At 67.6% G+C, this 113122-nt stretch carries 100 protein-coding genes (2 of these 100 running past the window's edge); 65 read left to right on the top strand and 35 right to left on the bottom strand.

Annotation, left to right across the window (positions count from 1 at the left end; translation table 11 throughout):
• On the bottom strand, positions 1-214 hold the 5' end (the start) of the coding sequence (locus C1930_RS17245; protein ID WP_108754208.1) for a DUF1415 domain-containing protein. It extends 353 nt beyond the left edge of the window; only the first 214 of its 567 coding nucleotides appear in the window; the start codon lies at positions 212-214; its stop codon lies off the left edge, out of view.
• Positions 215-409: 195 nt separating this feature from the next.
• Between C1930_RS17245 and C1930_RS17240 the strand changes: the two genes are divergently transcribed.
• The 3 genes from C1930_RS17240 to C1930_RS17230 all read left to right on the top strand — a co-directional run bounded on the left by C1930_RS17240 (position 410) and on the right by C1930_RS17230 (position 4237).
• On the top strand, positions 410-1876 hold the full coding sequence (locus C1930_RS17240; protein WP_108757206.1) for a benzaldehyde dehydrogenase: 1467 nt from the start codon (positions 410-412) through the stop codon (positions 1874-1876).
• A gap of 18 nt (positions 1877-1894) precedes the next feature.
• Complete coding sequence (locus tag C1930_RS17235) at positions 1895-3022, top strand: NAD(P)-dependent alcohol dehydrogenase (protein ID WP_108757205.1); 1128 nt, start codon at positions 1895-1897, stop codon at positions 3020-3022.
• A gap of 126 nt (positions 3023-3148) precedes the next feature.
• A complete protein-coding gene (locus tag C1930_RS17230; RefSeq protein ID WP_108757204.1) occupies positions 3149-4237 on the top strand; it encodes a helix-turn-helix domain-containing protein in 1089 nt (362 codons plus the stop codon).
• Between the two features lie 75 nt (positions 4238-4312).
• Here C1930_RS17230 and C1930_RS17225 read toward each other — a convergent pair whose 3' ends face one another.
• Positions 4313-4795 (bottom strand): YajQ family cyclic di-GMP-binding protein, encoded by a 483-nt coding sequence (locus tag C1930_RS17225; RefSeq protein ID WP_010481366.1) that lies wholly within the window; start codon positions 4793-4795, stop codon positions 4313-4315.
• A 157-nt stretch (positions 4796-4952) separates the two neighbouring features.
• Here C1930_RS17225 and C1930_RS17220 point away from each other — a divergent pair, with 157 nt between their 5' ends.
• The 3 genes from C1930_RS17220 (at position 4953) to C1930_RS17210 (ending at position 7748) form a co-directional block, all read left to right on the top strand.
• The gene (locus tag C1930_RS17220; protein ID WP_108750472.1) at positions 4953-5849 is read left to right on the top strand and encodes a DMT family transporter; all 897 of its coding nucleotides are present in this window, start codon (positions 4953-4955) and stop codon (positions 5847-5849) included.
• A gap of 205 nt (positions 5850-6054) precedes the next feature.
• Positions 6055-7062, top strand: a complete 1008-nt coding sequence (locus tag C1930_RS17215; RefSeq protein WP_108772267.1) for a methionine ABC transporter ATP-binding protein — start codon at positions 6055-6057, stop codon at positions 7060-7062.
• Positions 7059-7748 (top strand): methionine ABC transporter permease, encoded by a 690-nt coding sequence (locus C1930_RS17210; RefSeq protein WP_108750474.1) that lies wholly within the window; start codon positions 7059-7061, stop codon positions 7746-7748. The genes C1930_RS17215 and C1930_RS17210 overlap by 4 nt, the downstream gene beginning before the upstream one ends.
• An 86-nt stretch (positions 7749-7834) precedes the next feature.
• On the opposite strand, the gene C1930_RS17205 is transcribed toward C1930_RS17210, so the two are convergent.
• The gene (locus C1930_RS17205) at positions 7835-8443 is read right to left on the bottom strand and encodes a lipocalin family protein (RefSeq protein WP_108754201.1); all 609 of its coding nucleotides are present in this window, start codon (positions 8441-8443) and stop codon (positions 7835-7837) included.
• A gap of 126 nt (positions 8444-8569) precedes the next feature.
• Between C1930_RS17205 and C1930_RS17200 the strand changes: the two genes are divergently transcribed.
• Both C1930_RS17200 and C1930_RS17195 read left to right on the top strand, forming a co-directional pair.
• Positions 8570-8893, top strand: coding sequence for a hypothetical protein (locus tag C1930_RS17200; protein ID WP_108757202.1), 324 nt, complete (start codon positions 8570-8572; stop codon positions 8891-8893).
• 69 nt (positions 8894-8962) lie between these two features.
• Complete coding sequence (locus tag C1930_RS17195; RefSeq protein ID WP_108757201.1) at positions 8963-11059, top strand: prolyl oligopeptidase family serine peptidase; 2097 nt, start codon at positions 8963-8965, stop codon at positions 11057-11059.
• A gap of 108 nt (positions 11060-11167) precedes the next feature.
• On the opposite strand, the gene C1930_RS17190 is transcribed toward C1930_RS17195, so the two are convergent.
• On the bottom strand, positions 11168-12352 hold the full coding sequence (locus tag C1930_RS17190; protein WP_108772266.1) for a pyridoxal phosphate-dependent aminotransferase: 1185 nt from the start codon (positions 12350-12352) through the stop codon (positions 11168-11170).
• A 145-nt stretch (positions 12353-12497) separates the two neighbouring features.
• On the opposite strand from C1930_RS17190, the gene C1930_RS17185 reads away from it, so the two are divergent.
• The 8 genes from C1930_RS17185 to hslU all read left to right on the top strand — a co-directional run bounded on the left by C1930_RS17185 (position 12498) and on the right by hslU (position 19956).
• A complete protein-coding gene (locus C1930_RS17185) occupies positions 12498-14609 on the top strand; it encodes a S9 family peptidase (protein ID WP_108772265.1) in 2112 nt (703 codons plus the stop codon).
• A gap of 54 nt (positions 14610-14663) precedes the next feature.
• Complete coding sequence (locus C1930_RS17180; protein ID WP_108757198.1) at positions 14664-15086, top strand: YbaN family protein; 423 nt, start codon at positions 14664-14666, stop codon at positions 15084-15086.
• 93 nt (positions 15087-15179) lie between these two features.
• Entirely contained in the window at positions 15180-15419 is a 240-nt protein-coding gene (locus C1930_RS17175; RefSeq protein WP_108750481.1) for a lipoprotein, read from the top strand.
• Positions 15412-16263 (top strand): diaminopimelate epimerase, encoded by an 852-nt coding sequence (dapF, locus tag C1930_RS17170; RefSeq protein WP_108757197.1) that lies wholly within the window; start codon positions 15412-15414, stop codon positions 16261-16263. The genes C1930_RS17175 and dapF overlap by 8 nt, the downstream gene beginning before the upstream one ends.
• Positions 16260-16934, top strand: coding sequence for a DUF484 family protein (locus C1930_RS17165; protein ID WP_108772264.1), 675 nt, complete (start codon positions 16260-16262; stop codon positions 16932-16934). The genes dapF and C1930_RS17165 overlap by 4 nt, the downstream gene beginning before the upstream one ends.
• Before the next feature lie 16 nt (positions 16935-16950).
• On the top strand, positions 16951-17829 hold the full coding sequence (gene xerC / locus C1930_RS17160) for a tyrosine recombinase XerC (RefSeq protein WP_108772263.1): 879 nt from the start codon (positions 16951-16953) through the stop codon (positions 17827-17829).
• A 112-nt stretch (positions 17830-17941) separates the two neighbouring features.
• The gene (gene hslV / locus C1930_RS17155; protein ID WP_005411093.1) at positions 17942-18493 is read left to right on the top strand and encodes an ATP-dependent protease subunit HslV; all 552 of its coding nucleotides are present in this window, start codon (positions 17942-17944) and stop codon (positions 18491-18493) included.
• A gap of 89 nt (positions 18494-18582) precedes the next feature.
• Positions 18583-19956 carry an ATP-dependent protease ATPase subunit HslU gene (hslU, locus tag C1930_RS17150; RefSeq protein WP_108772262.1) on the top strand — a complete coding sequence of 458 codons (1374 nt, stop codon included), beginning with the start codon at positions 18583-18585 and terminating at the stop codon, positions 19954-19956.
• A 473-nt stretch (positions 19957-20429) separates the two neighbouring features.
• On the opposite strand, the gene C1930_RS17145 is transcribed toward hslU, so the two are convergent.
• Entirely contained in the window at positions 20430-21083 is a 654-nt protein-coding gene (locus C1930_RS17145) for a TetR family transcriptional regulator (protein WP_108754193.1), read from the bottom strand.
• 226 nt (positions 21084-21309) lie between these two features.
• On the opposite strand from C1930_RS17145, the gene smeD reads away from it, so the two are divergent.
• The 3 genes from smeD to smeF are packed head-to-tail and all read left to right on the top strand — an operon-like array spanning position 21310 to position 27076.
• Positions 21310-22497, top strand: coding sequence for a multidrug efflux RND transporter periplasmic adaptor subunit SmeD (gene smeD, locus C1930_RS17140; protein ID WP_108754192.1), 1188 nt, complete (start codon positions 21310-21312; stop codon positions 22495-22497).
• 12 nt (positions 22498-22509) lie between these two features.
• Positions 22510-25632 (top strand): multidrug efflux RND transporter permease subunit SmeE, encoded by a 3123-nt coding sequence (gene smeE, locus C1930_RS17135; protein WP_108757194.1) that lies wholly within the window; start codon positions 22510-22512, stop codon positions 25630-25632.
• Between the two features lie 58 nt (positions 25633-25690).
• Positions 25691-27076, top strand: coding sequence for a multidrug efflux RND transporter outer membrane subunit SmeF (smeF, locus tag C1930_RS17130; RefSeq protein WP_108772261.1), 1386 nt, complete (start codon positions 25691-25693; stop codon positions 27074-27076).
• Between the two features lie 220 nt (positions 27077-27296).
• Here smeF and C1930_RS17125 read toward each other — a convergent pair whose 3' ends face one another.
• The 4 genes from C1930_RS17125 to C1930_RS17110 form a co-directional block, all read right to left on the bottom strand.
• Positions 27297-27719, bottom strand: a complete 423-nt coding sequence (locus tag C1930_RS17125; protein WP_108754189.1) for a low affinity iron permease family protein — start codon at positions 27717-27719, stop codon at positions 27297-27299.
• Positions 27720-27789: 70 nt separating this feature from the next.
• Complete coding sequence (locus C1930_RS17120; RefSeq protein ID WP_108750491.1) at positions 27790-28116, bottom strand: hypothetical protein; 327 nt, start codon at positions 28114-28116, stop codon at positions 27790-27792.
• Between the two features lie 75 nt (positions 28117-28191).
• Positions 28192-28452, bottom strand: a complete 261-nt coding sequence (locus tag C1930_RS17115; protein WP_108757192.1) for a hypothetical protein — start codon at positions 28450-28452, stop codon at positions 28192-28194.
• A gap of 200 nt (positions 28453-28652) precedes the next feature.
• The gene (locus C1930_RS17110; protein ID WP_108750493.1) at positions 28653-29105 is read right to left on the bottom strand and encodes a nucleoside deaminase; all 453 of its coding nucleotides are present in this window, start codon (positions 29103-29105) and stop codon (positions 28653-28655) included.
• An 81-nt stretch (positions 29106-29186) separates the two neighbouring features.
• Here C1930_RS17110 and ubiE point away from each other — a divergent pair, with 81 nt between their 5' ends.
• The 4 genes from ubiE (at position 29187) to C1930_RS17090 (ending at position 33536) form a co-directional block, all read left to right on the top strand.
• Complete coding sequence (ubiE, locus tag C1930_RS17105; protein ID WP_108750494.1) at positions 29187-29948, top strand: bifunctional demethylmenaquinone methyltransferase/2-methoxy-6-polyprenyl-1,4-benzoquinol methylase UbiE; 762 nt, start codon at positions 29187-29189, stop codon at positions 29946-29948.
• A gap of 193 nt (positions 29949-30141) precedes the next feature.
• Positions 30142-32070 carry a M1 family metallopeptidase gene (locus tag C1930_RS17100; protein WP_108772260.1) on the top strand — a complete coding sequence of 643 codons (1929 nt, stop codon included), beginning with the start codon at positions 30142-30144 and terminating at the stop codon, positions 32068-32070.
• 120 nt (positions 32071-32190) lie between these two features.
• The gene (locus tag C1930_RS17095; protein WP_108757190.1) at positions 32191-32922 is read left to right on the top strand and encodes a hypothetical protein; all 732 of its coding nucleotides are present in this window, start codon (positions 32191-32193) and stop codon (positions 32920-32922) included.
• On the top strand, positions 32910-33536 hold the full coding sequence (locus tag C1930_RS17090; protein WP_267895985.1) for an HAD-IA family hydrolase: 627 nt from the start codon (positions 32910-32912) through the stop codon (positions 33534-33536). The genes C1930_RS17095 and C1930_RS17090 overlap by 13 nt, the downstream gene beginning before the upstream one ends.
• Before the next feature lie 134 nt (positions 33537-33670).
• Here the strand turns inward: C1930_RS17090 and C1930_RS17085 are convergent, their stop codons facing one another.
• On the bottom strand, positions 33671-34609 hold the full coding sequence (locus C1930_RS17085; protein ID WP_108757189.1) for a carbohydrate kinase family protein: 939 nt from the start codon (positions 34607-34609) through the stop codon (positions 33671-33673).
• Positions 34610-34892: 283 nt separating this feature from the next.
• Here C1930_RS17085 and C1930_RS17080 point away from each other — a divergent pair, with 283 nt between their 5' ends.
• The 5 genes from C1930_RS17080 (at position 34893) to rodA (ending at position 40796) form a co-directional block, all read left to right on the top strand.
• Complete coding sequence (locus C1930_RS17080; RefSeq protein WP_005419402.1) at positions 34893-35939, top strand: rod shape-determining protein; 1047 nt, start codon at positions 34893-34895, stop codon at positions 35937-35939.
• Positions 35940-36061: 122 nt separating this feature from the next.
• Positions 36062-37123 (top strand): rod shape-determining protein MreC, encoded by a 1062-nt coding sequence (mreC, locus tag C1930_RS17075; protein WP_108772259.1) that lies wholly within the window; start codon positions 36062-36064, stop codon positions 37121-37123.
• Complete coding sequence (gene mreD / locus C1930_RS17070; RefSeq protein WP_005419400.1) at positions 37120-37605, top strand: rod shape-determining protein MreD; 486 nt, start codon at positions 37120-37122, stop codon at positions 37603-37605. Before mreC ends, mreD begins: the two co-directional genes overlap by 4 nt.
• Positions 37606-37608: 3 nt before the next feature.
• Entirely contained in the window at positions 37609-39687 is a 2079-nt protein-coding gene (gene mrdA, locus C1930_RS17065; RefSeq protein ID WP_108757187.1) for a penicillin-binding protein 2, read from the top strand.
• On the top strand, positions 39684-40796 hold the full coding sequence (gene rodA / locus C1930_RS17060) for a rod shape-determining protein RodA (protein ID WP_108754183.1): 1113 nt from the start codon (positions 39684-39686) through the stop codon (positions 40794-40796). Before mrdA ends, rodA begins: the two co-directional genes overlap by 4 nt.
• A gap of 465 nt (positions 40797-41261) precedes the next feature.
• Here rodA and C1930_RS17055 read toward each other — a convergent pair whose 3' ends face one another.
• A complete protein-coding gene (locus C1930_RS17055) occupies positions 41262-41672 on the bottom strand; it encodes a hypothetical protein (RefSeq protein WP_108757186.1) in 411 nt (136 codons plus the stop codon).
• Between the two features lie 1285 nt (positions 41673-42957).
• On the opposite strand from C1930_RS17055, the gene mltB reads away from it, so the two are divergent.
• From mltB to C1930_RS17040, 3 genes are all read left to right on the top strand, one after another.
• A complete protein-coding gene (gene mltB / locus C1930_RS17050) occupies positions 42958-44103 on the top strand; it encodes a lytic murein transglycosylase B (protein ID WP_108754179.1) in 1146 nt (381 codons plus the stop codon).
• A complete protein-coding gene (locus tag C1930_RS17045) occupies positions 44100-45353 on the top strand; it encodes a septal ring lytic transglycosylase RlpA family protein (RefSeq protein WP_108772258.1) in 1254 nt (417 codons plus the stop codon). Before mltB ends, C1930_RS17045 begins: the two co-directional genes overlap by 4 nt.
• A 99-nt stretch (positions 45354-45452) precedes the next feature.
• Positions 45453-46670, top strand: coding sequence for a D-alanyl-D-alanine carboxypeptidase family protein (locus C1930_RS17040; RefSeq protein ID WP_108754177.1), 1218 nt, complete (start codon positions 45453-45455; stop codon positions 46668-46670).
• A 274-nt stretch (positions 46671-46944) separates the two neighbouring features.
• Here the strand turns inward: C1930_RS17040 and C1930_RS17035 are convergent, their stop codons facing one another.
• On the bottom strand, positions 46945-48018 hold the full coding sequence (locus C1930_RS17035) for a lipid A deacylase LpxR family protein (RefSeq protein WP_108772257.1): 1074 nt from the start codon (positions 48016-48018) through the stop codon (positions 46945-46947).
• Positions 48019-48358: 340 nt separating this feature from the next.
• On the opposite strand from C1930_RS17035, the gene C1930_RS17030 reads away from it, so the two are divergent.
• The 8 genes from C1930_RS17030 (at position 48359) to gnd (ending at position 57045) form a co-directional block, all read left to right on the top strand.
• Positions 48359-49351, top strand: coding sequence for a CsgG/HfaB family protein (locus C1930_RS17030; RefSeq protein WP_108757183.1), 993 nt, complete (start codon positions 48359-48361; stop codon positions 49349-49351).
• 195 nt (positions 49352-49546) lie between these two features.
• Positions 49547-49825 carry a DUF493 family protein gene (locus tag C1930_RS17025; protein ID WP_108750506.1) on the top strand — a complete coding sequence of 93 codons (279 nt, stop codon included), beginning with the start codon at positions 49547-49549 and terminating at the stop codon, positions 49823-49825.
• The gene (gene lipB, locus C1930_RS17020) at positions 49813-50523 is read left to right on the top strand and encodes a lipoyl(octanoyl) transferase LipB (RefSeq protein WP_108772256.1); all 711 of its coding nucleotides are present in this window, start codon (positions 49813-49815) and stop codon (positions 50521-50523) included. Before C1930_RS17025 ends, lipB begins: the two co-directional genes overlap by 13 nt.
• 18 nt (positions 50524-50541) lie before the next feature.
• Entirely contained in the window at positions 50542-51552 is a 1011-nt protein-coding gene (gene lipA / locus C1930_RS17015) for a lipoyl synthase (RefSeq protein WP_108750508.1), read from the top strand.
• Between the two features lie 262 nt (positions 51553-51814).
• Positions 51815-53992 carry a carboxy terminal-processing peptidase gene (locus C1930_RS17010; RefSeq protein ID WP_108757181.1) on the top strand — a complete coding sequence of 726 codons (2178 nt, stop codon included), beginning with the start codon at positions 51815-51817 and terminating at the stop codon, positions 53990-53992.
• A 218-nt stretch (positions 53993-54210) separates the two neighbouring features.
• The gene (locus tag C1930_RS17005; protein WP_108772255.1) at positions 54211-54870 is read left to right on the top strand and encodes a DUF2242 domain-containing protein; all 660 of its coding nucleotides are present in this window, start codon (positions 54211-54213) and stop codon (positions 54868-54870) included.
• 2 nt (positions 54871-54872) lie between these two features.
• Positions 54873-56129 carry a hypothetical protein gene (locus C1930_RS17000; RefSeq protein WP_108772254.1) on the top strand — a complete coding sequence of 419 codons (1257 nt, stop codon included), beginning with the start codon at positions 54873-54875 and terminating at the stop codon, positions 56127-56129.
• A gap of 10 nt (positions 56130-56139) precedes the next feature.
• Positions 56140-57045, top strand: a complete 906-nt coding sequence (gene gnd, locus C1930_RS16995; RefSeq protein ID WP_108754170.1) for a phosphogluconate dehydrogenase (NAD(+)-dependent, decarboxylating) — start codon at positions 56140-56142, stop codon at positions 57043-57045.
• Positions 57046-57337: 292 nt separating this feature from the next.
• Here gnd and C1930_RS16990 read toward each other — a convergent pair whose 3' ends face one another.
• Positions 57338-58381: an oxidoreductase gene (locus C1930_RS16990; RefSeq protein WP_108772253.1), complete on the bottom strand. Its 1044-nt coding sequence runs from the start codon at positions 58379-58381 to the stop codon at positions 57338-57340.
• A 171-nt stretch (positions 58382-58552) separates the two neighbouring features.
• On the opposite strand from C1930_RS16990, the gene C1930_RS16985 reads away from it, so the two are divergent.
• The 4 genes from C1930_RS16985 to C1930_RS16970 all read left to right on the top strand — a co-directional run bounded on the left by C1930_RS16985 (position 58553) and on the right by C1930_RS16970 (position 62836).
• Positions 58553-58939: a BON domain-containing protein gene (locus tag C1930_RS16985; RefSeq protein WP_108750513.1), complete on the top strand. Its 387-nt coding sequence runs from the start codon at positions 58553-58555 to the stop codon at positions 58937-58939.
• Positions 58940-59065: 126 nt separating this feature from the next.
• Positions 59066-60883: an ATP-binding protein gene (locus C1930_RS16980; RefSeq protein ID WP_108772252.1), complete on the top strand. Its 1818-nt coding sequence runs from the start codon at positions 59066-59068 to the stop codon at positions 60881-60883.
• Positions 60880-61320, top strand: coding sequence for a response regulator (locus C1930_RS16975; protein ID WP_108750515.1), 441 nt, complete (start codon positions 60880-60882; stop codon positions 61318-61320). Before C1930_RS16980 ends, C1930_RS16975 begins: the two co-directional genes overlap by 4 nt.
• A gap of 4 nt (positions 61321-61324) precedes the next feature.
• The gene (locus tag C1930_RS16970; protein ID WP_108772251.1) at positions 61325-62836 is read left to right on the top strand and encodes an ATP-binding protein; all 1512 of its coding nucleotides are present in this window, start codon (positions 61325-61327) and stop codon (positions 62834-62836) included.
• 27 nt (positions 62837-62863) lie between these two features.
• On the opposite strand, the gene C1930_RS16965 is transcribed toward C1930_RS16970, so the two are convergent.
• Positions 62864-63616, bottom strand: coding sequence for a 20S proteasome subunit A/B (locus C1930_RS16965; RefSeq protein WP_108757175.1), 753 nt, complete (start codon positions 63614-63616; stop codon positions 62864-62866).
• Between the two features lie 92 nt (positions 63617-63708).
• Between C1930_RS16965 and folK the strand changes: the two genes are divergently transcribed.
• Positions 63709-64194 (top strand): 2-amino-4-hydroxy-6-hydroxymethyldihydropteridine diphosphokinase, encoded by a 486-nt coding sequence (gene folK / locus C1930_RS16960; RefSeq protein WP_108757174.1) that lies wholly within the window; start codon positions 63709-63711, stop codon positions 64192-64194.
• A gap of 86 nt (positions 64195-64280) precedes the next feature.
• On the opposite strand, the gene C1930_RS16955 is transcribed toward folK, so the two are convergent.
• On the bottom strand, positions 64281-65018 hold the full coding sequence (locus C1930_RS16955; RefSeq protein ID WP_108757173.1) for a pteridine reductase: 738 nt from the start codon (positions 65016-65018) through the stop codon (positions 64281-64283).
• Positions 65019-65076: 58 nt separating this feature from the next.
• On the opposite strand from C1930_RS16955, the gene C1930_RS16950 reads away from it, so the two are divergent.
• Together C1930_RS16950 and C1930_RS16945 are read left to right on the top strand one after the other, a co-directional pair.
• A complete protein-coding gene (locus tag C1930_RS16950) occupies positions 65077-66261 on the top strand; it encodes an SAM-dependent methyltransferase (RefSeq protein WP_108754163.1) in 1185 nt (394 codons plus the stop codon).
• Positions 66258-66650: a VanZ family protein gene (locus C1930_RS16945; RefSeq protein ID WP_108757172.1), complete on the top strand. Its 393-nt coding sequence runs from the start codon at positions 66258-66260 to the stop codon at positions 66648-66650. Before C1930_RS16950 ends, C1930_RS16945 begins: the two co-directional genes overlap by 4 nt.
• 143 nt (positions 66651-66793) lie before the next feature.
• Here C1930_RS16945 and C1930_RS16940 read toward each other — a convergent pair whose 3' ends face one another.
• The 3 genes from C1930_RS16940 to C1930_RS16930 form a co-directional block, all read right to left on the bottom strand.
• Positions 66794-69127, bottom strand: coding sequence for a family 20 glycosylhydrolase (locus tag C1930_RS16940; RefSeq protein ID WP_108772250.1), 2334 nt, complete (start codon positions 69125-69127; stop codon positions 66794-66796).
• A 128-nt stretch (positions 69128-69255) separates the two neighbouring features.
• A complete protein-coding gene (locus C1930_RS16935) occupies positions 69256-71880 on the bottom strand; it encodes a TonB-dependent receptor (protein WP_108757170.1) in 2625 nt (874 codons plus the stop codon).
• A gap of 135 nt (positions 71881-72015) precedes the next feature.
• A complete protein-coding gene (locus C1930_RS16930) occupies positions 72016-73032 on the bottom strand; it encodes a glucokinase family protein (protein ID WP_108772249.1) in 1017 nt (338 codons plus the stop codon).
• 375 nt (positions 73033-73407) lie between these two features.
• On the opposite strand from C1930_RS16930, the gene C1930_RS16925 reads away from it, so the two are divergent.
• From C1930_RS16925 to C1930_RS16900, 6 genes are all read left to right on the top strand, one after another.
• The gene (locus C1930_RS16925; RefSeq protein WP_108757168.1) at positions 73408-74697 is read left to right on the top strand and encodes a sugar MFS transporter; all 1290 of its coding nucleotides are present in this window, start codon (positions 73408-73410) and stop codon (positions 74695-74697) included.
• Positions 74698-74736: 39 nt separating this feature from the next.
• Positions 74737-75804: a LacI family DNA-binding transcriptional regulator gene (locus C1930_RS16920; protein ID WP_108757167.1), complete on the top strand. Its 1068-nt coding sequence runs from the start codon at positions 74737-74739 to the stop codon at positions 75802-75804.
• A gap of 7 nt (positions 75805-75811) precedes the next feature.
• Complete coding sequence (locus C1930_RS16915) at positions 75812-76840, top strand: SIS domain-containing protein (RefSeq protein ID WP_108754157.1); 1029 nt, start codon at positions 75812-75814, stop codon at positions 76838-76840.
• Complete coding sequence (gene nagA / locus C1930_RS16910; RefSeq protein WP_108772248.1) at positions 76840-78003, top strand: N-acetylglucosamine-6-phosphate deacetylase; 1164 nt, start codon at positions 76840-76842, stop codon at positions 78001-78003. The genes C1930_RS16915 and nagA overlap by 1 nt, the downstream gene beginning before the upstream one ends.
• Positions 78003-79070 (top strand): heparan-alpha-glucosaminide N-acetyltransferase domain-containing protein, encoded by a 1068-nt coding sequence (locus C1930_RS16905; RefSeq protein ID WP_108772247.1) that lies wholly within the window; start codon positions 78003-78005, stop codon positions 79068-79070. The genes nagA and C1930_RS16905 overlap by 1 nt, the downstream gene beginning before the upstream one ends.
• Positions 79071-79446: 376 nt before the next feature.
• Complete coding sequence (locus tag C1930_RS16900) at positions 79447-82452, top strand: autotransporter outer membrane beta-barrel domain-containing protein (RefSeq protein ID WP_108772246.1); 3006 nt, start codon at positions 79447-79449, stop codon at positions 82450-82452.
• A 176-nt stretch (positions 82453-82628) separates the two neighbouring features.
• Here C1930_RS16900 and C1930_RS16895 read toward each other — a convergent pair whose 3' ends face one another.
• On the bottom strand, positions 82629-83024 hold the full coding sequence (locus C1930_RS16895) for a hypothetical protein (protein ID WP_108772245.1): 396 nt from the start codon (positions 83022-83024) through the stop codon (positions 82629-82631).
• A 387-nt stretch (positions 83025-83411) separates the two neighbouring features.
• Between C1930_RS16895 and C1930_RS16890 the strand changes: the two genes are divergently transcribed.
• The 3 genes from C1930_RS16890 to C1930_RS16880 are packed head-to-tail and all read left to right on the top strand — an operon-like array spanning position 83412 to position 85264.
• Positions 83412-84440 carry a S41 family peptidase gene (locus C1930_RS16890; protein WP_234412687.1) on the top strand — a complete coding sequence of 343 codons (1029 nt, stop codon included), beginning with the start codon at positions 83412-83414 and terminating at the stop codon, positions 84438-84440.
• 3 nt (positions 84441-84443) lie between these two features.
• A complete protein-coding gene (locus tag C1930_RS16885; RefSeq protein WP_108757160.1) occupies positions 84444-84779 on the top strand; it encodes a hypothetical protein in 336 nt (111 codons plus the stop codon).
• Positions 84780-84829: 50 nt separating this feature from the next.
• Positions 84830-85264 (top strand): SseB family protein, encoded by a 435-nt coding sequence (locus C1930_RS16880; protein ID WP_108750534.1) that lies wholly within the window; start codon positions 84830-84832, stop codon positions 85262-85264.
• 6 nt (positions 85265-85270) lie between these two features.
• On the opposite strand, the gene C1930_RS16875 is transcribed toward C1930_RS16880, so the two are convergent.
• Both C1930_RS16875 and C1930_RS16870 read right to left on the bottom strand, forming a co-directional pair.
• Positions 85271-86491: a multifunctional CCA addition/repair protein gene (locus C1930_RS16875; protein ID WP_108757159.1), complete on the bottom strand. Its 1221-nt coding sequence runs from the start codon at positions 86489-86491 to the stop codon at positions 85271-85273.
• A 126-nt stretch (positions 86492-86617) separates the two neighbouring features.
• Positions 86618-88591, bottom strand: coding sequence for a transglycosylase SLT domain-containing protein (locus C1930_RS16870; protein WP_108757158.1), 1974 nt, complete (start codon positions 88589-88591; stop codon positions 86618-86620).
• A 163-nt stretch (positions 88592-88754) separates the two neighbouring features.
• Here C1930_RS16870 and C1930_RS16865 point away from each other — a divergent pair, with 163 nt between their 5' ends.
• Complete coding sequence (locus C1930_RS16865; RefSeq protein ID WP_108757157.1) at positions 88755-89162, top strand: biopolymer transporter ExbD; 408 nt, start codon at positions 88755-88757, stop codon at positions 89160-89162.
• A gap of 89 nt (positions 89163-89251) precedes the next feature.
• Here the strand turns inward: C1930_RS16865 and C1930_RS20350 are convergent, their stop codons facing one another.
• The gene (locus C1930_RS20350; protein ID WP_159093629.1) at positions 89252-89605 is read right to left on the bottom strand and encodes a hypothetical protein; all 354 of its coding nucleotides are present in this window, start codon (positions 89603-89605) and stop codon (positions 89252-89254) included.
• Between the two features lie 259 nt (positions 89606-89864).
• Between C1930_RS20350 and C1930_RS16860 the strand changes: the two genes are divergently transcribed.
• Positions 89865-92723, top strand: a complete 2859-nt coding sequence (locus C1930_RS16860; RefSeq protein WP_108772242.1) for a TonB-dependent receptor — start codon at positions 89865-89867, stop codon at positions 92721-92723.
• 434 nt (positions 92724-93157) lie between these two features.
• Here the strand turns inward: C1930_RS16860 and fhuE are convergent, their stop codons facing one another.
• The 7 genes from fhuE to C1930_RS16825 form a co-directional block, all read right to left on the bottom strand.
• Positions 93158-95323, bottom strand: a complete 2166-nt coding sequence (gene fhuE, locus C1930_RS16855) for a ferric-rhodotorulic acid/ferric-coprogen receptor FhuE (RefSeq protein ID WP_108772241.1) — start codon at positions 95321-95323, stop codon at positions 93158-93160.
• Between the two features lie 271 nt (positions 95324-95594).
• Positions 95595-96068 carry a hypothetical protein gene (locus C1930_RS16850; RefSeq protein ID WP_108772240.1) on the bottom strand — a complete coding sequence of 158 codons (474 nt, stop codon included), beginning with the start codon at positions 96066-96068 and terminating at the stop codon, positions 95595-95597.
• A gap of 101 nt (positions 96069-96169) precedes the next feature.
• On the bottom strand, positions 96170-96721 hold the full coding sequence (locus C1930_RS16845; protein WP_108757153.1) for a M23 family metallopeptidase: 552 nt from the start codon (positions 96719-96721) through the stop codon (positions 96170-96172).
• 127 nt (positions 96722-96848) lie between these two features.
• The gene (locus C1930_RS16840) at positions 96849-97586 is read right to left on the bottom strand and encodes an endonuclease/exonuclease/phosphatase family protein (protein WP_199911379.1); all 738 of its coding nucleotides are present in this window, start codon (positions 97584-97586) and stop codon (positions 96849-96851) included.
• A 52-nt stretch (positions 97587-97638) separates the two neighbouring features.
• Positions 97639-98478 carry a thiol:disulfide interchange protein DsbA/DsbL gene (locus tag C1930_RS16835; protein WP_108757152.1) on the bottom strand — a complete coding sequence of 280 codons (840 nt, stop codon included), beginning with the start codon at positions 98476-98478 and terminating at the stop codon, positions 97639-97641.
• 107 nt (positions 98479-98585) lie between these two features.
• On the bottom strand, positions 98586-99236 hold the full coding sequence (locus tag C1930_RS16830) for a thiol:disulfide interchange protein DsbA/DsbL (protein WP_108754143.1): 651 nt from the start codon (positions 99234-99236) through the stop codon (positions 98586-98588).
• A gap of 106 nt (positions 99237-99342) precedes the next feature.
• On the bottom strand, positions 99343-100143 hold the full coding sequence (locus tag C1930_RS16825) for a c-type cytochrome (RefSeq protein ID WP_108757151.1): 801 nt from the start codon (positions 100141-100143) through the stop codon (positions 99343-99345).
• Between the two features lie 157 nt (positions 100144-100300).
• On the opposite strand from C1930_RS16825, the gene yihA reads away from it, so the two are divergent.
• The gene (yihA, locus tag C1930_RS16820) at positions 100301-100903 is read left to right on the top strand and encodes a ribosome biogenesis GTP-binding protein YihA/YsxC (protein WP_108750547.1); all 603 of its coding nucleotides are present in this window, start codon (positions 100301-100303) and stop codon (positions 100901-100903) included.
• An 82-nt stretch (positions 100904-100985) separates the two neighbouring features.
• Here the strand turns inward: yihA and C1930_RS16815 are convergent, their stop codons facing one another.
• From C1930_RS16815 to C1930_RS16795, 3 genes are all read right to left on the bottom strand, one after another.
• Positions 100986-101957, bottom strand: a complete 972-nt coding sequence (locus tag C1930_RS16815; RefSeq protein WP_108772239.1) for an MBL fold metallo-hydrolase — start codon at positions 101955-101957, stop codon at positions 100986-100988.
• A 655-nt stretch (positions 101958-102612) separates the two neighbouring features.
• A complete protein-coding gene (locus C1930_RS16800) occupies positions 102613-103437 on the bottom strand; it encodes a helix-turn-helix domain-containing protein (RefSeq protein WP_108772237.1) in 825 nt (274 codons plus the stop codon).
• The gene (locus C1930_RS16795; protein ID WP_108772236.1) at positions 103434-104138 is read right to left on the bottom strand and encodes a VIT family protein; all 705 of its coding nucleotides are present in this window, start codon (positions 104136-104138) and stop codon (positions 103434-103436) included. Before C1930_RS16795 ends, C1930_RS16800 begins: the two co-directional genes overlap by 4 nt.
• 153 nt (positions 104139-104291) lie before the next feature.
• Here C1930_RS16795 and C1930_RS16790 point away from each other — a divergent pair, with 153 nt between their 5' ends.
• Positions 104292-105656 carry a glutamate--cysteine ligase gene (locus tag C1930_RS16790; protein ID WP_108750550.1) on the top strand — a complete coding sequence of 455 codons (1365 nt, stop codon included), beginning with the start codon at positions 104292-104294 and terminating at the stop codon, positions 105654-105656.
• A gap of 47 nt (positions 105657-105703) precedes the next feature.
• Positions 105704-106120 (top strand): hypothetical protein, encoded by a 417-nt coding sequence (locus tag C1930_RS16785; RefSeq protein WP_159093628.1) that lies wholly within the window; start codon positions 105704-105706, stop codon positions 106118-106120.
• Between the two features lie 87 nt (positions 106121-106207).
• On the opposite strand, the gene C1930_RS16780 is transcribed toward C1930_RS16785, so the two are convergent.
• Positions 106208-107260: an NAD(P)-dependent alcohol dehydrogenase gene (locus C1930_RS16780; protein ID WP_108757145.1), complete on the bottom strand. Its 1053-nt coding sequence runs from the start codon at positions 107258-107260 to the stop codon at positions 106208-106210.
• Between the two features lie 107 nt (positions 107261-107367).
• On the opposite strand from C1930_RS16780, the gene C1930_RS16775 reads away from it, so the two are divergent.
• Positions 107368-108252 carry a LysR family transcriptional regulator gene (locus tag C1930_RS16775; protein WP_108750552.1) on the top strand — a complete coding sequence of 295 codons (885 nt, stop codon included), beginning with the start codon at positions 107368-107370 and terminating at the stop codon, positions 108250-108252.
• Positions 108253-108301: 49 nt separating this feature from the next.
• On the opposite strand, the gene C1930_RS16770 is transcribed toward C1930_RS16775, so the two are convergent.
• Complete coding sequence (locus C1930_RS16770; RefSeq protein WP_108772234.1) at positions 108302-108718, bottom strand: VOC family protein; 417 nt, start codon at positions 108716-108718, stop codon at positions 108302-108304.
• 124 nt (positions 108719-108842) lie between these two features.
• Here C1930_RS16770 and C1930_RS16765 point away from each other — a divergent pair, with 124 nt between their 5' ends.
• Positions 108843-109520 (top strand): SMI1/KNR4 family protein, encoded by a 678-nt coding sequence (locus tag C1930_RS16765; protein ID WP_108772233.1) that lies wholly within the window; start codon positions 108843-108845, stop codon positions 109518-109520.
• 99 nt (positions 109521-109619) lie between these two features.
• Here C1930_RS16765 and C1930_RS16760 read toward each other — a convergent pair whose 3' ends face one another.
• Positions 109620-110723: an alkene reductase gene (locus tag C1930_RS16760; RefSeq protein WP_108772232.1), complete on the bottom strand. Its 1104-nt coding sequence runs from the start codon at positions 110721-110723 to the stop codon at positions 109620-109622.
• Positions 110724-110849: 126 nt separating this feature from the next.
• Between C1930_RS16760 and C1930_RS16755 the strand changes: the two genes are divergently transcribed.
• The 3 genes in view from C1930_RS16755 to C1930_RS16745 are tightly spaced (at most 58 nt apart) and all read left to right on the top strand, a layout consistent with a single transcriptional unit that may run on beyond the window.
• The gene (locus C1930_RS16755) at positions 110850-111758 is read left to right on the top strand and encodes a LysR family transcriptional regulator (RefSeq protein WP_108757141.1); all 909 of its coding nucleotides are present in this window, start codon (positions 110850-110852) and stop codon (positions 111756-111758) included.
• A 56-nt stretch (positions 111759-111814) separates the two neighbouring features.
• Entirely contained in the window at positions 111815-112090 is a 276-nt protein-coding gene (locus C1930_RS16750; protein WP_108754129.1) for a metal/formaldehyde-sensitive transcriptional repressor, read from the top strand.
• A 58-nt stretch (positions 112091-112148) separates the two neighbouring features.
• On the top strand, positions 112149-113122 hold the 5' portion of the coding sequence (locus tag C1930_RS16745; protein WP_108754128.1) for an S-(hydroxymethyl)glutathione dehydrogenase/class III alcohol dehydrogenase. 136 nt of this gene lie beyond the right edge of the window; only the first 974 of its 1110 coding nucleotides appear in the window; it begins with the start codon at positions 112149-112151; its stop codon lies beyond the right edge, outside the window.

Below are 113122 nucleotides of genomic sequence, written 5' to 3'. Positions count from 1 at the left end.
GTTCGGCCGGGGTGTCGCGCAGCAGCACCAGCTCTTCGGCCAACTGCTCCACCAGCGCTTCCGGCGTGGTGGCATCGCTCAGCACGAAACGCACCTGGTCCTTCACGTACACGGCCTTGGCGAACGGGCACAGGTTCAGGCCGATCACGATGCGCTCCAGCCACAGGCGGGTGGCGGCGATCGGGTCGTCGGTGGGCAGGGCGGTATCGGTCATGGCGGGCACATCGGCTGGCGGGGCCGCCATTGTAGGCGTGCGGTCACCGCCGCGCTGTTCACTGTCCACGAACTGGACAGCGGCGATGCTGGAAAGCCGTGTGCATTCAATCACCTGGCCGCGCACAGCCAATGGCCGATTGCCGCCCCGGCAGTGAAAGGCGTGCAATGGCCCCACGTAACTGGAGGACCCAACATGACTGCATCTTCCCCGTGGCTGCCGGCCGATCTCTGGTCCGGTGCTTTCTTCGACGGCCAGTGGCGCGCCGCCGCGCAGCAGCAGCCGGTGCTTGAACCGGCCACCGGCCAGACGCTGGGCCAGGTGGGCCTGGCCGATGCCGCGCAGGTGGCACGTTCGGCCGCGGCCGCCGCGCAGGCACAGCGCGACTGGGCCGCCGCGCCCTACGAACAGCGCGCGCAGGTGCTGCGCCAGGCCGCACGCTTGGCCGAAGACAACATCGACACGCTGGTGGACTGGCTGGTGCGCGAAAGCGGCTCGACCCGCCTGAAGGCCGGCTTCGAGGCCAAGGTGACCATCAAGGCGCTGCACGAAGCGGCCGCGCTGCCCTCGCGCAGCACCGGCGAAATCCTGCCTTCCGAACCGGGCCGGCTGAGCCTGGCGCGGCGCCGCCCGCTGGGCGTGGTCGGGGTCATTTCGCCGTTCAATTTCCCGCTGTACCTGGCCATGCGCGCGGTGGCCCCGGCCATCGCGCTGGGCAATGCGGTGGTGCTCAAGCCCGATCCGCGCACGGCGGTCTGCGGTGGCGCGGTCATCGCACGCCTGTTCGAGCAGGCCGGTCTGCCCGCTGGCGTGCTGCACATGCTGCCCGGTGATGGTGCCGCCGGTGCCGCGCTGACCAGCGACCCGCACGTGGCAATGATCCAGTTCACCGGTTCCACCGCGGCCGGCCGCAAGGTGGGCGAAGCGGCCGGCAAGCACCTGAAGAAGGTGTCGCTGGAGCTGGGCGGCAAGAATTCGCTGATCATCCTGGACGATGCCGATCTGGATCTGGCCGTGGCCAACACCGCCTGGGGCGTGTACCTGCACCAGGGCCAGATCTGCATGGCCACCGGCCGCGTGCTGGTGCATCGGAAGATCCACGCTGCCTTCCTGGAAAAACTGGTGGCCAAGGCGAAGTCGCTGAAGGTGGGCGACCCGGCACGCGAAGACGTGGCCATCGGGCCGCTGATCAACGCCACCCAGCGCGACCATGCTGCGCGCGTGGTGGCCGATGCAGTGCAGGCCGGTGCCACGCTGGAAGCCGGTGGCACCCATCAGGACCTGTTCTTCGCCCCCACCGTGCTGGGCAACGTGGCCGCCGACAACCCGGCGTTCAACGAAGAAATCTTCGCGCCGGTGGCGGTGGTGGTGCCGTTCGACGATGACGACCATGCGGTGCAGCTGGCCAACGACAGCGAGTACGGCCTGTCGATGGCCATCGTGTCCAGCAACGTGGGCCGCGCGCTGAAGCTGGGCGAGCGCCTGCGCACCGGCCTGCTGCACATCAACGACCAGACGGTGAATGACGAAGTGATCAATCCCTTCGGCGGCGTGGGTGCGTCCGGCAACGGCACCAGCATCGGCGGCCCGGCCAACTGGGAAGAGTTCACCCAGTGGCAGTGGATGACCGTCAAGGGCGAAGCGCCCGCCTACCCGATCTGATCCAGGAGGAACATCGCGATGAGCAACACTACTGCAGGCCGTGACATCACCGCGGCCGTCGTGCGCGGCAAGGAACAACCCTTCGTGATCGAGCAGGCGCACCTGCGCGGTCCACAGGACGACGAAGTGCTGGTGAAGGTGGTGGCCACCGGTCTGTGCCACACCGACCTGATCGTGCGCGACCAGTACTACCCGGTGCCGTTGCCGGCGGTGCTGGGCCACGAAGGCGCGGGCATCGTCGAAGCCGTGGGCCCGAATGTGCGTGACCTGAAGGTGGGCGACCACGTGGTGCTGACCTACGGCGCCTGCGGCCACTGCAATCCCTGCCGCGGCGGCCATGGTGCCTACTGCAAGGATTTCTTCGGGCTCAACTTCGGCGGCGATGATGGCCACGGCCATACCGCCATCACCGATGCGCAGGGGCAGCCGTTGCACGATCATTTCTTCGCGCAGTCCTCGTTCGCGACGTTTGCCATCGCGCGCGAGATCAATGCCATCAAGGTGCCCGACGATGCGCCGCTGGAACTGCTGGGCCCGCTGGGCTGCGGCATCCAGACCGGTGCCGGTGCGGTGCTCAATTCGCTGCAGGTGCGTTCGGGCAGCAGCTTCGCCAGCTATGGTGCCGGTGCGGTCGGCCTGAGTGCGGTGATGGCGGCCAAGGTGGCCGGCGCGACCACCATCATCGCCATTGATGTGGTGTCTTCGCGGTTGGAACTGGCGCTGGAACTGGGCGCCACCCACGTGGTGAACAGCCGCGAGACCGACGTGATCGAGGCGGTGCGCGCGATCACCGGTGGTGGTGCGGATTACGCGCTGGAATCCACCGGTCGCCCGGAAGTGTTGTCGGCCGGCATCGAGGCGCTGGGTGGGCTGGGCATGATGGGTGTGGTGGGCGCGCCGAAGCTGGGTACCACGGCCAGTTTCGATGTGAATAACCTGCTGCTGGGCGGGCGCAGCATCCGCGGCATCGTGGAAGGTGACAGCGTGCCGCAGGTATTCATTCCGCAGCTGGTGACGCTGTACCAGCAGGGCCGGTTCCCGTTCGACAAGCTGGTGAAGTTCTATCCGCTTGAGCAGATCAACCAGGCGGCCGAGGACAGCACCAAGGGCATTACGTTGAAGCCGATCCTGCGTATTGCCGCGTAAGGGTGGGGTGGGTCCGGTTGCGGGGAACGAGCAAGGGGTCGGATCCGTTTTCCAGAGGAAAACGGCTCTGACCCCGCAAACGACCACATAACGCGGGCATGGCACGGGTAGGTGTACGCTGTTGCGATGATGGCCACGACAGTCGGGCAACAACAGTTGGTGGCGGCGCGCGATGCGTTCGTCGAAGGCGACATGGCGTCGCTGGCCGGGCTGCCGTTGCCCCTGCAGCAGTCCTGGCAGCGCTCGCGGGCGGCCGGGGTGCTGCCCGGGCAGGAACCGTATTACCCGCCGCTGCAGGGCGATGGCCGACGCCTGCGCGATGCCGACGACCGTCGCCTGGCGCGCTGCGTGCAGCCGGAACTGGAACAGCTGTGGGCGGCCTTCGGCGGGCGTGGCTGGACGATGTTCTGCGCCAACCGCCACGGCATGGTGATCGCGCAGCAGGCCCACGGCCTGGAAGATGCCGCCTTGCTGCGGCCGATCCAGGTCGGGCGGCAGCTGGGTGAAGCGGAGATCGGCACCACCGCGCCGGCAGTCAGCCTGGCCGACGACATGCCCGCCCTGGTGCGCGGCAACGAGCATTACCTGCAGCGCTTCGCGCCGGTGTTCTGCCTGAGTGAGCCACTGCACGATCTGGACGGCCAGGTCTGCGGGGCGATCGACATCACCGGGCTGGGCGAGCGTGATCCGGCGCTGCTGCAGGGCTATTTCCGGCAGGCCGCGCTGGCCAGTGAAAACCGCTTGTTCCATACCCTGGCCGATGTGCACCTGCTGGCCGTGCAGCATGATCCGCGCTGGCTGGCCACGCCCCTGCAGGGGCTGTTGGCAGTGCAGGAGGACGGGCAGCTGCGTGCGGCCAACCGTGTGGCGCGGCGCCTGCTGGGCCTGCCGCGGCGGGGGCCATTGCCCCTGTTGTCGATGGAAACCGTGTTTGCTGGCGCCAGTGCGGCGCAGCGTCGCCATCTGCTGCAGCCTGGCCCTGCGCACCGGGTGCGGCTGGGCGAGGGCAGTGCGGTCTATCTGCAGCACCTGCGGGCCCCACGGGCACCGCGCACACGTGCGCCGGCGCCTGCAGCGGTGGCTGCCGCGCCCCTGCGCGAGCAGCAGCGCGAAGCGGCGCGACGTGCGGCACATGCCGCCGATGGCAACCTGAGCCTGGCCGCACGCCAGTTGGGTGTCTCGCGCACCACGCTGTACAAGCTGCTGCGCGATTAGTCGCGCAGTCCGCCGGGCATGGCCCGGCGCTACCGCTGAGGCGCGGGTAGCGCCGGGCCATGCCCGGCGAAAGAATCAATCGCGGAAGTTGTTGAACTGCAGCGGCAGTTCGAACTTGCCGGCCTTCAGCACGGCAATCGCATCCTGCAGGTCGTCGCGCTTCTTGCCCTGCACGCGCAGCTTGTCGCCGTTGATCTGGCTTTCCACCTTCAGCTTGGCTTCCTTCAGCGCTGCGGCGATCTTCTTGGCGATCTTCTGCTCGATGCCCTGCTTGACGGTGATCTTCTGCCGGGCCTGGGCCAGGTTGGTTTCGATATCGCCAAATTCCAAGCTCAGCACGTCGATGCCGCGGGCGGCCAGACGCGCGCGCAGGATGTCGTTCATCTGCTTGAGCTGGAATTCGGTCGGTGCGGTCTGGTTGATCACATCGCCATCGCGTTCGAACTTCGCATCCACGCCCTTGAAATCGAAGCGGGTGGCGAGTTCGCGGTTGGCCTGGTCGATGGCGTTGGTCAGCTCGTGGGTGTCGACTTCAGACACGACGTCGAAGGAAGGCATGGGCGTGGCTCCGCGGAATTCAGTGGCGGCCATTCTATCGCGTAGGCCCCGCGGTGTTCGTAGAGTCGAGCCTGCTCGACTGCCCCGTGCCCGTGCCCGTGCTGCCAGTCGAGCAAGCTCGACTCTACAGACGGCGGTTGCCGGGCGATAATGGGCCATGAACCTGCAACGCTCCCCTTCGCGCGCGGTGGCCTGGATGGTCGCGGCGGTGGCCTGTTTCTCGCTGATGGACGCCGGCATGAAGCAGCTGTCGGCCAGTTACCCCTCGCTGGAAGTCACCTTCCTGCGCGGTGCGGCCTCGCTGCCGTTCGTGCTGGTCTGGGTGCTGGCCAGCGCCGGCCCGCGCTCGCTCATTCCGCGCCGCTGGGGCCTGCATCTGCTGCGCGGCGGCCTGGGCATGGCGATGATCGGCTGCTTCGTGTTCGCCCTGCGCGACCTGCCCCTGTCCACCGCTTACAGCATCTACTTCGTCGCCCCGCTGCTGATTGCCGCACTGTCGGTGCCGCTGCTGGGCGAGCGGGTGGGGCCGCGCCGCTGGGTGGCCATCGGCGTCGGCCTGCTGGGGGTGATCGTGGTGCTGCGGCCGGGCGTGGACGGCTTCATTTCCATCCCAGGCCTGATGGTGCTGGCCGCAGCCACGGCCTATGCCATCGCCGCCATCACCGTCAGCCTGCTCACCCGCACCGATACATCGCAGTCGATGGTCGTCTGGTTTCTGGTCATCATGGCCATCGGCGCCGGCCTGCTGGCGCTGCCTGACTGGGTGCCGCTGCAGCTGGCCCATGCGCCGCTGATCGCCGGCATGGGCCTGGCCGGCGCACTGGGCCAGATTGCCCTGACCCGTGCCTTCCAGCTGGGCGAGGCCTCGATGATCGCGCCGCTGGAGTACAGCGGCCTGGTATGGGTGATCGGCTGGGACCTGGCGTTCTGGGGCCAGCTGCCGGACGCCTACACCTGGGTGGGCGCGGCCATCATCGTGGCCTCGGGCCTGTACCTGCTGCACCGGGAGCGCCTGAACCGGGTGCAGCCGCCGAAGCCGCTGGACCACCCGTAATCGTGGCGGGTCGGGGGTCGGAGCTCCTGCGGGGATCCGACCCCGGGGTCAGCCCCCCCGCAGGGGCTCTGACCCCCGCCGTCATCGCCGGTACACGCGGCTTAGAACCAAAAGAAATAACATTCTGGCCCAAGGCGCAGGCGCGGAACCGCCGGCGCTGGTAGGCTGCACGCCCCTTCTTCCGCCCCGCCGGTGAGCCACGCCCGTGATCGAGTTCCAGCGCCTGCACAAATCCTATGCCGTTGCCGGCCGCCAAGTGAGCGCGCTGCAACCGTTGGACCTGACCATCGACGCCGGCGAAGTGTTCGGCATCATCGGCCATTCCGGCGCGGGCAAGTCGACCCTGATCCGCATGATCAACCGCCTGGAAGAACCCAGCGGTGGCAAGCTGCTGATCGGCGGTGAAGACATCACGGCGCTGGATGCCGACGGCCTGCGCGCGCTGCGCCGTCGCATCGGCATGATCTTCCAGCACTTCAACCTGCTGTCTTCGCGCACGGTGGCCGGCAACGTGGCCTTCCCGCTGGAACTGGCCGGCACGCCGAAGGCCGAGATCGACGCGCGCGTGGCCGAGCTGTTGCAGACCGTTGGCCTGCAGGACCACGCGACGAAGTACCCGGCGCAGTTGTCCGGCGGCCAGAAGCAGCGCGTGGGTATTGCCCGCGCGCTGGCCACCCGCCCGCAGATCCTGCTGTGCGACGAAGCCACCAGCGCGCTGGATCCGCAGACCACCGCGTCGGTGCTGGCGCTGCTGTCGAAGATCAACCGCGAGCTGGGCCTGACCATCGTGCTGATCACCCACGAAATGGATGTGATCCGCCGCGTCTGCGATCGCGTGGCCGTGCTCGATGGCGGCCACCTGGTGGAAACCGGTCCGGTCACCCAGGTCTTCCTGCACCCGCAGCATGCCACCACGCGGCGCTTCGTCAGCGAATCCGAACACGTGGACGAAGGCGTGCTGCACCGTGATTTCGACGTGGTGGGCGGGCGCATCGTGCGCCTGACCTTCCTCGGCGGTGACACCTACGAGCCGTTGCTGGGCCGCGTGGCCCGCGAAACCGGCATCGACTACAACATCCTGTCCGGCCGCATCGACCGGATCAAGGACACCCCGTATGGCCAGCTGGTGGTCGCCCTGGTGGGCGGCGACCAGTCCGCCGCGCAGGCCGCGTTCGTGGCTGCCGGCGTGCACGTTGAGGAACTGCGCCGATGATCGTCGCCACTGCTGAAGGTTTTTTCCGCCACCTGGATGCCAACAAATGGGTGGATATCGGCAAGGCCACCATCGAGACGCTGCTGATGATGGCCGGCTCGCTGCCGCTCACCCTGGCCATCGGCCTGCCGATGGGCGTGCTGCTGTATGTGTTCGGTGCGCCGCAGATGAAGCGCCGGCCCCTGGCTTACGGCGTGCTGGCGATCGTGGTGAACCTGCTGCGCTCGGTGCCCTTCATCATCCTTATGGTGGTGCTGATTCCGGTGTCGCTGTGGCTGATGGGCCAGTCGATCGGCGTGCTCGGCACGCTGCCGGCGCTGGTGATCGGCGCGGCGCCGTTCTATGCGCGCCTGGTCGAAACCGCCCTGCGCGAAGTGGACCGTGGCGTGGTCGAGGCGGCGCAGTCGATGGGCGCCACCACCTGGCAGCTGGTCACCCGGGTGCTGCTGCCTGAAGCCCGGCCGGGCCTGATCGCGGCCGCTACCGTCACCACGGTGGCCCTGGTCGGCTTCACCGCCATGGGCGGTGCGATCGGTTCCGGTGGCCTGGGCGACCTGGCGCTGCGCGAAGGCTACCAGCGCAACCGCACCGACGTGGCCCTGGTCACCGTGGTGGTGCTGCTGATCCTGGTGCAGCTGCTGCAGATGCTCGGCGACCGCCTGGTCGCGCATTACACCCGCAAGTAACCGGTTTATCCGCCGGGCATGGCCCGGCGCTACCGCAATGATCGCGCGGCTACGGTAGCGCCGGGCCATGCCCGGCGAACGCTCTTTCAGCGCACGTTCGGCACTTCGTAACCGAGCTTGCCCACCTGTTCGGGGTGCTGCGGCACGCGCTTGAGCTTGTCGGTGTTCACGCCGTACTCGTCACGCAGCCGCTCGGCCAGCTCCTTGTACAACGCTTTGTCCATGTCCGGCTGGCGGGCAAAGATCCAGGCCATCTCGCGGCCGGGATAGCCGATCAGCGCCCACGAATAGTCCGGCGCCACTTCCAGCACGCGCGAATGGGTCGGTACCACCCGGTAGAACCAGGTGCGCCACGCGTGGTTGCCACTGTCCGCATCGACGCTGGCGCGCGCCCGCACTTCCTGCAGCGGCTGGCCGAAGCCATCGCGGTAACGGTAGGTGATGGCGACCTTGTGGTCGTCGCGCAGTTCGTACTGGTTGACGCTGGCCACGTGGCCACGCTCGATGAAATTCGGCACGCGGCCGATCACATACCAGGTGCCCATGAAGCGCTGCAGGTCGACCGGGGCGTCCGGATCGATGGCCGTACGGTCAGGCAGCGCGCTGCGCGATGCCGGCGGATCTTCGGCAGCCAGCGCGGCGCCTCCCAGTGACAGGGCCAACACCATGGCGCAGAACGGGCGGATCGGGGACATGCGGGAGCGGGCTCCAAAAGGCTTGCCCGCGCATGGTCACTGGGTGCAGCCGATCCGTCAATGGTGTCGCAGCCGGTGAGAAGCGTTGCCGCCACGCTGTGCACCATCGACCACGGGAGAACGACCATGAACGCACGCACCGCACATCGCCCCTCGGCTGAACGCCTCAGGCAGCGCCCCGATCCGCGCGTGCTGCGCCTGGTGCAGCAGCTGGCCCTGGCGGGCGTGGCGCTGGTGCTGGTGTGGCCGGCTGCGCGTGGCCACCACGCCTGGCTGGGCTGGGCGCCGCTGTGGCTGGTGGGCATGCCGCTGGTGGCATGGTGGGCCCTGCTGGGCTGCCCGTTGCCCGTGCGGGCCGCCCTGCGGCGGCTGCGCGGCCCGCAGCAGCAGGCACGGCGGCGTCCGCCGCGCAGGCAGCGGCGCGCACGTGGGCAGGCGGCCACAGCCTGACCTTCGACACGGGGGCGGCTCGTCCGAACCGTGCTAGCGTTCCACGGCTAATGACTGCCTGGAGCTGCAATGTCGCGATTCGCTTCCGCCTGCCTGTTGGCCGGCATGATGACCGGCGCCTCGGTGGGGACCGCCGTGGCCGCTGAAGACACCGACCGTTACGCTTGGCTGGAGGACGTGACCGGCGACAAGCCGCTGTCCTGGGTGAAGGAACAGAACGCCAAGTCCGAGGCGCGCCTGGCGCAGACGCCGGCGTTCAAGCAGATGGAAGCGAGCATCCGCGAGGTGCTCGATTCGGACGCCAAGATTCCCGGCGTGCAGAAGATCGGCGAGTACTACTACAACTTCTGGAAGGACAAGCAGCACGAGCGCGGCCTGTGGCGCCGCACCACGCTGGCCGAGTACCGCAAGGCCTCGCCGCAGTGGGAAACCGTGCTGGACCTGGACGCGCTGAACAAGGCCGAGGGTGAGAACTGGGTCTGGCACGGTGCCGATTGCCTGCGCCCGGATTACAGCCGCTGCCTGATCGCGCTGTCGCGCGGTGGCGCCGACGCCGATGTCACCCGCGAATTCGACCTGGCCAGCAAGACCTGGATCAAGGACGGCTTCTTCCGCCCCGAATCGAAGGGCGGGCTGAACTGGATCGACCGCGACACGGTGTTCGTCTACACCGATTTCGGTGCCGGTTCGATGACCACCTCCGGCTACCCGCGCATTGCCAAGCTGTGGAAGCGTGGCACGCCGATGGCCTCGGCCAGCGTGGTCTATGAAGGCAAGCCGGAAGACATGTACATCGCGGCCATGCACGATGACACCCCCGGCTTCGAGCGCAACCTGGTCAGCCGCACGCTGGCCTTCTACAACAACGAACTGTACCTGCGCGCCGACGACGGCACGCTGAGCAAGATCGATGCGCCGAATTCGGCAGAGAAGGGGCTGCACAAGCAATGGCTGACCCTGGAACTGCGCGATGCCTGGACCGTGGGTGGCAAGACCTACGCCTCCGGCTCGCTGCTGGCGACCAGGCTGGACGATTTCCAGGCCGGCAAGCGTGATTTCGAAGTGCTGTTCACGCCCACGGCCACCACCTCGCTGGCCGGCACCGCCTGGACCCGCAACCATCTGGTGCTGAACGTACTGGATGACGTGAAGAATCGCCTGTCGGTGCTCACCCCGGGCGCCAAGGGCTGGCAGAAGAGCGAGTTTGTCGGTGCGCCGTCGTTCGGCACGCTGGCCGTGGGCGCGGTCGACAGCAATGACAGCGACGCGGTCTGGCTGACCGCCACCGATTACCTGACCCCGACCACCCTGGCCCTGGCCGAGATCGGCAAGGCACCGGAAACGCTGAAGACCATGCCGGCCTTCTTCGATGCCGACGGCAAGGTGATCGAACAGCATTTCGCCACCAGCAAGGATGGCACCCGCGTGCCGTACTTCGTGGTGCACGACAAGGCGATGAAGCTGGATGGCTCCAACCCGACCCTGCTGTACGGCTACGGCGGTTTCGAGATCTCGCTCACCCCGAACTATTCCGGCGGCATGGGCCGCGCGTGGCTGGAAAAGGGCGGCGTGTACGTGGTCGCCAACATCCGCGGCGGTGGCGAGTACGGCCCGCGCTGGCACCAGGCGGCGCTGAAGCAGAACCGTCACAAGGCCTATGAGGACATGGCGGCCGTCGCCCAGGATCTGGTCACGCGCAAGATCACCAGCGCCAAGCACCTGGGCGTGCAGGGCGGCAGCAACGGTGGCCTGCTGACCGGCAACATGCTCACCCAGTACCCGGAACTGTTCGGTGCGGTGGTGGTGCAGGTGCCGCTGCTGGACATGAAGCGCTACAGCCACCTGCTGGCCGGTGCCTCGTGGATGGCCGAGTACGGCAACCCGGACACCAGCGACTGGGAGTTCATCAAGACCTTCTCGCCGTACCACCTGTTCGACGCGAAGAAGAACTACCCGCCGGTGCTGTTCACCACCTCCACCCGCGATGATCGCGTGCATCCGGGCCACGCCCGCAAGATGGCGGCCAAGATGATCGACGCCGGCAAGGATGTGACCTACTACGAGAACATCGAAGGCGGTCACGGCGGTGCAGCCAACAATGCGCAGGCCGCGCATATGTCTGCGCTGGCCTACAGCTTCCTGTGGGAGCGTTTGGGCGGCAAGTGATGGAATGAAAAACGCCGCCCCCGGGCGGCGTTTTTCGTTGGGGGGCACGTATCCACGCATGGCGTGGATCTACCGGTGCGCGGTGCGTTCTCCGGGCATGGCCCGGCGCTACCGGAACCGCTGCAGCCCGCGCGCGATGCGCACCACCGCTTCCTGCAACCGCGGCACTTCCTGCGTGTACGCCAACCGCACGTGCTGGTTGGCCCGGTGGAAGCCGAAGTCCAGGCCCGGCGTAAACGCCACGTGCTCGGTTTCCAGGAAGTGCGCGCAGAACGCCTGCGCGTCGTCGGTGAACGCGCTGACATCGGCGTACAGGTAGAACGCGCCCTGCGGTTCCACCTCGATACGGAAACCCAATTCGCGCAGCGCGGGCAGCAGGAAGTCACGGCGCTGCTGGAACGCCTGCCGGCGCTGCTCGAAGATCGCCATCGATTCGTCGCTGAAACAGGCCAGCGCCGCATGCTGGGCAATGCTCGAGGCGCTGATGTACAGGTTCTGCGCCAGCTTTTCCAGCTCGGGCACCGCGGCCGGCGGCGCCACCAGCCAACCCAGGCGCCAGCCGGTCATGCCGAAGTACTTGGAGAAGCTGTTCAGCACGAACGCGCTGTCATCCACCTGCAGCACGCTGGGCGCATCCAGGCCATAGGTGAGGCCGTGGTAGATCTCGTCCACCACCAGGTGGCCGCCGCGCGCATGCAGCGACGTCGACAGGGCGGCCAGTTCATCGGCCGACAGCACCGTGCCGGTCGGGTTGGCCGGTGAGGCCACCAGCGCACCGACGCTGTCGCTGTTCCAGTGCTGTTCCACCAGTGCAGGGGTCAACTGGTAGGCGGTGTCCGGGCCGACCGGCACCAGCTGCGCGCCGCCTTCCACCAGGCGCAGGAAGTGGCGGTTGCACGGATAGCCCGGATCGGCCAGCAGCCAGTGCCGGCCCGGATCGACCAGCAGGCTGCTGGCCAGCAGCAGCGCGCCCGAACCGCCGGGGGTGACCAGGATGCGCTCGGGATCGATGTCCAGCCCGTAATGGCGGGCATAGAAACCGCTGATCGCCTGGCGCAGCGCCGGCAGCCCGCGCGCAGCGGTGTAGCGGGTGTGGCCGGCGGCCAGTGCGGCCTGGCCGGCGCGCACGATGGGTTCGGCGGTGGTGAAGTCCGGCTCGCCGATCTCCAGGTGGATCACATCGTGGCCGGCCTGTTCCAGCGCCTGTGCGCGGGCCAGCAGGGACATCACGTGGAACGGGGCGATTTCATGGCTGCGCCGGCTGTAGCCCGGCGTGTGGGGCAGGGTGCTCATGCGCCCATGGTACGCCGCACGCCGGGGGGGCGCTGCGGCAATGGTAGAGTCGAGCTTGCTCGACTGCTGTTGCGGTCAGCCGAGCAAGCCCGACCCGACCTACGCCACGGACGCCATTGCGTAACCGCACCAGGACCCTTATTTCATGAAACCCACCCTCTGCCTGTTGCTTGCCAGCCTGATGACCAGCACCGCTACCGCCGCCACCCCGCCCGTTCCGCCGGACGCCCAGAAGCGTCCGCACGAGGTCAAGGCGCCGTTCGGCGCGACCCGCAACGATGACTATTACTGGCTGCGCGACGACACGCGCGAAAACAAGGACATGCTGGCCTACCTGCAGGCCGAGAATGCCTACGCCGACCAGCTGTTGGCGCCGCTGAAGCCGCTGGAAGACACCCTCTACAAGGAAATCGTCGGCCGCATCAAGCAGGACGATGCCAGCGTGCCGGCGCGCGAGCGCGGCTACTGGTACTACAGCCGCTTCGAGACCGGCCAGGACTATCCCATCCATGCGCGCCGCAAGGGCAGCATGGAAGCGCCGGAAGAAGTGCTGCTGGACGTGAACACGATGGCCGCCGGCAAGGGCTACTTCAACGTCGGTTCGATGGAAGTAAGCCAGGACAACCAGCTGCTGGCCTGGGCCGACGATGACGTGGGCCGCCGCCAGTACACCATCCGCTTCAAGGACCTGCGCACCGGCAAGGTGCTGCCCGATGTGATCACCGGCAGTTCCGGCGATCTGGTCTGGGCCGATGACAACCGCACCGTGCTGTACGTGGAAAACGACCCGGAAACCCTGCTGACCGTGCGGGTGAAGAAGCACGTGCTGGGCACCCCGGCCAGCGCCGATACCGTGGTCTACGAAGAAGAGGACGACAGCTTCTACATGGGCATCGGCCGCACCCGCGACGATCGCTTCATCACCATCGGCGTGCACAGCACGGTGTCTTCGGAAGAGCGCTACGCCCCGGCCAGCGACCCGACCACCTTCACCGTACTGGCCCCGCGCCAGCGCGACGTGGAATACGATGCCGACCACTACGATGGCCGCTGGGTGATCCGCACCAACGATGGCGCGAAGAACTTCAAGCTGGTCACCGCGCCCACCGATGCCACCTCGCGCGCGCAGTGGAAGGACTGGATCGCCCACGACGATGCGGTGTTCATCGAAGGCTTCGAGCTGTTCGACAGCTACACCGCCATTGCCGAGCGTTCCGAAGGCCTGGAGCGCGTGCGCCTGCTGTTCAAGGACGGCCGCACCGATTACGTGAAGGCCGACGAGCCGGCGTACTCGATGGGCCTGGGCGACAACACCGAGGCCGATACGCCGTGGCTGCGCTACGTCTATACCTCGATGACCACCCCGACCACGGTGTTCGAACTGAATACCGCCACCGGCGAGCGCCGCCAGCTGAAGGTGCAGCCGGTGATCGGCTACGACGCCAGCAAGTATGAAACCGACCGTGTGTGGGTGACCGCGCGCGACGGCGTGAAGGTGCCGGTGTCGCTGGTGTATCGCAAGGGCTACCAGAAGGATGGCAAGGGCGCGCTGTTCCAGTACGCCTACGGCAGCTACGGCATGTCGATGGACCCGTACTTCAACCAGACGGCAGTCAGCCTGCTCGACCGGGGCGTGGTGTATGCCATCGCGCACATCCGCGGTGGCCAGGAAATGGGCCGCGACTGGTACGAGAACGGCAAGCTGCTGCACAAGCAGAACACCTTCAACGACTTCATCGACGTCACCCGCGCGCTGGTGGCGCAGGGCTGGGCGGCGAAGGACCGGGTGGCCGCCTCCGGTGGCAGCGCCGGTGGCCTGCTGATGGGCGCGGTGGCCAACCAGGCGCCGCAGGATTACCGGGTGATGGTGGCGCAGGTGCCGTTCGTGGACGTGGTCACCACCATGCTCGACCCGACCATTCCGCTGACCACCAACGAGTACGACGAGTGGGGCAATCCGGAACAGAAACCGTACTACGACTACATGCTGTCCTACTCGCCCTACGACAACGTGAAGCGCCAGGCCTACCCGGCGCTGTTCGTGGGTACCGGCCTGTGGGATTCGCAGGTGCAGTACTGGGAACCGGCCAAGTGGGTGGCCAAGCTGCGCGATGACAACACCGGATCGTTGCCGATCCTGTTCCGCACCAACATGGAAGCCGGCCACGGCGGCAAGTCCGGGCGTTTCCAGCGCTACCGCGAACTGTCCGAGTCGTATGCGTTCGTGCTGCAGCAGCTGGGCGTCGCCCAGCCGTAAGCGGGGTGGGGTGCCGGGCACTGCCTGGCACCCTGAACCGGTATTCTTGCTGCCATGACCCTGCCCGAACCGCCCCCGGCCCGCGATCCCGCTCCGCCCCCGCGCGTGGTGCGTTTCCGCTGGGCCTGGTGGCTGCTGGCCTACGTCAGCCTGGGCACCGGCATCGTCGGCATCTTCGTGCCGGGCCTGCCCACCACCGTATTCATCCTGATTTCCGCCTGGGCCGCCTCGCGCGGTTCCGAGCGCCTGCACACCTGGCTGCTGCAGCATCCGCGCTTCGGCCCGGCCATCGCCAACTGGCAGGCGCACGGCGCGGTCAGCCGCTACGGCAAGTGGATGGCCACGATCACCATGGCCGTGTGCGCCGGCATCATGCTGTGGTGCGTGCCCATTGCCTGGGTGAAGTGGTTTTCCATCGGCAGCATGACCGTGGTGGCGATCTGGCTGTGGACGCGGCCGCTGCCGCCGGACGCTTGACGGGCCGCGGGCGAAAACCCCGCGCTGCGCGCGATGGTCGACCAACGGTCGACTCTACCTACCGCTCAGCCACCAATGGCTATACTCGGGGCCATGAAGATCCCCCATCGCAATGCCATTCTGATTCCGTTGGCAGCGGCCTCGCTGCTGTTCCTGTCCGCCTGCGGCAACAAGGGCCCGCTGGTACTGCCGCAGAAGCCGGTGCCGGTGGAAGAGGTGGTTGAGCCGGCCGCCGATGCCGAGGCCACGCCGCCGGCCACCCAGCCGACCAGCGACGGCAGCCCGTCCACCACCCCCGACCCGATCAAGCCGGTGGACGACGGGAATGAGTAAGGCTGGCAACAACGCGCTGCGCTTCAGCAAGATGCACGGCGCAGGCAACGATTTCGTGGTGATCGACCTGCGCGACGGCACCCCGCCGCCGTCGCCGGAACTGGCCGCGCGCCTGGCCGACCGCCATACGGGCGTGGGCTGCGACCAGATCCTGACCATCGAGCCGCCGCGTGCGGAAGGCGCGGTGGCCTCGTACCGCATCTGGAACGCCGACGGGTCCAATTCCGAACAGTGTGGCAACGGCGCGCGCTGCATCGCCGCCTGGCTGGTGCGCGAGGGCAGTGCGCAGGGCGCGCAGTTCGTCATCGACAGCCCGCTGGCCAGCCATGCCGTGCAGGTGCTGGGCGATGGCCGTTTCTCGGTGGCCATGGGCGTGCCGGCGTTCGAACCGGCGCAGGTGCCGCTGGTGGGCTTTGCCCATCCGCGTGAGGAATACCTGCTGCCGCTGCAGGGTGAAAGCGTACGCTTCGCCGCCGTGTCGATGGGCAACCCGCATGCGGTGATTGAAGTGGGCCTGGTCGACGCCGCGCCGGTGGAACGCGTGGGTGGCCTGCTGCAGCAGCACGCCTCGTTCCCCAATTCGGTGAACGTGGGCTTTGCCCAGGTGATGGCGCCGGACCATGCGCGCCTGCGCGTGTTCGAGCGCGGCGTGGGCGAGACCCTGGCCTGCGGCAGCGGTGCCTGTGCCGCTGCGGTCACCCTGATGCAGCGCGGCCGCCTGCAGCGCGATGCCCGCATCAGCCTGCCCGGCGGTGAACTGCGCATCCAGTGGCCCGGTGAAGGCCAGCCGGTGGTGATGGCCGGCCCGACCGCATTCGTCTTCGAAGGGGAGTGGAGTGCATGACTGAGACCGCCGACAAGCTCGGGGCCCACGAAGTCGCCAGCTGGCTGCGGCGGCATCCGGGCTTCCTCAAGCAGTTTCCCGACCTGGCCCTGACCCTGGTGGTGCCACGCGACGACGGCCCCACCGCGTCGCTGGCCAGCTACCAGCTGGAAGTGCTGCGCGAGAAGAACCGCGAGCTGGCGCGGCGGCTGGCCGACCTGGGCGCCACCGCCCAGATGAACGAGCGGCTGGCGGTGCGTACCCACCAGCTGACCCTGGCCCTGATGAAGCAGGACAACGCCGCCGACACGCTGCGCGCGATGGCCGCCTCGCTGCAGGAAGACTTCGCCGGCGATCTGGTGCGGCTGGTGGTGCATGCGCCGGTGGCCGGGCTGGAACAGGCCGACTGGCTGCAGGTGATTGCCGCCGATGACCCGCAGCTGGGCCCGTTCCGCGACTGCCTGAAGGATGGCGAGCCGATCTGCGGCCGCCTGCAGGCCGACAAGAACGCCGTGCTGTACGGCGTGCGCAGCGAGGAAGTGCAGACCACCGCCCTGCTGCCGCTGCCGGGCGTCGGCCTGATTGCCGTGGGCAGCCACGACCCGAATCGTTTCTACCCGGGCATGGGCACGCTGTTCCTGCGCATGATGGGCGATGCACTGGCCACCGGCCTGAAGCGATTCCACGACTGAACGGAGCGCTGCCTCGATGAGCGCGGTACAGCAGTTCCTGCAGCACCTGCAGGTGGAACGGCGGATGTCGGCGCACACGCTCGACGCTTACCGCCGCGACCTGGATGCGCTGTCGCTCTGGGCCGAACCGCGCGGTGTGGCGGTGGAGGCGCTGGACGTGGACGCCGTGCGCCAGTTCGTGGCCGACGAGCACCGCCGCGGGCTGTCGGCCAAGAGCCTGCAGCGCCGCCTGTCGGCCTGCCGCAGTTTCTATGCCTGGCTGCTGCGGCATGGCCGCATCGAGGCCAGCCCGGCGGCCACCCTGAAGGCACCGCGCGCGCCGCGGCGCCTGCCGCAGGTGCTGGATGCCGATGAAGCGGTGCAGCTGGTCGAGCTGGAGCCGGAAGGCGAGCTGGGCCGCCGCGACCGCGCGCTGCTGGAACTGTTCTATTCGTCGGGCCTGCGCCTGAGCGAAGTGTGCGCGCTGACCTGGCGCGACCTGGATTTCGCCAGCGGCCTGGTGAACGTGATGGGCAAGGGCAACCGCCAGCGCCGGGTACCGTTCGGGCGGCCGGCGCGCGAGGCGTTGCTGGCCTGGCGCAGTGAAAGTGGCGGACTGCCGGCCCTGCCGGTGTTTCCCGGCCGCAACGGGCCGATCAGCCAGCGCGCGGTGCAGGTACGCATCCGCCAGCTGGCGCAGCGCCAGGGCCTGTTCAAGCACGTGCACCCGCACATGCTGCGGCACAGCTTCGCCAGCCACATCCTGGAATCGTCGGGCGATCTGCGCGGCGTGCAGGAGCTGCTGGGCCACGCTGACATCGCCACCACCCAGATCTACACCCATCTGGATTTCCAGCATCTGGCCAAGGTCTACGACGCGTCCCACCCGCGCGCCAAGCGCAAACCGACCGGGTAGCGCTGGCCCATGCCCGGTAAGCGCAGCGGCGCCGCTGAACGGCAGCCATCCACGCAGGCTTGATCGCCCCCGTCGCTGTCCCCATTTCCGGTGAACAGCTATCGGAGGCCGCATGGACCCCAGTCAGAATCCCAACGTTTTCCACGCCACCACCATCGTCTGCGTCCGCCGCGGCGAGCACGTGGCCATCGCCGGTGATGGCCAGGTCACGCTGGGCCACACGGTGATGAAGGGCAATGCACGCAAGGTCCGCCGGCTCGGCCGCGACGGCCAGGTGCTGGCCGGTTTCGCCGGCGCCGCCGCCGATGCCTTCACCCTGTTCGAACTGTTCGAAGCCAAGCTGGAAAAGCATGGTCAGCTGCAGCGCGCGGCCGTCGAGCTGGCCAAGGATTGGCGCACCGAGCGCCGCCTGGGCAAGCTGGAGGCCCTGCTGGCCGTGGCCGACAAGGAAACCTCGCTGATCATCAGCGGCACCGGCGATGTGATCGAGCCTGAGGACGGCATCATCGCCATCGGTTCCGGCGGTTCCTATGCCCTGTCGGCCGCACGCGCGCTGATGGCGCACACCGAACTGGATGCACGCACGATTGCCAGCGAAGCCATCGGCATTGCCGGCGATATCTGCATCTACACCAACCGCAACGTGGTGGTCGAGGAGCTGTAAGGCTCCCCGATCCGCCGGGCAGGGCCCGGCGCTACCGGCCGGAGCCGTTCGGTTCCGGCGTCATCGACAACGCATTCGTGAGCACATCCATGTCGAAGATCGAAGTTTCCTCTGCCACCATGACCCCGCGCGAGATCGTGCAGGAACTGGACCGGCATATCGTGGGCCAGCACGACGCCAAGCGCGCGGTGGCCATCGCCCTGCGCAACCGCTGGCGCCGCATGCAGCTGCCTGCCGAGCTGCGCAATGAAGTGATGCCGAAGAACATCCTGATGATCGGCCCCACCGGCGTGGGCAAGACCGAGATCGCACGCCGCCTGGCCACCCTGGCCAATGCGCCGTTCGTGAAGGTCGAAGCGACCCGCTTCACCGAAGTGGGCTACGTCGGCAAGGACGTGGAACAGATCATCCGTGACCTGGCCGACACCGCGGTCAAGCTCTACCGCGAGCAGGCCAAGGTGCGCGTGCGCACGCAGGCCGAAGAGCGTGCCGAAGACCGCATCCTGGATGCGCTGCTGCCGCGCCGTAGTGGCGGCATCGGTTTCGATCCGGAAGCCGCACGCAACGAACCGTCGGCGCAGGACAACGAAACCCGCATCAAGTTCCGCAAGATGCTGCGCAGCGGCGAGCTGGACGAGCGCGAGATCGAACTGGACCTGGCCGCCAACGTCAGCATGGACATCATGACCCCGCCGGGCATGGAAGAAATGGGCCAGCAGCTGAAGTCGATGTTCGCCAACCTGGGCGGTGGCGCCAAGGCGCACAAGCGCACGCTGACCATCAAGGCCGCGCGCCCGCTGCTGGTGGAAGAAGAAGCCGGCAAGCTGGTCAACGAAGACGACATCCGCACTGCCGCGATCGAAGCCTGCGAACAGCACGGCATCGTCTTCATCGACGAGATCGACAAGGTCGCCAAGCGCGGAGACAACGTGGGTGGTGGCGATGTGTCGCGCGAAGGCGTGCAGCGCGACCTGCTGCCGCTGGTGGAAGGTTCCAACGTGTCCACCAAGTACGGCACGATCAAGACCGACCACATCCTGTTCATCGCCTCCGGTGCGTTCCACCTGGCCAAGCCCAGCGACCTGATTCCGGAACTGCAGGGTCGTTTCCCGATCCGCGTGGAACTTGGCGCGCTGAGCAAGAGCGATTTCGTGCGCATCCTGACCGAGCCCAAGGCCGCGCTGACCAAGCAGTATGAAGCGCTGTTGGCCACCGAAGGTGTCAAGGTCAGCTTCACCGCCGATGCCATTGATCGTCTGGCCGAGATCGCCTTCCAGGTGAACGAGCGCCAGGAGAACATCGGTGCCCGTCGTCTGCACACCGTGCTGGAACGCCTGCTGGATTCGCTCAGCTACGAAGCACCGGACCGTGATGGTGAGACCCTGGCCATCGACAGTGCGTACGTCGATGCGCACCTGGGCGAACTGGTGCAGGACCCGGATCTGAGCCGCTACATCCTGTAATGCCAGACGGGGTCGGATCCCTCGCGCCAGCGAGGGCTCTGACCCCGGACCCGTAGTGCATGAGGTCGGATTCCATGCACGTGCCCATCCACGCATGGCGTGGATCTACCAGGTAGTGCGGGATGGGGTCGGATCCCTCGCGCCAGCGAGGGCTCTGACCCCGGACCCGTAGTGCATGAGGTCGGATTCCATGCACGTGCCCATCCACGCATGGCGTGGATCTACCAGGTAGCGCGGGGCAGGGTCGGAACCCTCGCGCCAGCGAGGGCTCTGACCCCGGACCCGTAGTGCATGAGGTCGGATTCCATGCACGTGCCCATCCACGCATGGCGTGGATCTACCAGGTAGCGCGGGATGGGGTCGGATCCCTCGCGCCAGCGAGGGCTCTGACCCCCCGACCCATAACGCATGAGGCCGCCGAAAGGCGGCCTTTTTCATGGGGTCGGATCCCTCGCATCGCGAGGGCTCCGACGCTACGGCAGCGGCTCGGGAATCGATCCCGGCACGAACACGCCGTCCTTCACGTAGGCGGCCAGGGTCATGTCCAGCGCCAGCATGCCGTCGCGCTTGAGGTCCATCAGCTCCGGTTCCACCATCGCCCCGTGCAGCACGCCCAGCACGGTGGCGTGCAGCATGCGCGCGGCAATCTTCGGGTCGGCACCGGCGCGCAGCTGGCCCAGGTCCTGCGCCCGGCGCAGCGCACGTTCCATCCGGTCCAGCGCATCGCGGAAACCGGACTGCTGCAGTTCGGCCAGCGCCCGGCTTTCCGACGAGGCATCACTGCGCAGCATGATTTCCATGGTCTTGCGCAGGCGCTCGTCCTCGGACAGTTCGATGAACGAATAGATCATCACCGCGCGCAGGTCGTGGATCGGCGTCTGCCGCTCATCGCTGGACGTGCGTTCCAGCTCCTGCATGAAGGGCAGGTGCACCCGCTGGATGATCGCGGCCAGCACCTCGGTCTTGTTCTTGAAGTGCCAGTACACCGCGCCGCGGGTATAGCCGGCGCGCGCGCCGATCATCTCCAGCGTGGTGCGGGCCACCCCGTGTTCATGGAAACAGGCCTCGGCCGCATCAAGGATGCCTTCGCGGGTGGCCTGGGTGTCCTCTTTGGTCTTGCGCGCCATGGGTCGGTGAGTGGGTACGAATGCCGGTGAAACCTGGCTGAATTGTACCGCTTTACAAACAAACAAGCATGTATGTATATTTCGCATCCACGCTCCCCGCCGTGTATGTGCGTCAGCCCATGCCTCGGGGAGGGCTCCCTCTGCGACCACCCAGCCCGCCTTCTGGCGCCCGGCAGTCGTATCAGGGCGCCCTGAGAATTCCCCCTTGTCGCGAGCCCCCAGCCCCATGCACCTGACCCGAATCCGTCCTTTCCTGCTGTCGCTGGCCATCGCCGCGACCGTGGCCGCCTGCGGTGGCCAACCCGAACAGCCCCAGCAAGGCCCCGGCCAGGTGACCGTGGTCACCCTGAAGTCGGAAAGCGTGGGCCTGACCCGCGAGCTGCCGGGCCGCACCAATGCTTTCCTGGTGGCCGAAGTGCGCCCGCAGGTCAGCGGCATCGTGGCCAAGCGGCTGTTCGCCGAAGGCGGCCTGGTGAAGGAAGGGCAGCCGCTGTACCAGATTGAAGACGCCAGTTACCGCGCCCAGGCCAACAGCGCCCGCGCCCAGTTGGCCCGCGCCGAAGCCACCGCCAACGCCGCGCGCCTGAGCGCCAAGCGCATTACCGAACTGGCCAAGGTCGATGCGGTCAGCCAGCAGGACCTGGAAAACGCCGTGGCCGCGCAGAAGCAGGCCGAGGCCGATGTCGGTGCCGCCAAGGCCTCGCTGGATGCGGCCAACGTCACCCTGGGCTATGCCCGCATCACCGCGCCCATCAGCGGCCGCATCGGCAAGTCCAGCGTCACCCAGGGTGCGCTGGTCAGCGCCGGCCAGGCCGACGCGCTGGCGACCGTCCAGCAGCTCAGCCCGATCTACGTTGACCTGACCCAGTCCTCGGCCGAGCTGCTGCAGCTGCGCCGCGAACTGGCCGCCGGTCGCCTGCAGGACAACCAGACCCTGCCGGTCACCATCCTGCTGGAAGACGGCAGCGAGTTCCCGCACAAGGGCGCGCTGGAGTTCTCCGAAGTCAGCGTGGACCCGACCACCGGCAGCTACGCGCTGCGGGTGAAGGTGGACAACCCCGATGGCCTGCTGATGCCGGGCATGTACGTGCGCGCGGTGATCGGCGGCGGCGTGCGCGCCGATGCGGTGCTGGTGCCGATGCAGGGCATTGCCCGCGACGCCAAGGGCGATACCAGCGCCATGGTGGTGGGCAAGGACAACAAGGTGGAAGTGCGTCCGGTGAAGGTCAGCCGCGCGATCGCCGACAAGTGGCTGGTCGAGGACGGCCTGCAGCCGGGTGACAAGGTCATCGTTGAAGGCCTGCAGAAGATTGGCCCCGGCATGCCCGTGCAGGCCACCGAGAAGGGCGCTGCTCCGGCCACGCCGGACGCCGCCCCGCAGCCTGCCGCGCAGCCGGCCGGCGACGCGAAGTAAGCGGAGAATTCCATGGCACGTTTCTTTATTGATCGACCCATCTTCGCGTGGGTGATCGCCATCATCATCATGCTGGCCGGTGCGCTGGCGGTGATGAAGCTGCCGGTGTCGATGTATCCCGAAGTGGCCCCGCCGGCCGTCGAGATCAGCGCCACCTACCCGGGTGCATCGGCCAAGGTGGTCGAGGACTCGGTCACGCAGATCATCGAGCAGAACATGAAGGGCCTGGATGGCCTGATCTACTTCTCGTCCAACAGCTCGGCCAACGGCCAGGCCACCATCACCCTCACCTTCGAAGCCGGCACCAACCCGGACATCGCCCAGGTGCAGGTGCAGAACAAGCTGCAGCTGGCCATGCCGCTGCTGCCGCAGGAAGTACAGCGGCAGGGCATCAACGTGGCCAAGTCCAGCAGCGGCTTCCTGCAGGTGCTGGGCTTTGTGTCCAACGATGGCAGCATGGATGCCAACGACATCGCCGACTACGTGGGCTCCAACATCGTCGACACGCTCAGCCGCGTGCCGGGCGTGGGCAACATCCAGGTGTTCGGCGGCAAGTACGCCATGCGCATCTGGCTGGACCCGAACAAGCTGCACACCTACAAGCTGTCGGTCGATGAAGTGACCGCGGCGATCACCGCGCAGAACGCACAGGTGGCCATCGGCCAGCTGGGTGGTGCACCGTCGGTGAAGGGCCAGCAGCTCAACGCCACCATCAACGCGCAGGACCGCCTGCAGACCCCGGAACAGTTCCGCAACATCCTGGTGCGCGGTGGTACCGATGGCAGCGAACTGCGCCTGGGCGACGTCGCCCGCGTGGAACTGGGCGCGGAAAGCTACGACTTCGTCACCCGCTACAACGGCAAGCCGTCCACCGGTATCGCCATCACCCTGGCCACCGGCGCCAACGCGCTGGATACCGCCGAAGGCGTGCGCGCGGCACTGGATGACATGAAGGCCAGCTTCCCGGCCGGCCTGGAAACGGTCATTCCGTACGACACCACCCCGTTCGTGAAGGTCTCGATCAAGGGCGTCATCAAGACCCTGATCGAAGCGATCGTGCTGGTGTTCGTGGTGATGTACCTGTTCCTGCAGAACTTCCGCGCCACCCTCATTCCCACCATCGCGGTGCCGGTGGTGCTGCTGGGTACCTTCGGGGTGCTGGCTGCGCTGGGCTTCTCGGTGAACATGCTGACCATGTTCGCCATGGTGCTGGCCATCGGCCTGCTGGTGGACGACGCCATCGTGGTGGTGGAGAACGTCGAACGCATCATGTCCGAAGAGGGCCTGTCGCCGCTGGAAGCCACCCGCAAGTCGATGAGCCAGATCACCGGCGCGCTGGTGGGCATCGGCCTGGTGCTGTCGGCGGTGTTCGTGCCGATGGCCTTCATGAGCGGCTCCACCGGCATCATCTATCGCCAGTTCTCGGCCACCATTGTTTCGGCCATGGCCCTGTCGGTGCTGGTGGCGATCGTGCTGACCCCGGCGCTGTGTGCCACCATGCTCAAGCCGCTGAAGAAGGGCGAGCACCACGTGGCCCACAAGGGCCTGGTCGGTCGTTTCTTCAACGGCTTCAACCGCGGCTTCGACCGTTCCAGCGAAACCTACCAGCGCGGCGTGAAGGGCATCATCCACCGCCCGTGGCGCTTCATGGGCATCTTCCTGGCGCTGGCCGTGGTGATGGGCGTGCTGTTCGCGCGCCTGCCCAGCTCGTTCCTGCCCAATGAAGACCAGGGCATCATGATGGCGCTGGTGCAGACCCCGGTCGGCGCCACCCAGGAACGCACGCTGGAAGCGATGGCCAAGCTGGAAGACCACTTCCTGAAGAACGAAGCCGACGCGGTCGAGTCGATCTTCGCGGTGCAGGGCTTCAGCTTCGCCGGTATGGGCCAGAACGCGGGCATGGCATTCGTGAAGCTGAAGGACTGGAGCGAGCGTGATGCCGACCAGAGCGTGGGTGCGATCACCGGGCGTGCGATGGGCGCGCTGGGCCAGATCAAGGACGCCTTCATCTTCGCCTTCCCGCCGCCGGCCATGCCGGAGCTGGGCATCGGTTCGGGCTATACGTTCTTCCTGAAGGACACCAGCGGCAAGGGCCATGACGCCCTGCTGGCCGCGCGCAACCAGCTGCTGGGTGCGGCGGGGCAGAGCAAGCTGCTGGCCAACGTGCGCCCCAACGGCCAGGAAGATACGCCGCAGCTGCGCATCGACGTGGACGTGGAAAAGGCCAACGCGCTGGGTCTGTCGATCAGCTCGATCAACAACACCCTGGCCGCGGCCTGGGGCAGCAGCTACATCGATGACTTCATCGATCGTGGCCGGGTCAAGCGCGTGTACGTGATGGCCGATGCACCGTTCCGCATGAACCCGGACGACTTCAACGTCTGGTCGGTGAAGAACGGGCAGGGCGAGATGGTGCCGTTCAGTGCCTTCGCCACCAAGCGCTGGGATTACGGTTCGCCGCGCCTGGAACGCTACAACGGCGTGTCGGCGATGGAAATCCAGGGTGAGCCGGCCGCCGGCGTTGCCTCGGGCGATGCCATGGCCGAGATCGAGCGCATCGCCAAGGATCTGCCGCCGGGCTTCGAGATCGAATGGACGGCGCTGTCCTACCAGGAACGCCAGGCCGGTTCGCAGACCCCGCTGTTGTACACGCTGTCGCTGATGATCGTGTTCCTGTGCCTGGCCGCGTTGTATGAAAGCTGGAGCGTGCCGACCTCGGTGCTGCTGGTGGCGCCGCTGGGCATCCTGGGTGCCGTGCTGGCCAACACCTTCCGTGGCATGGAGCGCGACATCTACTTCCAGGTGGCGATGCTGACCACGGTGGGCCTGACCAGCAAGAACGCGATCCTGATCGTGGAGTTCGCCAAGGAAAACCTGGAGAAGGGCGTTGGCCTGATCGAAGCGACCATGCACGCCGTGCGTGACCGTCTGCGCCCGATCATCATGACCTCGCTGGCCTTCGGTCTGGGCGTGCTGCCGCTGGCCATCGCCTCCGGCGCGGGTTCCGGTGCGCAGCGTGCCATCGGCACCGGCGTGCTGGGCGGCATGCTGGTCGGCACCGTGCTGGGCGTGTTCTTCATCCCGTTGTTCTTCGTGGTCGTGCAGCGCGTGTTCAAGCGCAAGACCGCGGCGTAACCCTGCCGGCGGCGCCGGGCCCTGTCCGGCGCCGCCATCGTGACCCCAAGGTGTCGCCATGAAATTCCATACCCTTGTTCTTTCTGCCGCCGTGGCCCTTGTGCTGGGCGGCTGTTCCACCCTGGTGCCGAAGAACACCGCCGTCGCCCCGGGCATTCCCGCGCAGTGGCCGGCTGAGGCAACCGAAGGTGAGGTGGCCGATGCGGCCGCCGTCGGCTGGCGCGATTTCTTCACCGATGCGCGCCTGCAGGAGGTGATCGACCAGGCCCTGGCCAACAACCGCGACCTGCGCGTGGCCGTACTGAACGTGGAAAAGGCGCGCGGCCAGTACCGCGTACAGCGCGCCGACCGCGTGCCTGCGCTGACCGCGCAGGGGCAGATGCAGCGCAGCGGCGGTGATGTGCCGGTCAGCGAACAGTTCAGCGCCAACCTGGGCGTGGCTGAGTTCGAACTGGACCTGTTCGGCCGCGTGCGTAACCTGAGCGAAGCGGCGCTGCAGCAGTACTTCGCCGTGGCAGCCAACCGACGCAACGCGCAGCTGAGCCTGGTGGCCGAGACCGCCACCGCATGGCTGACCTACGGCGCCGACCAGCAGCAGCTGAAGATTGCCGAAGCGACCCTGAAGACCTACGAGGATTCGCTGCGCCTGGCCGAAGCACGCCACGAGCGCGGTGGCAGTTCGGGCCTGGAACTGAGCCAGACCCGCACGCTGGTGGAAACCGCGCGCACCGACGCCGCGCGCCTGCGCGGGCAGTTGGCGCAGGACCGCAATGCCCTGGCGCTGCTGGCAGGCGGCCAGGTCGATCCGGCGCTGCTGCCGGACAGCATCGCACCGCAGGTGCTGGCGCTGGCGCCGCCGCCGGCGGGCCTGCCCAGCGACGTGCTGCTGCAGCGCCCGGACATCATGGCCGCCGAACACCAGCTGTTGGCCGCCAACGCCAACATCGGTGCCGCGCGCGCCGCGTTCTTCCCGAGCATCAAGCTGACCGGCAGCGTGGGCAGCAGTTCCGGTGAACTGTCCGGGCTGTTCGACAGTGGCACGCGGGTGTGGAGCTTCCTGCCGACCATCACCCTGCCGATCTTCCAGGGCGGCAAGCTGCGCGCGAACCTGGCCGTGGCCAATGCCGAGCGTGATATCGCACTGGCCGAGTATGAAAAGTCGATCCAGACCGGTTTCCGCGAAACCGCCGATGCGCTGGCGCTGAACGTCAGCCTGGACGAGCAGGTGGCCTCGCAGCAGCGCCTGGTGGAGGCCGCAGAACTGGCCAATCGTCTGTCGCAGGCACGCTATGACGCCGGCCTGGACAGCTTCGTCACCCTGCTCGACGCGCGCCGCACCGCCTACAGCGCACAGCAGACCCAGCTGCAGGCGCAGCTGGCGCAGCAGGCCAACCGCATCACCCTGTACAAGGTACTGGGCGGCGGCTGGCGCGAGCGCAGCTGAGCCGCGCCCCCGGCACGGCCCAGCGCAGGCCGCGCGAGGTTGCCTTGGCTCTGGTAGGTGCCAACCTTGGTTGGCACAACGCAGGCACGTGGCAGGCACGTGCGTTGAAAAGCATGCCAACCAAGGTTGGCATCTACCAAAGCGGGATTGCGGGCGCGGGCGTTGAAGAGCATGCCAACCAAGGTTGGCATCTACCGAAGCGGGATTGCAGGCGCGGGCGTTACACGGCTTCATCATCGCGCGGGGGAACGCGGCATGCGCGCACCCGCGCCAGCGCGTCACCCGCCTCGCGGGCCATGCGCTCGTACTCGGCGCGGATCTCCTCCAGCCGCTCCTCATCCATCTCTTCCAGATCCAGCAACTCGTTGTTGGCATCGGCCGTGGCGCGGATCAGCTCGTCCAGCTTGATCTGCATCGCCGCGGTATCAGAGTTCTGCGTGTGCTGGATCAGGAACACCATCAGGAAGGTGATGATGGTGGTGCCGGTATTGATGACCAGCTGCCAGGTGTCGTTGAAGCCGAACACCGGGCCGCTGATACCCCACAGCACCACGATGCTGATCGCCGTCAGGAAGGTCCACGGCGAGCCGGCCGCGGCGGAGGCCTTCTTGGCCAGGGTGTTGAACAGGTTGCGTGCGCTCATCGGGGTCGTTCCAGGGGAATGACGCGGATGATCGGCAGCGGCCCGTGCACGGGCCGTGCAGCAGCGCGGCTCAGGCGCGCAGGCGCGGCGCCTGCTGGCTGCGTACCGGGCTGCTCTGGTAGACGTGCTGCCAGCAGCGTTCGACGAACTCGCGGGCCTGCGCCTCGGTCAGGCGCGGCATGATCTGCAGGGCGTACTGGGTCTGGAACATCTCGTCGCGCTGCGCATCACTGGCACGCGGCTGGGTGATCAGCGAATCGCAGGCGAACTTGACCCACGGCACGTACGAACCGAACGAGTTGTGCGCAAGCGCGCCATCGGCATGCTGGCGGCGCCAGTGGTCCAGCTCGGCGTCGACATTGATGACCGGGGGAATGGTGGGGACTTCAGCGTGCATGACGATCCAATGGGCAGAAGGTGAAAGGGAGTGGGGGCTGATGCCGAGTGTCGTGGGTTGCCGGTGCATGCAGTGTCAGTGCGGCGTGCATCCGGTGTGCGCATCCAGCAGTTGCGCATGCTCCACCGCGCCCAGTGCTTCGGCCATGTCGGCCATGGCATTGCACAGCTGCACCTGATCGCGCGGGTGCTCGCGCATCACTTCCAGCTGCAGGCCTTGGTAGGCAGCCCAGAACGGCGCGCCACGGCGGTGCAGCGCGAACTGCTGGCGCAGGCGTTCGCGGATGCCGGCAAGGGCCGGGTGGTCGGGCAGGGAAGGTGCGGCGTGCGCGCTCATCGGCTGGCTCCGCCGGAGCAACGGGCCCCGGTGCATTCCACCGTAGGCCCCTTGCGTGCACGCGATGTTAGTGGCGTGTGTGCAACTGACGTGGCTGACTGTGCAGCAGTGCGCACGCAACGCCGCAGACGCAGCCGGCACAAGGCGGTGCCGGCGCTGAAGAATTCATAAAGCGTGCAGCGCCTTCACGGCGCGGCGGCTTATTCGCCGATGTCTTCGTTCCAGATGTCCGGATGCTGCGCAATGAAACCGCCCAGCAGATCCACGCATTCTTGGCTGTCCAGGTCGATCACGTTCACGCCGTTCTCGCGCAGCCAGTCGATGCCGCCCTGGAAGGTGCGCGATTCGCCCACCACCACGGTGCCGATGTTGAACTGGCGCACCAGCCCGGAGCAGTACCAGCACGGGGCCAGGGTGGTCACCATGATGGTGTCCTGGTAGCGGCGCTGGCGGCCGGCCTTGCGGAAGGCATCGGTTTCGCCGTGCACCGACGGGTCACCTTCCTGCACGCGGCGGTTGTGGCCGCAGCCCAGCAGGCGGCCATCGTTGTGGTACAGCGCCGCGCCGATCGGCACGCCGCCTTCGGCCAGGCCCTGGCGGGCTTCGGCAATGGCGGTCTGCAGCAGGGCCTGGTAGTCGGGCGTGGTGATCATGCGGGGCTCCGGTGGGTCATGGCCGGCCATGATACGGCGCCGTTGCCCCGCAGCGGCCCCAGCGGTGCGATAATCGGGTCCATGAGCGAATCCCCCTACAAATCCGGTACCACCCACTTCGGGTTCCGCGACGTCGACGCCAAGGACAAGCAGAAGCTGGTCGGGCAGGTGTTCACTTCGGTCGCGCGCAACTACGACCTGATGAACGACCTGATGAGCCTGGGCGTGCACCGGGCCTGGAAGCGCTACTACGTAGCCACCGCGCAGGTGAAACCGGGCGACCGCGTGCTCGACCTGGCCGGCGGCACCGGCGATATCGCCGCCCTGCTGAAGGAGCGCGTGGGCGCCGAGGGCTCGGTTGTGCTGGGCGACATCAACGCCGGCATGCTGTCGGTCGGCCGTGACCGCCTGACCAACCGCGGCCTGGTGCTGGGCCTGGACTACGTGCAGTGCAACGCCGAAGCCCTGCCGTTCCCGGACAACAGCTTCGATCTGGTCACCATAGCCTTCGGTCTGCGCAACGTGACCGACAAGGATGCCGGCCTGCGCGAGATGTACCGCGTGTTGAAGGTGGGCGGCCAGGCCCGCGTGCTGGAGTTCTCCGAGGTCACTGCCGACTGGTTCAAGCCGATCTACGACTTCCACTCGTTCAGGATCCTGCCGAAGCTGGGCAAGCTGTTCGCCAACGATTCGGACAGCTACCAGTACCTGGCTGAAAGCATCCGCAAGCACCCGCCGCAGGAAGAGCTGAAGGCGATGATGGGGCAGGCCGGTTTCGAGCGCTGCCACTACAAGAACCTGACCGGTGGCATCGTTTCGATCCATTCCGGTTACAAGCTGTAAGCCCTGCCCTGGTAGGTGCCGACCTTGGTCGGCACGGGCCTGCAGCACGCGTGGATGGATCCGTGCCAACCAAGGTTGGCACCTACCAACGCCGCAGGGCGGGCCCCCGGCCGGCCTTACCCCGCATCGCGCAACGCCTGCGGGGCCGGAGGGAGGTACCATTGGGGTTTGATCCCCGTAACGGTCCCGATTCATGCGTAATCCGCTGATGCTCCTTCCGCTGGCCGTGGCCCTGGCCGCCGGCTGCTCCCAGGAGGCGGCCGCGCCCGCCGCCGCCCCGACTGCCGAAAAGGCCCCCGCCGCCCCCGTGAACGCCGAAAACCGCAGCCACGACGAAAGCTCCTATGCCGAGCCGGACAAGGTCGTCATCAAGGACATCGCGCTGGATCTGAAGCTGGACTTCGACCAGAAGCAGATCGGCGGCACCGCCACCTACACCCTGGAATGGAAGCAGAAGGACGCCCAGCAGCTGGTGCTGGACACCCGTGAGCTGAGCGTTTCCAAGGTCGAGGCCATCGCCGCCGACGGCGCGCGCAGCCCGCTGAAGTTCGAGCTGGCCCCGGTCGACAAGGTGTTCGGCAGCAAGCTGACCATCGAAGCCCCGGCCCAGCCGGCCAAGGTGGAAGTGAGCTACCACACCGCCCCGACCGCCTCGGGCCTGCAGTGGCTGGAGCCGTCGATGACCGAAGGCAAGAAGCTGCCCTTCATGTTCAGCCAGTCGCAGGCCATCCACGCCCGTTCCTGGGTGCCGCTGCAGGACACCCCCAGCGTGCGCTTCACCTACAGCGCGCACGTGGTCTCGCGCCCGGACGTGATGGTGCTGATGAGCGCCGACAACGATCCCAAGACCGCGCGTGATGGTGACTACACCTTCAAGATGCCGCAGCCGATTCCGTCCTACCTGCTGGCCATCGCCGCCGGTGACCTGGTGTTCGAGCCGATTTCCGGCCGCTCCGGCGTCTGGGCCGAGCCGACCATGGTGAACAAGGCCGCCAAGGAATTCGAAGACACCGAGAAGATGATCGGTGCCGCCGAAAAGCTGTACGGCGAATACCGCTGGGGCCGCTACGACATGCTGGTGCTGCCGCCGTCGTTCCCGTTCGGCGGCATGGAAAACCCGCGCCTGACCTTCGCCACCCCCACCGTGATCGTCGGCGACAAGTCGCTGGTTTCGCTGGTGGCCCACGAACTGGCGCACAGCTGGTCGGGCAACCTGGTCACCAACGCCAGCTGGAAGGACATCTGGTTGAACGAAGGCTTCACCACCTACGTGCAGGGGCGCATTACCGAAGCCCTGTACGGCAAGGAAATGGCCGAAATGGAAAAGCAGATCGACCAGACCGACCTGCTGGCCGAAGTGAAGGACATGAGCCCGGCCGACCAGGCCCTGGCACTGCCGCCGCTGAACGAGCGTGACCCCGACGAAGCCCTGAGCCAGGTGGCCTACGTGAAGGGTTCCTGGTTCTTGGAGTTCCTGGAACAGCGCTTCGGCCGCGAAACCTTCGATCCGTTCCTGCGTGGCTGGTTCGATGACCATGCCTTCCAGAGCGCCAACACCGACCAGTTCGTCGAGTACCTGAAGAAGAACCTGCTGCCGAAGAACCCGACGGCGGTGAGCGAAGCCGAACTGAAGGCATGGCTGGACGAGCCGGGCATCCCGGCGTTCGCCGCCAAGGCGCAGTCGCGCAACTTCAGCAGCGTCGATGCCGCGCGCATCGCCTTCTCCGGCGCCGGCAGCCTGCCGGGCAGCCAGGTCACCGCCGAATGGGGTACCCAGGAATGGGTGCGCTTCATCGACGGCCTGGGCACCACCCTGCCGCTGGACAAGCTGGCCGCGCTGGACAAGGCCTACCACTTCACCGGCACCGCGAACGGTGAAATCGCCATGCGCTGGTACCCGCTGACCATCCGCAGCGGCTACACCCAGGCCAACGAAGCGGCCGGTGCGTTCATCGAGCGCGTGGGCCGTCGCAAGCTGATCATGCCGATCTACGCCGAACTGGTGAAGACGCCCGAGGGCCTGGCGTTCGCCAAGCAGGCCTTCGAGAAGGCCAAGCCGGGTTACCACCCGATCACCACCGCCTCGGTGCAGGACATGCTGGCCAAGGCCGAAGCCAAGTAAGCAGAAGCGCCGGGCACCCCCCGGCGCTTTTTCGTAGAGTCGAGCTTGCTCGACTGCTCCTGAAGAGCAAGTCGAGCAAGCTCGACTCTACATATCTGTGCACACACGAAGGACCACCACATGAAACGTCTGTTCCTGATCGCCGCCTGCACCCTGGCGCTGGCCGCCTGCAGCAACCCCGAAGAAGAGCGCAAGGCGCAGGAAGCAGCGGCCGCGGCCGCGCAGGCGCAGAAGGAAGCCAAGGCCGACGACGTGGCCAAGCAGTACGACACCGCCGTGGCCGCGCAGGATTGGGAACGCGCGCGCATCCACGGCGGCTCGCTGCTGGACCAGTACAAGGACACCGCCGCCGCCGAGCGCATTGCCGCCGGCTTCGATGAGGTGAAGGCCAAGGCCGATGCCGCGCGCAACCTGCGCCGCATGCAGGCGCTGTGGCAGTACAACGAGATTCCGGTCGGCAGCAAGGGCGTGCAGCGTTCGGCGTCGATCTACAGCAAGGAACGCGTGGACGTGGATGGCAGTGGCGCCAAGCCGGTGCAGCTGGTGTTCCGCGACCACCCCGAATGGAAGCGGCACGCCTACCTGGTGCTGCAGGCCGGCGATTTCCGCTGCCCGCAGTGCACGGTGAAGGTGACCGTGGACGACGGCAAGCCGGTATCGATGGCTGCGTGGCGGCCGAAGACCGACGAGGCCATCGCGATGTTCATCACCGACCAGAAGGCACTGTGGAAGCTGGCGCAGAAGGGCCAGTCGATCAGCATCGAGTTCCCGGTGAAGGCCGGCGGCACCCGCACCGCGGTGTTCGAGACCGGCGGCGTGGACAGCAGCCGCATGCCGTCGTGGTGGAAGTAACGGCCCACGCGACGGTGGCAGCGCCCCTGTCGGCCGTGCGCCACTGGGTGTTCGACATGGATGGCACGCTGACCGTGGCCATGCATGATTTCGACGGCATCAAGCGCGCGCTGGGCATCCCGCCCAGTGCGGACATCCTGGCGCACCTGGCCGGCCTGCCGGCGGCGGAGGCGGCGCAGAAGCACGCCTGGCTGCTGGACCATGAGCGGGCGCTGGCCGCAGGCGCACTGCCGGCGCCGGGGGCGGTGGCGCTGCTGCGTGCGCTGGCTGCAGCCGGCTGCCAGCTCGGCATCCTGACCCGCAACGACCATGCGCTGGCCAAGCTGACGCTGGATTCGATCGGGGTAGGGGATCTGTTCGACGATGGCGCCATCATCGGCCGCGATGAAGCGGTGCCCAAGCCCTCGCCCGATGGCGTGCAGCAGCATCTGCGGCGCTGGGGTGCCAGCGCCGGCGGGGCGGTGATGGTGGGCGACCACGCCTACGATCTGGACTGTGGCCGCGCCGCCGGTGCGCGCACCGTGCTGGTCAACCTGCCGGACAACCCGTGGCCGGGCCGCGCGGATTGGCATTTCGCCGATTGCCGCGCGTTGCACGCGGCGTGGCAGGGCTGATCATTCCGCCGTGCCGGGCCATGCCCGGCGTGTCGACCAAGGTCGACACCTACCCAGCGCGTGTCGACCAAGGTCGACACCTACCAAGCGCGTGTCGACCAAGGTCGACACCTACCCAGGGCATTGGCCTTCGGTTACGCGTTCAGCGCGTAGCCGAACTGCTGTTTGAACTGTTCGTTGAACTCGTCAAAGGTGAAGCGCTGGTTCTGGGTGCCCGGGTGCTCGACCTTCAGCGCGCCCATCAGGTTGCCCATGCGGCCGATGGTCAGCCAGTCGTAGCCCTTCTGGATGCCGTAGATCAGGCCGGCGCGGAAGGCGTCGCCGCAGCCGGTCGGGTCGACCACGCGGCGCTCGTGCGCCGGCGGGATGTCGTAGCTCTTTTCCGGGGTGTGGATCACCGCGCCCTTCGGGCCGCGGGTGGTGATGTAGGCCTTCACCCGGCTCACGATCTCCCTCTCATCCCAGCCGGTGCGTTCCTGCAGCAGGTTCGACTCGTAGTCGTTCACCACCACGTAGTCGGCCTGCTCGATGAACGCGCGCAGTTCCGGGCCGTTGAACAGCGGCATGGCCTGGCCCGGATCGAAGATGAACGGGATGCCGTCTTCGTGGAATTCCTGCGCGTTCTGGATCATGCCCTCGCGGCCGTCCGGGCCGACCAGGCCCAGGGTCACGCCCGGCACGCCGCGCACGTGGTTTTCGTACGAACGCATCATCGCGCCCGGGTGGAAGGCGGTGATCTGGTTGTTGTCGTGGTCGGTGGTGATGAACGCCTGCGGGGTGAACAGCTCATCGATCACGCGCACGCGCGACAGGTCGATGCCCAGGCCTTCGAAGTATTCGCGGTAGGGGCCGAAATCCGAACCCACGGTGCCCATCGGGATCGGCTCGCCGCCCAGCAGGTGCAGGTTGTAGGCGATGTTGCCGGCGCAGCCGCCGAACTCGCGGCGCATGCGCGGGACCAGGAAGGACACGTTCAGGATGTGCACCTTGTCCGGCAGGATGTGATTCTTGAACTGGTCCGGGAACACCATGATGGTGTCGAAGGCAAGAGAACCACAGATCAGAGCGGACATCGATGTAAGCCTATGCGGTGAATTTTGGGGTGGGCCGGCCCGCTTCGGCGGGCAAGCAAACGGCGCCCATGGGCGCCCGACGGCGCAAAGGTTACCCGCTGGTGCCGCTCAGGGCCAGAACCGGGTGATGCCCGATCAGGCCGAAAGCCTGTGAAGACGCGGGTTCAGCTAGTTTTTTCCTTGCTCGGCGGCAGGCGGGTTGCTAGGCTTGTCGGCCTCGATTTCTGCCCATTTTTTCGCCATCCCGCGGCGGGCACGACACCCCTCAGGACTCCTTCCTCAGATGTTCAAGAAACTCCGTGGCATGTTCTCCAACGACCTGTCCATCGACCTGGGCACGGCCAACACCCTCATCTACGTGCGCGGGCAGGGGATCGTGCTGAACGAGCCGTCGGTCGTGGCCGTGCGCCAGGACCGTGCCATTGGTGGCACCCGCTCGGTGGCAGCCGTAGGCGCCGAAGCCAAGCAGATGCTGGGCCGTACCCCGGGCCACATCACCACCATCCGCCCGATGAAGGACGGCGTCATTGCCGATTTCACCTACACCGAGGCGATGCTCAAGCACTTCATCAAGAAGGTGCACAAGTCCCGCGTGCTGCGCCCCAGCCCGCGCGTGCTGGTCTGCGTGCCGGCCGGTTCCACCCAGGTCGAGCGCCGCGCCATCAAGGAATCGGCCGAGGAAGCCGGTGCCCGTGATGTGTTCCTGATCGAAGAGCCGATGGCCGCCGCGATCGGCGCCGGCATGCCGGTCACCGAAGCCCGCGGTTCGATGGTCATCGATATCGGCGGCGGCACCACCGAAGTGGCGGTGATCTCGCTGAACGGCATCGTCTATTCGGCCTCGGTGCGCATCGGCGGCGACCGCTTCGACGAGTCGATCACCAACTACGTGCGCCGCAACCACGGCATGCTGATCGGTGAAGCCACCGCCGAACGCATCAAGGTGGAACTGGGCTGCGCCTACCCGCAGGCGGAAGTGATCGAGATGGAAATCTCCGGTCGCAACCTGGCCGAGGGCGTGCCGAAGATGATCAAGATCAGCTCCAACGAGGTGCTGGAAGCCCTGCACGAGCCGCTGTCGGGCATCGTCAGCGCGGTCAAGCTGGCGCTGGAACAGACCCCGCCGGAACTGTGCGCCGACGTGGCCGAGCGCGGCATCGTGCTGACCGGTGGCGGCGCCCTGCTGCGCGACCTGGACCGCCTGATTTCCGAGGAAACCGGCCTGCACGTGCAGGTGGCCGACGATCCGCTGACCTGCGTGGCCCGCGGTGGCGGTCGTGCGCTGGAGCTGGTGGACATGCACGGCAACGAGTTCTTTGCGCCGGAATAAGCCGTCCCGGCTGCTCCCGCCCGCAGCGCCCCTCCGGGGTGCGGCCTGCCCGCATGGGCCGGCCCGCACCGGCGGGGCGCCCGCATGTTTCCCTTCCGCCTTCTGCCAGTTGAATCGTTGACGTGCCGCCCTACGCCGGACCCCCCGTCGCCTCCCGTTCCGGTGATGCCGCCAGCCCGCTGCGGCTGCTGGCCTATCTGGCGCTGGCCATCACCCTGATCGTGCTGGATGACCAGGCCGGCTGGCTGGCGCGCCTGCGCGAACAGGCCAACAGCCTGGTGCAGCCGGTGTGGTCGCTGGCCGGCCTGCCCGGCAAGCTGGGCAGCCAGGTGAAGGACAGCGCGGCCAGCCATGGCCAGCTGGTGGCCGACAACCGCGAACTGCGCAACCAGCTGCTGCTGGCCAACGCGCGCCTGACCCGCCTGCAGACCGCCGCGCTGGACAACGCCCAGCTGCGCGAACTGCTGAACGTGGCCGAGCGCAGCGGGCTGGACGTGCAGCTGGCGCCGATCCTGGATATCGACCTGGACCCGGTGAAGCAGCGCCTGGTGCTTGATGCCGGCAGCCGCGAAGGCGTGCACGTGGGCCAGGCGGTGATCGACGCCGGTGGCCTGATGGGGCAGGTGATCAGCACCACCGGTGGTACCTCCACCGTGCTGCTGCTGACCGACCCCGACCACGCCGTGCCGGTCACCGTGGCCCGCAACGGTGTGCGGCTGATCGTCTATGGCCGTGGCGATACCCTGGAACTGCGTGACATTCCGCTCAGCGCGGGCGTGGAAGTGGGCGACGAGATCGTCACCTCCGGCCTGGGCGGGCGTTTCCCGGCCGGCTTCCCGGTCGGCACCATTACCGGCCTGCGCCCGGACGATACCCACGCCTTCCTGGTGGGCGAACTGAAGCCGGCGGCGCAGCTGGATCGCGGTCGCGACGTACTTCTCCTGCGCCCGGGTGCGGCGATCCGGATTCCGCAGGCGCTGCGGCAGAGCCTGCAGATGGGGGCTGCCGACGCTCCCGCCGGCAGCGCACCGCAGCCGGCAGGCAGCGCACCGGCCGCGGCCGCCCCGGGCGCCGCCGCACCGGCACCGGCACCTGCTCCCTCTTCGGCTTCGTCTGCGCCGCCGCCGACGGCTCCGCCTGCAGCAACGCCCACCGCGCCCACCACGCAGGAGCCCGTACGATGAGCCGCCTGCGCGACAACCCGTGGGTGCTGCCGGCCAGCCTGGTGGTGGCGCTGCTGCTGGGCCTGCTGCCGTTGCCGGCGCTGCTGCAGCCGCTGCGCCCGTACTGGCTGGCGCTGGTGCTGGCGTACTGGGTGATCGAAGCCCCCGAGCGCGTGGGCCTGGGCATCGCCTTCGCCAGCGGCGTGGTGGCCGACCTGCTGTACGGCGGGGTGCTGGGCGAACAGGCCCTGCGCCTGGTCATGCTGGCCTTCATCCTGCAGCGCTTCCGCGCCCGCATCCGCTTCTTCCCGATGTCGCAGCAGATGCTGGCCATCGGTGGCCTGCTGTTCAACGACCGCATCGTCAGTGCGCTGGTACACATCGTGGTGGACGAACCGACCCTGCCGTGGTCGTACTGGTGGGCACCGCTGCTGGGCATGGGCCTGTGGCCGCTGGTGTTCGTGCTGCTGGACGCGGTGCGCTTCGGCAAGCGTGGGCGCTGAGCCATGATTCCGCGCCGGCAGGTGAAGAACCCGCACGCTGAAGCCGAGCAGTTCCGCCGCCGCGCGGCGCTGGGCTTCCTGGGCGTGCTGGTCTGTCTGCTCGGCTTGGGCGGCTGGTACTTCAAGCTGCAGGTGCTGGACCACGACATCTACGCCACGCGTTCGGAAGCCAACCGCATCAAACCGCGGCCGGTGGTGCCCGGGCGCGGCATGATCTACGACCGCAATGGCCGCCTGCTGGCCGAGAACGTGCCGGCCTTCCGCCTGGACGTGACCCCGGACAAGGTGAAGGACATGGACGCCACCCTGGAAGGGCTGGCGAAGATCATCAGCATCAGCCCCGAAGAGCTGGAAGCGTTCAACAAATCGCGCAAGGCGCGCCGCAAGTTCCTGCCGGTCACCCTGAAGCTGCGCATGACCGACGAGGAAATGGCGCGGTTCGCGGTGGACCGCTGGCGCTTCCCCGGCGTGGAGCTGGAACCCTACCTGACCCGCCGCTACCCCTATGGCGACCTGTTCGCGCACATCATCGGCTACGTCGGCCGGGTGGACGACAAGGATCTGGAAATGCTGGGCGAGGGCAATGCGGCCCTGACCCATATCGGCAAGTCCGGCCTGGAGCGCTATTACGAGCACGAACTGCGCGGCAAGGTCGGCTACGAGCAGGTGGAAACCAACGTGCAGGGGCGGGCCATCCGCACCATCGGCCGGGTGGCCGCGCAGTCCGGTGCCGATCTGCGCCTGTCCATCGATGCCGACCTGCAGCGCGCCATGGTCGCCGCCTTCGGCGAGCAGGAAGGCTCGGCCGTGGCGATGGACCCGCGTACCGGCGAAGTGCTGGCGATGGTCAGCCTGCCGTCCTACGACCCGAATCTGTTCGTCAACGGCATTTCCCATGCCGATTTCAAGGCGCTGAACGAGAACCCGTCGCGGCCGCAGTTCAACCGCCTGGTGCTGGGTGGCGTGGCCCCCGGTTCCACCCTGAAGCCGTTGATCGGCCTGGCCGGCCTGGATTCGGGCGTGCGCCGGCCGGAAGACAAGGTGCTGTCCACCGGCATGTTCTACCTGCCGGGCACCAGCCGCGGCTGGGGCGATTCGCACCGCGGCGGCCATGGCTGGACCGACCTGCGCAAGTCGATCGCGCAGTCGGTGAACACCTACTACTACAAGCTGGCGCTGGACCTGGGCATCGAGCGCTTCGACCATTACATGGAGTACTACGGCTTCGGCGCGCCGACCGGCATCGACCTGACCGGCGAAATCGGCGGCATCCTGCCGTCGCCGGCCTACAAGGCCAAGAGCCGCAAGGAGCGCTGGTACCCCGGCGATACGGTCAACATCAGCATCGGCCAGGGCGACTGGAAGGTCACCCCGCTGCAGCTGGCGCGCGGCGTCAGTGCGTTGGCCGATGGCCAGCTGCGCACCCCGCATCTGGTCATGCAGCAGCGCGCCGGCTTCGACCACGATTGGGTGACCACCGAAGCCGGGCCGAGCAAGCCGGTCAGCCCCAACCCGAACAACGTGCAGGCCGTGCGCGAAGGCATGATGGCCACCATGCAGCCCGGCGGCAGCGCCGCGCGCATGGCCGTCGGCGCGCCGTATACCATGGCCGGCAAGACCGGTACCGCGCAGGTGATCAGCCGCAAGGGCACCGCAGCGGTGAACCCCAAGAGCCTGCCCATGCACCTGCGCCACCGCGCGCTGTTCGTGGGCTTCGCGCCCGCCGAACAACCGGTGATCGCCTTGGCCATTGCCGTGGAAGGCGGTGGCTACGGTGGCTCGGCCGCGGCACCTATCGCGCGCAAGATCTTCGATGCCTGGCTGCTGGGCAAGATGCCTGAAGGCATGCAGCCGCTGGACAGCGAGCGTGGCACCACCGCCATCGGCACCACCGCCTTCGACAACGAAGACGTGAACGCGCGCCCGGCCGGTGATGCCGCCGCCGCGCTGCTGGCCGAACTGCCGGTGCTGGTGGGCGTTCCTGCACCTGCACCCGAGCCCGTTCCTGCGCCTGCGCCGCCCGCACCGGCCGCCGCCGCCCCCAGCGCGCCGCGCTCCCCTGCCGCCGAGGCTTCGCGATGAGAGTGTTCCTGCGCTGGGCCGGCGACATGCTGCGCCGCTTCTTCAGCACCCTGGACTGGGTGCTGTGCCTGGCCCTGGGCGCCTTGATGGCCATTGGCCTGGCCACCTTGAAGAGCGCCGGTGGCGACACCCTGGTGATGGCGCAGGGTGCCCGCTTCATTGTCGGCCTGGCCGCGCTGTGGGCCATTTCGCGCGTGCCGATCCTGCGCATCCGCTCGGCCACACCGATGATCTATGCGATCTCGATGATTCCGCTGCTGGCGGTGTTCGTGCTGGGCACCGGCAAGTACGGGCGGCAGTGGCTGGACCTGAAGTTCTTCTACCTGCAGCCGGCCGAACTGCTGAAGGTCAGCCTGCCGATGATGGTGGCCTGGTACCTGCACAAGATGCCGTTGCCGCCGCGCTTCAACACGGTGTTGATGGCGCTGGTGATCATCGGCGTTCCCACCGGCCTGGTGATGCTGCAGCCCGACTTCGGCACCGGCGTGCTGATTGCCGCCAGTGGCGTGTTCGTGCTGCTGCTGGCCGGCCTGCCGTGGTGGTGGGTGGGGCTGGGCGTGGGCGGCGTGGCCGCGGTGGCGCCGGTGGCCTGGTTCTGGCTGCTGCGGCCGTACCAGAAGGACCGCATCATGATGTTCCTGGACCCGGAAATGGACGCCCTGGGCGCCGGCTGGAACATCATCCAGTCGAAGATCGCGATCGGTTCGGGCGGCTTCGACGGCAAGGGCTGGGGCGAAGGCTCGCAGTCGCACCTGAACTTCATTCCCGAACAGACCACCGATTTCGCCTTCTCGGTGCTGAGCGAAGAATTCGGCTGGATCGGCGTGGCCACCGTGCTGGCGCTGTACCTGGTGGTGATCGGGCGCTGCCTGTGGATCGCCAGCCAGTCGCGCGATTCCTATTCGCGCCTGCTGGCCGGGGCTACTGGCCTGGCGTTCTTCGTCTATGTGCTGGTGAACGGCGGCATGATTTCCGGCCTGCTGCCGGTGGTGGGCGTACCGATGCCGCTGATCAGCTACGGCGGCACCTCCGCCGTATCGCTGCTGGCCGGCTTCGGCCTGGTGATGGCCGTGCGCAGCCACAACCCCGTGCACGGCGGCTACGGCTGACACCCCTGGGGTCGGATCCCTCTCTCCGGGGAACGGGATCTGACCCCGATGCACGACTGCGTTAGGGCCCTCGTCGGGTACCGTTGATGGTGCTCGACTGCGCTCTTGCCCTCGTCGCGTACCCTCGACGGTGCCCGACTGCGCTTTGGCTCTTGCCGCGTGCCGACGATGGTGCGGCGACGGCGCTTTGGCCTTTGTCGCGTGCCGTCCGCGGTGCTCGACCGCGCTTTTGCCTTCGTTGCGTACCGACGACGGTGCTCGACTGCGCTTTTGCCCTCGTCGCATACCGTCGATGGTGCTCGACTACGCCTTGGCCTTTGTAGAGTCGAGCTTGCTCGACTTCGCTTTTGCCCTTGTAGAGTCGAGCTTGCTCGACTGCTTTTCGGGCAAACCAGTCGAGCAAGCTCGACTCTACGAACAGCCAACAGCCAACAGCCAACAGCCAACAGCCAATACGCGTTTCGCTCACGCCACGCGCAACTGCACATCCACGTATTCGGACAACCCCCGGCAGGCCAGCAGCAAGCCCTCGCGGGCGTCGTCTCCCAGTTGCTGGGCCTCGTCGCCGTCCACCCGCACGCGTTCGGCGGCATGCAGCAGTTCCAGCAGGAAGGTCAGGCCGCTGTTGGCGCGGTCGATGCGTGCCAGCGCCATGCACTGCCCCGGCGTGTGCTGCCGCCCTTGCCAGGCCTGCCCATCGGCGGCGTCCACCTGGCGGATGCGCCGCGGGGCGCCCAGCAGGGTGATGCCGTCTTCGGTATTGGCCGCCTGGTGGGCGGTCAGTGTGGTTTCCAGGGCGCGGGCGATGTCGGCCGGAAGTTGATGGGCGGCGTCGCCCAGGGTGGCGAACAGGTACGGGTAAGGCGATAGCGTCATGGCAGGATCCTCGCGCGGCAGGCAGATCCACCACCCCGCAGGGCGAGGGTGGCAGGCGATGCGTGGCTCCAATACCGGTAACCAATGCGGGAACTCCGGTGGGCACAAGGCCCTCCACGCACCGCCCGCCAAAGACGCACGGACGGATTGCCAGCCGACGTCGCCCACACGGAAAAGACGACGCCGACTGGCAAGCGTAAACAACGCATCGGTTAACGGGATTGGAGTCCCGTGCCACCCGTTGTCGGTGGCACGGGATGTTTCGCACGCCACGTCCGCTGGGCCAATGAGGAAAGTTTGAAAGTCGAATTCGTCAGAAGGGCGCCGCACGACGCACCCATAGTGGCGATAGCGACAGGACGCGCCGCTCGAAACCGCCGCCATTCCCCGGCGTTCGCCGCCTGAATCTGCGCAAATTCGTTGCAGGATCCTCGCGCGGCAGGCAGATCCACCACCCCGCACGCAGGGCGAGGGTGGCAGGCGATGCGTGGTTGCAATACCGGGGACCAACGGCGAAGAACCGGCGGGCACAAGGCCCCCACGCACCGCCCGCCAGAGACGCACGGACGGATTGCCAGCCGGCGTCGCCCACACGGAAAAGACGACGCCGACTGGCAAGCGTAAACAACGCGTTGGTGCTACGGGATTGCAAGCCCGTGCCACCCGTTGTCGGTGGCCCCGCATGTTTCGCACGCCGCGCCCGCCGCACCAATGAGGAAAGTTTGAAAGTCGAATTCGTCAGAAGTGCGCCGCACGATGCAACCCTAGTGGCGATAGCGACACGACGCGCCGCCCGAAACCGCTGCCATTCCCGGCGTTCGCCACCTGAATCTGCGCAAACCCGTTTCTGTAAGCGTTTGCGTAACCCCGGATGAACACCAGCTCGCTGACGAAGTTCCAATAAAAGTGGGCGACCAATCACACTTTGACGCGATGTTGATCTTGATCAATAGACTTGTCGCAATCGGCCTGCACAATGGCGGCCCGTTCGGCACGGCGCGCCATCACTGATGCAGCGCGAGGGGCGCCGGGCGGGAAAGCAGTACTGATCCAACGGGTACAGGGAGCGCGGAGCACTGCCACTGGGGAGCGGCAGCCGCGCAGGTACCGACCGGATCCGGTCGCCGGTTGCGTCTGCGGGGATGGGGACGCAACCGGCCACCTCTGTTTCTGAATGCGGCAGGTCACTCACACCGTTTTCACAAAAGCGTCTGCCTGCAGGCAAATCGTTGTGATTCATGGTGTTAGGGGTTTTAATTCATCCATGACCTGCTAACCTGCGGTGATGATTCGACGCACTCTGGCCTGCATGCTCACCCTCGGCCTGGTCGCCTGCGCGACCCAGCCGACGTCCCCCCCGTCGTCTCCGCAGGCCAGCAGTTCGCCGCGCCACCCGGCCAGCAAGCCGCAGGGCCCGGCCGAAGCCGCGCCGGAAGCTGCCGCCAGCACCGCACCGCCGGTGGATCTGACCCCGGTGCCGTTTGAAACCGCGCGCGCCAACTTCATTGCCGATACCGCCAAGCGTTACGGCCTGGCACCGCAGCAGATCAGCGCCGTGCTGGACCAGGCGCAGGTGCGCCAGCCCATCATTGCCGCCATGGCCCGCCCGGCCGAACGGGTGAAGCCGTGGAACGAATACCGGCCGATGTTCATCAGCAAGGCGCGCATCGATGGCGGCCGCGCGTTCCTGGCCGAACACCGTGCCGAACTGGACCGCGTGCAGCAGCGCACCGGCGTGCCGGCCGAAGTGATCGTGGCGATCATCGGCGTGGAAACCAGCTACGGCAAGAACGCCGGCAACCATCGCGTGCTGGATGCGCTGTACACGTTGGCCTTCTATTACCCGCGCAGTGGCGACCCGGCCAAGCTGGAACGCGAAGTGCGCCGCGAACTGTTCTTCCGCGATGAACTGGCCAAGCTGTTCGAGCTGGGCCGCGAAGAAAAGCTGGACATCACCACGCTCAAGGGCAGCTACGCCGGGGCGATGGGCATGGGCCAGTTCATGCCGTCCAGCTATCTGGACTACGCCGTGGACGGCAACGGCGATGGCCGCCGTGACCTGTTCACCAGCTACGACGATGTGTTCTCGTCCATCGCCAACTACTTCGTGAAGAAGGGTGGCTGGGTGCGCGGTGGCCCCGTGGTCGTACCGGCCACGCTGGCGCCGGGTCGCGAGGAGTTCAATCCCACCGAGTGGATGCCGACCTGGTCGCTGGCCGACCTGGCGCAGCGTGGCTACCAGCCCAGCGCGCCGGTCCCGGCGGGCGCCACCGCAACGCCCATCACCCTGGAAGGCAGCACCGGCAAGCAGTACTGGCTGGGCTTCCAGAACTACTACGCCATTACCCGCTACAACCTCTCGAAGATGTACGCGATGGCCGTGCACCAGTTGTCGCAGGCCATTGCCGGACAGGAGCTGCCCCCGGCATGAACATCAGATGGCTGGTTCCCGCACTGGCAGTACTCGCACTGGCCGCGTGCAGCAGCGCGCCGAACAAGCCCAGCGCCGGCCACGGCGGCAAGGTGCCGGGCACGGTGGTGCAGGGCAAGGGCGGGCGCCCGGCGCACTGCCCGGACGGTTCACCCTATGCGGCGGCCACCGAAGACCTGAGCACGCGCGGCAACTACACCGCCGGTGGCCTGTACAAGCCCGGGGTGAAAGACAGCACGCCCAGCTACGTGCCCAACGTGGCCTGCATTCCCGAGCCGGAAGTGACCGCGGTCGAGCGCTCGACCATCGGCAACAAATCGCCGTATGTGGTGCTGGGCAAGTCGTACAAGGTGCTGGACGACACCCATGACTATGTCGAGCGCGGTACCGCGTCGTACTACGGCGCCAAGTTCCACGGCCGCCTGACCTCCAACCGCGAGGTCTACGACATGTACCAGTTCACCGCCGCACACAAGACGCTGCCGCTGCCCAGCTTCGCCCGCGTGACCAACCTGGACAACGGCGAATCGGTGATCGTGCGCGTCAACGATCGTGGTCCGTTCCACGATGGCCGCGTGGTGGACCTGAGCTATGCCGCCGCCGTGCGCCTGGGCATCACCCAGCGTGGCACCGGCAATGTGGAAGTGCGCGCGCTGCAGCCGGGCGAAGGCAACCTGCTGGCGCAGAAGCCGTCGCGCCGCGAGCGCCGTGCCGCCGAAGCCGCTGCCGCGACGGCGGTGGCCTCGGCACGCCCCACAGCAGCAACGCGCAGCACGCCGGCCAGCGATATCGACCGCCTGGTGCAGCGCCTGCCTGCCGATCCCATGCCCGCACGTGGCCAGCCGGCCACCACCCAGGCCGCCAGCAGTACCTTGCCGGACGTGGCAGTGAGCGCGCTGCCGCCCAGCGCCCCGGCGCCGCGTGCGTCGGTGGCCGTGGCCGCCGCCGCCCCGCGCGCAGCTGCCGCCCCGGCACGCAGCACGCCGGCCCCCACGCCCACGCTGTCGCAGCAGGTGGTGGGTGCGGTGATGGTGCAGGTGGCCAGCTTTTCCAGCCGCGACAACGCCACCCGTGCCATGGGCCAGCTGAACGCGGCCGGCATCGTCGGCGCCACCATCAGCGACATCGCCGCCGGCGGCCGGACCCTGTTCCGCCTGCGCGTACCCGCCACCGACCATGCCAGCGCCGCGGAACTTGTCGGGCGCATCGCCGGTCTGGGCCTGGGCGCACCGCAGATCGTCAAAGACTGATTCGACCGGGGCCGGTGCTGCCGGCCTCCGCCCCGTCGGCCTTACAATGGCCGCTTCGTACCACCCTCCATCCTGGCCGTCCCTGGAGCCTGCTGTCCCATGAATTTCCGTTCCGCCGCCACTGCCCTGGCCGCCACCCTGGTGGTCGGTCTGGCTTCCGCCCAGACCCCCCTGCCGACCCCGGCCACCCCGGCACCTGCCGCCGCCGCTGCGCCGGCCACCGTGGCCACGCCGCCGGCCCCGGTGCCGACTGTTTCCAAGGCGTGGGTCCTGATGGATTACGCCACCGGCCAGGTGCTGGCCGGCGAGAACGTGCACGAAGAGCTGGCCCCGGCCAGCATCACCAAGGTCATGACCTCCTATGTCATCGCCGCCGAAGTCAAGAACGGCAAGGTGCGTGCGGATGACCAGGTGATGATGAGCGAGCGCGCCTGGCGCGAAGGCGGCGCGGGCACCGACGGCAGCTACAGCGGCTTCCCGGTGAACCAGACCGCGCGCCTGGAAGACATGGAAAAGGGCATGGCGATCCAGTCGGGCAACGACGCCGCCATCGCCCTGGCCGAACACGTGGCCGGCAGCGAGGAAGCCTTTGCTTCGCTGATGAACAGCTACGCCGCCAAGATCGGCATGAAGAATTCGCACTTCGTGAACGCCCACGGCCTGACCGCCGAAGGCCACCACAGCACCGCCTACGACCTGGCCCTGCTGGGCCGGGCGATGGTGCGCGATTACCCGGAAACCTACGCTTACAACAAGATCAAGGAATTCCAGGTCGGCAACATCAAGCAGCCCAACCGCAACCTGCTGTTGTGGCGCGATGGCAGCGTGGACGGCATCAAGACCGGCCACACCTCCGAAGCCGGCTACTGCCTGATGAGCTCGGCGCAGCGCGGCGACCAGCGCCTGATCGCGGTGGTGCTGGGTGGTTCGTCGGAAAAGCAGCGTGCCGATGACAGCCTGGCCCTGCTGAACTGGGGCTTCCGCTTCTTCGAAACCCACCGCCTGTACGAGCCGGGCAAGGCCGTGGCCGAGCACAAGGTCTGGAAGGGCACCACCGACAAGGTGCAGCTGGGCGTGGCCCAGCCGATGCTGGTGAGCGTGCCGCGCGGCCGCTACAACGACCTGAAGCCGAGCATCGACGTGCCCAAGACCCTGGAAGCACCGTTCACCGCTGGCCAGCAGATCGGCACCGTGAAGGTCACCCTGGACGGCAAGGTGGTGGCGGAAGCCCCGCTGGTGGCCGTGGCGGCTGTTGAACAGGCCGGCTTCTTCAAGCGCCTGTGGGACAGCTTCTGGATGTGGTGGGAATCGGAATGATCCACGCCCTGGCGTGGTGAATGAAAAGGCCGGCGAAAGCCGGCCTTTTTCGTGGATTTCCGCCGGGCATGGCCCGGCGCTACCCGGTTGTCGGTAGCGCTGGGCCATGCCCGGCGGAATGACGCCCCGGTTACAGCGAGCGATTCAAACCGGTGTGCCGACCAACGGTCGGCACCTACCCGCTTCACCATCAGCCGCTCGCCTACAGCGAGCGATTCAAGCCGGTGTGCCGACCAACGGTCGGCACCTACCCGCTTCACCATCAGCCACTCGCCTACAGCGAGCGGCTGATGGTGAAGCTGCCGAACACCGGCGCTTCGCGCTGGCCGTCGAATTCGCGGGTGCTGTGGTAACGGGCCAGGGCGAACTTCCAGCGTCCCTTCATCACCGCCAGGCCGTAGCCGCCCAGCGCCACGAAGTTGCGCTTGTCCACGCTGTGGCTGTTGCGGAAGGTGTTGCCGTCCAGGGTGATATCGCGGATCACCCACGAGGCATCGGTGGTGGCGAACAGGTGCCACGACCAACCGGCCGGGCGGCCGCCGCGGGTCGGCGCGGTGTTTTCGCCGGCCGGGCGCAGCGGGGTGCTGCCGAAGTCGTCGGGCAGCTTCCAGCCAAAGCGCACTTCGGCGCCGGCATTGGCGTGGGTGGCCAGGTTGCCGATCGCACCGCCGTAGTGGGTGATCGCATCCCAGCCCCAGCCGCCAGCATTCTCAGTGGCATCGCCCGGCCAGCGGCGCATGCGCTCGTGGGTCAGCATGAACACCGGTTCGTTGTGCAGCTGGTTGTCCCAGCCCTGGAATTTCTCGTCACCCAGCACCTCGTGCACGGCGTTCTGCACCTGCTTGCCCTGTGCCCACGGGCCCACCACGCCCAGCGCCAGCTGGGTGGTCTGCAGGCGGTCGCCGCGGCGCGCGTTGTAGCCGAAGCTGGCGATCAGCACGCCCGCATAGGGGCGGTCGTCCTCGATCAGGTCCTTCCGGGTGAAATCAGTGGGGGTGAAGATGCCCTGGGCCAGGCTGAAGATCATGTTCTGCTGCTCGAACTCACCCGGGTGCAGCCGTTCCAGATGCCGGTTCACCCAGCGCGCCAGCTTCGGCAGGCAGGGGTCGTCGGTGTAGTCCACCAGGTTGGGCGAGACCAGGGTGAGCTGGGCGCCGTTGGTGTAGCCCTGGTCCTGGTCCTTGCCACCGAACAGGTCGTTGTCCACGCGGAAGTTCACCTGCGGCGGGTGGTCGCGCATGGCATCCGGGCCGCACTGTTCGGCGGCCTGGGCGGCAAGGGGGAGGGTGGCAGCGAGCAGACCCGACAGCCCGAGGGCTGCGAGGCGGTGTTGGGAAGGGGAGCTCATCGGGTGCGGGTTCTTCTGTCGTTTTATGCCGCGACACGGTACATCCAGGCAGCCGCCGAAACGACCACATGGCGCTCACATGTCTGTTCCGAAAACAACGTTGTCCCACTGGCACAGCCATACGTGGCGGGGGGCGGCGCCGGCGGCGTGCCGGCAGGGGGCGTGTGCCGTGCGTGTCGTCATCGGCATTGGCAGTCAGCTGCGGTTGTAGCGTGCGGCGCAGGCGTGCCATACCTCCTACGCCGGCGCCTGAGGGGGGCGTCGCAACGGACCCAGGTCCTGGACCCTTTCTCAACCCATGGAATGTGCTTCGCCCACGGCGAGGTGCTGGATGACTCAAATGAAAAAATCGAATTCGCTCCCCCCTGCGTTGGGCTGCGTGCTGCTGGGTGCTGCGCTGGTCGCGGTCAGTGGCCCGGCGTCGGCCGGCCTGCGCGACAGCTTCGCCAACAGCCGTACCTCTGCCCAGCAGCAGAGCAAGAAGGGCCAAGCCGAGATCCCCGTCTGCACCAAGCCGCTGGGTTCCATCTCGGTGATCGAATCGGAAGATGCGGTGAACTGGTGGACCGGCCAGCAGCTGCCGGCGCCTTCGAAGCTGATCAAGGTGTTCGTCAACAAGTCCAAGTGCTTCACCCTGGTCGACCGCGGCGTCGGCATGGCCGCGGCCCAGGCCGAGCGCGCGCTGGCCAGCCAAGGCCAGCTGCGCGGGCGTTCCAATATCGGCAAGGGCCAGATCCGGGCCGCCGACTACGTTCTGGTGCCGGACCTGATCTCGCAGAACAGCAACGCTGGCGGCAGTGCCATCGGTGGCCTGGTGGGCGGCCTGATCGGCGGCAAGGCCGGCTCTGTCGTAAGTGGCCTGAACTTCCGCAGGAAGACCGCCGATGTGACCCTGACCCTGACCGATGTGCGCTCTTCCGAGCAGGTTGCGGTCGTTGAAGGCAACTCCAAGAAAACCGACCTGGGCTGGGGCGCCGGTGGCGGCCTGTTCGGCGGTGGCGGCATCGGCGCGATGGGCGTGGGCGGCTACGCCAACACCGAAATCGGCCAGGTGATCACCCTGGCCTATCTGCAGGCCTACAGCACCATGGTGACCGAGCTGGGCGGCCTGCCGGCCAATGCCTCCGCTGCCAATGCCGGCCAGGCCGTGACCATGCTGAAGGCTGGCCGACTGCTGGCCAACGCCAAGGGCACCGGTGCGGCGGTGCGCGCGCTGGAGCCGGGCATGCTGCTGTACCCCACCGGTGTGAAGGACGGCACCATGTGGGAAGTGGAAGACGAAATGGGCAACAAGGGCTGGGTCAATTCCACCCTGATGGAAACGGCCAAGTAGGCCGCTGGCGTGCCGGCATCGGGCCGGCACGCGTTGCCTGCCGGGGCCGGCCCGGCAGGCTGGCCCAGCAGGCTGGCCCAGCAGCGTGGCGCCGGCCGGCACATGCGCCCCCTGCAACGCAGCGGCTCGCCGGTGCCGCTGTCGACTTTGATGAATACTCTTGGGTTTGTTGCCTTCCGGCCCGATAATGGGCCCATGGAAATCAAGTCCGACAACCCCGACCACGGCTTCCAGTTCCCCGGTCAGTTCGAGCTCAGTGCCATGGGCGCCGCCAACCGCGGCCTCGAGCACGAGCTTCCGCGCCTGTTGCAGGCCGCGGGCATCACCGTGGTGAACGAGCGCATCAGCTGGAAGCATTCGACCAACGGCAAGTATGTTTCGGTTCGCCTGGTGTTCCAGGCCGAGAACCGCGAACAGTACGACGTGGCCCATGAGGCGCTGCGTGGCCACCCGGAAGTGAAGTGGACGGTGTAGCCGCCAGCTGCCCGGCCGACGCCGCCCCCGAAAACCGCCCGGCGCGTCCGGCGGTGGTCCGTGACCTGGGCCGCCAGGCCTATGAACCGGTCTGGCGCGCCATGCAGCGCTTCACCGACCAGCGTACGGACGACGACGCCGACGAACTGTGGGTGGTCGAACACGATCCGGTGTTCACCCTCGGCCAGGCCGGCAAGGACGAACATGTGCTGGCCCCGGGCGATATTCCGGTGCTGCACGTGGACCGTGGCGGCCAGGTGACCTACCACGGCCCCGGCCAGATCGTGGTCTACCCGCTGCTGCGCCTGCCGCGGCTGGGCATTGGCGTGCGCGACTACGTGTGCCGTATCGAACAGGCCATCATCGACACCCTGGCCGACTGGAACATCGGCGCCGAGCGCCGTGAAGGCGCCCCCGGTGTGTACGTGGGTGCGGCCAAGATCGCCGCGCTGGGCATCCGCGTGCGCCGCGGCTGCACCTTCCATGGCCTGGCCTTCAACGTGTCCATGGATCTGGAACCCTTCCACCGCATCAACCCCTGCGGTTACCAGGGGCTGCAGGTGACCTCGGTGGTAGACTTGGGCGGCCCGTCCGGGATGGACGCCGTCAAGCCGGTGCTGCTGGACAACCTGGCCCGCCAGTTTGGCCTGCTGCTGCAGCCCACGCCCGAACTGCCCGATCTTTCTGCGGCCGCCTGACCGCCCCCCGGAACTGCCATGACTGAGACCACCGCCCGCACCATTCCCCTGCAGATCGTGCAGGCCGACCTGCCGACCGCCGCACCGTTGCAGGTGGGCGTGAAGCAGATGGGCGGGGACAAGATCAACCGTTCGCCGGTGCAGTTCGCCGATGCCCCGGTGCTGCGCAAGCCGTCGTGGATCCGCGTGCGCATTCCTTCGGGCAATGCCGTGCAGAACCTGAAGGCCAAGCTGCGCGAGAACCGCCTGGTGACGGTGTGCGAAGAAGCCAGCTGCCCGAACATCCATGAATGCTTCGGCCACGGCACCGCCACCTTCATGATCCTGGGCGAAGTCTGCACCCGCCGCTGCTCGTTCTGCGACGTGGCCCACGGCCGCCCCAAGCCGCCCGATGCCAACGAACCGGCCAGCCTGGGCCAGACCGTGGCCGACATGGGCCTGAAGTACGTGGTGGTGACCAGCGTTGACCGCGATGACCTGCGCGACGGCGGTGCCCAGCACTTCGTCGACTGCATCACCGCCATCCGCGAGAAGTCGCCGGGCACCCGCATCGAGGTGCTGACCCCGGACTTCCGTGGCAAGGGCCGCATGGAGCGCGCGCTGGAAATCCTGGCGCAGAACCCGCCGGACGTGTTCAACCACAACATCGAAACCGTACCGGACCTGTACCGCAACGTGCGCCCCGGTGCCGATTACCAGTGGTCGCTGAACCTGCTGAAGAACTTCAAGGCGCAGCACCCGTCGGTGCCGACCAAGAGCGGCATCATGCTGGGCCTGGGCGAGGAATTCGAGCAGATCAAGGCCACCATGCGTGACCTGCGTGCCCACGACGTGGACATGATCACCATCGGCCAGTACCTGCAGCCGACCGCGCACCACCACCCGGTGCTGAAGTACTGGACCCCGGAAGACTACAAGGCGCTGGAAGACTACGGCTACGAACTGGGCTTCAGCCACGTGGCCTCCGGCCCGATGGTGCGCTCGTCGTACCACGCCGACGTGCAGGCCAAGGGCGCCGGCATTTCCTGAGGGTAGGTGCGAACCTTGGTTCGCACGCCTTGGCCGGGCATGGCCCGGCGCTACCAGTGGGTGCGGACCGTTGGTCCGCACACCTCATCTCGCCGGGCACGGCCCGGCGCTACCCCCTGCATTCACAATTTGCTACACCGGCCCGGCTAGGCTGGTTTTCCACCGATCGTGGGCGGATGACAAATCCGGCAACTTTCGGCACTGTCGTGGTGTCTGAACACCGCGCAGTCTCCCCCTTGGCAAGCCGCCCTTGAGCACGTTCATGAAATTCAAAGCCCCTGCATTCCTGATGGCCCTGGCGCTGGTAGCGCCGCTGGCGCTGGCGGCCAAGACCGATTCGCCGGCCCTGCCGGCTGCGGCCACCGCCGACCAGGTGACCACCTCCAAGCTGGTCTACGGCCTGCTGTCCGACAGCCGCTACGCCTACCGGCCGCGCGCGCTGGACGAAGCCACCGCCAAGGACGTGTTCAAGCGCTACCTGGACACCCTGGACGGCGGCAAGCAGTACTTCACCCAGGCCGACGTGACCCGCTTCGCGCCGTTCGAGGCCAACATCGCCAATGCCATCCGTGGCGGCGAGATGGAACCGGCGTTCCAGGTGTTTGCCGTCTACAAGCAGCGCGTGGGCGAGCGCGTGGCCTACGCGCGCAAGCTGCTGAAGCAGGAACCGGACTTCACCACTGACGAGCGCTTCGAGTACGACCGCAAGGACGTGCCGTGGGCCGCCAGCAGCGCTGAACTGGACGAGCTGTGGCGCAAGTCGGTGAAGAATGACTGGCTGCGCCTGAAGCTGGCCGGCAAGAAGTCCGACGACATCCGCAAGACGCTGGACAAGCGCTACGCCACGATGGAAAAGTCGGTGAACGAGCTGAAGGGCGAAGACGTCTTCCAGTTCTTCATGAACGCCTATACCAGCGCGGTCGATCCGCACACCGATTACTTCACCCCGCGCACGGCCGAGAACTTCAACCAGGCCATGTCGCTGTCGCTGGAAGGCATTGGCGCGCAGCTGCAGCGCCAGGATGACGTGGTGGTGATCCGCGAGATCATCGCCGGTGGCCCGGCCGCCGTGGACGGCACGCTGAAGCCGGGCGACCGCATCGTGGGCGTGGGCCAGGGCAAGTCGGGCACCATCGAAGATGTGATCGGCTGGCGCATCGACGACGTGGTGGCCAAGATCCGTGGCGCCAAGGACACCCAGGTCAAGCTGGAATTCATTCCGGCCGAAGAGGGCGCCGACGGCAAGCACCACACCCTGGTGCTGACCCGGCAGAAGGTGCGCCTGGCCGAACAGGCCGCCAAGGGCGAAACCATGACCATTCCGGGCAAGGACGGCGAGCCCGAGCGCAAGGTGGGCGTGATCAAGCTGCCGACCTTCTACCAGGACTTCGAAGGCCGCCGCCGCAACGCGACCGACTACGCTTCGGCCACCCGCGACGTGGCCAAGCTGCTGGCCGGCTTCAAGAACGACAAGCTGGACGGCGTGGTGCTGGACCTGCGCAACAACGGTGGCGGTTCGCTGGACGAAGCCATTGAACTGACCGGTCTGTTCATCGAACAGGGCCCGGTGGTGCAGGTGCGCGAATCCGGCGGCCGAGTGACCGTGAACAACGACCGCAACCAGGGCGTGGCCTGGGACGGCCCGCTGGCCGTGCTGATCAACCGCGGTTCGGCCTCGGCCTCGGAAATCTTCGCCGGCGCCATCCAGGATTACGGCCGTGGCCTGGTCATTGGTGAAACCACCTTCGGCAAGGGCACGGTGCAGAACATCGTGGATCTGGACCGTTGGCCGAGCGGCGAGACCCAGCGCTTCGGCCAGGTGAAGCTCACCATTGCCCAGTTCTTCCGCATCAGCGGCAGCAGCACCCAGCACAAGGGCGTGGTGCCCGACCTGGCCTTCCCGGCCAGCGTGGATGCCACCGAATTCGGCGAAAGCACCTACGACAACGCCTTGCCGTGGACCCGCATCGCCGCTGTGCCGCACACCCAGTACGGCAACTTCGCGCCGCTGCTGCCGAAGCTGGAAACCCGCCACGACACCCGTATCGCCACCGACAAGGAATTCCAGTGGTGGAACGAGGACGTGCAGCAGTTCCGCACCGAGGCAGAGAAGAAGTATGTGTCGCTGAACGAGGCCACCCGTCGTGCCGAGCGCGAGCGCCAGGACACCCAGCGCAAGGAGCGCCAGGTGATCCGCAAGGAACTGGGCCTGGCCCTGGACCCGCTGGCCGACGACAGCAGCGATGACGGCCTGACCGGCAACGAGCGCGACATCGTGAAGGATGCCGCTCGCGAGAAGGCCGCCGAGAAGCGCCCGGACCCGCTGCTGCGTGAATCGGCCGCGATCCTGGCCGATGCGGTGAACCTGCTGGAAACCGACCGCCCGCTGTCGGCGCAGGTGCTGCCGCAGTCCACCGGCGTGGGCCGCTGGGCCGACTGATCGCACCGCACCGTGATACCCGACGGGGCCGGCAATGCCGGCCCCGTTTTGTTTGGGGGGCGCGCGTCGGCGCCCTGACGGTAGCGCCGGGCCATGCCCGGCGAGCGCAGCGGCCCGCCAATCGGCGCATGAACCGGCAGCAACGGGCCGGTTGTCCTCGACCCGCCGCACACGGTGCCGGGTCTACCCTTGGGGCTTCCGTTCTCGCAGGAGCACCCATGCGGGCCCCGCGCATCCGTTTCCCCCTGCTGGCCATGGCTGGCACCCTGGCTCTGGCCGGCTGTGGCGGCCGCGCCGCCGACAACGCGCTGCTGCGCGAATCCTTCGATTCGGGCGATACCTTCTCGCGCACCGTTGATGGCCGCCCGGCCGAGGCCTGCGAAGCCGCCCGCCGCACCCTGCTCAGCCAGGGCTATGCGATTGCCCGCGCCGACGACGGCCAGGTGGAGGGCAACAAGAACTTCCAGCCGCGCGAAGACGACCACGAGCAGCTGGTGCTGCGCATTTCCTGTGCCCCGCGCGGCGCCGACCAGGCGCTGGTGTTCGTCAGCGCGGTGCAGGACCGCTACGCGCTGAAGAAGAGCCCGACCTCGGCCAGCGTGGGCGTGGGCGCGCTGGGCTCGGTGTCACTGCCGTTCGGCAGCAACGACGATTCGCTGGTGAGAGTGGCCAGCAGCACCATTACCGATGCCGATTTCTACCGGCGCTTCTTCCAGCGCCTGCAGCAGTACCTGCCGGCGGCTGCGGCCAAGCCCGCGCCCCCGGCGGCCAGCGCGCCGCAGCCGGCACCGTTGCCAACCCCGCCGCTGCCCACCGAGCCTGCGCCCCCCGAATCCACCCCGGCCGATGTGCCGGCCCCGGCGGCGGCCCAAGGCTGAGCATGCGGGGGCGGGCGCTGCTGCTGGGCCTGCTGCTGGCCGGTCCGCTGGGCAGCCACGCGGCGCCCGCGGTGGACTGCACGCAGGGGCTGCTGCAACGGCTGGGCTGGCGCTTTGAAACCAGCGCGCTGCCGGCGCCCGACATTCACGGCGGCCCGGTGTGCCAGCGTGCCTCGCTGGCCGATGCGCAGGCCGCCGGTGATCTGCGCGTGCGCTGGCCGGCGGATCTGCCCGACAGCGTGCGGCAGGCGCTGCTGCAGCAGCTGCTGGACGACCCCGCTACAGTCTGCGCGTACAGCTTCCTGTTGGGTGCGGCCACGCGCAGTGCCACCCAGGCACTGCAGGACAACCCCGGTTTCCGGTTTTCCGGCCTGCAACTGGGCTGGATCGGCTTCGGCGCGGGTGGTGCGGAAGTCCAGGGCTGGCAACGCACGCGCAGCTTCGGTCGCGGTTACGTGCCCCAGGGCAGCAACAGTGCGGCGCTGCAGGCCTTCCAGAGCGGCCGCGTGCGCGCCGAATGCGGGGTCGGCCGGCAGGTGGCACAGCTGGCCAGCCAGCGCGCGCTGTATGGCGATGCGGCCTTCGACGCCGAGTTCAGCCCCGCCGAGCTGTCCATCGGCACCTTCCTAGGCCTGCACGCCACCGACAGCATCCTGCTGGGCGCACACGCCGGCGACTTCGTGGCCGACGGCAAGGCGGTGCGCGCGTCGGCGCAGGGGCGGCAGGCGTTCGTCGGCCTGCCCGGCTTCATTGAACACGTGGGCGACAAGGCGCTGCTGGACGATCTGAACAACCAGGCCGAGAACTTCGTGGTGGTGGATGTGGGCGCCGACGCCGCAAAGGCGCTGGCCGCGCACGCCGGGTTTGCCTGGTACGACCAGCGCAATGCGCAGCTGTGGCGGTTGGCGCAGGGCATTCCGCGGGTCGGCCGGCGCTACTTCGAGCGGCTGCTGTACGAACGCGATCCGGCGCTGCGGGCGCAGCTGGCACCGCGCTACCGTGCCACCCTGGACCGCATGGACCAGTTGCTGGACGATCCGTTCTACCAGCAGTTCGTGATCTATGTGCACCCACGCGGTATACGTCCCATCGGCTACCACATCGTGCGCCTGCTCGACCGGAACCCGCGTACCGCGTTTTCCATCGACCTGGCGTTGCACAATCTGCATACCACGCTCTACCGGCGTTGGCGCCAGGCGCAACTGCGTGCCTGCGCGACGACCGGCCGGCCAGGCAGCCTGACTTCCGACAACAACTGAAGGTGAAACAATGGATATTGCAATGATCGGCCTGGGCCGCATGGGCGCCAACATGGCCCAGCGCCTGCATCGCGGCGGCCACCGCGTTGTGGGTTACGACCCCGGCGAAGGTGCGCGCCAGCGTGCGGCCGAGGCCGGCCTGCAGGTGGTCGATTCGCTGGCCGCCGCAGTGGCCGCGCTGCCGGTGCCGCGCGTGGTGTGGCTGATGGTGCCGGCCGGCGAAACCGTGGACCAGACGCTGGGCCAACTGACCCCGCACCTGGCCGAGGGCGACATCGTGATCGATGGTGGTAATTCCAATTACCAGGACTCGATGCGCCGCGCCAAGGCGCTGGCCGAAGATGACCTGGGCTACGTGGACTGCGGCACCAGCGGTGGCGTGTGGGGCCTGCAGGAAGGCTACAGCCTGATGGTGGGCGGCGATGAAGCGGTGGTCGAGCAGATCGCGCCGCTGCTGCGCACGCTGGCGCCGGCCGAAGATCGTGGCTGGGGCCGTGTCGGCCCGTCCGGTGCCGGCCACTTCACCAAGATGGTTCACAACGGCATCGAATACGGAATGATGCAGGCCTATGCCGAAGGCTTCGCGCTGATGGAGCGCAAGGACGAGCTGCAGCTGGACCTGGCCCAGGTGGCCGAAGTCTGGCGCCACGGCAGCGTGGTGCGTTCGTGGCTGCTGGACCTGAGCACCGAAGCGCTGAAGCGCAACCCGTCGCTGGATGGCATTGCCCCGTACGTGGAAGATTCCGGCGAAGGCCGTTGGACCGTGGCCGAAGCCATTGCCCTGGATGTGCCGGCGCCGGTGATCACCCTGTCGCTGCTGGAACGCCTGCGCTCGCGCGAATCCAATTCGTTCACCGACCGCCTGCTGTCGGCCATGCGCAACGAATTCGGCGGCCACGCCATCAAGAAGTCATAAGCAATCGGGGTCGGATCCCTTTCCGCAGGAAAGGGGTCCGACCCCGCCGATTCCGATTGTTGCCACGTCATCCACGCATGGCGTGGAGGCGTCGGGGTCGGATCCCTTTCCTCAGGAAAGGGCTCTGACCCCATGGCGCCCAAAAGCGTGTTCCGATCATTTCCACGTCATCCACGCATGGCGTGGATCTACTGGCAGATCGCGGGAAAGTGCCATCCCCAGATAGCCCGCTTTTGACGTTGAAGTTGAAGTTGCCGTTGCATTGAGCAGGTGCAGGGCGCAGCCCTGCCGGTCACCCCAGTGCGATCCGCCGCCCTTGCTGGGCGCTGTCCATGCCTGCCTGCAGCAACTGCATCACCTGCAGCGCCTGGGCCAGGCTGACCGTCGGCTCACCGTCGCCATGCAGCGCGGCGGCGAACTGCGCGTACAGGTGCCGATAGTCACCGGGCACGTTGTCCACAGTGCTGCGCTGCACGCTGTCGTCGGCCTCGCAACGCAGCAGTTCGCCATGCCGTGGGTCGATGCCCCAGCCCGGCGCGCCCGGCGCCACGCCACGGCGCAACTGCGCTTCCTGCACATCCAGACCGTATTTCACCCAGCTCGCCAATTCACCGTGCACGGCGAAACGCGGCGTCGGTGCGGCCACCAGCGAACCGGCATGCACGATGGCGCGATGGCGCGGGTAGTGCAGCACCGCATGGAAATAATCCACGCCACTGCCGCCGCTGCGCTGCACCGCCAGATCGGCATCGATCGCCTGCGGCCAGCCGAACAGCACCAGCATCTGGTCCAGCAGGTGCGGCCCCAGGTCGTACCACAGGCCGCTGCCGGGCCCATCCTGCTCGCGCCAGCGATCGCGCACCTGCGGCCGGTAGCGGTCGAAGTGCGCATGGCATTCGGCCACCTTGCCCAGCACGCCCTGCGCCAGCAGTGCCTGCAGGGTGAGGAAGTCAGCGTCGAAGCGCCGGTTCTGGAACACGCTGACGATGCGCCCGGCATCGCGGGCCGCAGCCGCCACGGCGTTGGCCTCGGCCATGTCCAGCGCGAAAGGCTTGTCCACCAGCACGTGCTTGCCTGCCGCCAGCGCGGCCAGCGCCAGCGGCGCATGCAGTGCATTGGGGGTCGCGATCACCACCGCATCCACGGCGGGGTCATCGAACACCTGTTGCGGCGTGTCGCGCACGTGCACATCGCTGAAGCTGCGCAGCAGCGTGTCGCGCTGCGAACTGACGATGCTGTGCAGGGCCAGACCGGGCGTGTGCTGGATCAGCGGTGCATGGAACACACGGCCGGCCAGGCCGTAGCCGATCAGGGCCAGTTGCAGATCGGGGCGCATGGCAGGTCTCCGTGGGGGCGGGAAGGGCAGGGTAAACGAGCACGCGCGCTGCGCAAAACTGAACGGTTTGCCGTGCAAGTACGCTGATTCACGGCGGCATGACCGTGGCGCCACGCCTGCCACACATGACGGTGCGCACACTGGCGCCACACACAGAAGGAGCACCGCACGATGAGCACCCTGACCCGCACGATGATTGCTTCGGCCCTCACCCTGGGCCTGGCCCTGTCCTCCTCTGCTGCATTCGCCAAGGACCCGGCCGCCAAGAGCCCGCCGAAGGCCGACCATTCGGCGATGACCCATGCCGATCGCCACGATTCCAACGAGCCGGTGACCGACAGCTGGATCACCACCAAGGTGAAGGCCGACCTGCTGGCCAGCAGCAATGTGCCGGGCACCGAAGTGAAGGTGGAAACGGTGAACGGCGTGGTCAGCCTGAGCGGCACGGTGGCCACCCAGGCCGAGCATGACAAGGCGGTGACCACGGCCAAGGGCATCAAGGGCGTGACCCGCGTCGATGCCGCGGCGCTGAAGGTGAATGCCGCCGCCAAGCGCTGAGACCGGCGCTAACGCTTGAAGCACGACGGGGGCGTCCACGGGGCGCCCCCGTTTTTGCCGCGCCCGGGAAACCCCGTGACCGTCTGCGCTATATTGCCGGTTCCGCTGCGGTGCTGACGAGGGACTATGGCGCTGGTGTTCAGTGATGATGTCTGGGACCGCTGGCGATTGCCGGCCTTGGCCCTGGCGGCGGCCGCGATCATCGTGGTGCCGTGGCTGACCCTGCGCAAACTGCAGCAGGACAACGAGGCGGCGATGGCCTGGGTGACCCATACCCAGGCCGTGGGCGTGGCCCTGCAGCAGCTGCAGGCCGACGTGCGCGATGTGGAATCGGCGGCGTTGACCCTGTCCAAGGGTGTGGATGCGCCCGGCCTGCGCGAGCGCATGGCCAAGGCGCAGGACATTCCCGGCCGCCTGGCCGAACTGGGCCGCCTGACCCGCGACAACCCCGATCAGCTGATCCGCATTGGTCGCATCGAAGCGATGCTGGACGGGCGCATGGCGCTGGCGCGCGAACTGGCCCGTGCCGAGCCCAATACCGACCAGCGCGAGCTGGTGCAGGACCTGAGCACCCGCTATCCGATCCGTGGCCTGGTGGAAGAGCTGCAGGCCAGCGAGCAGAGACTGCTGGCCCAGCGCGCCGAGCAGGCCAGCCGTCAGCGCCGCCAGACCGAGTTCATTTCGTGGAGTTCGCTGGCCGTGCAGCTGGGCCTGCTGGGCCTGGTGCTGTGGCTGCTGCAACGGCAGATCGGGCGCCGCCTGCAGGCCGAGCGGCAGTCGCTGCGCGCGGCCGGGCGTGCGGCGTCGGTGCTGCAGACCGTGCGTGAACCCATCGTGCTGCTGGATCGCGAACTGCGCGTGCAGCTGCACAACCCGGCCTTTTCTGAGCTGTACGACCTGCAGGACGAGCGCGCCGACGGCACGCTGCTGGGCGATGTCGGCGACGGTGCGTGGAAGGACCCAGTGGTGCGCCAGCGCCTGGCCGACGTGCTGCTGCGCGGCCGCGAACTGTGGGATTTCGAACACGAACAGCGCACTGCCGATGGCATGGTGCGCTACATGCTGTTGAACGCACGGCGCATGCCGCTGCCCGACAGTGACGATGAAGTGGTGTTGCTGACCATCAGCGATGTGACGGTGCAGCGTGCCGTGCAGTGGCGCGTAGAAGAGCTGAACCGGCAGCTGGAAGGCAAGGTCGCGCAGGTGTCCGAGGTCAACCGCGAACTGGAAGCCTTCAGCTATTCGGTATCGCACGACCTGCGTGCACCACTGCGCCACGTGGCCGGCTTCTCGGACAAACTGACGCGCCACCTGGGTGACGACGCGGACGAGAAGAGCCGCCACTACCTGGACGTCATTTCCAGTTCGGCGCGGCGCATGGCCGCTCTGATCGACGATCTGCTGGTCTATTCGCGGCTGGGCCGCGCGGCCATGCGCCAGCAGGCCGTGGACATGCAATCGCTGGTGGCCGACACCCGCGCCATGCTCGACGCCAACCTGAAGACCGATGCCGAAGCCGGCGCGCCCGCGCACAGCGTGGAATGGTCGATTGCACCGCTGCCGATCGTGGTGGCCGATGAAAACATGATGCGCCAGGTGTGGCTGAACCTGCTGGGCAATGCGGTGAAGTATTCAGGCAACCGAGACCCGGCGAAGATCCGCGTGGACTACCAGGCACAGCCCGATGGCGGTCATCAGTTCACAGTCAGCGACAATGGTGCAGGCTTCGACATGGCCTACGCGGCCAAGCTGTTCGGGGTGTTCCAGCGCCTGCACAAGGCCAGCGACTACCCCGGTACCGGTATCGGCCTGGCCAGCGTGCGCCGCGTGCTGACCCGCCACGGTGGCCGCATCTGGGCCGAAGCCGAGCCCGATGCCGGCGCCACCTTCCACTTCTACCTGCCTCCCGCGCTGGACGCGGTCAACCAAGGTCCTTCCGCATGACGACTCTGCGTACCATCCTGCTGGCCGAAGACAGCCCGGCCGACGCTGAAATGGCCATCGACGCGCTGCAGGAAGCGCGCCTGGCCAACCCCATCGTGCACGTGGAAGACGGCGTGGAAGTGATGGACTACCTGCTGCGCCGCGGTGCCTTCGCCGATCGCGAGGAAGGCCTGCCGGCGGTGCTGCTGCTGGATATCAAGATGCCGCGCATGGATGGCCTGGAAGTGCTGCGGCAGATCCGCGAACACGAAGAACTCAAGCGCCTGCCAGTGGTCATCCTGTCCTCCTCGCGCGAGGAAAGCGATCTGGCGCGCAGCTGGGACATGGGCGTGAACGCCTACGTGGTCAAGCCGGTGGACGTGGACCAGTTCTTCGGTGCCGTGCAGACCCTGGGCAAGTTCTGGGCGCTGATCAACCAGGCGCCGGAGCGCGAGTAAGCCCATGGTCCTGACCGCCCACGCGCTCGGCCCGCTGCGCATCCTGCTGGTGGAAGATTCGCCGGAAGATGCCGAGCTGATGTCCGAACAGATTCTGGACGCAGGCCTGGAGGCCCGCTTCGAACGCGTGGAAAGCGCGGGCGAGCTGCGCCAGGCGCTGGCCGGTTTCCTGCCCGACATCGTGCTGTCCGACCTGAGCATGCCGGGCTTTTCCGGCGATGAAGCGCTGCGCATCGTGCGCGAGAGCGCGCCGGATGTGCCCTTCATCTTCGTCTCGGGCACGATGGGCGAAGACAATGCGGTGGAAGCGCTGCAGAAGGGCGCCAACGATTACATCATCAAGCACCAGCCGGCGCGCTTGCCGTCGGCGGTGGCGCGTGCGGTACGCGAGGCACGCAGCGCGGTGGAACGCATGCGCGTGGAAACCGAACTGATGCGCGCGCAGCGCCTGGAAAGCCTGTCGCTGCTGGCGGCGGGGTTGAGCCATGACCTGCGCAACATCCTGCAGCCGCTGCTGATCATGCCGGACCTGTTGAAGGCGCGTACCCAAGACCCGCAGCTGCACCACCTGGCCGATGTGATTGCCGAATGCGGGCGCCGTGGCCATGAGATGGCCGAATCGATGCTGTCGTTCGTGCGCGGTTCGCGCAAGCCCAGCGAACACATCCGCATCGATGACCTGTTCCAGGCGGTGGCGCTGCTGTTGCGCAGCAGCGTGCCCGATGCGGTCACCCTGGATGTACAGGTGCAGGACGAAGGCCTGGCCGTGGACGCCAATTCCACCGAGCTGCAGCAGGTGCTGTTGAACCTGGCGTTGAATGCGATCCAGGCGATGCCCGATGGCGGCCGCCTGAGCCTGGTCGCGCGCCATGATGGCCAGCGCGAGGGCGTGGACTGGATGCGCATTGCCGTGGCCGACGAAGGCATCGGCATGGACGCAGATACGCTGTCGCACCTGTTCAATCCCTTCTTCACCACCAAGGCCGAGGGCACCGGATTGGGCCTGATGTCGTGCAAGCGCATCGTCGAAGGCGCTGGCGGCAGCATCCAGGTCAGCAGCCAGCCGGGGCAGGGCAGCTGTTTCGAGCTGCACCTGCCGATGCACGATCGTGCAGATCGCAGCGAGCCGGTGGAACAGCTGGTGGCGCTGGGCAGTGGCCAATCGATCCTGGTGGTGGATGGTGAAGCCACGCGGCTGTCGCTGCTGGGCAATGCGCTGTCCAGCCAGGGCTACCAGTTGCAGCTGGCTTCCGACGGCCCAGCGGCGTTGCGCTGGATGCAGCAGGAGGCGATGCCGGCGCTGGTGATTGCCGATGCGGGATCGCGGTTGTTGCCGGCCAGCCAGCTGCTGGGCGAAATGGCGGCGTTGGGCTATCGCGGCCCGGCGCTGGTGCTGGAAGAGGCGCAGGTGGACATGCCCGCCGACGATGTTCCGGAAGGCATCCAGGTGCATGTGCTGCGCAAGCCGCTGCAGATGCAGCACGTGTTCCGCGCCGTGGCCGAAGCATTGGGGTGAGCGCAGGCCGCCGGGCATGACCCGGCGCTACCCCGCTTCGCCGCGCGAGGTTTCCCACGGGAACCTGGGCAGGCTCTCCACCGCCTGTTCCAGGCGCCGCGACCAGTTCTGGTGGATGTCGGCGTACAGCGCTGAATCGGCCCCCAGCCGCAACTGCTGGCCGACCCGCAGCTCGCCATCGCGGATCAGCGCCAGATCGATGGGCAGGCCCACCGACAGGTTCGAACGGATGGTGGAATCGAGCGACACGATGGCCGTGCGTGCGGCATCGCCCAGGCGCGTGGCCGGGCTGAGGATGCGGTCCAGGATCGGCTTGCCGTACTTGGATTCGCCGATCTGCAGGTACGGCGTTTCCGGTGAAGCGGCAATCGCGTTGCCCAGCGGGTACACCATGTACAGGCCGGGTCGCTCGCCGGCCACTTGGCCGCCGAAGATCAGCGTGGCCTGGGTGTTGACCCCGTCGTGGCCGTGTTCGGTGTGCTGGCACTTCACCTGGCTGTCCACCAGCAGCTGGCCGACGTAGGCCGCCGCCTCGAACAGGTGGGGCATATCGCGCAGGTTCGGCGTGCGCCGTTCGGCGGCATCGCGGGCCAGCCGCGAGACCAGCAGCTGGGTGGTGGCCAGGTTGCCGGCGGCCATCAGCACGAAGGCGGCCTGGCCGGGGTAGTCGAACACGTGCAGCTTGCGGTGCACGCGCACGTCGTCCAGCGAGGCATTGGTGCGGGTGTCGGCGGCGAAGACCAGGCCCTCATCCACCTCGATTCCAACGCAATAGGTCATGTCGGTGCCCTATCATGTGCGTCCCGGAGTGTAGGCAGGCCGCCGTGATGACGGCATGCCCACGTCCCCCAGAACGCCGCCACCGGAATCGCATGACCACCGTGCTCCTGAGCCTGGGCAGCAACGTCCAGCCCCGCCGCTACCTCCACGCCGCGGTGGCGGCCCTGCGCGAGCGTTTCGGCGCCGTGCGGGTGTCGCCGGCCTACCAGACCGCCGCCGTCGGCTTTGAAGGCCCGGCCTTCCTCAACAACGCCGTGGCGATCGAGACCGACCTGCCGCTGCAGGAACTGGACGACTGGCTGCATGCGCTGGAAGACGCGCATGGGCGCGATCGCAGTGGGCCGCGTTTTTCCGACCGTACGCTGGACATCGACGTGGTGTTCTACGGCGATCTGATCGTGGAAGGCCCCGGCCACCTGCGCATTCCGCGCCCGGAGCTGAAACATGCTTTCGTGCTGAAGCCGCTGGCCGATATCGCGCCGGATTTCATCGACCCGGTCAGTGGCCAGGACCTGGCCACGCTGTGGCGGGCGCACCGGCAGCATGGCGAGGCGTTCGAGGTGGTCGATCTCGCGTAGTGGCGGTTCCCGCTGCGCTCGCCGGGCACGGCCCGGCGCTACCCGCCGCCCGCATCGGTAGCGCCGGGCCATGCCCGGCGGAACGTTCAACTGACGGTGCGGCCGCCATCCACGCGCAGCGTGTGGCCGGTCACGAACTGCGCATCGGCCACCAGCCAGTAGACCGCCTCGGCAATCTCTTCCACGGTGCCGATCCGCGCCAGCGGCGTGCGCGCCAGCAGCGCTTCGCGGGCGAAATCATCCTTGCCCTGTTCCGGCCACAGGATCGCGCCCGGGGCGACCGCGTTCACCCGCACCTTCGGCGCCAGCTCCAGCGCCAGCGAACGGGTGGCCATTTCCAGCGCGGCCTTGGCCATCGTGTAGGCCACGTGGTCGCGCATCGGGTCGGTGCCGTGCAGGTCGGTCAGGTTCACGATGCTGCCGTGCTGGCGGCGCAGGTGCGGTGCGGCGGCCTGGGCCAGCAGCAGCGGGGCGCGTGCGTTCACCGCATACAGTTCGTCCATCGCCTCGGCGGTGACCTGGCCCAGCGGGGTGGCGAAGAAGTTGGAGGCGTTGTTGACCAGCGCGTCCAGGCGGCCGAAGTGGGCCGCCGCCTGGTCCACCAGGTCGGGCAGGGCGGCGGCGTCACGCAGGTCGGCCTGCAGGGCCAGCACGCTGCCGGGGCGGACGTTTTCCAGATCGAAGGCGGCCTGCTGCAGTTCGGCGCTGGATGTATGCGCGTGCAGCACCACCGACCAGCCACAGGCGTGGAACTGGCGGGCAATGGCCGCGCCGATCCGGCGTGCGCTGCCGGTGATCAGGGCCACGGGGGCGGTGTCGCTCATGAGGGTCCTCCAAGGCTCGGCTATCCTGTGCACCATTGTCACCGCATTCGAAGACGCCATGCAGCCCACCTTCCCCCTGCCCGAAGCCGATGCCCTGGCCCACAGCGACCAGCTGGCCGCCGCCCTGCGCGCTGAAATCCTTGCGCAGGGTGGGGCGATGCCGTTCTCCCGCTTCATGGAACTGTGCCTGTACGCGCCGGGCTGGGGCTATTACAGCGCCGGTGCCAGCAAGTTCGGCGGCAGTGGCGATTTCACCACCGCGCCGGAACTGGGCGCGCTGTTCGCCGGCAGCGTGGCCAATGCGCTGGCGCCGGTGTTCGGCCAGCTGGGCGCGCACGCCCGCCTGCTGGAACTGGGCGGTGGCACCGGCGCATTCGCCGAAGCCGTGCTGCTGCGCCTGGCCGAGCTGGATGCCCTGCCGGCGCGCTACGCGATCCTGGAACCCAGTGCCGACCTGCGCCAGCGCCAGCAGCAGCGCCTGCAGCAGAACCTGCCGGCCGAGCTGGCCGCGCGCGTGGAGTGGGTGGACCGCCCGTTCGACGATGACTGGGAAGGCGTGGTGTTCGCCAACGAGGTGATCGACGCGCTGCCCACGCCGCGCTTCCTGGTGAAGGACGGCGAGGTCTATGAAGAAACCGTAGAACTGGATGGCCAGGGCAACTTCATGCGCGGCGCGCAGCCGGCCGATGTGCTGCTGAACGGCGCGGTGCGCCATATCGAGCGCTATCTGGAAAAACCCTTCGCCGAGGGCTATCGCTCCGAAGTGCTGCCGCAGCTGCCGTACTGGCTGCAGGCGGTGGCCGGTGGCCTGCAGCGCGGTGCGATGCTGTTCGTCGATTACGGCTACAGCCGCGCCGAGTTCTACCAGCACGACCGCGATGACGGCACGGTGCGCGCGTTCTACCGCCACCACGTGCACAACGAGGTGTACCGCTGGCCGGGCCTGCAGGACATCACCGCGTCGGTGGATTTCACCGCGATGGCCGAGGCCGGCCTGCACGCCGGCTTCGATCTGGCCGGCTACTGCAGCCAGGCCAGCTTCCTGCTGGGCAATGGCCTGGACCAGGTGCTGGTACTGGCCGAAGAGCGCACCGATGAGGTGGGCCGCATCCAGCTGCGTGACCAGGTGAAGAAGCTGACCTTGCCGACCGAGATGGGCGAGCGCTTCCAGGTGATCGGCCTGCAGCGCGATGTGGATTTCGAGCCGGCCTTCGAACTGGGTGACCTGAGCTGGCGCCTGTGAGTGCGGCGCTGCCGCTGCTCAAACCACTGCGCCGGCCGCGGCTGTGGGCGGCGCTGTGGGCGCTGGCGGTGCTGGTGGTGATCGTGGTCTGCCTGATCCCACCGCCGCCGCTGGACCTGCCGAAGAACAGCGACAAGGTCGAGCACGTCCTGGCCTATTTCATCCTGGCCGGCAGCGCCGTGCAGTTGTTCCGCCGTGGCCGCCCACTGCTGTGGGCGGGCGTGGGCCTGGTGCTGATGGGCGTGTGCATCGAGTTCGCGCAGGGCGCGCTGACCAGCAACCGCAGCGCTGACGCGATGGATGCCATCGCCAACACGATCGGCGTGCTGGCGGGCATGGCCACCACCTTTACCCCGCTGCGCGACCTGCTGCTGCGCTGGCGGGGGTGAGGGATCCTGGCTCGGGGTCAGAGCCCTTTCCTGCGGAAAGGGATCCGACCCCGTAGTAGATCCACGCCATGCGTGGATGGGGGCAACGCGACCCGCGGGGTCAGAGCCCTTTCCTGCGGAAAGGGATCCGACCCCAGGGGCGCTTACCGCAGCGTGGCCTCATCCAGCACCCACATCGCCGGGCGCGTATCACCGGTGAAGTTGATGCACAGATCATCGGTACCGGTGATGCCGGCCGGCAGCGTGGCGTGCAGGGTCACGAAGCCATCGGCATCGGGCTTTTCCGGCAGCGGCACTTCGGCCAGCACCGGGCCGCTGCAGTCGCCGCGGCGGATGCGCATTTCACCGTTCGCGCGCGTGGCTTTTTCGAACTTGCGCGCCGGTTCGTCGTGGGCCAGCTGGAAGTAGTACGGAATGCGCCCGGCACGCACGTCGATGCCGCTGATACCGGCCAGCTGTGCATCGGCCCAGCGCCAGCACGGCTGGAAGATATCCACGTTGAATACGGCACGCTCGCCTTCGCGCGGGCCGTCGTCTTCCAGGCGCAGCACCAGGCCCTTTTCGCCCACGCAGCTGAGCAGCTGCTGGCTGCGGCGACTCAGCAGCGACTGCGCGCTGTAGTCGACCACGGTGGGCGCAGCGGCCAGCATCTGGCCCTGGTAGAACGCGGCCGCCTGCACGCTGGCCGGCAGCTTCTCGGTCAGCGGCGTGGTGTACAGCGGCGACTGCGCGGTCACCGGCTTGCCATCGGTGCGGTAACGCACCTCGTAGCCCAGCGGGTTGGACAGCGACACCGTTACCGTGTTGGCGGCGCGGTTGTCGGTCTGGCCCACGGCCACCTGGAACGGCGTCTGGGCGTAGGCCAGGCCCCAGGCACGGTAGCGCTGCAGCTGCGCCGGCAGGCGGGCCAGGAAATCGCGGAAATCACGCTGCGCGACCGGGCTCCAGCCGGTTTCGGCCACCGCCGCCAGGCGCGGGAACAGGTTGTGCTGCAGGCGCGCGTAGCTGCGCGTGTGCTCGGTGAACATGTTCGCCTGCAGGCCCAGGATGTGCCCGCGCTTGTCGGCGGCCAGTTCGGCCGGCACCGGCTCGAAGGCGTACAGCTTGGCCAGGTTCACCTGTGCCGGGCGGCCCGGCGGTTCGTTCGGCGAAGCCGTCTGCAGGTAATCCAGGTACAGGTGGGTGACCGGCGACATGATCACGTCGTGGCCGGCGCTGGCCGCGGCCAGGCCGCCTTCGGTGCCGCGCCAGGACATCACCGTGGCCTGCGGCGGCAGCCCGCCTTCGAGGATCTCGTCCCAGCCGATCAGGCGGCGGTCGTGTTCTTCCAGAAAGGTTTCCAGGCGCTTGATGATGTGGCTCTGCATGGCCATCTCATCCTTGATGCCCAGCTGGCGCATGCGCTGCTGCACGCGCGCCGAGGCGATCCACTGGTCTTTCACTGCTTCGTCGCCGCCCACGTGCACGTAGCGCGCGGGGAACAGCGCGATCACTTCTTCCAGCACGTTTTCCAGGAACTGCACCGTGCTGTCTTCGGTATTGAACAGGTTGGGGAACACGCCCCACTCGCTGATCGGCTGCAGCGGCGTGCTGATCGAGCCGAGTTCGGGATAGGCCGCAATGGCGGCGGTGGCGTGGCCGGGCACGTCGATTTCCGGAATCACCTGGATATGCAGCTTGGCCGCATAGGCAATCACTTCGCGGATCTGGTCCTGGGTGTAGTAGCCGCAGTACGGGTACTGCTTGCCGCTGACCGGATCGATGCCGCCATCGCCGGCGGGCAGGCGGCAGCTGCCGACGCTGGTCAGCTTCGGGTAGCGCTTGATTTCCATGCGCCAGCCCTGGTCGTCGGTCAGGTGCCAATGGAAGGTGTTGAGCTTGTGCGCGGCCATCGCATCGAGCACGCGCTTGATCTCGTCCAGGCTCTGGAAATGGCGCGCCGAATCGAGCATGAAACCGCGCCAGCTGAAGCGCGGTTCGTCGGAAATCTGCACGGCCGGCAGTACGCCGTTGCTGCCGCCGGTGGCCAGCTGGGCCAGGGTGGTGGCGCCGTAGAACAGGCCGGTCTCGTTGCCGGCCTGCACCCGCACGCCCTGTGCGTTGCTTTCCAGCGTGTAGCTTTCGCCGCTGTCGCGGAAGGTCGGCACGATCTGGAACTGGATGCTGCCCGTGTTCGCTACTGCGCCCTCACGCGCTGCGGCCAGGCGCGGGCCACCGCTGCGCGCCAGCAGGTCGGCAAACTGCGCGGCCACCCGCTGTGCGGCTTCGCCGTCGGCCAGCAGTGGGGTGTCGGCACGCACGGTGATACCCGCGCCGGTGCCGCGCTGTACCCGCGCCGGCGCGGGAATCAGCATCAGGCTGCCAGCACGCAGTTGCGGGCCGGGGCCCGAATCCAGGGCCGGCGCATCGGCGGCCAGCGCCGGCAGGGCCGCGAACAGGGTGCCCAGCAGCAGCGGGGCAAGCGGGGAAAATCGCATCGTGTCACTCCTGTGGTGGGCGGCCTGCAGTGGCCGCCGCGCAGGCGCCTGTGCGGGCGCCCACCGGTATCCCATCGTACGACGGGCCCGGAAGACCGGGCCCGTCGCGCGTGTTGCACTGCGCTGGCTTAGAACTTGAAGTGCACGGTGGCCATGTAGCGGCGGCCACTCTTGTACTTGCCGGCCAGGTGTTCCTTGTCGCCCAGGTACTGGAAGTAGGTCTCGTCCAGCAGGTTCTGCGCGTCGATGTTCAACGACCAGTTGTCGTTGAAGGTGTAACCGAAGCTGGCACCCAGTTCAGCGTAGTCATCCACGCTGGCCGGGGCCGCACCGGCCACGTAGCCACCGGCCAGGTAGCTGTCGCGCCAGTTGTAGGTCAGGCGGGCATTCACCGGGCCCTTTTCGAAGTACGGGCTGAGCGCGATGGCGTTGCGCGACTGGTAGGGCAGCGGATCGCCGGTGTTGTTCTCACCGTTGGCATAGGTGTAGTTGGCGGTCAGGCCGAAGCCGCTTTCACCGAAGGGCTGCTGCAGGCTGATGTTGAAGCCCTTCACGTGGCCGCTGCCGGCGTTGCGCGGGCGCTGGATGCTGTAATCGCAGTAACCGTCGGCGGTGCAGCCGTTGGTACCGACGATGTTCGCCCAGGTGGCCGGCGAGGTATCGCGGATCGAGTTGTACTGGCGCTCGATGGTGGCCGAGGTGTCGATGTAGTTGTCGATCTTCTTGTAGAACACCGACCACGCCACCACCGACTGCGGTGCGTAGTAGTACTCGGCCGACGCGTTGAAGTTCCACGACTCGTACGGCGACAGGTCGGCGTTGCCGCCCGAGCCGGTCAGGGTGGTGTCATTGAGGAAGGTGTTGTTGACCATCTGGTTGTACGGCGCCCAGGCGATCACCTTCGCCGCGGCGAAGCGGAACACCCAGTCATTGTCGGTGTCCCAGGCCAGGCTCAGCGACGGCAGCACGAAGTCTTCCTTCTTGGTGCGGGTCTGCCACTTGCTGTCCAGGTCGGTCAGGGTGGGGGTGCCACCGTAGACGAAGCCGCTGCCTTCGGTCTTGGAATCGACGTAGCGCACGCCCAGGTTGCCGCGCAGCGGCCCGTTGGAGAAGTTCAACTGCGCGTAGGCGGCGTTGTTGGTCTGGGTGAGCGCCCAGCTGTTGTTGAGGTAGCTGGCCGGATCGGGGTTGCTGTAGTCGATCGGGCTGTTGCGCACCCAGTTCAACACGTTGTCACGGCCGGCCTGCACGTGGCGGCCCTGGTCCACGGTGAAGCCCTGGATGTCGGTCAGGCCGATGGTACCGACGTCGGCCAGGGTGCCCGGGGTCACGCCGCCATACACGTTCAGGGTGAAGGCTTCATCGTGCTTGCCATGGCGCACGCCGAACTGCAGCTGGTTGAAGATGCTGTCGAACTGCACGTTGAAGTCGAGCTGGGCGTAGGTGTCCTTGCTCTCGGTGGAGAACACGCCGTTGTTGCCGAACCAGCCACCGGCCGAACCCCAGTTGGCCGGATCGCGGGCACCGGCCGGGTCATCGAAGGTGATGCCCTTGTCCATGTTCCAGCTGTAGCCACCGTTGTAGAACGGTTCGATGAAGTACTGCGCCAGGTCCTTGTTCTCCGACTTGCTCTGGCCGACCTGGCCGCTGACGCCCCACGATTCGCTCTTCCATGCGCCGCGCAGGTCCACGCCCTTGGTGGTCACCTCGGACAGGCGCACGTTGTTGTCATAGATCAGCGTGCCGCTGTTGGCGGTGGCGCTGGCATCGGAATGGCCGCTGGTGGCCACGCCGTTGCGCACGGTGCCCAGCTGGTCCACCGCGTTCACGGTGCCCGGGTTCCAGGTCAGGAAGGAATAGAGCGACTGGTTGTAGTTGTCGAACTTTTCCTTGATGTACAGGCCGCTCAGGTTGAACTCGAGTTCGTCGGTCGGCTTGAACTGCAGGTTGACCACGGCGCTGTCGCGCTTGCGTTCCTGCTGGAACCAGGCGGCGTTGAACGAGTTCGGCACGTCCACGTCGGCGGCCACGCCGGTCGCGTTGGCGAAGGTGCTGGCCTTTACGTAGCCGAACACTTCCTTGCCCTGGCGGTCCACGGCTTCTTCATAGTGCTGCGCCGACACGGCCACGCCGAAGGTCTCGGCATCGTTCTTCCAGCTGTACAGCACGGCCGCGTTCGGCTTGCCTTCACTGGCCTGCTGGCTGTAGCTGTAGCCCACCGAAGCGGCCACTTCGTTCTGCTTCATGTCCAGCGGCTGGCGGGTGTGCATCAGCACGGTGCCGCCCAGGCTGCCTTCGGTCAGGCGCGCTTCGGAGGACTTGATGATTTCAGCGCGGCCCAGGATCTGCGGCGCCAGCAGGGTGTAGTCGAAGCCGCGGTTGGGCTGTTCGCCGTACAGCCAGATGGCCTGCGCCACCGGGTGGTTGTCCAGGAAGGACAGGTTGAGGCTGGGATCGGTGCCGTCGATGCTGACACGCTCGCCCTGGCCGAAGCGACGGTCCAGGGTCACGCCCGGAATCTGCGACAGCGCTTCGGCGACGTTGGTGCTGGGGAACTTGCCGATGTCTTCGGCGGTGATCGCTTCAGACACACCCACGTTGTTGCGCTTGGTGTCCAGCGACTTTTCCAGGCTGGCACGGATACCCACCACCTGCACGGTGTCCAGGTCCTGCGGGGTCGTTTGCTGTGCATGCGCCGAGAAGGCGAGGCAGCCGACGATGGCTGCCGAAAGCAGAGTCTTGCGGGTGTTCATGATGTCTCTCCTCATCACTGGGTTGCGGTGTCGGCGGCGTGCGGTAGGTAGGAACGCGCACGGCTGCCTCTGCAGCAACCTGCGCGGTGGTGCGGATACAGCGCGTACAGCGTGTTGCGTACTGCGTATTGCCGATCAGGCGGGGTGGTGCAGCAGGAACCAGCTGGCGGCGCCGATCACGCCCAGCTGCCCATGCTCGACCACCTTCACCGGGATGCGTGCCAGCGCTTCGCCCATCGGCCCCTTCTGCAGGTAGCGTTCGACGAAGGTGCTGGCGCGCAGGTATTCGCGGATCTGCGGCAGGATGCCGCCGGCCAGGTACACGCCACCGTGGGCGCCGTAGAACAGCGCCATGTCGCCGATGGTGCTGCCCAGCAGGCCGCAGAACACATCCAGCGCCTGCCGTGCGTGTGCATCGCTGCCGGACATGGCCGCCGCGGTCACCGCGTCGGGGCTGGCCAGCTGCGGGGCATCGCCCTGCAGGGCGCAGACAGCGTGGTACAGGTTCATCAGGCCGGGGCCGGACAGGGCGTGTTCGATCGACACATGCGCACGCTCGCGCTGCATGTGGCGCACGATGTCCATTTCCAGCGCGGTGCTGGCCGCCAGGGTGGGCTGGCCGGCTTCGGTGGCCAGGACCACCGGGCCGTTCGCGGTGGGAATCCACAACGCCGCGCCCAGGCCGGTGCCGGGGCCGACCACCAGGGTCGGGCCGCGCGCGGCGCTTTCGGGCCCGCACAGGTGCAGCACGCCGCTGGCATCGACCTGCGCGGCGGCATAGGCCACTGCTTCGAAGTCGTTGACGATGTGCACGCGCTGCACGCCCACCTCGGCTTCGATCTGCCGCGCCGACAACGGCCAGGGCACGTTGGCGGTGATCACCGTGCCGTCTTCGCGGGCGTAGCCGGCGGTGGCCACCACGCAGTGCGCGGGGCGGGCGTCGTCGCCCAGGAAGTCGGAAAGGATGGCGGCCAGGCCGGCATGGTCGGCGTTGCGGTACTTGCGGTAGTCCAGCACCTGCACCGGATGGGCGGCATCGCCGCTGGCCTGCACCCGGGCCACGCGCACATGGGTGCCACCGACGTCAGCGGCCAGGAACGAGGGCGCGTGACGGGAAAGCACATGGGCCGGGGCGGGATGGCTGGCGGTCACGCGGGCTCCTGCTGCAGGTGGGTACCGGGCCCACGAAAGACCCGGCGATGGGGCGGAGTCTGTAACTGCGCTGACAACGATGTCAACGAGTTCGTGACACTTTCGTTGCTGCGACGCAACGAATCAAGTGCCGGGTAAACGTTTACACCGCGTGATGGTCGTTCGGTCCCGCAGGCCGTTGTCTCACAAGCGTCAAGGCCTGTCGCCCATTCAGCGGGATTGCCTCGGGTGTCCTTGCGCAGTGCAGCACCCGCGCGAACCGGTGCAGATTGGAAGTTGACAAACCGCCGCCGTCCATCGAAAGAATGTGACAACGTTGTTCCCAGCCACTCTCCGACGCCGCGTTCTGCGGCCGTCGCCGCAGGAGCCCTCCTGATGTCCGCCGTCCCCGCTGCAAGCGCGCGCCCGAACGTGGCCACCTCCATCGCCATCGTCGGCGTGTTGTTCTTCCTGATCGGCTTCTTCACCTGGCTCAACGGCCCGTTGATCACCTTCGTCAAGCTCGCCTTCGAGCTCAGCGAGGTCGGCGCCTTCCTGGTGCTGATGGTGTTCTACCTGTCCTACTTCTTCCTGGCGCTGCCCTCGTCGTGGATCCTGCGCCGCACTGGCATGAAGAAGGGCCTGAGCCTGAGCCTGCTGGTGATGGCCGGTGGCGCGGCACTGTTCGGCGAATTCGCCACCCAGCGCTGGTACCCCGGCGCACTGGGCGGCCTGTTCGTGATCGGCAGCGGCCTGGCGTTGCTGCAGACGGCCATCAACCCGTACATCTCCATCCTGGGGCCGATTGAAACGGCGGCGCGGCGCATTGCGTTGATGGGCATCTGCAACAAGATCGCCGGCATCCTGGCGCCGATCCTGATCGGCACGGTGGTGCTGCATGGCATTGGCGATCTGGACGTGCAGGTGCAGGCGGCCGATGCCGCGACCAAGGCCGTGCTGCTGAACCAGTTCGCCGCCAAGATCCACGCCCCGTACCTGGCCATGGCGGCGCTGCTGGTGGTGCTGGCGGTGGCGGTACTGTTCTCGCCGTTGCCGGAAATCAAATCGTCCGAAGCCAACGCCACGCCGGTGGCCGCCGGTGCGGTCGAGCGCCGCAGCATCTTCCAGTTCCCGCACCTGTGGCTGGGCGTGCTGTGCCTGTTCGTGTACGTGGGCGTGGAAGTGATGGCCGGTGATGCCATCGGCACCTACGGTCATGGCTTCAACCTGCCGCTGGACGAGACCAAGATGTTCACCGCCTTCACCCTGGGCGCCATGCTGGTCGGTTACGTGGTCGGCCTGCTGGTGATTCCGCGGGTGGTGTCGCAGTCGCGCTACCTGACCCTGTCGGCGGTGCTGGGCGTGGTGTTCTGCCTGGGCGCGTGGGCAACGCACGGCTATGTGTCGGTGGCCTTCGTGGCCCTGCTGGGCTTTGCCAACGCCATGATGTGGCCGGCCATCTTCCCGCTGGCCATCCGCGGCCTGGGGCGTTTCACCGAAACCGGTTCGGCCCTGCTGGTGATGGGTATTGCCGGTGGCGCGATCATTCCGCAGCTGTTCGCCCTGCTCAAGCAGCACATCGATTTCCAGCTCACCTTCGTGCTGCTGATGGTGCCCTGCTACCTGTACATCCTGTTCTATTCGGTGGTGGGCCACCGCGTGGGCCTGCCGCAGGACCGGGGCTGATCGGCGATGATGGACGGCAGCCAACCCCAGGAAAAACCGATGCGCAGAGCGACCATCAAGGACGTTGCCGAAAAGGCCAAGGTTTCGCTGAAGACGGTGTCGCGGGTGATCAACAACGAGCCCTCGGTGATGCAGGCCACCCGCGCGCGGGTGCTGCGTGCCATCGCCGAGCTGGACTACGAACCCGATCCGTCCGCGCGCAACCTGCGCAGCGGCACCACCTTCGTGATCGGGCTGGTGTATGACAACCCCAACCCGTACCACATCATCGGCGTGCAGAACGGTGTGCTGGCGGCCTGCCGCGAAACCGGCTTCGGCCTGCAGATCCACCCCTGCGATTCCAGTTCGCCGCTGCTGGCCGACGAGCTGGCCGACTGGGTGCAGCGCTCGCGCCTGGCCGGGCTGGTACTGACCGCCCCGATGTCCGAGCGCCGCGACCTGATCCAGGCGCTGACCGCGCGCGGCATCAAGCTGGTGCGCATCATTGCCGCCACCGAAGACCCGGCCGATGGTGCCTGCGTGTTCGTGGACGACCGCGAGGCCGCCTACGAGATCACCGAGCACCTGATCCAGCTCGGCCACCAGCGCATCGGCTTCCTCTGGGGCGGCACCTCGCACCGTTCTTCCGGCGAACGTTATGCCGGTTACGAGGCGGCCCTGAAGGACTACGGCATGACCGTGGACAAGCACCTGGTGGTGCAGGGCGATTACACCTTCGACGATGGTTTCCGCGGTGCGCGCCGCCTGCTGGCGCTGCGCGAACCGCCCACCGCCATCTTCGGTTCCAACGATGAAATCGCCGCCGGTGTGCTGGCCGCGGCCAAGTCGGCCGGCATGAGCGTGCCCTACGACCTGTCCATCGCCGGCTTCGAGGACAGCCCGTTCTCGCGCCAGTCGTGGCCGCCGCTGACCACCGCCAAGCAGGCCACTGAAGACATCGCCCGCCACGCCGCGCGCCTGCTGATCGGCCAGTTGCGCAGCGATGCCTACGATGAGGCGCCCGCGTCGCTGCACAACCAGGGCTTCGTGCCGCAGCTGGTGGTGCGCGGTTCCACTGCGCCGATGCGCCCGTCCGGCGCCCGTCCCCTTCCTTCCGAACCCGCCTGAGCCCGCCATGTCGCTGTCAGACCCCACCGCCACCCTGATGTTTGCCGAAGCCGCCGAAGCGGCCGATGTGGTCGCACGCCAGTTCGCCCGCAACCACGCCACCATGGAAACCCTGGCCGCCAGCCTTCGCGCGGCGCCGCCGCCGTTCGTGGTGACCTGTGCGCGCGGCAGTTCCGATCATGCCGCCACCTACGGCAAGTACCTGCTGGAAACCCAGCTGGGTCTGGTGGTGGCCTCCGCGTCGCCATCGGTGGGTTCGGTCTATGCCGCACCGCTGCAGTTGCGCGGCGCGCTGTTCATCGTCATTTCGCAGTCGGGCAAGAGCCCGGACCTGCTGCGCAATGCCGAGGCCGCCAAGGCCGCCGGCGCACGCGTGGTGGCGCTGGTGAACGTGGAAGATTCGCCGCTGGCGCAGCTGGCCGACACGGTCATTCCGCTGCACGCCGGTGCTGAAAAGAGCGTGGCCGCGACCAAGAGCTACCTGGCCTCGCTGGCCGCGCTGCTGCAACTGGCCGCGTACTGGAAGCAGGACAGCGCCCTGCGCAATGCGCTGGACCTGCTGCCCGATGCGCTGCGCGAAGCGTGGCAGTGCGACTGGACGGCGCTGACCGACGGTCTGGTCGAGGCGCACAACCTGTTCGTGCTGGGCCGTGGCCTGGGTCTGGGCGCAGCACAGGAAGCCGCGCTCAAGTTCAAGGAAACCTGCAGCCTGCATGCCGAAGCCTATAGTTCGGCCGAAGTGAAGCATGGCCCGATGGCGCTGGTGGACCGCGGTTTCCCGGTGCTGGCCTTCGCCCAGCCCGATGAAACCGGCGCCGGCACCCGTGCGGTGGTGGATGAATTCAGCGCACGCGGCGCGCAGGTGTGGCTGGCCGGTGCCGGTGGCAACCTGCCGGTGGCGGCAGCACCGCACCCGCTGTGCGCGCCGCTGCTGACCGTGCAGAGCTTCTACCGCGCGATCAATGCGCTGGCCCTGCGCCGCGGCTTCAACCCGGATCTGCCGCCGCATCTGAACAAGGTTACGGAGACGGTGTGATGGCCGCTGCCCCGCGCAAACAGGTGCTGCGCAACGCGCGCATCCTGACCGGCGATGATTTCCGCGACGATCTGGCGGTCGTGGTCGAAGACGGGCGCATCACCGCGCTGCTGCCCGATGCCGCCCCGCAGCTGGGCGCCGCCGGTGAACAGGTGGACCTGGGCGGCGGCTGGCTGCTGCCCGGCTTCATCGACGTGCAGGTGAACGGCGGTGGCGGCGCACTGTTCAACAACACGCCGGACGTGGCCGCGCTGCGCACGATCGCGCAGGCACACCGGCGCTTCGGTACCACCGCCATGCTGCCGACGCTGATCAGCGACGACCTGGGCGTGATGCGCGAGGCCATCGCGGCAATGCGCGATGCCATCGCGCAGGGCGTGCCGGGGGTGATCGGCATCCATCTGGAAGGCCCGTACATCGCCCCGGCGCGCAAGGGCACCCACGATGCCAGCAAGTTCCGCGTGCCCGATGCCGAGGAAATCGCGCTGGCCGCTTCGCTGGACAACGGCGTGACCCTGCTGACCCTGGCCCCCGAGCGGGTGCCGCTGGAGTCGATCCGGGCACTGGTGGAACGCGGGGTGATCGTGGCCGCTGGGCATACCGCCGGCAGTTATGAAGAGATCCGCGCCGGCCTGGATGCCGGCGTGCGTGGCTTCACCCACCTGTACAACGCAATGTCACCGCTGCAGGGGCGCGAGCCCGGTGCGGTGGGTGCCGCGCTGGAAGACCGCGACAGCTGGATCGGCATCATCGTCGATGGTGTGCACGTGCACCCGGCCAGCCTGCGCGTGGCGCTGGCAGCCAAGCCGCGCGGGCGCCTGCTGCTGGTGACCGACGCCATGCCGCCGGTCGGTGCCGATGACCCCAGCTACGTGCTGTACGGCGAAACCATCACCGCCGTGGATGGCGTGGTGCGCAACGCGGCCGGTGCGCTGGCCGGTTCGGCGCTGGACATGGCCACGGCCGTGCGCAACACCGTGCAGTTGCTCGGCCAGCCGCTGGCCGAGGCCGCGCGCATGGCCTCGACCTACCCGGCGCAGTTCCTGAACGTGGATGATCGCCTGGGCCACATCGCCGAGGGCTACCAGGCCGACCTGGTGCTGCTGGACGATGCATTGCAGGTGCGCGGCACCTGGATTGCCGGGCAGTACGAGGCCGCGTGATGGGCGCGGCGGCGTCGGCACGGCTGGGCTCGATCGACGCGCTGCGTGGCCTGACCGTGGCCGGCATGCTGCTGGTCAACAACCCCGGTGACTGGGGCGCGGTGTTTGCGCCGTTGCGCCATGCCGAGTGGCATGGCTGCACGCCCACCGACCTGGTGTTTCCGTTCTTCCTGTTCCTGGTGGGCGTATCGATGGCCTTCAGTGTGGCCCCGCGTGCGCAGGACCGTGCCGCGCGCCCGGCGTTGGCCAAGGGCGTGCTGGAGCGCGCGCTGCGCATCGCCATTGCCGGGGTGCTGCTGCACCTGCTGGTGTGGTGGGCGCTGCATACTCATCACTTCCGCATCTGGGGGGTGCTGCAGCGCATCGCGCTGTGTGCGGCGCTGGTGGGCGTGCTGGCGGTGTATGCGCGGCCACGCACGCAGCTGGCGCTGCTGGTCGGCCTGCTGGTGGGCTACGCGGTGCTGCTGCTGGGCAGCGGCGATCTGGCGCCGTTTACCAATCCGGCCAGCCGCTTGGATACCGCGTGGTTTGCGCCGTGGATCTACCAATGGCAGGCCGACACCGGTCTGGGTCACGACCCGGAAGGCCTGCTGAGCAGCCTGGGCGCGCTGGCCACCACCGTGCTCGGCCTGCTGGCCGGTGGCCTGCTGCGCGCCGGCCGTGGCGCTGCACTGGCCGGGGTGGGCGTGGCCTGTGCCGTGCTGGGTCTGCTGCTGGCAACGGTACTGCCGTTGAACAAGCAGCTGTGGACGTCGAGCTACGTGCTGTGGACCGGTGGTCTGGCCGCGTTGGCGCTGTGGCTGGGGCATGTGTTGATTGACCGCCGCGGTTGGCCTGCGCTGGGGCGCCGTTTCGGCGTGAACGCGATTACCGCCTACCTGGGCGCATCGGTGATGTCGGTGGTCTTGCTGGCCAGCGGGGCGTGGGGCTGGGTGTGGCAGCAGCTGTCCACGGCGATGCCGGGGGCGCTGGCGTTGGCGTCGCTGCTGCAGGCGGCGGCGTTCGTGGCGCTGTGGTGGGGCGTGGTGTGGTGGCTGGACCGGCGTCGCATTTATTTGAAGATATGAGCGGGGTGGGGTTGGCGGGTGGAGCATCCACGAATGGCGTGGATCTACTGGCCGTGCGGGGGTAGGCGCATCCACGCATGGCGTGGATCTACTGGCCGTGCGGGGGTAGGCGCATCCACGCATGGCGTGGATCTACTGGCCGTGCGGGGGGAGGCGCATCCACGCATGGCGTGGATCTACGGCCCGTGGGGATTGCGTGGATGTGGCGAGTAGAGCCACGCCATGCGTGGCTGCGCGTGCCGTCCGGCGGAAGTCACACTTGTCGCGTGATGGAATCTTCACTTCCAGCCTTGGGGGCTTCTTTTACGGTAGGCGCGCCCGTTTTCTGAGCAGTGCCGTGCATCGCAGTTCCTGACCCCCGTTCCAGGAGTGCTGTATGTCCCGTGCAGACCTGTGTGGCGTACGTCGTTCGCCCTTGTTCCTCGCCTCGGTGCTGGCCCTGGCTGCCCCATCGGCCTGGGCAGGATGCGATTCCAGCGCCCCCGTGGCCGGACAGACCGTCACCTGCAGTGCCGATCCGCCGAATCCGTACATCACACCGATTACGGCCAATGGCGCCGGCGGCATTACCGTGAACGTGGCCAGCGGCGCGCAACTGCAGCAGAGCGGTGGTGCAACGCCGCTGGCACTGACCGGCGCAGGTGGCCATGTGCTGCTGAACCAGGGCGCGATCACCGCCACCGGCGGTATTGCCGTGCAGCTGGGCGGGGGCAGCCGCGTCGACAACCTGGGCAGCATCAGCACCGGCAACACTACTGCGCTGCAGTTCACTGGCGCGGGGGACAGCGTACTGGTCAACCGCGGCACGATCAGTGGCCGCACCGGCGTGCAGTTCGGCGCCGGCAATGATCGACTGGAGATGCTCGCAGGCAGCATCAGCGGTGCCGTACTGCAGGGCGATGGCAACGACGTGCTGCTGCTCAGCGATGGCACCCTGGACAGCGTTGACCAGGGCAACGGCGATGACCAGATGACCGTGCGCGGCGGCACCATTACCGGACTGGTCACGCAGGGCAGCGGCGCCGACGATTTCGTCATGAGTGGCGGCAGCATCGGCGCCCTGCAGCAGGGCGACAACATCGATACGTTCCGCATGAGCGGTGGCCGCATCGTCGGTGCGTTCGAAGATGGCGACCAGGCCTGGATGACCGGCGGCCGCATCGGCCGGGTCAACATGAAGCTGGACAAGAACCTCTGGGACCAGTCAGGCGGCACGGTGGATGGCAACGTGGTGACCGGTTTCGATACCGACACCATCATCATTTCCGGCACCGCCTATATCGGCGGCAACATCAGCGTGAGCGGTGGCGCCGACAGCGTGACCATCACCGATGGCACCGTGCGCGGGCAGATACTGCTCAGTACCGGCAACGACACCTTCACCTGGAATGGCGGTGGCATCGTCTATGGCGCCATCGATGCCGGCCCCGACGATGACGTGGCCACGCTGGCCAACCTCAACCAGGGCAACCTGGGCGCAGTGCCGCTGTTCGACGGCGGCAGTGGCAACGACCGGCTTGCGCTCAGCAACGTCAAGATGACCGGCGTGGGCCGCCTGCAGAACTGGGAAACCATCAGCCTGGCCAGCAGCACCGAACTGACCTTCGATGGCGATCTGCGGCTGGGCGACAGTGCAACCGGCACCGGCACGCTCACCCTGGATGACACCAGCACGCTGTACGCGGGCAGCGGTTCCAATGCGGTGCGCCCGTTCACCGGCAGCGCGCTGGTGAACGTGGTCAATGCCGGGCGCATCGACCTGACCGGCGTGGGCGCCGGCGATGTATTCACGATCCGCGGTAACTATCGGGGTGAGGGTGGCGGTCTGTACCTGCGCACCGTGCTGGGTGGGGACGATTCGGTCACTGATCGCCTGGTGATCGATGGCGGCGCGGCAACCGGCACGACTGGCATCGGCGTCCTCAATGCCGGCGGCGGCGGCGCGGCCACGCTGGCCGACGGCATCCTGGTGGTGCAGGCGCTGAACGGTGCGACCACGGCAGCCGGCGCGTTCTCGCTGTTTGCCCCGGTGTCGGCCGGTGCCTACGAGTACTTCCTGTTCAAGGGCGGGGTAAGCGCGGGCAGCGGTGAGAACTGGTACCTGCGCTCAACCCTGGTGTCCGGCCCGACTCCGGCACCCAGCGGAACCGGCAGCACCGCCGAGCCGCCGCCGCCCACGCCGCCCGTGGCGCCGCCGCCCGCGATTGCGCCGGCCCCGCCACCGCCGCCCGAAGGGGCGGTGGACCCGGACCTGACCGCTGGCGAGACCGCGCCCCCGGCGCCCCCGCCGCAGCCGGCCGACGTTGCCCCGCCCAGCGACCCGCCGGTGCCCGACGTGCCGGTGGCCGGTGGTGCACTGCCGGGCCTGGGCCCAGCGCCCAGTGCCGGCGCGCGACCCGCGCAGGGCGACGTGGTGCCGTTGTATCGCCTGGAAACTGCCACCTATGCGGTGGTGCCGCCGCTGCTGCGCGAGGCGTCGCTGGCCAGCCTGGGCACCTTCCACGAGCGCCAGGGCGAGCAGCGTCTGCTGTACCACACCGGCGCCCTGCGCACCGCCTGGGGCCGACTGGTCGGGCAGAGCAGTGAGATCCAGTGGAAGGGCGATGCCCAGCCCGGCTTCGACGGCGATCTGATGGGCGTGCAGGCCGGTCTGGATGTCTGGGCCGCCGCCGCCGATGCACATCGCAACCAGATCGGCGTGTTCGTCGGCCGCACCCGCGCCGATGGCCGGGTGACCGGCCTGGCCTTGGGCTGGGAGAACGTGCAGGTGGGCCAGAGCCGCCTGGACGACAAGCACGTGGGCCTGTACTGGACGCTGACCGGCCGTGACGGTGGATATCTGGACGCGGTGGCGATGCAGAGCCGCTACGACGGCCGCATGCGCTCATCGCGCGGGCTGGGCATTGATGTGCGTGGCGACGGCACCACGCTGTCGCTGGAAGCCGGCAAGCCCCTGCTGCAGTTCGGGCAATCGGCCTGGTGGCTGGAACCGCAGATACAGGTGATCTGGCAACGCAGCTCGCTGGATGACCAGCGCGACGCGGTGTCGGCGGTGTCGTTCGACAGTGACAACGCCTGGACCGGCCGCGTGGGCCTGCGCCTGGCCGCTGATTATCAGTTGGCGGACAACGGTTGGCAGCCGTACTTCAAGCTGAACTACTGGCACGGCCGCTCCGGCGAGGACCGCGTGCAGTTCGACACCGACGTGATAACCAGCGCGCAACGCTCGCGCGCGCTGGAAGCCGGCATCGGCGTGGTGGGGCGCTTCAACCGCACCATCAGCGCGTATGCCGTGGCCGACTACACCCGCGAAGTGGGCGGCAGCCGCAACGAAGAACGGCGCGTGATCGAAGGCAACATCGGCCTGCGCGCAGACTGGTAGCGCCGGGCCCCTGCTTTGGTAGGTGTCGACCTTGGTCGACACGCCATGACCCGCCGGAAACTCCACCCGACGTCATGACCCGCTCTGGTAGGTGTCGACCTTGGTCGACACGCCATGACCCCGTAGCGTCGAGCTTGCTCGACGGCTGTTGGCAAGGCAGTCGAGCAAGGTCGACGTTACCGGCGGCTACCGACAACGTCATGAACCAGCGCGCCCGCATGCCCGGCTAGCACCACCACCGCCTGCAGCAACCCTTCTTCCACCTGCGCCGGGCACTGCGCGGCCACATCATCCAGCTCCCGCGCCGACTGTGCCGCCAGCAGCACGCTACCGCAGGCCGAAAGCGCCGCCAGGCAGCGCGCAGCGTCGGCCAGACCGCGCCCGCGTGCATCGTCAGCCTCGTGTGCCACGCCGCGTAACCGGGTGAAGAATGCCGATGGCGGTGTGGTTTCTGCGGCTTCCATCAACGCATCTTCCAGGGCCTCGGCCACGGCACTGGGCAACGCCAGCCCGGGCAGCGCATTGCCCAGCAGGGCTTGCAGACGGGGATAGGTGGGGTAGAGCGTGGTCATGGCGGCAACCTCACAAGGCAAGGCCACCGGCGTCGTGCAAGGTGGCGGGCGGTGCGGGTTGGCGTGCCGGTGAAGTTGCTCAAAGGGAACGAAGCCGGCGGATCCGGGAGATCCCCACGCACCGCCCGCCGCAGAACGACGGACGGTGCAGTATTCGGGCCAGCGACGTGTTCGCAAGCCCGCCTTTGAACTACTTCATTCAGGACGCCAATCCCGGCCAACGCTGGATGCGTTGGCAAAGCCACCTTCGCGGTTTCACTGCAGCGCAGCCATGAGCAAAGTTGCAAATCCTGCCGCGGCCCAGGAGTGCGAAACACGACACGTCGCGCGACGTCCAACGGCGTATCCTCGTTCCTCCATCTTCCGGCGAAGGAACGTCGAATGCCCATGGGTATCCGCATCACGATTCTGGCACTGACCGCCGCAATGGCGGCACCTGCCCACGCCATCGAACTGCCCACGCGGCAGGCCCAGATCGAACTGGTGGACCTGCTGGAGCGCGAGGCGCTCTACCGTGATCGCGTGGACTGGCCAGAGATTCGTGCACGCATGAGTGCAGCGCAGGGCAACCCGGAAAAGATACGCGACGTGCTGAAGGAAGCCATTGGCCGCAGCTCGGGTGGGCACGGTGCGTGGCTCAGCCCGAAGCGGATACGCGCGGAAGCGCAGCGGCCAGGACGGGCCAACACCGCCGGCACCGCCAACGCCACCGGTACAGGCATGACGGCCACGTCGGCCGATACACCGCCTGTTGACCCACGCATCGGCTGGGTCGAGATCGGCGCGTTCTCCATCGTTCCCGGCCCGGAGCTGCAGCAGAAGATGCAGCAACGCGCCGCGCGCTGGCAGGCGACCATCGGTGAGCAGGACAACGGCACCCGCTGCGGCTGGATCGTGGATCTGCGTGGCAACACGGGCGGCAACATGTGGCCCATGCTGCTGGGCGTCGCCCCGTTGCTGCGGATGACCGCCGGCGATGACGAGACCGTGGGCGCGTTCGTCACCGCCGACGGCCCTTCCGCCTGGCAGTCCACACCGTCTGGCCTGCGTCTGGGCGCGGGCGCCATCGTCGATCTGGGTAAGCCGGGTTATCAGCTGAAGCACCCGGCCGCGCCCGTGGCCGTGCTGACCGGGCCGCACACCGCCAGTGCCGGCGAAGCGACGGCGCTGGCGTTCCGTGGTCGCCCGCAGGCGCGCAGTTTCGGCGAACCCACCCGCGGTGTGTCCACCGCGAATGTGGTGCGGCCGCTGGTCGACGGCAGTTCCCTGGTGTTGACTACCAGCGTGATGCAGGACCGCCACGGTCGCGGCGATGGGCGGAAGATAGTGCCTGACGAGCACACCCGCGGCGCTGCAGCCACCGTTGCCGCCGCCCAGGCGTGGCTGCTGGCGCAGCCGGCGTGTAGTGGAGGCTGAAGGATGTTGCTGATCGGCCAGCAGGAACGGGTGGTGGTGGTCGGCCCGACCGAGGCACACCACTGCCTGCGCTGCCAGACAGAAACCGACTTTGCCCCGCAGCTGCGCTACCGCATGGCGCGCATCGACCTGCTGTTTGGCTTCGTCTACCAGCGCCGCTACGAACTGGCCTGCACCGGCTGCGGCCATGGCTGGGTGCTGGACACCGAGACCCTGGACCAGCAGCTGGGCGGGGTGCCGATACCGTTCCGGCACCGCTTTGGACTACCGCTGATGCTGGTGGTGGTGGCTGGGCTGGCGGTGGTGGGGTGGATGTGGCGGCAGGGCTATCTGGCCTGAGGTCCCGGCCTGCTAAAGTGGTGGCCAGCAATCACGTACCGGAAGCGACCATGGACCACGACACGCCGTTTGAACCCACCAACGACCTGGAGGTCCGCCTGCTGCAGGCACAGGACGGCACGCTGACCGCCGCGCAGTTCCTGGACGGCCTGCTGACCGCGCCGGTGTTCGTGCTGCTGGACAAGGCCATTGGTGAAGATGGCGCCTGGGACGAGAGCATTTCACCGCTGGTGCTTACCAGCGAAAGCGGCGAGCCGATGTTCGCTGTGTTCACCGCGCCGGAACGCGCCGAGCTGTGGCACGAACAGCTGCCGCAGTTTGCCCATGCCATGCCGATTGCCGTGCACGCGCTGCTGTCGGGCATTGGCGAGGGCGTTGGCCTGGTGCTGAACCCCGGCCTGGACGTGGGCATGGAGATGATTCCCGATGCCGTGGCCCAGCTGAAGGAGCGCGCCGCGGCGATTACCCGCGGCATGGCGCACTGACCGCGCTCAGCGCGCCGCCGCGATCGCCTTCACCCGCGCTCTGGCCAGCGCTTCGCCAATGGCCGGGCCTTTCAGGTGGGTGGTATCCAGATCGCGCGCCTGCACTGAAAGCGCGGCCTGGTGCAGGCGCTTGAGCGTTTCGCCCTGCGGGTAGTCGCTGTCTTCGAAACCCAGCCGGCCGCGCTTGTCGGCCTCGCAGCACAGCGCGATGCGCGCCACGCGTTCGGGCCGGCGCAGTGCATCGCAGCGGCCCAGCAGTTCCAGCACGGTGGCATCGCGCAGTTCGTCGATGCGGTGCACGTTCAAGTGCTCACGGCAGACCGCCTCCGCCAGCTGCTGGTGCTCGGTGGGAATCTTCAGCCGTGCGCACAGTTCCTTCAGCGGCTTCACGCCACGCTGCTCGTGCATGATGTGGCGCGGCCATTCGTCCTGCGGGGTCAGGCCCTTGCCGAGGTCGTGGGTGAGGGCGGCGAAGCCGACCAGGTCATCGCCCGGCGCCAGGCGTGCGGCCATGTCGCTGACCATTTCCTGGTGGATGCCGGTGTCGACTTCCGGATGGAATTCGGCACGCTGCGGCACGCCGTACAGTGCTTCCAGTTCCGGCAGGATCGGGCCCAGCGCGTGCGCGTCGTGCAGCGTGCGCAGGAAGGCGGACGGGCGTTCGCAGACCAGCGCTTTGCGCAGTTCCTGCCAGACGCGTTCGGGCACCAGCGCATCCAGCTCGCCACTGGCGGCGACCTCGCGCATCAGCGCCATGGTTTCGTCGGCGACGGTAAAGCCCAGCGGCGCGAAGCGCGCCATGAACCGTGCCGCGCGCAGCACGCGCAGCGGGTCTTCCACGAATGCCGGACCGACATGCCGCAGCACGCGCTGCTGCAGATCGCGTGCACCGCCGTAGGGGTCGACCAGAGTGCCGGTGTCTTCGTCGCAGGCAATGGCGTTGATGGTGAAATCGCGGCGCTGCAGATCCTCTTCCAGGGTGACCGCCGGATCGGCATCGACCACGAAGCCGCGATAGCCGCGGCCGGATTTGCGTTCGGTGCGCGCCAGTGCGTATTCCTCACCGGTCTTGGGATGCAGGAACACTGGGAAATCGCGGCCCACGGCGGTGTAGCCCTGCGCTTCCATCTGCGCGGGGGTGGCGCCGACCACCACCCAGTCACGGTCACCGGCGGGGCGCTGCAGCAGGCGGTCGCGCACGGCGCCGCCGACAAGATAGATCTTCATGGTGAGGATGATCGCACGGGCGTGTGTTGCCGCGCTGCGCCCTGGCCGGGCATGGCCCGGCGCTACCGGTTCGGACGGCATTGCGGGGTGGCGCCGGACCAAGCCCGGCGCCACCCGCTGCGTCGATCAATCCCCGCCCTGTTCGGCGTTGGTGGCGCAGGTGAAGGCCTTGCGCTTGTCCACCAGGCGGCCCATCAGGCGGTCGCTGAGCGGCAGGGCATTGCCGTTGAGGCGCCAGTCGTAGATCACGCTGAAGGCCAGCACGCGGGCCACGTATTCGCGGGTTTCCTTGTAGCTGATGGTCTCGATCCACAGGTCCGGGTCGAAGCCCGGGCGCTGGGTCTGCCAGCGTGCGGTCGGGGTCGGCCCGGCGTTGTAGGCGGCGATGGTCACGTAGGGCAGGCCGTCGTACTTGTTCATCAGCTGGCGCAGGTACGCGGTGCCGATGGCGATGTTGGTGTCCGGGTCGTACAGGCTGTCGGCGCCGCCGTAGCCGGTCAGGCCGATCGACTTGGCCACGCTGGCACCGGTGGTGGGCAGCACCTGCATCAGGCCCATGGCGTTGGCAGGCGAGCGCGCGCGCGGGGTGAACGTGCTCTCGGCGCGTATCTCGGCGGCCACCCAGGCCGGGTCGATGGCGTTGCGCGCCGATTCGCGGCGGATGGTGCTGTCGTGGTGCAGCGGGAAGCGCAGGTCGTACAGGCGCTGTTCCTGCGGCTGCTTGCCCAGCGCGAACACGGCGCGGTCGAACCAGCCGTTGTCCTGCGCCACGCGCACGGCCAGGCGGCGCTGGGTGTCATCGAAGCGCGACAGCGCGCTGTTCCATTCGGCCACGGCCCAGCCGGTGCGGTCGATCTGGTACAGCGCCATGGCGCGCTGGATGGCCGGATCGCGGGCGACCGCGGCCTGCGCCTGGGCACTGTCGTTGGGCTTCCACGGGCACAGCGTGTACGCCTGCTGCAGCTTGTCGGCCGCCAGGAAGCCGTGGAAGGTGGGCGCGCGCGCGGCATCGCGGAACAGCGGCTGCGCCTGCTGCACCTGCCCGGTCTTTTCCAGCATGCGCCCTTCGAAATACGCCCAGCGCGAATCGCTGCGCTGCTTGCTGCCCATCTTGCGGATCGCGGCCAGCGCGGCCGGCCAATCGCCGCGCGACATCGCCTCGCGGGCGCGCCATTCGTGCAGGCGCTCGTCGTAGGCCGATTCGGGCACGGCATTGAGGCGGCGCGCCGAATCGGGCAGGTACGAGGCCACGGTCCACAGCGCGATCTGGTAGCGCACCTGGCCTTGCTGCTCGGCGCTCAGGCCCAGCGCCTGTGCGTACTGCGGCAGTTGCTGTTCGGTGGCGCCGGGGTCGGCCTTGGCCAGTTTTTCCAGGCCGTCGGTGGCGATGCGCCGGCTGCGCTCGGTGCGCGGCCAGTTCAGGGCGCTGGCATTGGGGCGGTCGACGAAGGCGGCATAGCTGTTGGCCTGGGCCAGCTCGGCGGCTGGCAGGCCACGCGCGGCGCTGCGCATCACCGCCGGTTGCTGGGCGTCGGCGGCCGCATCGATGCGTTCCCAGCGCAGGGCATCGCTCATGCCGCCCTGCGCCTGCAGCACGGCAAACACCGCATCGCAGGCGTCGGGCAGCGACTTGCCGTTCTTGCGCCACAGGTCCTGCGCTTCGCTGGTCCACTGCGCGTCCACCTTGCCGGTGGCCTGGCGGGCGGTCAGCTGCGCGCAGCGCAGGCCCAGGTTTTCGGTCGGCGCCCAGTTGGCCAGCAGAGTCGGCCAATCCTGACGGCGGGCCACCGAGGGCAGCCACACGCTGCGGAAGCTGTTGGCCACGGCCTGGCCGTCATAGCGCTTCAGGAAGGCCTGGGCCTGGCCGTTGTCCACGCTGTCGATGTTGCGCCGCAGTTGGGCGAACTCGACCCAGCCATAGGCCGGGTGGCGGCTGAGCGCGGCGGCCTGGGCGGGCGCCAGCTGGCCACGCTCGGCGGCGTCCAGCGCGGCCTTCAACTGGCCGCTCTGGGCATCAAGGGACTGGGCACTGGCGCAGCCGATCAGCAGCGTGGTGGCCAGCGGGAACAGGGACAGGGCGGTCGAAGAGCGTCGGGTCATGGCCCCAGCATAGCGGGCCATGGCTGAATTCAGTTTCGCGCAGCGTGCACGTGTGGTGTGGGCGAACGGCGGCTGAACGACTACCTGCGCAGCACTGCAGTGTGGGCGATGTGCGGCGTAAGTTCGGCCACAGGGCAAGCGGCCCTGCTGCAGGGAGCGGCACATGGCATTCAGTAGCGCAGGACGAAGCGGACCACTGGCTGAGATCAACGTAACGCCACTGGTGGATGTGATGCTGGTGTTGTTGATCATCTTCATCGTGACCGCACCGATCGTGGCGCGGCCGATCACGGTGGATCTGCCGCAGGCCACCGACCGGGTGGTACAGCGACCGGACCCGCCGCCGCCCATCGAGCTGCGCCTGGATGCGGCCAGCCAGTTGAGCTGGAACGGGCAGCCGATGGCCATCGGTGATCTGCAGCAGCGCCTGCGTGCGCAGGCGGGCGAGCACCCCGGCAACCTGCCGGAGCTGCGCATCAGCAGCGACCCTTCGGCCGAGTATGAAGGCATGGCGCGCATCCTGGCCGCGGCCGAGGCCACGGGCATGCAGCGGATCGCATTCGTGCGTTGACACGATACGACCGGCGTTGAGGGGTTCTGCTTCCTCAACGCCGGTCTGGCGCTCAGTACTGGCGGCAGTAGACCGTCCGGCCGTCCCAGCTACAGGACATGCGGCTGCTGTCGCCACGCTGCACGCTCAGCCCCTTGATTCCGGGTTGTGGAAGTGCCGTCCACGATGCGCAGGAACGCCATCTGGATCTGATTGGGCACCGGGGTGGGAAGGGCCCGCCATTTTCTGAACTCGCGATCGTATTCGACGTTGAATGCAGTAAGTCGTGCTCGCTCGAAGTCCATGACCACCGTCAGGCCAGCGCCCGATGGCAGCGCTGCATCCCGGGGGGACGCACAGTTGTTGCATTCGACCAGCCCGCCCGCGCGGGCGTTGGTGGGCAATGACAGCAGGGCAATTGCAAGGAGCGCTGCGGGCAGCAGCACGGCACTGAGTGCTTTCACGATGAGACCTCGCGTTCAGCGTCGGAAGCCTCAGTCTGTGATGAAGCTGCACGCAAGTTTGCTCGGGCACTTGAATTTCAAACAATTCCTAATCGTTCGCCAGTGCTGCGGATACGGTTGGTTCATTTGTCAAAAGCGCGTGAAAGAGTGTTCTTCATCACGTCGTCATTTTTACAGGTTGTTTACAAAGGAGACGCTGCCGCCATGCAGGAGGGAGCGCGGCAGTCACTGTCCCGACATTCCTTTGGAGAGAGAGCGAATGAAGTACCTGCATCACCGCCCCTTGGCGGTTGCCGTCGCCCTGTGCGTGACGGCTCTGGCACCGATGAGTGCCGCGGCCCAATCCACCACCGATCTGGACCGCGTTGAAGTAACCGGCACGCGCATCAAGCGCGCCGAAGTGGAAGGCCAGGTGCCGATCCAGACCCTGACCCGCACCGAGATCGAACGCACCGGGCTGAACTCCATCGGCGAGGTGCTGCAGCAGCTGACCGGTTCCGGTTCGGCGCTCAACGCCAAGTTCAATTCTTCCGGCAACTTCGGCTTCCCGCCCGACGGCAGCGGTGTGGGCGCCGGTTCGGCGCAGGTCGATCTGCGCCACCTGGGCGCCAAGCGCGTGCTGGTGCTGGTCGATGGCATCCGCTGGGTGAATGAATCGTCCGCTTCCGGCGTGGGCGCGGCCACCGATCTGAACACCATTCCGCTGGCGATTGTTGAGCGCATCGAAGTGCTGGAAGACGGGGCCTCGTCGCTGTACGGCTCCGATGCGATTGCCGGTGTGGTCAACATCATCACCCGTCGCGATTTCGATGGTGGCCAGGTAACCTTGAACTACGGCGAGTACAGCAAGGGCGATGGCACGCAGAAGGGCGTGGACCTGGCCTGGGGTACGCGCGGTGACCGCTACAGCCTGTTCGTGGGCGGCAGCTGGACCAAGCAGGACGCGGTGTATGCGCGTGACCGCGAGCAGTCGCGCTTCCCGGTACCGGGCACCGGCCTGGCGCTGGGCAGTTCGGCCACGCCCGATGGCCGCTTCATCTTCACCGACCCCAACACCGGCACCACCCACGACCTGACCCCGAACGCCGGCGCGCGGCCCACCTACAACGGCGGCGATGGCTGCGACCGCACCGATGGCTACCACTGCTTCGGCACGGCCGATCGCTTCAACTTCGCCGAATACAACATGGTGCTGACGCCGTCGGAGCGCAAAGGCATCTTTGGTCAGTTCCGTTTCGACTTCAGCGACAACGTGCAGTGGTACGTGAAGGCACTGGGCAACCGCCGCGAATCGACCAACCAGGCCGCACCGGAGCCGCTGTTCTTCGGCCCCGAAGCCGGCACCGGTAATCCGCTGGCCGACAACATCGTCATTTCCGCGCTGAACCCCTACAACCCGTTCGGCTTCACCCTGGATTCGTCGGACAACCTGATCATGATCGGCCGGCGCCCGCTGGAAGGCGGCGCGCGCGTGTTCGAGCAGAAGGTGGATACGCAGTACTTCGCCACCGGCCTGGAGGGTAATTTCCAGGCGGCCGACCGCCAGTGGTACTGGGACGTGAACGGCATGTACAGCAAGAACAAGGCCACCCAGACCAACTACGGCAGCTACAACATCTACAACATCAACCTGGCGCTGGGCGATCCGGCCATCTGCGCGGCCACGCCGGGCTGCGTGCCGCTGGATATCTTCGGTGGCGCCGGCTCGATCACCCCGGCCATGCTGCAGTGGATCCAGCCGGTGGTGCGCGACCGCAGCCAGAACGAACTGACCCTGTTCACCGCCAACCTGTCCAGCGAACTGTTCAACCTGCCGGCCGGTGCGGTGTCTTTCGCCACTGGCCTGGAACACCGCAAGTACGAAGGCTGGTACCAGCCGGATCCGCTGACGGTGATCGGCCATTACAACGGCGTGCCGTCGCAGCCGACGTCCGGTTCGTACGATGTGAATGAAGCGTACCTGGAATTGAACGTGCCGCTGTTCGCCGCCCCGTCCTATGGCGGCAAGCTGGACCTGAGCGTGGCCGGGCGCTACTCGGATTACTCCACCTTTGGTGGCGAGTTCACGCCCAAGTACGGCCTGCGCTGGCAGGTGACCAACGACTTCGTGCTGCGCACCACCTATGCCGAAGGCTTCCGCGCACCTTCGATCGGTGAACTGTATGGTTCGGCCGCGCGTGCCGACCTGCAGATCTTCGACCCGTGCTCGATCGGTCTGGGTGGCACCGCACCGCGTGGCAGTGCGGCCAACTGTGCTGCGCTGGGTGTGCCAACCGGTTTCCAGCAGGCCAATTCGCAGATCTCGGTAACCACCGGCGGCAACCGCGAGCTGGACCCGGAGCGTTCACGCAGCTTCAGTGCCGGCTTCGTGTGGAGCCCGTGGTTCGGTAACAACACCAGCTGGTCCGAGCGCTTCGACGTGGACGTGACCTTCTACCGGCACACCATCGACGGTGCGATCCAGGCCATCAACGCGCAGACCCAGCTGGACCTGTGCGTGGATACGCTGGACCCGCTGTACTGCGATGGCATCACCCGCGCCAGCACCGGCGGCATCAACGGCTTCAACAACCGCCTGACCAACTTGGGCTCGATCAAGACCGATGGCTGGGATGTGGACCTGCACTGGACGCTGCCGCAGAGCGCGGCCGGCCAGTTCAAGATCGGCTGGCAGAACACCTTCGTGGGCCGTTACGAGGCTACCGGCGCGGCCGGGCAGAAGCAGCCGCAGGGGCCGGGCATCGAAGTGGCTGACAGCTCCATTCCCGAATGGACCAGCAATCTGTCGCTGGGCTGGACGCTGGGCAACTGGAGCGCGAACTGGACGATGCGCCACATTTCCGAGCTGACCGAAGACTGTGGCGATGCGGTGGCATTCGCGGTGTGCAGCGACCAGGCAGCGGGCACCAACACGCTGGCGGCCACCACCTTCCACGATGCGCAGGTGGGCTACCGGATTGAATGGATGAAGGGGCTGCAGTTGACCGCTGGCCTGAACAACGTGTTCGACAAGGATCCGCCGATCTGCCTGTCGTGCTCGTTGAACGGCTACGACGCCTCGACGTATGACATTCCGCGTGGGCGCTACTGGTACCTGCGCGCGGATCTGCGGTTCTGATGGGAGGGCACCGCGCCGGGATCATCCCGGCGCGGTGCTTGTGGCGCTGGGATCGGGTGGGGGCTTGCTGTGCTGTGGACCGCACGGGCGGGGTGCTTGCTGTGCTGTGACCGACCGCGTGGGGGGCTTGCTGCGCTTTGGACCGACCGGGCGGGGTGCTTGCTGTGCTGGGACCGACTGCGCGGAGGTGCTTGCTGCGCTTTGGTAGAGTCGAGCTTGCTCGACTGCTTTTCGCGGTTCAGTCGAGCAAGCTCGACTCTACAAGAGCAGAGCAGTCGAGCAAGCTCGACTCTACAAGAGCAAGGCAGTCGAGCAAGCTCGACTCTACGAGAGCAGGGCAGTCGAGCAAGCTCGACTCTACAAGAGCAGGGCGGTGGAGCATGGCTCGACGCTACGCAATGGCGGCGCCGGGTTGCCCCGGCGCCGCGTCTGCATCAGAACGACCAGGTGAAGGTGATCGAGCCGTTGCGGCCGTCGCCGTAGGCACCGTAGCCGTTGATCTGCGAGAAGTACTTCTTGTCCAGCAGGTTGTTCAGGTTGGCCTGCACGCTCCATTCCGGCGACAGGCGGTAACGCACGAACGCGCTGACCAGGGCGTAGCCGCTCTGTTCGATGCGACCGTAGGCCGGCACGGCGTAGTAGATGCGGTTCTGCCAGTTAGCACCACCGCCGACGGTCAGCTCCTGCAGCGACTGCGGGGTGTAGCTGGTGAACAGCTTCAGCGCGGTCTGCGGCAGGTTGGTGTTGATGTCAGCGTCGTTGATGTCCTTGGCCACGTATCGCGAGGCACCGAAGGTGGCATTCCAGCCCGGGGCCAGTTCGCCGTTCAGTTCGAACTCGAAGCCACGGCTGACGGTGCCGCGTGCGGCCACGTAGGCGGTTTCACCACCGGTGCCGCCGATGACCGGCTCGCCGGTGGACTGGCCGACGTTGTCCTGCTCGATGCGGAACACGGCCACCGAAGCATTCAGTCGGTTGTCGAACCAGGCGCCCTTCACGCCCACTTCGTAGCTCTTGCCGTCCACCGGGTCCAGGTAGCTGCCGTTGCGGTCCTTCAGCATCTGCGGCTGGAAGATCTCGGTGTACGAGGCATAGGTGGAGTAGGTGTCGTTGATGTCGAACACCAGGCCGGCATACGGGGTGGTGACCTTGTGCGAACGGTCAGCGCCTTCGCCTTCGCTCTTCCAGTCGGTGTAGCGCGCGCCCACGATCAGCTTCAGCGGATCAGCCAGCGACAGGCGTGCAGCGGCATAGGCGGCCTTCTGGGTGATGGTGCCTTCGCTGGCCAGCGCCAGCGGATTCCAGTTCGGTTCGCTGATGTTGCCGTTCCAGTTCAGGTAGCTGGAGAAGGGATCCCAGGCGAGACCGGCACCGCCGATCTGGTAGTCGCCGTAGTTGGCGTACTCGCGCTTGTTGTAGCTCAGGCCACCCATCACTTCGTGCTTCAGGCCAAACAGCTCGAACGCGCCACTGAAGTAGCCGTCCACCGCATTGACCTTGCGTTCGGTGTTGTAGAAGCCGGCCGACGGCGAGATGCCGGCACCGGTGTTCTTGTCGAAGAAGGAAGCGCCGGTGACCCAATCGTTGTAGGCCGGGTAGAACAGCTTGTCGTCGGCCTTGGTCTCGTCATGGGTCGCGCCGATGCGGACTTTCCAGTCATCGTTGAAGGCGTGTTCCAACGTGGCGAAGGCACGCTTGCTGGTGGTGTCCCAGTAGGTCCAGTTCGGGCTGGCGTTGAACGATTCGTCGTAGCCGGTGCTGGTGCCATCGGAGAACAGCATCGGGAAACCACCCCAGGTGGCGCCGTTGGCGCGCTTCTGCTGGTAGTCGTAGCCCACGCTCAGCTGGGTGTCCGGGGTCAGGTCGGCGTCGATGACGGCGTAGCCCAGCGTCTTGTGCTGGTTGTAGCGGTCCATCTGTGCGTCGGTGTCCAGGTAGCTGCCGATCACGCGGGCGCGCACCGAACCGCTCTTGTTCAGCGGGGTGGTCACGTCCACGGTGCTGCGGGTGCGGCCCCAGCTGCCCACGTTCACCGACACGCTGCCGGTCAGCTCGGCGCTGTCGGCGTGCTTGCGCACCAGGTTCACCGACGCCGACGGGTTGCCGGCACCGGTCAGCAGGCCGGTGGCGCCGCGCACCACTTCCACGCGGTCGTACAGGGCCAGATCCAGGCCGGAATCGCCGTAGCTCCAGTTCTGCACCATCTGCGTGGGCAGGCCGTCGAACTGGTAGCTGTCGATGTAGAAGCCGCGCGCGTAGAACTCGGTGCGCTCGGTATCGGACTGGGTGCTGCTGACACCGGTGGTGTTGGCCAGCACGTCGATGATGTCATCCAGGTTCTGATCTTCGATGCGCTGGTGGCTGATGATGCTGACCGACTGCGGAATCTCGCGCGGTGCCAGGTCGAAGCGGGTACCGGCCGAGGTGCGGCGCACGGAATAGCCTTCGGCGCGCTCGCCCTTCACCACGATCTTGTCCAGGGTGGTGGGGTCGGCAGCGGCGGTCTGGGCGAAGGCGGCCGGGGCGGCGGCCAGGCACAGGGCGGAAAGCACCGCCGCGGACAGGCGATGCGGCAGCAGGGCAGGGGTTGAACGGATCATGGGGGTTCCTGGACGGGCACGTGCGTGCGTCCGACCGGCTTCCCGGATGGTCTGGCGCCGCGGCTGGTGGGGTTCTCACGCCGCTGGCCCGGTCCTGCTGGCAGGACGGGGGCTGGGCATTGTGATGGTGGACGACCGTCCTGGCCGCCCGGAAAACGCAAATATCGTAATGGGAATTGTTTCTATTTACAAATGGGCCGGTCGTGGCCCGGACGGCGGTAGCGTCGAGCTTGCTCGACTGCCGTTTGGGATCAGTCGAGCAAGCTCGACGCTACAAAGGCGGGTCGCGTTCGGCCTGGATCTTCATGCTCGGCCGCTGTCCCTCGATGCCATCGGCATACTCGACGGTGACCATCACGTCTTCATCGATCATGGGGGCGCCGTACACCCGCACCTTGCCGGTCAGGTACACCGGCGTGCTGCGCCAACGGCCTGCGTGCAGGGCGGTGGGATCCAGGCAGGCCAGCGCGCGGCGGATGTTGGCCGAGGCGTATTCAGTCGATGTGTTGGGGATCAGCCAGCGACAGAACTGCCGGCCCGCTTCGGTGCCATGGTCTACGCACCACTTGCTCCATTCAGCCCAGTCGGTGACCAGCTCGATCGACTGTGCGGTTTCCACCTGCGCGCTGTTGGCGAAGGCTGCCAGGTGCCCGCACCACGGGTCGCGGTGAGCCCGCAGGGTGCTGCAGCCGGTCACCAGGGTGAGGATCGCGATCAACAGCGGTGCGGCGCGCAACAGGCCCATCGGTGCTCTCCCTGGCAGTGTGGCGATGATGCGGCGCGCGAGGTGGTGCGGGCAACCGCAGTCGAGCAAGCTCGACTCTACAAAGGCGCGGCGTCCTGCGCTCAACGCAGCAGCGGCAGCGGGTCGCGTGCGCCGTCGGCGCCGTAGATGCCCCAGTGCAGGTGCGGCGGGGTGCCTTGGGCGTTGCCGCTGTCACCCACCTGGCCCAGCAGGTCGCCGGCCTGCACGATCTGGCCCCGCGCCAGACCCTCGGCCCAGCTGTCCAGGTGGGCGTAGTAGTAGCGCTCGCGTGCCGGGCCGATCACCCAGACCTGGCGCCCGCCCAGGCCGCCGTCGCGCACATCGGCGATCACCCCGGTGGTGACGCTGCGCACCGGCGTGCCGCGCTTTGCGAAGATGTCGATGCCGGCGTGGGTGCGGTCGCGCCCGCGCGGGGCACCGAAAGTATCGGCAATCTGCCGGGGGCGTACGCCGTCCACGGGCACCGGCAGCTGCTGCGCCGGCGGCATGCGCGACAGCGACCACAGCAGCTTCGGTGCGGCAGCCCAGGGGCTGTTCCACACGGCGAGTGCGGCGATGAGGGCGATCAGCAGCAGCAGGCCCCGAAGCAACCAGCGGCGCAGGCGTAGTGCAGGGGAAGGCGGAGTGGTCATGCCACCGAGTGTAGAGTCGAGCTTGCTCGACTGCATTGCATGGCGCGAAGGTCAGTCGAGCAAGCTCGACTCTACCGGGAGCGTGCCAAGTGTGTGCCAACCAAGGTTGGCACCTACCGAAAGCCGGTCAGCGCAGGGCGTCGGCCGGCACGTCGATCGCCATGGCCAGGGCCAGGTGATCGGAAAACGCGGCGGGCACCGCTTCCACGCTGCGGGTCTGCAGGTTGCTGCTGACCAGGATGTGGTCGATCGCACGGTCCGGGCGCCAGCTGGGGAAGGTGGGCACCGCGCAACCGGGCGGTTGCAGTTGGGTCTTCTGGTACAGCACCTGCATTTCCGGGCGTTCGGCCAGGCAGTTGAAGTCGCCCATCAGCACCGCGTTGGGGTGGTCGGACAGCAGTTCGGCAATGAAGCCCAGCTGCGACATGCGCGAGCCGGCGCCCAGCGACAGATGGGCCACCGCCACGGCCAGGCCGTCGGCACCGTCGCCGAACTTGGCCAGCAGCACGCCGCGCCCGCCGATGCGGCCGGGCAGGGCGTGATCCTGTACTTCCACCGGTTCCAGCTTGCTCAGCAGGCCGTTGGCGCTGGACGCCACACCGCCCATGCGCCGGTTCGGCTGGTGGCTCCAGTAATTGAAGCCGGCGCGCTGGGCCAGGTAGTGGGTCTGGTTGGTGAAGCCCGAGCGCAGGCTGCCCGGGTCGGCCTCCTGCAGGCCGACGATGTCATGGTTGCGGGCCAGGGTTGCGATCGCATCCAGGCTGCTGCGCTTGCGCCCCGCCGGCAGCGCATGTGACCAGCTGCGGGTCACATAGTCGCTGTAGCGGCGGGTGCTTGAGCCGGCCTGGATATTGGCCGTCAGCAAGCGCAGGGTCCGTGTGTGGGGGGAAGTCACGGCCGGGGAAACGTCTCTGGAATCAATGAGCCTGGGCGGCCGCGCGCTCGCGGGCGATCAGGTGGTCGGCAATGCGCAGCATGTCCGGGAAGCCCTTGCCCTTCACCAGGTACTTACCGTTGACGATGATCGACGGAGTGCCGGAGATCTGGCTGCGCTGGGCGAACTGCTTGGCCGAATTGGTCTTGGCGTTCACTGCGAAGCTGCCCATGGTGGCGGCGAACTGCTTGGGGTCAACGCCGTAGGCACCGTAGAACTTGGCGATGTCGTCCACCGAGTCGGCACCGCGCTCGCCCTTCAGGGTCTTCTGCACGTGGATGGCCTGGTACAGCGCTTCGTGCGACTTCTCCTGCACGCCCAGGGTCTGCGCGGCGTAGAAGGCGCGGCCGTAGTTATCCCAGGTGCCGCCGAACATGGCCGGCACGTAGACGAAGTTCACGTCGCTGGGCAGGCCAGCCTTCCACGGGCCCACCAGCGGCTGGAAGGCGGCACAGGCCGGGCAGACGTAACCGAAGATTTCCACCACTTCCACCTTGCCGGCAGCCGGCTGGAACGGCTGGCCGTTCGGGATCAGCTGGTAGTCGGCGCCTTCCACCGGGGCCGGGCCGGTCAGCGCGGTGGTGGTCGGGGCCGGTGCGGCCGCCGGTGCGGCGTCGGCCGGGGCGGTGCTGCCTTCGGCGGCGGGGGCGGCGCTTTCGCTGCCTGCGGCCGGCTCGGCGGCCGGGGCCGGGGTCTCGGTGGTGGCCGGGGTCGCGGCCGGTTCAGCCGGCGCGGTGGTATTGGCGGTGCCGTCGTCGGCCTTGCAGGCGGCCAGGATCGGCAGCAGCGCTGCAAGTGCGAGGGCGGCGTAACGGGTCTTCATGGAAACGTCTCCAGCATCTGGAATGGTGGGGCCGGCGGGTGAACGCCGGCCAGGGGGAAATGATGACACGCGGCGGCGGATGCGCCGTGTGCAGGGTCGGGATTGGTTCAGCGGCCGCGGCTGGCGCGGGCCTGGGCGATCAGCGCCGAGGCAATGCGCAGCTGGTCTTCGAAGCTGTTGCCGCGCACCAGGTACTGGCCATTGATGATGATGGCCGGGGTGCCCGGCACCTGGGTGCGCTTGGCGAAGGCACGGGCGGCGGCGACCTTCTGCTGCACGGCTTCACCGCGCAGGGCCTGCTTGTAGCGGTCCGGGGCCACGCCGTAGGCCTTGTAGAAGGTGGCCAGTTCATCGGCCGACACGTTCTGCATGGGCAGCGAGCCGTCTTCGTGCAGGGCCTTGAACACCGCTGCATGGCTGCGCTTGGCGACGCCTACTTCATCGGCGGCGTAATAGGCCAGGGCCCAGGCGTCCCACGGACCCCCGAAGGCGGCCGGGACCGGGGTGAAACGCACGTCGGCCGGCAGCTTGGCGGCCCAAGCGGCCAGCTGCGGCTCGAAGTGGGCGCAGTGCGGGCAGGTGTAGCCGAACACTTCCACCACTTCGATCTTGCCAGCCAGCGGCTGGAACGGGCCGGGCTGGGCGATGCGCTCGTAATCTTTGCCTTCCACCAGCGGGGCGTTGGCGGGGGTGGCGGCGCAGGCCGCCAGCGGCAGCAGCACCAGCAGGGACAGCAACAGGCGGGACATCAACCTCATCGACGTGCATCTCCATTGAAAATAACAACGCCGGCGCAGCCGCCGGCGTGAAGGAAACATACCGCAGCAGGGGGCCGCCGTGGCGACCCGCGCCGACCAATGGCCGTCAGGGGGCGGCGGCCGGTGGCATGGCGGTGGTCTGCGCGGCCACGTCGTCGGCGCGGTTGTGCAGGCCCTGCAGGTAGCTGGACAGCGCCTGGACTTCCTGCTCGGTCAGCTTCTGGGCGATGGCCGCCATGATCTGGAAGTGCGCCTTGTCGGCTTCGTGGGTCTGCCCGGCTTGGTATTCCTGCAGGCGCCGGGCGACATAGCTGGCGTGCTGGCCGCCGATATGCGGATAGGCCGGACCCGGATTGCCGGCGCCGCTGGGGCCGTGGCAGGCCATGCAGGCCGGCAGGCCGCGCTGGGCATCGCCGCCGCGGTACAGCTGCTGGCCGATCTCGTAGAACTTCATGCCCTTGTAGGGGCCGTCGGCCACCGGCGTGTCGTCGGCAATGCCGGCGGTGGCCTTCTGGGTGGCGAAGAACGCGCCAATGTCGCGCATGTCCTGCGGGCTGAGGTTCTGCACGAACGGCACCATGGCCACGGCGGCGCCGGAGCTGCGCTGGCCGTTGGCGATCAGCGCCATCTGCTGGGCCACGTAGCGTTCGCTCTGGCCGGCGATGGACGGGTACATCTCGACCGTGGAATTGCCGTCGGCGCCGTGGCAGGCCGCGCAGGCGGCCGCCTTGCCCTGGCCTTCCTTGGCGTTGCCCCAGGTGGTCTTGCTGAAATCCACCTCGAGCGAGGCGGTCTGGATCGGGCCATTGTCGGGCAGCGGGACCAGGGTGGTCTGCGCAAAGGCAGCGGCGGCAACCACCACGGCCATGGCAAGGGCGGATACGGCAAGAACGCGAGCGTGGCGCATGCTGAAGCTCCGTTTGGACCGGGCCGGGCGGCAGCGACCGGCATCGCCCGGATTATCAACGCCGTTTCCGCGCACGGTCAACGAAGCAGCGCAGCATTTTCCGGACCCACGGTGCCCCGGGCGGGCGCGCGGCGCCGCAACATGCGATCCTACGCACATGTCATTGCTCATCGAACGCGCCCGCTACCACCTCTCGGCCCACAACGCGCGGCAGCTGCCGCCCGATGAAGGGGCCGAAGTGGCCTTCGCCGGCCGCTCCAACGCTGGCAAGTCCAGTGCCCTCAACGCGCTGACCCGGCAGAACGCGCTGGCCCGCGTGTCCAAGACGCCCGGCCGCACCCAGCAGCTGGTGTTCTTCCAGATCACCCCGGAAGCCAGCCTGGTCGATCTGCCCGGCTACGGCTATGCCAAGGTGCCGCTGGAACTGCAGGCGCACTGGCAGGCCTTCATCGACAAGTACTTCCGCACCCGCGAGGCACTGCGTGGCCTGGTGGTGGTGATGGATATCCGCCACCCGCTGAAGGACTACGACCGGCAGATGCTGGCCTACGCCGTGCAGCGTGGCCTGCCGGCGCACGCGCTGCTGACCAAGGCCGACAAGCTCAGCCGCAGCCAGCAGATGCAGACCCTGCAGAAGGTGCGCAAGGAACTGCATTCGGCCTATGGCGATACGGTGAGCGTGCAGGTGTTTTCCGGCGAAGACCGTACCGGCGTGGAAGAAGCGCGCGGGGTGATCGGCGGCTGGCTGGGGCTGGAATAAACGGCCGTCGTTGCGTTCGCCGGGCATGGCCCGGCGCTACCCGTTCGGGTCTGATGGGTGCCGACCTTCGTCGGCACATCCCTTACAGCGGCGAATATTCCGCCGGCACCCAGGCATAGGCCTGGCCTTCGCTGCGCACATGGCCCAGACCGGGGAACGGCAGGTGCGCGCCGGCCACCCACCAGCCCTTGGCGGTGGCCTGCTGCAGCACGCTGCGCCGGCTGGCCGTCGCTGCCGGGCGATCGGCATCGGCTTCGAACGCGGCCTCCGGGTGCGCGAACTGCACCGCGTGGAAGTGCAGCACATCGCCCCACACCAGCAGTGACTGGCCCTGGCTGTCGAACCGGTAGGAGACATGGCCGGGGGTATGGCCGTGGGTGTCCATGGCCACCGCGCCAGCGGGCAGCGCGTCGCCGGGCTGGAAGGTGCGCAGGCGCCCAGCGGCCTGGTACGGCGCCACGGCGTTGCGGGCCAAGGGGAAGGCGAAGCGCACGCCTTCGGGCGCGCTGGCCGCGCTGGCCGGGTCCAGCCAGTAATCGGCATCGGCCTGGGTGAGCCACACGGTGGCATTGGGGTAGGCCGGCTGGCCCTGCGCATCGAGCACGCCGCACATGTGGTCGGGGTGGGCGTGGGTGAGCAGGATGTCATCCACCTGCGCCGGGTCGATGCCCGCTGCGCGCAGGTTGGCCAGCACCTGGCCCAGGCCGGGGCCGAAGCACTGCGCGGTGCCGGTATCGACCAGGGTGAGGTGGTTGCCCTGACGCACCAGGTAGGCGTTCACCGCGGTCTGCAGGCCCTTGCTGTCTTCGGGCACGTAGCGGCCTTCCAGCAGGCGGCTGACCAGGGTGGGCGGTACGTCCACCACTTCCTGTCGACCCAGTGCCACCACGCCGTCGAACAGGGCGGTGACCTGCAGGTTGCCGATGCGCTGGTGATAGACGCCGGGCACCTGCTGGGTGGGGGCGGGGGTGGTGGCTTCGGCATGTGCGGCGGAGGGCAGGCCGGCAATGGCCAGCAGCAGGGCGCCGCACAGCGGCAGGTGACGCGGGGTCATGGGGTGTCCTGGGTGAGGCGGAGGATTCCGTCGCTGTGCAGCGTGCCGTGCGCGCGGCGCGCGATGCGCTCAAAGCAGTGCGCGCAATGCTCAGGGTGGGGGGAGTTTGTTTGCAGGGCTTGCAGCCCTGCACCTGCTTCAAGCCGGAGCAACGGCAACGGCAACGTCAAAAGCGTGCATTCCGTGGGATGGCGGGGTGGGTCCGGTTGCGGGGGACGGCGCAAGTACGTCCATGTAGCCTCGGTCGCGCCATCCATGGCGCTCACGCCCCCGCAACCGGACCCACCCCGCCTTCGACAGATTTCCGCGCGCTGTTGGAACGGCACGGGGTCGGATCCCGTTGCTGCGCAACGGGCTCTGACCCCAATCCGGAATTCGATATCTGACAGATGTGTCGACCAAGGTCGACACCTACCAACAGCCGCGCGCAACACCCGTCGCAGTTACCACCAGCCGCAGGAATCTGTCAGAGGTGGGGCGGTGTCGGATTGCGGGGTGTCAGCCGCATGGATGCGGCTGTCAAGCCTACATGGACGTACTTGCGGCGTCCCCGCAATCCGACACCGCCCCGCCATCCCACGGAATGCAGCTGTTGCTGGTGCTTTGGCCGTTGCTCTGAGCAGGTGCAGGGCGCAGCCCTGCCGATACCCCCCCCTTAGATCTCGCTGGGGGAAAGACCGTACTGCTCGGCGAAGCGCTTGCTGAAGCTGGCGGCGGAGCGATAGCCCGCGCGGGCGGCCACGGTCTTCAGCGGCAGGTCGGTGGTGTACAGCAGGTTCATGCCATGGGCCAGGCGCGCTTCGGTCAGCAGTTGGCGCAGGCTGGTCTGTTCGGCCGCCAGGCGGCGGCGCAGGGTGGCGCCGCTCAGCGCGAACTGCGCTTCCACATCGCGTGATTGCCAGTCGCGCGCGGGGTCGGTGGCGATGCGGTCGCGGATCTGTTCGCCCAGCGTGGGCGCCTGCGGCAACAGCAGGTTGCCGTGGCCCCTGCGGCACCACGCCAGGACCAGGCTGGCCAGGGCCAGGCGTGCTTCGCTGTAGTGGCCGTCCTGCAGGTGCTGGCGCCACTGCCGCAGCAGGGCACCGTGCTCGTGCAGCGCCAACCTTGCCACGCTGGCACCGGGTGCCGGCAGCGGTTCGTTCCACAGCGTGCGGGCTGCGGCCAGTGCTTCCGCACACAGCGGCACGATGGCGCTCAGGTAGCGCCCGGTGCGCGGATCGGGGGTGTTCACCACATCGATGCGGCAGCGCTGGGTGACCAGCAGGATGTCGCCCGGTGCGTAGTCCAGCGTCTGGTGCGCGGTGCGTACCTGCTTGCGGCCCTCCAGCAGGATGGCGAACTGCGGCTGCGGAATTTCCACCGAACTGGCGCCGTGTTCGCGCCGCGCGGTGATGCAGGCATAGCCTTCGGCGCGCCCGCAGTGGGCCAGGCTGGCCAGTTCGGCCAGCAGCGCGGTGGCGGGGGGCGGTTGGCCGGTCATGTGATGTGTGCGCCCAGCAGGCGGCCGATCGCGGCGGCCGCGGCCATCGCCACTGCGCCCCAGACCATCACCCGCAGGGCGCCGCGTACCGGCGCCGCACCGCCGGCGTGGGCGGCCAGCGCACCGGTCACGCACAGGCCCAGAAGGGTGGCGATGGTGGTCATGGCGGCAACCCGCTCTGCGGCCGCCAGCAGCGCGGTCACGACCGGCAGCGCTGCGCCGCACGTGAAGGCCGCCGCCGACGCCAGCGCCGCCTGCAGCGGTCGCGCGCGCAGCGTATCGGTGATGCCCAGTTCGTCGCGCGCATGCGCGCCCAGCGCATCGTGGGCAGTGAGCTGTTCGGCCACCTGCCGCGCCAGTGCCGGCTGCAGGCCGCGGTGGCGGTAGATGGCGGTCAGTTCGTCCAGTTCGCTGTGCGGGTCTTCGTGCAGTTCGCGCTTTTCCACGGCCAGGTCGGCCGCTTCGGTATCGGCCTGGGTCTGCACCGAAACGTATTCGCCGGCGGCCATCGACATCGCGCCGGCCACGGTGCCGGCAATGCCAGTGGCCAGCACGGTGCTGGCCGACGCGCCACCGGCGGCCACGCCCACCACCAGGCCGGCCACCGAGACGATGCCATCGTTGGCACCCAGCACGGCCGCCCGCAGCCAGCCGACACGGTCGGTCCGGTGCAGCTCGGGGTGTCGTGAATGGCAACTCATGCGCGCCAGTGTACGGGGGTCAAGGGGCCGTCGGTAGGATGCTGAAACCCGTCACAGTGGCATGACGCGGTGAACCGCCACGCTATAGTGCGCCCTTGCGATGGAAGGCCCTGGGCCCCACATCTCCAGCCCCCTGCACAGCGAGCCACCCCCTTGTCGAGCCCCAGCCACGTCGCCGATACGCCCATTACCGACCGCACGCAGCTGGTCGAGGTGCTTGCCTCCGGTGAAAAGCCCCGCGCGCAGTGGCGCATTGGTACCGAGCACGAGAAGTTCGGCTTCCGCCTGGACGATCTGCGCCCGCCCACCTACGACGGTGATCGTGGCATCGAGGCGCTGCTCAACGGTCTGGTGCGTTTCGGCTGGGAACCGGTGCAGGAAAACGGCAACACCATCGCCCTGCTGCGCGACGGCGCCTCGGTGACGCTGGAGCCGGCCGGGCAGCTGGAACTGTCGGGTGCGGCGCTGGAAACCATCCACCAGACCTGCGTGGAAACCGGCACGCATCTGAATGAAGTGGCACAGGTGGCCGGCGAACTGCAGCTGGGCTTCCTGGGCATGGGCTTCCAGCCCAAGTGGACGCGCGATGAGATGCCGTGGATGCCCAAGGGCCGCTACAAGATCATGCGCAACTACATGCCCAAGGTCGGTTCGCTGGGCCTGGACATGATGACCCGCACCTGCACGGTGCAGGTGAACCTGGACTACGCCACCGAAGCGGACATGGTGAAGAAGTTCCGTGTGTCGCTGGCGCTGCAGCCGATCGCCACCGCGCTGTTTGCCGATTCGCCGTTCACCGAAGGCAAGCCGAACGGCTACCTGAGCTACCGCTCGCACATCTGGACCGACACCGACGCCGACCGCACCGGCATGCTCGACTTCGTGTTCGAGGATGGCTTCGGCTACGAGCGTTACGTCGACTACCTGCTGGACGTGCCGATGTACTTCTCTTACCGCGATGGCATCTATCACGACGCCAGCGGGCAGAGCTTCCGCGATTTCATGCAGGGCAAGCTGCCGGTGCTGCCGGGTGCGTTGCCGACCCTGCGCGACTGGTCGGACCACATGACCACCGCGTTCCCGGAAGTGCGCCTGAAGAAGTACCTGGAAATGCGCGGCGCCGACGGTGGCCCGTGGAGCCGTCTGTGCGCGCTGCCGGCGTTCTGGGTGGGCCTGCTGTACGACGATGCCTCGCTGGACGCCGCCTGGGACCTGGTGCGTGACTTCACCCTGGCCGAGCGCCATGCGCTGCGCGATGGCGTGCCGAAGTACGCGATGGGCCTGCCGTTCCGCAACGGCACCGTGCGCGACCTGGCCCGCGAAGCGGTGAAGATTTCCGTGGAAGGGCTGAAGCGCCGCGCCGCGCGCAATGCCGATGGCCAGGACGAAAGCAAGTTCCTGGACGTGCTGCAGGAAATCGTCGAATCGGGCCTGACCCCGGCCGAACGCAAGCTGGCGCTGTTCCATGGCCGCTGGCACGGCGACGTCGATCCGGTGTTCCGCGAGTTTGCTTACTGAGGCATCGCGTGGCCGCCGGGCATGGCCCGGCGCTACCGGTCCATGCCATGAGCCAATTCATCCTGTTCGAGCAGAATCCTGCCGCAGAGGGAACCTGGCGTGATGAGATGGCGCCAGCGCGGAACAGTGATTTCCTGGCTGGCGTTGCCGATCTCTACTTTCCCGCGTCGGAGCAGGTAGTCAGCTGCGCCGCAGTTGGCGGGGATGCCAGTGATCTGATCAACGACGTCTACCTGTGCATCAGATCCAACGCGGATGTGGAAGGCTCGCGCATCGCCCGGCTGGTGAAGCGTGCGTTCGAGATGAACATCGGGTTCGTGTTCTGGGCTGAATCGGACTACCGGGATCTGCCCGCCGTAGGATCCTATGCGGACTTTCTGCAGGCATTGGCGGAGCAGGCGGAGCAACAGCCTGCGGACGTCTTCATGAAATGCATTCCGCATTGCGCCGGCGGTGTTGGTTGATTTGACTGGGCTGAACGTGCCAGCCGACGGTGCACCATGAAAAAACCCCGGCGGTGCCGGGGTTTTTTCGTTCCATCACCGCGGCGGTCAGGCCTTGATGGTGGCCATGTCGATCACGAAGCGGTAGCGCACATCGTTCTTGGCCATGCGCTCCCAGGCGTCGTTGACGTTCTTGATGTCGATCACTTCGACGTCGGCCACGATGCCGTGCTCGGCGCAGAAGTCCATCATTTCCTGGGTTTCGGCCATGCCGCCGATGGCCGAGCCGGTCACGTGCTTGCGGCCGAAGATCACGCTGGCGCCCATCAGCGCCGGGTCCAGTTCGGTGATCACGCCGACCAGGCACATGGTGCTGTCGCGCTTGAGCAGGCTCATGTACGGGTTGGTGTCATGGCTGACCGGCACCGTGTTGAGCAGGAAATCGAAGCTGTTGGCGTGGGCCTTCATCTGCGCCGGATCGCGCGAGACCAGCACTTCGTCGGCGCCCAGGCGCTTGGCGTCGGCACCCTTTTCCGGGGTGGTGGTGATCATCACCACGTGCGCGCCCAGCGCCTTGGCGAACTTCACGCCCATGTGGCCCAGGCCGCCCAGACCGATCACGCCGACCTTCTGGCCGGGGCCGACCTTCCAGTGGCGCAGCGGCGACCAGGTGGTGATGCCGGCGCACAGCAGCGGCGCGGCAGCCTTCAGGTCCAGCTTTTCGGACACCTTCACCACGAAGCGCTGCTCCACCACGATGTGGTCGGAATAGCCGCCCTGGGTCAGTTCGCCGGTGGCGCGGTCGCGGCTGTTGTAGGTGTAGGTCGGGCCCTTTTCGCAGTACTGCTCCAGGTCGTGGTCGCAGGCATCGCAGTGGCGGCAGGAATCGACCATGCAGCCGACGCCGGCGAAATCACCGGCCTTCAGCGTGGTCACGCCCGGGCCGACTTCAACCACGCGGCCGATGATCTCGTGGCCCGGCACCATCGGGTACTCGGCGCCGCCCCAATCGTCGCGGGCCTGGTGCAGGTCGGAATGGCAGATGCCGCTGTACAGCACTTCGATGCGCACATCGTTGGCGCCGACCGCGCGGCGTTCAAAGCTGATGGGTTCGAGCGGGGCGGTGTTGCTGCGCACCGCATAACCGAGGGCGAGGGACATGGGGAATCCTTGGCGGGGTTTGTCGAAAGGCGTTTTACAATACGCCCCTCGCGCGGGGGTAAGAACCCCGGATATCGGCATGATTCATCAAGTGGGACTGCACAATCATGGCCACTGACAACCTGACCCACCTGGCCGCGTTCGCCGCCGTGGCCCGGCACCGCAGCTTCCGCCGGGCCGGGGCCGAGTTGGCCCTGTCCACCTCGGCGGTGAGCTACGCGATCCGCGCGCTGGAAGAACGGCTGGGTGTGGGCCTGTTCCACCGCACCACCCGCAGCGTGGCCCTGACCGAGGCCGGCCAGCGGCTGCTGCAGCGGCTGCAGCCGGCGCTGGGCCAGGTGCACGAGGCGCTGGAGGAAATGAACCAGTTCCGGGCCAGTCCCACCGGCCTGCTGCGCATCAACGCCGCGCGCGCGGCCGTGCCGACCCAGTTGGGCCCGCGCCTGACCCGCTTCCTGCATGCGCACCCCGATGTGCGCCTGGAGCTGACCGAGAACGACGGCCTGGTCGATATCGTGGGCGAAGGCTACGACGCCGGCGTGCGCCTGCACGAGTTCGTGCCCGAGGACATGGTGGCGGTGCCACTGGGGCCGGCGCTGCGCGGCATGATCGTCGCCTCGCCGGACTACCTGCGGCGGCACCCGGCCCCGCAGCACCCGCGTGACCTGCTGGAGCACGAATGCATCCGCTTCCGCTTCGCCAGCGGGCATCTGTACAAATGGCAGTTCGACCGCGGTGGTGAATCGCTGGAAATCGATGTGCGCGGGCGGCTGACGCTGAGCGAGCAGACCACCATCATCCGTGCGGTGATCGATGGCTTCGGCCTGGCGTATGTGCTGGAAGATGCGGCCCGCCCGCATATCGAGGCCGGGCGCATGGTGGCAGTGCTGCAGGACTGGAGCGAGCCGTTCGCCGGCTTCGTTCTGTATTACCCCAAGCAGCGGCAGATGGCCTCGGCGCTGCGCGCGTTCGTGGACATGTTGCGGGAGTGAAGCGCAGCAATGCAGTAGATCCACCCCATGCGTGGATGGCTGGCCCCGATCACTCCACCAACGCGTCATACCCCTTGCCGACGAACTGCAGCAGGCAGAATCCATGCCCGAACGGGTCGGCCAGCACGGCCAACCGGCCCCATGCGCGCTCGCTGACCGGGCGTTCGATCAGCGCGCCGGCGGCGACGGCGCGTGACAGCGCGGCGTTGATATCGTCCACCACCCAGTCCAGGTGGATGGGCGTCCAATGGCGCTCGTAGTCGCGCACATCGCCATCGTCGGCGGCGGCACTGCCGTCGGCGTTCTGCAGCAGGTACAGCGGCGCGGGCCCGCCCAACAGTTCGGTGGCGCCCGGGCCGAGCCGGCGGCCGATGCGCAGGCCGAACGCCTGGGTGTAGAACGCCTCGGCTGCGGCCAGGTCGGGCACGTCCAGATTGATGATGAAGGAGGGGGCGGGGGAATCCATGGCGGTGGCACGTACGGCGGGGCAGTGCAGTCTAGGCCCGTGGCGTGACGGTGCCGGTTCATCTTGCTGGCCGCGCGCGGAAGGTTCAGGCAAGGTAGTCGGCTGGGTTCCAACAAGGATATGTATGAACACGCTTGCCGACGTCGAACAGGCCACCGGCCAGGTCTTTCCGCCGCTGTACCACCAGTTGTCCGCCGCTGGGCAGCTGCAGTGGGGCGCGTTGGGCTGGGAGGGTTTCCAGCAGCAATCCGCGCAGCTGCGCGCGCAGCCGCCGCTGCTGCTGTTTGCCGATGAGTTCGAGCCGATCGGTCGTGACGAACTGCAGGAAGCGTGGGAAGACCTGACCGCCGAGGACCACTACAACCCGCTGCGCGAGGACCTGGAGCTGCTGCCGTTCGCGCGCAGCGGCGCCGGCGACGTGTACTGCTTCTGGACCAATGCGCCGGGCTTCAGCGAGCCGCCGGTGCTGTTGGTGTGGCACGACGACGACCGCGCCGACATCCTGGCGGCCAACCTGCAGGACTTCGTCTTCCGCAAGATGGTGGAGGCGGTGGTGGAACTGGAGACGCAGTATTCGATGCTGGGCAAGGACACGCTGGCCGAGGAGCTGCAGGCGTGGCTGGGCACACACCGCGCGTGGCTGCGGGACGACCAGGTGGCGGCGCTGGAACGCCTGTACGCGCGTACGGACGAGATCGTTGCAGGGCGCATCAGCGAGGACGAGGGACAGGCGCTGCTGAAGCAGGTGATCGGCTTTGCGCGGCTGGATGAATCGTTCGCGTACGTGCGCGAAGGGGCTTGAGTGATGGGGTCGGATCCGCGCGCAGCGCGGCTCTGACCCCGTCTTCGCCGAACCGGGGTCAGAGCCCTTTCCGTTGGAAAGGGATCCGACCCCGTCCGATCAGCTGGCGACCGGGTAATCCAGATAACCCTCGCGGCCACCGCCGTAGTAGGTGGCGCGATCCGGCGTGGTCAGCGCCACGTCGGCCTGCAGGCGCTCGACCAGGTCGGGGTTGGCGATGAACGGCTGGCCGAACGCGGCGATATCGATGATGCCGTCGTCCACCAGGCGCAGCGCACGTTCGCGGGTCATGCCGCCGGCCAGGATGACGGTGCCGCCGTAGGCCCGCTTGAAGGCCTGCAGGAACGCTTCGCCGATGGCCGGTGCGCCGTGCAGGTAGTTGTCGTTCAGATGCACATAGGCCAGCCCGCGCTTGCCCAGCTCCTGGGCCAGGTACAGATAGCTGGCTTCGTTTTCTGCATAGGCGGGCATGTCGAAGACCTGGCTGTTCGGCGCCAGGCGCACGCCCACGCGGTGCGCGCCGATGCGTGCAGTCATCGCATCCACGGTGTCCAGGATCAACCGCGCGCGGTTGGTCAGCGAACCGCCGTAGCCATCCTGGCGATCATTGGTGAGCGGGTTGAGGAACTGTTCGAACAGGTAGCCGTTGGCGGCATGCAGTTCGATGCCATCGAAACCGGCGGCGATGGCATTTTCGGCGCCGCGCACGAAGTCGTTGACGATACCCGGCACTTCGTCGGTGCGCAGGGCGCGCGGCGGGGTCGGGTCGGCCGGGCCGCGGCTGCCGTCGTCGCGATACACGAAGGCGAAGCTGCGGGGATCATGCGCCACCGGGCGCGCGCTGGCGCTGACCGGCTGGCCACCGTCCGGCTGCAGCGAGCTGTGCGACATGCGGCCCACGTGCCACAGCTGGGCGAAGATGGTGCCCTGTGCGCCATGCACGGCGTCGGTGACCTGGCGCCAGCCGGCCACCTGTTCCTGCGACCAGATGCCCGGCACGTCGATGTAGCCCTGACCCTGCGGCGACACCGGGGTGCCCTCGCTGACGATCAGGCCGGCACTGGCGCGCTGGCGGTAGTACTGCGCAGTCAGTTCGTTGGCCACGCAGCCGGGGTTGCGCGCACGGGTCATCGGCGCCATGGCAATGCGGTTGTGCAGCGGTGTGCCGGCCAGGTCAAACGGTTGGAAGAGCGGAGCGGTCATGTGCAGGTCTCGTGGGGGAAGGAGCGCCGACGGCGCGATGTCCACAGAATGGCGTTGACATCGGGTGGTATAAATGGGCCCCATTTCCCATCGAACGGGACTATTTGTCCCCAATAGGCCGTTGGCATGCTTCCCGTTGAATCCTTGAATGGCCTGGTCACCTTCGTGACCACCGCACGCGCGGCCACCTTTACCGAGGCGGCCGAGGCGCTGGGCATTTCCCGCTCGGCGGTGGGCAAGGCCATCGCCCGGCTGGAAGTGCGGCTGGGCGTGCGCCTGTTCCACCGCACCACCCGGCGCATCTCGCTGACCACCGACGGCGAGGCCTACTACGCGTCCTGCGCCGCTGCGCTGGAGGAGATTTCCGCGGCCGAGGCCTGCCTGGGCCTGGGCGCGCACGTGCCCAGTGGTCGCCTGCGCATCGACATGCCCTCTTCGTTTGGCCGCATGGTGGTCATGCCGGTGCTGCTGAAGCTGTGCCAGCAGTACCCGGACCTGCAGCTGACGGTGACCTTCACCGACCACTTCGTCGACCCCATCGAGGAAGGCATCGATCTGCTGATCCGCTTCGGCGGGCTGCAGCAGGCCGAGCACCTGGTGGCGCGGCGGCTGGGCAGCCAACGCCTGGTGACCTGCGCGGCGCCGGCCTACCTGCAGGCGCACGGCGTGCCGCGCACGGTGGACGATCTGCGCCAGCACCGCAGCATCGTCGGCTACCGCCATGGCCAGCCGGTGGCGTGGCGGGTGGGCGTGGAGGGCGAGGGCGGTACCTTCATTCCCAGCGCCACCCACCAGTTGAACGACGGCGATGCAGTGATCGACGGTGCGCTGGCCGGGCTGGGCATCTGCCAGATGCCGATGTCGCTGGTGCGCCCGCATCTGCAGTCGGGCACGCTGCAGTCGGTGCTGGACGAGCAGATGCAGCGCCATGTCGATATCCATGCCCTGTGGCCGCCCACCCGTCATCTGCGGCCGAAGGTGCGCCACGTGGTGGATGAACTGACCCGGCTGGCGGCGCAGGGCGCCTTCGATTGAGTTTGCGCGGCCGGTCTGTATACTATCCCCCAGTATAGTTCCGCAGGTGGCCGCCCATGCCGCATTCACCCGAAGAGAAAAAGAAGGTCCTGGCCCGCGTGCGCCGCATCCGTGGCCAGTGCGATGCGCTGGACCGCGCGCTGCAAGCCGGCGCCGAGTGCGGCCCGGTGCTGCAGCAGATCGCGGCCATCCGCGGCGCGGTGAACGGGTTGATGTCCGAAGTGATGGAAGCCCACCTGCGCGAGGAATTCGGCCAGCCGGCCGCATCCGATGAACAGCGCGCCGAGCGCGTGCGCGAGATGAGCGGTTTGATCCGTTCGTACCTGAAATAAACGAGGGCGCAACACTGCGCCATCCATGCTGTCTTTGTCTGTCCTTGGAGAACCCGCCATGAAATCCCGTGCCGCCGTCGCCTTTGGTCCCGGCCAGCCGCTGCAGATCGTCGAAATCGACGTCGCCCCGCCGAAGGCTGGCGAAGTGCTGGTGAAGATCACCCACACCGGTGTCTGCCACACCGATGCCTTCACCCTGTCCGGCGATGACCCGGAAGGCCTGTTCCCGGTGGTGCTGGGCCATGAAGGCGCCGGCATCGTGGTGGAAGTGGGCGAGGGCGTGACCAGCGTGAAGCCGGGCGACCACGTGATTCCGCTGTACACCGCCGAGTGCGGCGAATGCCTGTTCTGCAAGAGCGGCAAGACCAACCTGTGCGTGTCGGTGCGCGCTACCCAGGGCAAGGGCGTGATGCCCGACGGCACCAGCCGCTTCAGCTACAACGGCGAACCGATCTACCACTACATGGGCTGCTCGACCTTCAGCGAGTACACCGTGGTGGCCGAAGTGTCGCTGGCCAAGATCAACCCGGAAGCGAACCCGGAACACGTCTGCCTGCTGGGCTGCGGCGTGACCACCGGCATCGGCGCGGTGCACAACACCGCCAAGGTGCAGGAAGGCGACAGCGTGGCCGTGTTCGGCCTGGGCGGCATCGGCCTGGCGGTCATCCAGGGTGCCCGCCAGGCCAAGGCCGGCCGCATCATCGCGGTGGACACCAACCCGTCCAAGTTCGAGCTGGCGCGCGAATTCGGCGCCACCGACTGCATCAACCCGAAGGACTTCGACAAGCCGATCCAGCAGGTCATCGTGGAAATGACCACCTGGGGCGTGGACCACAGCTTCGAGTGCATCGGCAACACCAGCGTGATGCGTGCGGCGCTGGAATGCGCGCACCGCGGCTGGGGCCAGAGCGTGGTGATCGGCGTGGCCGGCGCCGGCCAGGAAATCTCCACCCGTCCGTTCCAGCTGGTGACCGGCCGCAAGTGGATGGGCACCGCCTTCGGCGGCGTGAAGGGCCGCAGCCAGCTGCCGGG

The organism is Stenotrophomonas sp. SAU14A_NAIMI4_8, assembly GCF_003086695.1.
Classification (GTDB): Bacteria; Pseudomonadota; Gammaproteobacteria; order Xanthomonadales; family Xanthomonadaceae; genus Stenotrophomonas.
The sequence above is the reverse complement of the archived record's forward strand: the minus strand, read 5'-3'. Positions and strand labels throughout refer to the sequence as shown.

Excerpts from the sequence above, each read along its gene's own strand:
- C1930_RS17240 (WP_108757206.1), top strand. The coding sequence starts at position 410 with ATGACTGCATCTTCCCCGTGGCTGCCGGCCGATCTCTGGTCCGGTGCT.
- C1930_RS17235 (WP_108757205.1), top strand. The coding sequence starts at position 1,895 with ATGAGCAACACTACTGCAGGCCGTGACATCACCGCGGCCGTCGTGCGC.
- C1930_RS17230 (WP_108757204.1), top strand. The coding sequence starts at position 3,149 with ATGATGGCCACGACAGTCGGGCAACAACAGTTGGTGGCGGCGCGCGAT.
- C1930_RS17225 (WP_010481366.1), bottom strand. The coding sequence starts at position 4,795 with ATGCCTTCCTTCGACGTCGTGTCTGAAGTCGACACCCACGAGCTGACC.
- C1930_RS17220 (WP_108750472.1), top strand. The coding sequence starts at position 4,953 with ATGAACCTGCAACGCTCCCCTTCGCGCGCGGTGGCCTGGATGGTCGCG.
- C1930_RS17210 (WP_108750474.1), top strand. The coding sequence starts at position 7,059 with ATGATCGTCGCCACTGCTGAAGGTTTTTTCCGCCACCTGGATGCCAAC.
- C1930_RS17205 (WP_108754201.1), bottom strand. The coding sequence starts at position 8,443 with ATGTCCCCGATCCGCCCGTTCTGCGCCATGGTGTTGGCCCTGTCACTG.
- C1930_RS17200 (WP_108757202.1), top strand. The coding sequence starts at position 8,570 with ATGAACGCACGCACCGCACATCGCCCCTCGGCTGAACGCCTCAGGCAG.
- C1930_RS17195 (WP_108757201.1), top strand. The coding sequence starts at position 8,963 with ATGTCGCGATTCGCTTCCGCCTGCCTGTTGGCCGGCATGATGACCGGC.
- C1930_RS17190 (WP_108772266.1), bottom strand. The coding sequence starts at position 12,352 with ATGAGCACCCTGCCCCACACGCCGGGCTACAGCCGGCGCAGCCATGAA.
- C1930_RS17185 (WP_108772265.1), top strand. The coding sequence starts at position 12,498 with ATGAAACCCACCCTCTGCCTGTTGCTTGCCAGCCTGATGACCAGCACC.
- C1930_RS17180 (WP_108757198.1), top strand. The coding sequence starts at position 14,664 with ATGACCCTGCCCGAACCGCCCCCGGCCCGCGATCCCGCTCCGCCCCCG.
- C1930_RS17175 (WP_108750481.1), top strand. The coding sequence starts at position 15,180 with ATGAAGATCCCCCATCGCAATGCCATTCTGATTCCGTTGGCAGCGGCC.
- dapF (WP_108757197.1), top strand. The coding sequence starts at position 15,412 with ATGAGTAAGGCTGGCAACAACGCGCTGCGCTTCAGCAAGATGCACGGC.
- C1930_RS17165 (WP_108772264.1), top strand. The coding sequence starts at position 16,260 with ATGACTGAGACCGCCGACAAGCTCGGGGCCCACGAAGTCGCCAGCTGG.
- xerC (WP_108772263.1), top strand. The coding sequence starts at position 16,951 with ATGAGCGCGGTACAGCAGTTCCTGCAGCACCTGCAGGTGGAACGGCGG.
- hslV (WP_005411093.1), top strand. The coding sequence starts at position 17,942 with ATGGACCCCAGTCAGAATCCCAACGTTTTCCACGCCACCACCATCGTC.
- hslU (WP_108772262.1), top strand. The coding sequence starts at position 18,583 with ATGTCGAAGATCGAAGTTTCCTCTGCCACCATGACCCCGCGCGAGATC.
- C1930_RS17145 (WP_108754193.1), bottom strand. The coding sequence starts at position 21,083 with ATGGCGCGCAAGACCAAAGAGGACACCCAGGCCACCCGCGAAGGCATC.
- smeD (WP_108754192.1), top strand. The coding sequence starts at position 21,310 with ATGCACCTGACCCGAATCCGTCCTTTCCTGCTGTCGCTGGCCATCGCC.
- smeE (WP_108757194.1), top strand. The coding sequence starts at position 22,510 with ATGGCACGTTTCTTTATTGATCGACCCATCTTCGCGTGGGTGATCGCC.
- smeF (WP_108772261.1), top strand. The coding sequence starts at position 25,691 with ATGAAATTCCATACCCTTGTTCTTTCTGCCGCCGTGGCCCTTGTGCTG.
- C1930_RS17125 (WP_108754189.1), bottom strand. The coding sequence starts at position 27,719 with ATGAGCGCACGCAACCTGTTCAACACCCTGGCCAAGAAGGCCTCCGCC.
- C1930_RS17120 (WP_108750491.1), bottom strand. The coding sequence starts at position 28,116 with ATGCACGCTGAAGTCCCCACCATTCCCCCGGTCATCAATGTCGACGCC.
- C1930_RS17115 (WP_108757192.1), bottom strand. The coding sequence starts at position 28,452 with ATGAGCGCGCACGCCGCACCTTCCCTGCCCGACCACCCGGCCCTTGCC.
- C1930_RS17110 (WP_108750493.1), bottom strand. The coding sequence starts at position 29,105 with ATGATCACCACGCCCGACTACCAGGCCCTGCTGCAGACCGCCATTGCC.
- ubiE (WP_108750494.1), top strand. The coding sequence starts at position 29,187 with ATGAGCGAATCCCCCTACAAATCCGGTACCACCCACTTCGGGTTCCGC.
- C1930_RS17100 (WP_108772260.1), top strand. The coding sequence starts at position 30,142 with ATGCGTAATCCGCTGATGCTCCTTCCGCTGGCCGTGGCCCTGGCCGCC.
- C1930_RS17095 (WP_108757190.1), top strand. The coding sequence starts at position 32,191 with ATGAAACGTCTGTTCCTGATCGCCGCCTGCACCCTGGCGCTGGCCGCC.
- C1930_RS17085 (WP_108757189.1), bottom strand. The coding sequence starts at position 34,609 with ATGTCCGCTCTGATCTGTGGTTCTCTTGCCTTCGACACCATCATGGTG.
- C1930_RS17080 (WP_005419402.1), top strand. The coding sequence starts at position 34,893 with ATGTTCAAGAAACTCCGTGGCATGTTCTCCAACGACCTGTCCATCGAC.
- mreD (WP_005419400.1), top strand. The coding sequence starts at position 37,120 with ATGAGCCGCCTGCGCGACAACCCGTGGGTGCTGCCGGCCAGCCTGGTG.
- mrdA (WP_108757187.1), top strand. The coding sequence starts at position 37,609 with ATGATTCCGCGCCGGCAGGTGAAGAACCCGCACGCTGAAGCCGAGCAG.
- rodA (WP_108754183.1), top strand. The coding sequence starts at position 39,684 with ATGAGAGTGTTCCTGCGCTGGGCCGGCGACATGCTGCGCCGCTTCTTC.
- C1930_RS17055 (WP_108757186.1), bottom strand. The coding sequence starts at position 41,672 with ATGACGCTATCGCCTTACCCGTACCTGTTCGCCACCCTGGGCGACGCC.
- mltB (WP_108754179.1), top strand. The coding sequence starts at position 42,958 with ATGATTCGACGCACTCTGGCCTGCATGCTCACCCTCGGCCTGGTCGCC.
- C1930_RS17045 (WP_108772258.1), top strand. The coding sequence starts at position 44,100 with ATGAACATCAGATGGCTGGTTCCCGCACTGGCAGTACTCGCACTGGCC.
- C1930_RS17040 (WP_108754177.1), top strand. The coding sequence starts at position 45,453 with ATGAATTTCCGTTCCGCCGCCACTGCCCTGGCCGCCACCCTGGTGGTC.
- C1930_RS17035 (WP_108772257.1), bottom strand. The coding sequence starts at position 48,018 with ATGAGCTCCCCTTCCCAACACCGCCTCGCAGCCCTCGGGCTGTCGGGT.
- C1930_RS17030 (WP_108757183.1), top strand. The coding sequence starts at position 48,359 with ATGAAAAAATCGAATTCGCTCCCCCCTGCGTTGGGCTGCGTGCTGCTG.
- C1930_RS17025 (WP_108750506.1), top strand. The coding sequence starts at position 49,547 with ATGGAAATCAAGTCCGACAACCCCGACCACGGCTTCCAGTTCCCCGGT.
- lipA (WP_108750508.1), top strand. The coding sequence starts at position 50,542 with ATGACTGAGACCACCGCCCGCACCATTCCCCTGCAGATCGTGCAGGCC.
- C1930_RS17010 (WP_108757181.1), top strand. The coding sequence starts at position 51,815 with ATGAAATTCAAAGCCCCTGCATTCCTGATGGCCCTGGCGCTGGTAGCG.
- C1930_RS17005 (WP_108772255.1), top strand. The coding sequence starts at position 54,211 with ATGCGGGCCCCGCGCATCCGTTTCCCCCTGCTGGCCATGGCTGGCACC.
- C1930_RS17000 (WP_108772254.1), top strand. The coding sequence starts at position 54,873 with ATGCGGGGGCGGGCGCTGCTGCTGGGCCTGCTGCTGGCCGGTCCGCTG.
- gnd (WP_108754170.1), top strand. The coding sequence starts at position 56,140 with ATGGATATTGCAATGATCGGCCTGGGCCGCATGGGCGCCAACATGGCC.
- C1930_RS16990 (WP_108772253.1), bottom strand. The coding sequence starts at position 58,381 with ATGCGCCCCGATCTGCAACTGGCCCTGATCGGCTACGGCCTGGCCGGC.
- C1930_RS16985 (WP_108750513.1), top strand. The coding sequence starts at position 58,553 with ATGAGCACCCTGACCCGCACGATGATTGCTTCGGCCCTCACCCTGGGC.
- C1930_RS16980 (WP_108772252.1), top strand. The coding sequence starts at position 59,066 with ATGGCGCTGGTGTTCAGTGATGATGTCTGGGACCGCTGGCGATTGCCG.
- C1930_RS16975 (WP_108750515.1), top strand. The coding sequence starts at position 60,880 with ATGACGACTCTGCGTACCATCCTGCTGGCCGAAGACAGCCCGGCCGAC.
- C1930_RS16970 (WP_108772251.1), top strand. The coding sequence starts at position 61,325 with ATGGTCCTGACCGCCCACGCGCTCGGCCCGCTGCGCATCCTGCTGGTG.
- C1930_RS16965 (WP_108757175.1), bottom strand. The coding sequence starts at position 63,616 with ATGACCTATTGCGTTGGAATCGAGGTGGATGAGGGCCTGGTCTTCGCC.
- folK (WP_108757174.1), top strand. The coding sequence starts at position 63,709 with ATGACCACCGTGCTCCTGAGCCTGGGCAGCAACGTCCAGCCCCGCCGC.
- C1930_RS16955 (WP_108757173.1), bottom strand. The coding sequence starts at position 65,018 with ATGAGCGACACCGCCCCCGTGGCCCTGATCACCGGCAGCGCACGCCGG.
- C1930_RS16950 (WP_108754163.1), top strand. The coding sequence starts at position 65,077 with ATGCAGCCCACCTTCCCCCTGCCCGAAGCCGATGCCCTGGCCCACAGC.
- C1930_RS16940 (WP_108772250.1), bottom strand. The coding sequence starts at position 69,127 with ATGCGATTTTCCCCGCTTGCCCCGCTGCTGCTGGGCACCCTGTTCGCG.
- C1930_RS16935 (WP_108757170.1), bottom strand. The coding sequence starts at position 71,880 with ATGAACACCCGCAAGACTCTGCTTTCGGCAGCCATCGTCGGCTGCCTC.
- C1930_RS16925 (WP_108757168.1), top strand. The coding sequence starts at position 73,408 with ATGTCCGCCGTCCCCGCTGCAAGCGCGCGCCCGAACGTGGCCACCTCC.
- C1930_RS16920 (WP_108757167.1), top strand. The coding sequence starts at position 74,737 with ATGCGCAGAGCGACCATCAAGGACGTTGCCGAAAAGGCCAAGGTTTCG.
- C1930_RS16915 (WP_108754157.1), top strand. The coding sequence starts at position 75,812 with ATGTCGCTGTCAGACCCCACCGCCACCCTGATGTTTGCCGAAGCCGCC.
- nagA (WP_108772248.1), top strand. The coding sequence starts at position 76,840 with ATGGCCGCTGCCCCGCGCAAACAGGTGCTGCGCAACGCGCGCATCCTG.
- C1930_RS16905 (WP_108772247.1), top strand. The coding sequence starts at position 78,003 with ATGGGCGCGGCGGCGTCGGCACGGCTGGGCTCGATCGACGCGCTGCGT.
- C1930_RS16900 (WP_108772246.1), top strand. The coding sequence starts at position 79,447 with ATGTCCCGTGCAGACCTGTGTGGCGTACGTCGTTCGCCCTTGTTCCTC.
- C1930_RS16895 (WP_108772245.1), bottom strand. The coding sequence starts at position 83,024 with ATGACCACGCTCTACCCCACCTATCCCCGTCTGCAAGCCCTGCTGGGC.
- C1930_RS16890 (WP_234412687.1), top strand. The coding sequence starts at position 83,412 with ATGGGTATCCGCATCACGATTCTGGCACTGACCGCCGCAATGGCGGCA.
- C1930_RS16885 (WP_108757160.1), top strand. The coding sequence starts at position 84,444 with ATGTTGCTGATCGGCCAGCAGGAACGGGTGGTGGTGGTCGGCCCGACC.
- C1930_RS16880 (WP_108750534.1), top strand. The coding sequence starts at position 84,830 with ATGGACCACGACACGCCGTTTGAACCCACCAACGACCTGGAGGTCCGC.
- C1930_RS16875 (WP_108757159.1), bottom strand. The coding sequence starts at position 86,491 with ATGAAGATCTATCTTGTCGGCGGCGCCGTGCGCGACCGCCTGCTGCAG.
- C1930_RS16870 (WP_108757158.1), bottom strand. The coding sequence starts at position 88,591 with ATGACCCGACGCTCTTCGACCGCCCTGTCCCTGTTCCCGCTGGCCACC.
- C1930_RS16865 (WP_108757157.1), top strand. The coding sequence starts at position 88,755 with ATGGCATTCAGTAGCGCAGGACGAAGCGGACCACTGGCTGAGATCAAC.
- C1930_RS16860 (WP_108772242.1), top strand. The coding sequence starts at position 89,865 with ATGAAGTACCTGCATCACCGCCCCTTGGCGGTTGCCGTCGCCCTGTGC.
- fhuE (WP_108772241.1), bottom strand. The coding sequence starts at position 95,323 with ATGATCCGTTCAACCCCTGCCCTGCTGCCGCATCGCCTGTCCGCGGCG.
- C1930_RS16850 (WP_108772240.1), bottom strand. The coding sequence starts at position 96,068 with ATGGGCCTGTTGCGCGCCGCACCGCTGTTGATCGCGATCCTCACCCTG.
- C1930_RS16845 (WP_108757153.1), bottom strand. The coding sequence starts at position 96,721 with ATGACCACTCCGCCTTCCCCTGCACTACGCCTGCGCCGCTGGTTGCTT.
- C1930_RS16835 (WP_108757152.1), bottom strand. The coding sequence starts at position 98,478 with ATGAAGACCCGTTACGCCGCCCTCGCACTTGCAGCGCTGCTGCCGATC.
- C1930_RS16830 (WP_108754143.1), bottom strand. The coding sequence starts at position 99,236 with ATGAGGTTGATGTCCCGCCTGTTGCTGTCCCTGCTGGTGCTGCTGCCG.
- C1930_RS16825 (WP_108757151.1), bottom strand. The coding sequence starts at position 100,143 with ATGCGCCACGCTCGCGTTCTTGCCGTATCCGCCCTTGCCATGGCCGTG.
- yihA (WP_108750547.1), top strand. The coding sequence starts at position 100,301 with ATGTCATTGCTCATCGAACGCGCCCGCTACCACCTCTCGGCCCACAAC.
- C1930_RS16815 (WP_108772239.1), bottom strand. The coding sequence starts at position 101,957 with ATGACCCCGCGTCACCTGCCGCTGTGCGGCGCCCTGCTGCTGGCCATT.
- C1930_RS16800 (WP_108772237.1), bottom strand. The coding sequence starts at position 103,437 with ATGACCGGCCAACCGCCCCCCGCCACCGCGCTGCTGGCCGAACTGGCC.
- C1930_RS16795 (WP_108772236.1), bottom strand. The coding sequence starts at position 104,138 with ATGAGTTGCCATTCACGACACCCCGAGCTGCACCGGACCGACCGTGTC.
- C1930_RS16785 (WP_159093628.1), top strand. The coding sequence starts at position 105,704 with ATGAGCCAATTCATCCTGTTCGAGCAGAATCCTGCCGCAGAGGGAACC.
- C1930_RS16780 (WP_108757145.1), bottom strand. The coding sequence starts at position 107,260 with ATGTCCCTCGCCCTCGGTTATGCGGTGCGCAGCAACACCGCCCCGCTC.
- C1930_RS16775 (WP_108750552.1), top strand. The coding sequence starts at position 107,368 with ATGGCCACTGACAACCTGACCCACCTGGCCGCGTTCGCCGCCGTGGCC.
- C1930_RS16770 (WP_108772234.1), bottom strand. The coding sequence starts at position 108,718 with ATGGATTCCCCCGCCCCCTCCTTCATCATCAATCTGGACGTGCCCGAC.
- C1930_RS16765 (WP_108772233.1), top strand. The coding sequence starts at position 108,843 with ATGAACACGCTTGCCGACGTCGAACAGGCCACCGGCCAGGTCTTTCCG.
- C1930_RS16760 (WP_108772232.1), bottom strand. The coding sequence starts at position 110,723 with ATGACCGCTCCGCTCTTCCAACCGTTTGACCTGGCCGGCACACCGCTG.
- C1930_RS16755 (WP_108757141.1), top strand. The coding sequence starts at position 110,850 with ATGCTTCCCGTTGAATCCTTGAATGGCCTGGTCACCTTCGTGACCACC.
- C1930_RS16750 (WP_108754129.1), top strand. The coding sequence starts at position 111,815 with ATGCCGCATTCACCCGAAGAGAAAAAGAAGGTCCTGGCCCGCGTGCGC.